88 protein-coding genes (2 of these 88 cut by a window edge) are annotated in these 115,343 nt (G+C 59.2%); 79 read left to right on the top strand and 9 right to left on the bottom strand.

Annotated elements, in window-relative coordinates; all coding sequences use genetic code 11:
• From QFX05_RS00690 to QFX05_RS00680, 3 genes are all read right to left on the bottom strand, one after another.
• A protein-coding gene (locus QFX05_RS00690) for a hypothetical protein (RefSeq protein ID WP_279740056.1) crosses the window boundary here: on the bottom strand, positions 1–347 show its 5' end (the start). It extends 1,408 nt beyond the left edge of the window; the window shows 347 of its 1,755 coding nt (coding positions 1–347); it begins with the start codon at positions 345–347; the stop codon falls past the left edge of the window.
• A gap of 203 nt (positions 348–550) precedes the next feature.
• Positions 551–3,457, bottom strand: a complete 2,907-nt coding sequence (locus QFX05_RS00685) for an FAD-binding and (Fe-S)-binding domain-containing protein (RefSeq protein WP_279740055.1) — start codon at positions 3,455–3,457, stop codon at positions 551–553.
• A gap of 239 nt (positions 3,458–3,696) precedes the next feature.
• Positions 3,697–4,611: a hypothetical protein gene (locus tag QFX05_RS00680; RefSeq protein WP_279740053.1), complete on the bottom strand. Its 915-nt coding sequence runs from the start codon at positions 4,609–4,611 to the stop codon at positions 3,697–3,699.
• Positions 4,612–4,849: 238 nt separating this feature from the next.
• On the opposite strand from QFX05_RS00680, the gene QFX05_RS00675 reads away from it, so the two are divergent.
• The 18 genes from QFX05_RS00675 to QFX05_RS00590 all read left to right on the top strand — a co-directional run bounded on the left by QFX05_RS00675 (position 4,850) and on the right by QFX05_RS00590 (position 32,191).
• Positions 4,850–6,481, top strand: coding sequence for an ion channel (locus QFX05_RS00675; RefSeq protein ID WP_279740052.1), 1,632 nt, complete (start codon positions 4,850–4,852; stop codon positions 6,479–6,481).
• Between the two features lie 414 nt (positions 6,482–6,895).
• The gene (locus tag QFX05_RS00670; RefSeq protein WP_279740050.1) at positions 6,896–7,558 is read left to right on the top strand and encodes a hypothetical protein; all 663 of its coding nucleotides are present in this window, start codon (positions 6,896–6,898) and stop codon (positions 7,556–7,558) included.
• An 87-nt stretch (positions 7,559–7,645) separates the two neighbouring features.
• Positions 7,646–8,221 carry an HIT family protein gene (locus tag QFX05_RS00665; protein WP_012903446.1) on the top strand — a complete coding sequence of 192 codons (576 nt, stop codon included), beginning with the start codon at positions 7,646–7,648 and terminating at the stop codon, positions 8,219–8,221.
• Positions 8,222–8,720: 499 nt separating this feature from the next.
• Complete coding sequence (locus QFX05_RS00660) at positions 8,721–9,923, top strand: hypothetical protein (protein ID WP_279740047.1); 1,203 nt, start codon at positions 8,721–8,723, stop codon at positions 9,921–9,923.
• Between the two features lie 139 nt (positions 9,924–10,062).
• Positions 10,063–11,346, top strand: a complete 1,284-nt coding sequence (locus tag QFX05_RS00655) for a Mur ligase family protein (protein WP_070543618.1) — start codon at positions 10,063–10,065, stop codon at positions 11,344–11,346.
• Positions 11,346–12,113, top strand: a complete 768-nt coding sequence (locus tag QFX05_RS00650) for a type 1 glutamine amidotransferase (RefSeq protein WP_279740044.1) — start codon at positions 11,346–11,348, stop codon at positions 12,111–12,113. The genes QFX05_RS00655 and QFX05_RS00650 overlap by 1 nt, the downstream gene beginning before the upstream one ends.
• Positions 12,114–12,245: 132 nt before the next feature.
• Complete coding sequence (locus QFX05_RS00645) at positions 12,246–13,004, top strand: YebC/PmpR family DNA-binding transcriptional regulator (protein WP_005508777.1); 759 nt, start codon at positions 12,246–12,248, stop codon at positions 13,002–13,004.
• 299 nt (positions 13,005–13,303) lie between these two features.
• The gene (ruvC, locus tag QFX05_RS00640) at positions 13,304–13,960 is read left to right on the top strand and encodes a crossover junction endodeoxyribonuclease RuvC (RefSeq protein WP_049350143.1); all 657 of its coding nucleotides are present in this window, start codon (positions 13,304–13,306) and stop codon (positions 13,958–13,960) included.
• 232 nt (positions 13,961–14,192) lie between these two features.
• A complete protein-coding gene (gene ruvA, locus QFX05_RS00635; RefSeq protein ID WP_005505871.1) occupies positions 14,193–14,813 on the top strand; it encodes a Holliday junction branch migration protein RuvA in 621 nt (206 codons plus the stop codon).
• 171 nt (positions 14,814–14,984) lie between these two features.
• Positions 14,985–15,971, top strand: coding sequence for a Holliday junction branch migration DNA helicase RuvB (gene ruvB, locus QFX05_RS00630; RefSeq protein WP_172855776.1), 987 nt, complete (start codon positions 14,985–14,987; stop codon positions 15,969–15,971).
• 402 nt (positions 15,972–16,373) lie between these two features.
• Positions 16,374–16,733, top strand: coding sequence for a preprotein translocase subunit YajC (gene yajC / locus QFX05_RS00625; protein ID WP_049342021.1), 360 nt, complete (start codon positions 16,374–16,376; stop codon positions 16,731–16,733).
• A gap of 99 nt (positions 16,734–16,832) precedes the next feature.
• Positions 16,833–18,524 (top strand): protein translocase subunit SecD, encoded by a 1,692-nt coding sequence (gene secD / locus QFX05_RS00620; RefSeq protein ID WP_279740041.1) that lies wholly within the window; start codon positions 16,833–16,835, stop codon positions 18,522–18,524.
• Between the two features lie 2 nt (positions 18,525–18,526).
• On the top strand, positions 18,527–19,675 hold the full coding sequence (gene secF / locus QFX05_RS00615; RefSeq protein ID WP_279740040.1) for a protein translocase subunit SecF: 1,149 nt from the start codon (positions 18,527–18,529) through the stop codon (positions 19,673–19,675).
• Positions 19,676–20,050: 375 nt separating this feature from the next.
• On the top strand, positions 20,051–22,528 hold the full coding sequence (locus QFX05_RS00610) for a RelA/SpoT family protein (RefSeq protein WP_279740039.1): 2,478 nt from the start codon (positions 20,051–20,053) through the stop codon (positions 22,526–22,528).
• 309 nt (positions 22,529–22,837) lie between these two features.
• A complete protein-coding gene (locus tag QFX05_RS00605; protein WP_279740038.1) occupies positions 22,838–24,061 on the top strand; it encodes a DUF3320 domain-containing protein in 1,224 nt (407 codons plus the stop codon).
• Positions 24,062–24,105: 44 nt separating this feature from the next.
• Complete coding sequence (locus tag QFX05_RS00600; protein ID WP_279740036.1) at positions 24,106–27,543, top strand: helicase-related protein; 3,438 nt, start codon at positions 24,106–24,108, stop codon at positions 27,541–27,543.
• 123 nt (positions 27,544–27,666) lie between these two features.
• Positions 27,667–30,708, top strand: coding sequence for a DNA methyltransferase (locus tag QFX05_RS00595; RefSeq protein ID WP_279740035.1), 3,042 nt, complete (start codon positions 27,667–27,669; stop codon positions 30,706–30,708).
• Between the two features lie 184 nt (positions 30,709–30,892).
• Complete coding sequence (locus tag QFX05_RS00590; protein ID WP_279740034.1) at positions 30,893–32,191, top strand: AlbA family DNA-binding domain-containing protein; 1,299 nt, start codon at positions 30,893–30,895, stop codon at positions 32,189–32,191.
• 212 nt (positions 32,192–32,403) lie between these two features.
• On the opposite strand, the gene QFX05_RS00585 is transcribed toward QFX05_RS00590, so the two are convergent.
• Entirely contained in the window at positions 32,404–33,672 is a 1,269-nt protein-coding gene (locus tag QFX05_RS00585) for a DUF349 domain-containing protein (RefSeq protein ID WP_279740032.1), read from the bottom strand.
• Between the two features lie 293 nt (positions 33,673–33,965).
• Here QFX05_RS00585 and hisS point away from each other — a divergent pair, with 293 nt between their 5' ends.
• The 39 genes from hisS to rpsT all read left to right on the top strand — a co-directional run bounded on the left by hisS (position 33,966) and on the right by rpsT (position 79,565).
• The gene (gene hisS, locus QFX05_RS00580; protein WP_279740030.1) at positions 33,966–35,327 is read left to right on the top strand and encodes a histidine--tRNA ligase; all 1,362 of its coding nucleotides are present in this window, start codon (positions 33,966–33,968) and stop codon (positions 35,325–35,327) included.
• A gap of 885 nt (positions 35,328–36,212) precedes the next feature.
• Positions 36,213–36,620, top strand: coding sequence for an endonuclease domain-containing protein (locus QFX05_RS00575; RefSeq protein WP_279740028.1), 408 nt, complete (start codon positions 36,213–36,215; stop codon positions 36,618–36,620).
• Positions 36,621–36,857: 237 nt separating this feature from the next.
• The gene (aspS, locus tag QFX05_RS00570; RefSeq protein WP_279740026.1) at positions 36,858–38,630 is read left to right on the top strand and encodes an aspartate--tRNA ligase; all 1,773 of its coding nucleotides are present in this window, start codon (positions 36,858–36,860) and stop codon (positions 38,628–38,630) included.
• Between the two features lie 196 nt (positions 38,631–38,826).
• Entirely contained in the window at positions 38,827–39,354 is a 528-nt protein-coding gene (locus QFX05_RS00565; protein ID WP_279740024.1) for a P-loop NTPase family protein, read from the top strand.
• Between the two features lie 105 nt (positions 39,355–39,459).
• The gene (gene dtd / locus QFX05_RS00560; RefSeq protein ID WP_279740022.1) at positions 39,460–39,894 is read left to right on the top strand and encodes a D-aminoacyl-tRNA deacylase; all 435 of its coding nucleotides are present in this window, start codon (positions 39,460–39,462) and stop codon (positions 39,892–39,894) included.
• A gap of 161 nt (positions 39,895–40,055) precedes the next feature.
• Positions 40,056–41,507, top strand: coding sequence for a replication-associated recombination protein A (locus QFX05_RS00555; protein WP_279740020.1), 1,452 nt, complete (start codon positions 40,056–40,058; stop codon positions 41,505–41,507).
• 208 nt (positions 41,508–41,715) lie between these two features.
• Positions 41,716–42,840, top strand: a complete 1,125-nt coding sequence (locus tag QFX05_RS00550; RefSeq protein WP_279740019.1) for a hypothetical protein — start codon at positions 41,716–41,718, stop codon at positions 42,838–42,840.
• A 305-nt stretch (positions 42,841–43,145) separates the two neighbouring features.
• Positions 43,146–43,658 (top strand): hypothetical protein, encoded by a 513-nt coding sequence (locus QFX05_RS00545; protein WP_279740017.1) that lies wholly within the window; start codon positions 43,146–43,148, stop codon positions 43,656–43,658.
• A gap of 421 nt (positions 43,659–44,079) precedes the next feature.
• Positions 44,080–44,712, top strand: a complete 633-nt coding sequence (gene rpsD, locus QFX05_RS00540) for a 30S ribosomal protein S4 (protein ID WP_279740015.1) — start codon at positions 44,080–44,082, stop codon at positions 44,710–44,712.
• A 304-nt stretch (positions 44,713–45,016) separates the two neighbouring features.
• Positions 45,017–45,451 (top strand): DUF948 domain-containing protein, encoded by a 435-nt coding sequence (locus QFX05_RS00535; RefSeq protein ID WP_279740013.1) that lies wholly within the window; start codon positions 45,017–45,019, stop codon positions 45,449–45,451.
• Entirely contained in the window at positions 45,451–45,948 is a 498-nt protein-coding gene (locus QFX05_RS00530; protein WP_279740012.1) for a peptide chain release factor 4, read from the top strand. Before QFX05_RS00535 ends, QFX05_RS00530 begins: the two co-directional genes overlap by 1 nt.
• Before the next feature lie 132 nt (positions 45,949–46,080).
• A complete protein-coding gene (gene alaS / locus QFX05_RS00525; protein WP_279740010.1) occupies positions 46,081–48,768 on the top strand; it encodes an alanine--tRNA ligase in 2,688 nt (895 codons plus the stop codon).
• Positions 48,769–48,770: 2 nt separating this feature from the next.
• The gene (gene ruvX, locus QFX05_RS00520; protein ID WP_005505922.1) at positions 48,771–49,334 is read left to right on the top strand and encodes a Holliday junction resolvase RuvX; all 564 of its coding nucleotides are present in this window, start codon (positions 48,771–48,773) and stop codon (positions 49,332–49,334) included.
• Entirely contained in the window at positions 49,331–50,524 is a 1,194-nt protein-coding gene (gene mltG / locus QFX05_RS00515) for an endolytic transglycosylase MltG (protein WP_279740008.1), read from the top strand. The genes ruvX and mltG overlap by 4 nt, the downstream gene beginning before the upstream one ends.
• Before the next feature lie 276 nt (positions 50,525–50,800).
• Positions 50,801–51,736 carry a shikimate dehydrogenase gene (locus QFX05_RS00510; RefSeq protein ID WP_279740007.1) on the top strand — a complete coding sequence of 312 codons (936 nt, stop codon included), beginning with the start codon at positions 50,801–50,803 and terminating at the stop codon, positions 51,734–51,736.
• Between the two features lie 119 nt (positions 51,737–51,855).
• Positions 51,856–53,073, top strand: a complete 1,218-nt coding sequence (gene aroC / locus QFX05_RS00505; protein ID WP_279740006.1) for a chorismate synthase — start codon at positions 51,856–51,858, stop codon at positions 53,071–53,073.
• A complete protein-coding gene (locus QFX05_RS00500; protein WP_279740004.1) occupies positions 53,073–54,572 on the top strand; it encodes a shikimate kinase in 1,500 nt (499 codons plus the stop codon). Before aroC ends, QFX05_RS00500 begins: the two co-directional genes overlap by 1 nt.
• Before the next feature lie 25 nt (positions 54,573–54,597).
• Positions 54,598–55,728, top strand: a complete 1,131-nt coding sequence (gene aroB, locus QFX05_RS00495) for a 3-dehydroquinate synthase (RefSeq protein WP_279740002.1) — start codon at positions 54,598–54,600, stop codon at positions 55,726–55,728.
• Between the two features lie 226 nt (positions 55,729–55,954).
• Entirely contained in the window at positions 55,955–56,518 is a 564-nt protein-coding gene (gene efp / locus QFX05_RS00490; protein WP_279740000.1) for an elongation factor P, read from the top strand.
• On the top strand, positions 56,518–56,928 hold the full coding sequence (nusB, locus tag QFX05_RS00485) for a transcription antitermination factor NusB (RefSeq protein ID WP_005505934.1): 411 nt from the start codon (positions 56,518–56,520) through the stop codon (positions 56,926–56,928). Before efp ends, nusB begins: the two co-directional genes overlap by 1 nt.
• Positions 56,929–57,369: 441 nt before the next feature.
• Complete coding sequence (gene pyrR, locus QFX05_RS00480; protein WP_279739997.1) at positions 57,370–58,038, top strand: bifunctional pyr operon transcriptional regulator/uracil phosphoribosyltransferase PyrR; 669 nt, start codon at positions 57,370–57,372, stop codon at positions 58,036–58,038.
• Positions 58,035–59,036: an aspartate carbamoyltransferase catalytic subunit gene (locus tag QFX05_RS00475; protein WP_279739995.1), complete on the top strand. Its 1,002-nt coding sequence runs from the start codon at positions 58,035–58,037 to the stop codon at positions 59,034–59,036. The genes pyrR and QFX05_RS00475 overlap by 4 nt, the downstream gene beginning before the upstream one ends.
• 30 nt (positions 59,037–59,066) lie before the next feature.
• Entirely contained in the window at positions 59,067–60,368 is a 1,302-nt protein-coding gene (locus QFX05_RS00470) for a dihydroorotase (protein WP_219101372.1), read from the top strand.
• Positions 60,369–60,585: 217 nt separating this feature from the next.
• Entirely contained in the window at positions 60,586–61,125 is a 540-nt protein-coding gene (locus QFX05_RS00465) for a PH-like domain-containing protein (protein WP_279739991.1), read from the top strand.
• Positions 61,126–61,268: 143 nt separating this feature from the next.
• Complete coding sequence (carA, locus tag QFX05_RS00460) at positions 61,269–62,456, top strand: glutamine-hydrolyzing carbamoyl-phosphate synthase small subunit (protein ID WP_279739989.1); 1,188 nt, start codon at positions 61,269–61,271, stop codon at positions 62,454–62,456.
• Positions 62,457–65,777 carry a carbamoyl-phosphate synthase large subunit gene (gene carB / locus QFX05_RS00455; RefSeq protein WP_279739987.1) on the top strand — a complete coding sequence of 1,107 codons (3,321 nt, stop codon included), beginning with the start codon at positions 62,457–62,459 and terminating at the stop codon, positions 65,775–65,777.
• Positions 65,777–66,634, top strand: coding sequence for an orotidine-5'-phosphate decarboxylase (pyrF, locus tag QFX05_RS00450; RefSeq protein WP_279739985.1), 858 nt, complete (start codon positions 65,777–65,779; stop codon positions 66,632–66,634). The genes carB and pyrF overlap by 1 nt, the downstream gene beginning before the upstream one ends.
• 439 nt (positions 66,635–67,073) lie before the next feature.
• A complete protein-coding gene (gene mihF / locus QFX05_RS00445) occupies positions 67,074–67,454 on the top strand; it encodes an integration host factor, actinobacterial type (protein WP_279789061.1) in 381 nt (126 codons plus the stop codon).
• A 41-nt stretch (positions 67,455–67,495) separates the two neighbouring features.
• Complete coding sequence (gene gmk / locus QFX05_RS00440; protein ID WP_279739981.1) at positions 67,496–68,053, top strand: guanylate kinase; 558 nt, start codon at positions 67,496–67,498, stop codon at positions 68,051–68,053.
• Positions 68,054–68,320: 267 nt separating this feature from the next.
• Positions 68,321–68,779 (top strand): DNA-directed RNA polymerase subunit omega, encoded by a 459-nt coding sequence (gene rpoZ / locus QFX05_RS00435; protein ID WP_279739979.1) that lies wholly within the window; start codon positions 68,321–68,323, stop codon positions 68,777–68,779.
• Positions 68,780–68,810: 31 nt separating this feature from the next.
• Positions 68,811–70,235: a bifunctional phosphopantothenoylcysteine decarboxylase/phosphopantothenate synthase gene (locus QFX05_RS00430; protein ID WP_279739977.1), complete on the top strand. Its 1,425-nt coding sequence runs from the start codon at positions 68,811–68,813 to the stop codon at positions 70,233–70,235.
• Between the two features lie 332 nt (positions 70,236–70,567).
• Positions 70,568–71,482 (top strand): RNase adapter RapZ, encoded by a 915-nt coding sequence (rapZ, locus tag QFX05_RS00425; protein WP_279739975.1) that lies wholly within the window; start codon positions 70,568–70,570, stop codon positions 71,480–71,482.
• Positions 71,483–71,590: 108 nt separating this feature from the next.
• A complete protein-coding gene (locus QFX05_RS00420; RefSeq protein ID WP_279739973.1) occupies positions 71,591–72,643 on the top strand; it encodes a gluconeogenesis factor YvcK family protein in 1,053 nt (350 codons plus the stop codon).
• A gap of 109 nt (positions 72,644–72,752) precedes the next feature.
• Entirely contained in the window at positions 72,753–73,718 is a 966-nt protein-coding gene (whiA, locus tag QFX05_RS00415; RefSeq protein ID WP_279739972.1) for a DNA-binding protein WhiA, read from the top strand.
• Positions 73,719–73,940: 222 nt separating this feature from the next.
• Positions 73,941–75,083: a ComEA family DNA-binding protein gene (locus tag QFX05_RS00410; protein WP_279739971.1), complete on the top strand. Its 1,143-nt coding sequence runs from the start codon at positions 73,941–73,943 to the stop codon at positions 75,081–75,083.
• Positions 75,083–77,146 (top strand): ComEC/Rec2 family competence protein, encoded by a 2,064-nt coding sequence (locus QFX05_RS00405; RefSeq protein WP_279739969.1) that lies wholly within the window; start codon positions 75,083–75,085, stop codon positions 77,144–77,146. The genes QFX05_RS00410 and QFX05_RS00405 overlap by 1 nt, the downstream gene beginning before the upstream one ends.
• 184 nt (positions 77,147–77,330) lie before the next feature.
• A complete protein-coding gene (holA, locus tag QFX05_RS00400) occupies positions 77,331–78,365 on the top strand; it encodes a DNA polymerase III subunit delta (protein ID WP_279739967.1) in 1,035 nt (344 codons plus the stop codon).
• A 15-nt stretch (positions 78,366–78,380) separates the two neighbouring features.
• The gene (locus QFX05_RS00395) at positions 78,381–79,040 is read left to right on the top strand and encodes a type II toxin-antitoxin system PemK/MazF family toxin (protein WP_279739965.1); all 660 of its coding nucleotides are present in this window, start codon (positions 78,381–78,383) and stop codon (positions 79,038–79,040) included.
• A gap of 261 nt (positions 79,041–79,301) precedes the next feature.
• On the top strand, positions 79,302–79,565 hold the full coding sequence (gene rpsT, locus QFX05_RS00390) for a 30S ribosomal protein S20 (RefSeq protein WP_005505969.1): 264 nt from the start codon (positions 79,302–79,304) through the stop codon (positions 79,563–79,565).
• A 267-nt stretch (positions 79,566–79,832) separates the two neighbouring features.
• Here rpsT and QFX05_RS00385 read toward each other — a convergent pair whose 3' ends face one another.
• Complete coding sequence (locus QFX05_RS00385; protein ID WP_141754956.1) at positions 79,833–80,417, bottom strand: hypothetical protein; 585 nt, start codon at positions 80,415–80,417, stop codon at positions 79,833–79,835.
• 348 nt (positions 80,418–80,765) lie between these two features.
• Here QFX05_RS00385 and QFX05_RS00380 point away from each other — a divergent pair, with 348 nt between their 5' ends.
• The 3 genes from QFX05_RS00380 to hemW all read left to right on the top strand — a co-directional run bounded on the left by QFX05_RS00380 (position 80,766) and on the right by hemW (position 85,205).
• Complete coding sequence (locus QFX05_RS00380; RefSeq protein WP_279739960.1) at positions 80,766–81,788, top strand: PAC2 family protein; 1,023 nt, start codon at positions 80,766–80,768, stop codon at positions 81,786–81,788.
• A gap of 96 nt (positions 81,789–81,884) precedes the next feature.
• Positions 81,885–83,726 (top strand): translation elongation factor 4, encoded by a 1,842-nt coding sequence (gene lepA, locus QFX05_RS00375; protein ID WP_371567710.1) that lies wholly within the window; start codon positions 81,885–81,887, stop codon positions 83,724–83,726.
• Positions 83,727–83,918: 192 nt separating this feature from the next.
• Positions 83,919–85,205: a radical SAM family heme chaperone HemW gene (hemW, locus tag QFX05_RS00370; RefSeq protein WP_279739956.1), complete on the top strand. Its 1,287-nt coding sequence runs from the start codon at positions 83,919–83,921 to the stop codon at positions 85,203–85,205.
• A gap of 445 nt (positions 85,206–85,650) precedes the next feature.
• Here the strand turns inward: hemW and QFX05_RS00365 are convergent, their stop codons facing one another.
• Positions 85,651–86,070, bottom strand: coding sequence for a DUF4870 domain-containing protein (locus tag QFX05_RS00365; RefSeq protein ID WP_279739954.1), 420 nt, complete (start codon positions 86,068–86,070; stop codon positions 85,651–85,653).
• A 262-nt stretch (positions 86,071–86,332) separates the two neighbouring features.
• The gene (locus QFX05_RS00360) at positions 86,333–87,202 is read right to left on the bottom strand and encodes a DUF3097 domain-containing protein (RefSeq protein WP_279739952.1); all 870 of its coding nucleotides are present in this window, start codon (positions 87,200–87,202) and stop codon (positions 86,333–86,335) included.
• A gap of 274 nt (positions 87,203–87,476) precedes the next feature.
• Here QFX05_RS00360 and dnaJ point away from each other — a divergent pair, with 274 nt between their 5' ends.
• The 11 genes from dnaJ to QFX05_RS00305 all read left to right on the top strand — a co-directional run bounded on the left by dnaJ (position 87,477) and on the right by QFX05_RS00305 (position 100,597).
• On the top strand, positions 87,477–88,610 hold the full coding sequence (gene dnaJ, locus QFX05_RS00355) for a molecular chaperone DnaJ (RefSeq protein WP_279739951.1): 1,134 nt from the start codon (positions 87,477–87,479) through the stop codon (positions 88,608–88,610).
• A gap of 126 nt (positions 88,611–88,736) precedes the next feature.
• Positions 88,737–89,510: a 16S rRNA (uracil(1498)-N(3))-methyltransferase gene (locus QFX05_RS00350; protein ID WP_279739949.1), complete on the top strand. Its 774-nt coding sequence runs from the start codon at positions 88,737–88,739 to the stop codon at positions 89,508–89,510.
• Positions 89,511–89,645: 135 nt separating this feature from the next.
• On the top strand, positions 89,646–90,767 hold the full coding sequence (locus tag QFX05_RS00345; RefSeq protein WP_279739947.1) for a PhoH family protein: 1,122 nt from the start codon (positions 89,646–89,648) through the stop codon (positions 90,765–90,767).
• A gap of 3 nt (positions 90,768–90,770) precedes the next feature.
• A complete protein-coding gene (ybeY, locus tag QFX05_RS00340; protein WP_279739945.1) occupies positions 90,771–91,292 on the top strand; it encodes an rRNA maturation RNase YbeY in 522 nt (173 codons plus the stop codon).
• A 9-nt stretch (positions 91,293–91,301) separates the two neighbouring features.
• Positions 91,302–92,777: a hemolysin family protein gene (locus tag QFX05_RS08335; RefSeq protein WP_279739943.1), complete on the top strand. Its 1,476-nt coding sequence runs from the start codon at positions 91,302–91,304 to the stop codon at positions 92,775–92,777.
• A gap of 123 nt (positions 92,778–92,900) precedes the next feature.
• Positions 92,901–94,058: a GTPase Era gene (locus tag QFX05_RS00330; RefSeq protein WP_279739941.1), complete on the top strand. Its 1,158-nt coding sequence runs from the start codon at positions 92,901–92,903 to the stop codon at positions 94,056–94,058.
• Between the two features lie 213 nt (positions 94,059–94,271).
• Positions 94,272–95,711 (top strand): LCP family protein, encoded by a 1,440-nt coding sequence (locus tag QFX05_RS00325; RefSeq protein WP_279739940.1) that lies wholly within the window; start codon positions 94,272–94,274, stop codon positions 95,709–95,711.
• A gap of 405 nt (positions 95,712–96,116) precedes the next feature.
• A complete protein-coding gene (leuA, locus tag QFX05_RS00320) occupies positions 96,117–97,865 on the top strand; it encodes a 2-isopropylmalate synthase (protein WP_279739938.1) in 1,749 nt (582 codons plus the stop codon).
• A gap of 293 nt (positions 97,866–98,158) precedes the next feature.
• Positions 98,159–99,007, top strand: a complete 849-nt coding sequence (locus QFX05_RS00315; protein WP_279739936.1) for an undecaprenyl-diphosphate phosphatase — start codon at positions 98,159–98,161, stop codon at positions 99,005–99,007.
• A gap of 158 nt (positions 99,008–99,165) precedes the next feature.
• Positions 99,166–100,473 carry a cysteine--1-D-myo-inosityl 2-amino-2-deoxy-alpha-D-glucopyranoside ligase gene (gene mshC, locus QFX05_RS00310; RefSeq protein ID WP_279739934.1) on the top strand — a complete coding sequence of 436 codons (1,308 nt, stop codon included), beginning with the start codon at positions 99,166–99,168 and terminating at the stop codon, positions 100,471–100,473.
• A 1-nt stretch (position 100,474) separates the two neighbouring features.
• The gene (locus tag QFX05_RS00305) at positions 100,475–100,597 is read left to right on the top strand and encodes a hypothetical protein (RefSeq protein WP_279739932.1); all 123 of its coding nucleotides are present in this window, start codon (positions 100,475–100,477) and stop codon (positions 100,595–100,597) included.
• Positions 100,598–100,697: 100 nt separating this feature from the next.
• Here the strand turns inward: QFX05_RS00305 and QFX05_RS00300 are convergent, their stop codons facing one another.
• Positions 100,698–103,862, bottom strand: coding sequence for a type ISP restriction/modification enzyme (locus QFX05_RS00300; RefSeq protein WP_279739931.1), 3,165 nt, complete (start codon positions 103,860–103,862; stop codon positions 100,698–100,700).
• 14 nt (positions 103,863–103,876) lie between these two features.
• Positions 103,877–104,068 carry a hypothetical protein gene (locus QFX05_RS00295; protein WP_279739930.1) on the bottom strand — a complete coding sequence of 64 codons (192 nt, stop codon included), beginning with the start codon at positions 104,066–104,068 and terminating at the stop codon, positions 103,877–103,879.
• 275 nt (positions 104,069–104,343) lie between these two features.
• Between QFX05_RS00295 and QFX05_RS00290 the strand changes: the two genes are divergently transcribed.
• The 8 genes from QFX05_RS00290 to QFX05_RS00255 form a co-directional block, all read left to right on the top strand.
• Complete coding sequence (locus QFX05_RS00290; RefSeq protein ID WP_279739928.1) at positions 104,344–105,411, top strand: tRNA (adenine-N1)-methyltransferase; 1,068 nt, start codon at positions 104,344–104,346, stop codon at positions 105,409–105,411.
• A gap of 133 nt (positions 105,412–105,544) precedes the next feature.
• Positions 105,545–107,371: a proteasome ATPase gene (gene arc, locus QFX05_RS00285; RefSeq protein WP_279739926.1), complete on the top strand. Its 1,827-nt coding sequence runs from the start codon at positions 105,545–105,547 to the stop codon at positions 107,369–107,371.
• Positions 107,372–107,485: 114 nt separating this feature from the next.
• Entirely contained in the window at positions 107,486–109,297 is a 1,812-nt protein-coding gene (gene dop / locus QFX05_RS00280; RefSeq protein ID WP_279739924.1) for a depupylase/deamidase Dop, read from the top strand.
• A 191-nt stretch (positions 109,298–109,488) separates the two neighbouring features.
• Entirely contained in the window at positions 109,489–109,683 is a 195-nt protein-coding gene (locus tag QFX05_RS00275) for a ubiquitin-like protein Pup (protein WP_005506016.1), read from the top strand.
• A 29-nt stretch (positions 109,684–109,712) separates the two neighbouring features.
• Positions 109,713–111,185, top strand: coding sequence for a Pup--protein ligase (gene pafA, locus QFX05_RS00270; protein WP_279739921.1), 1,473 nt, complete (start codon positions 109,713–109,715; stop codon positions 111,183–111,185).
• Between the two features lie 205 nt (positions 111,186–111,390).
• A complete protein-coding gene (locus tag QFX05_RS00265) occupies positions 111,391–112,446 on the top strand; it encodes an FKBP-type peptidyl-prolyl cis-trans isomerase (protein ID WP_279739919.1) in 1,056 nt (351 codons plus the stop codon).
• Positions 112,447–112,560: 114 nt separating this feature from the next.
• Positions 112,561–112,956: an FKBP-type peptidyl-prolyl cis-trans isomerase gene (locus QFX05_RS00260; RefSeq protein ID WP_279739918.1), complete on the top strand. Its 396-nt coding sequence runs from the start codon at positions 112,561–112,563 to the stop codon at positions 112,954–112,956.
• Positions 112,957–113,184: 228 nt separating this feature from the next.
• Positions 113,185–115,343: the 5' portion of a helix-turn-helix transcriptional regulator gene (locus QFX05_RS00255; protein WP_279739917.1), read on the top strand. 106 nt of this gene lie beyond the right edge of the window; only the first 2,159 of its 2,265 coding nucleotides appear in the window; its start codon is at positions 113,185–113,187; the stop codon falls past the right edge of the window.

Below are 115,343 nucleotides of genomic sequence, written 5' to 3'. Positions count from 1 at the left end.
TTCTTCCTGCGGTTTTCTATATAGCCTAGTAGAACAACTAGTCCGCCACTTATAGTTAGAAGTGATTGGAGTAGGACTGGCCCAGATCCCTCTTTTTGAAAGCTTAGGTTTAGCGCAATTGGTAGAGCAAAAGATATCTCAATAAAGATAGATGCAGCACATATTGTAGATAAATCTTTTCTGTCTGTTTTTGATTTATTGACGAAGTAAATTATTGATGTTATGACGAATAAAACTGTAATTAGTATAAGTATTTCTACTCTTTTTTGACTGAGAGTAGTCAAGGTTTTGAAAAGTTCAAGATTCAAAATAGTTAATCCTTTCTTGAGTAGTGTAATCAGTGACATCTTTGCATTCTGGAAGGAAAATATTGTTGATAATGGATATATTTTATTTTAATATTATCATGAAATATATTTATTTTGTATTAATTTATGGTGTCCAAGAATGAAAATTATAATGAGGGTATATATGATTCAAGGGACCCGGCAGGCCATCCGATTGGATAGCTCGCCGGGTCCCTTCTTTATGCCGCTATGCGCTCAACTTTTTAGCGGGTGGTGCGTTCCAACAGCTGCAGCACGTTCTGGTAGCTGCGGCCGGTCGCCTCCGTCATACCCTGCTCACAGGTACGGTTCGCCGAAATGTATGCGGCGAACTGCTTCTGGCCGCTCAGCTCCGCAGCCTCCGCCTCCGTAGCGCTCGCCGTCAGCTCCGGGTGCAACATACCGCGGTCACCCGCATAACCACAGCAACCCCAGTTCTTCGGCACGTACACGTCGTCACTCATCGCGTTCGCAATCTTCTCAAACGCAGGCTGAGTACCCAAGTGAGTCATCGAACAGGTCGGGTGCAGAGCAACCGACGGCAGGGGAGCAGACACGGCCAGCTTATCCAGCATGTTATCGGCGGCAAACTGAACCGCATCGTACATGCGCAGACGCGAGAAGTCCGGCTCACCCGGCTTCAAGCCGTTCACAATCTTGTGCTCAAGCGCCTTAATCACCTTCTGGCGCATCACCTCAAGACCCTCAGTACAGGACGAAGCGTCACACACAACCGGCAGGCGGCCACCGTCAGTAGCCTCCCACAGAGACTTCAACACACGGTCGCTCATAATCGAGTAGCCGTCGGTGAAGCCCTTCGACTTCCACGGGGTGGAGCAGCACATCTCACCAATATTGTCAGGGACGCGGTACTTCACGCCCGCACGCTCACACAGGCGAATGAACGCCTGAGTTGCGTTGACCGGGTCGTGCTTGCCGTCGCCGTCCACGCCGCCGAACATGGAGTTCACGCAGGCGGGGAAGAACACAATCTCAGCGGTTGCGTCCTTGTGCGGCTTACGTGCCGGGCCACCGACCGGCAGGTCCTTCTTGTAGGAAGGCACCATGTCATCACCCATGACCTTACGGGCAATGTTGGTGGTGCCGTGAACCACGGGGAACGGCAGCTTCTTAGCCACGGTCAGGGCCTTGCCGGCGACCTTATCCATGACGCCCCACTGCTGTGCGGCAACCTTCCAGCCGGTAGCAGTCAGCTTGTCCTGGTTCTCAGAACGCAGGCGGCGAATCAGGTCACCGGTGTTAATGTTCACGGGGCAGCGGGTCTGGCACATGCCGTCCACGGCGCAGGTGTCGATGCCGTTGTACTCGTACTCCTTACGCAGACGCTCAGCGAGCTCGTGGTCGCCGTTCGCCTCAGCGGCAGCAATCTCACGGCGCATCACGATGCGCTGGCGCGGGGTCAAAGTCAGGTTGCGGGAGGGGCAGACCGGCTCGCAGTAGCCGCATTCCACGCAGCGGTCGACTTCTTCCTCGACGGTTTCGGCGACCTTCAGGTCGGTTACATAGTCGGTGTCCGGCTCGGTAATCAGCACGCCGGGGTTCATGAAGCCCTTCGGGTCAATGAGGCGCTTAATCTGGCGCATCACGTCGAAGAGCTCGTCACCGAACTGGCGGCTCACAAACGGAGCCATGATGCGACCGGTACCGTGCTCAGCCTTCAGTGAGCCGTCAGCGGAAAGGATCAGCTGAACCATTTCTTCAGTGAACTCGCGGTAGCGGTCCAGCTGCTTCGGGTTGCGGAACTGCTCGTTCAGCATGAAGTGGATGTTACCGTCCTTCGCGTGACCGAAGATCACGGAGTCCTGGTAGCCGTGGGCGTCGAACAGCTTGGTCAGGTCGCTACAGGTGTTGCCCAGAACCTCGACGGGCACGACCACGTCTTCAAGCAGCGCGTTCGTGCCGGAGGGGCGGTTGCCCGCAACGGTGGTGTACAGGCCGCGGCGTGCCGCCCACAGGGCGTTACGCTCAGACAGCTTGCTGGTCATCGACACCGGCGAAGCCACCGGCAGGCTCTTAAACATGGGTGCTGCTGCGGCGGCAAGGTCGCTCAGTTCCTGCTCAGAGTTGCCCTGGAACTCAACCAGCAGGGCGGCGTGGTCCTTCACGTCGATGGCGGCGAGCGCCTCCGCAGCCTGACCGGTACGCTGAGCCACACGAATACTGGTGGCGTCCATCAGCTCGACGGTAGCGAGCTTGTTAGCAACCAGTTCGGGCACGGAGCGTGCCGCATCAATCAGGTTGTCGAACACGAGCAGGCCGGTCGAGGTGTTCTTCAGGATCGGCAGGGTGCGGTAGGTTGCCGAAGCAACGAAGCCGAGGGTGCCCTCCGAACCGATTAGCAGGTGCTGCAGAATATCGACCGGGGTTTCAAAGTCGACCAGGGAGTTCAGGCCGTAACCCATGGTGTTCTTCATGGAGTACTGCTGGCGAATCTTCGCCATGGATTCGGGGTTCTCAAGCACGCGCTTGCGCAGGCGCAGCAGACCCTCGTGAAGTTCAGGTTCGAGGGAGCGCAACTTCTGGTCGGCGTCCGGCTCGGCGGTATCAATGATGGTGCCGCTGGGCAGTACGAACACCATGGAGTCCAGGGTGTTGTACGTGTTGTACTTGGTACCCGAAGACATGCCGGAGGAGTTGTTAGCGACCACGCCACCGATGGTGCATGCGGACCAGGATGCCGGGTCGGGGCCGAGCTTGTAGCCGTAAGGTGCCAGGTAGTTGTTGACCATCATAATGGTCGCGCCGGGCTGCACACGCACCTTCTTGCCGTCTTCAAGGACCTCAATCTTCTTGAAGTGGCGGCGGGTGTCGACCATCAGGCCGTCACCGCTGGACTGACCGGAGAGGGAGGTACCGCCGGAACGGAAGGTGAGGGGCAGGCCGAGGTCGCCGGCTGCGCGGAAGATGTTGGCGACATCTTCGGCGGAATCGGGGCGGATCAGGCCGGCGGGCACGAGCAGGTAGTGGGATGCGTCGTGTGCAATAGCGAGGCGTTCGAGTTCGGAGACGCTGGATTCGACGGCTTCTGCGCGTGCATCGGAAAGTAGACGGTTGAGGGTGTCCGCGTAGGGGGACTTGAGGGCTTCAGATGTATTTGACACGACGGTCATGATCTTGCTTCCTTACTGGTGACAGGTGTGTGAATGCTGTCTTTATTCCAGTATCTTCCTTTGAACGCCGTCTTTTCCGCTTAGCTATGGCTAAGCTTGGCGACTACTTGTCACCATAAGGGGAGTGGGTTATACACCGTGCTGATGCGTAGCTTTGCCGCGTGTTTGCTGGTTTTCCGGGGGAGTAAGCGCGGGCTTGCGGAGGCGCACCCACCACACTCTGAACGCTGCGGCTGCTGTTAGGCGCGACCGCCGAGCGCCGTAACATTCCAGCTAGCAGCACTATCAGAAGTCACCACACCACAAAACAGGGGAGAACCCGCCGAAGCACGCACCCCCAAATCCTCCACAAACACGCGACCACCCGCAGGCACACTACGCTCCTTACGATCCACACCCGCACAATACACCGTCATCTTCGCACCCGAACGGTTCTCCACAGCCACCGAACCGCCGCTCGCACCCGTATCGTGCACAAAACCGCGGCTGCCCTGCATCTGAATCTCACCAACCTCCGCGCCCTGACTCGTCAATGGCACACCATCAGGCGCAGTGAACTTGCCCGAAGCATCCACGCCCGCCGCACGAACCGATACCATCCACTGCGCGTCATCAGTCAGCTGCGAGGTCGAAGCCGTCACACGCGCCGAACTATACGGCACACTCACCGCACCGGCAGACTTAGCGGAACCAGAAGGACCGGTACTAGAAGGACTCGGCGCCGTCGCGCTCGCCGTATTACGAACCCACACGCCCGCACCCTCACCCGAACCGCCAGCAATCACCTCAACCGTGGTACCCGAACCGTCCGCGACCGAAACCTTCATAGTGCCCTCAGGCTCACCGCGACGCTCAAACTCCACATACGAATAAGTAGCGGGAGCCGCGGGGCCCTCAAAGACCGCCTCCTCAACCGCGCCGCGGCCCGTAAACAGGCGGAAACCCTCAGAATCCTGAATCACCGGCGCCGTTGCGTGGCTCGCCGCCGTCGGCTCAGACGAAGCCTCCGCAGAAGCAGAAGGGGAGGAATTCAAGGTGGCGCACCCACCCAGGGCGACGGCGAGCGCACCTGACAGGCAGAGGCTCGCGCCCAGCTGGCGGAAACCTGACTGGCGGAAGAACAGGGTCTGGAAAGCGGCGGTGTGTGAAGGCATGAAGCACTCCGATGTGCGGGTCGGCAACGCAACGGGACCGCAACGCAACGGGGCAGCAACACTGCGAGGCAGTAACATTGCGGGGCGGCGCAACCGACGTGATGGATACACCACATATTGTGTCAGGTTAAATGCTCACCGTGCAAAGACCACAGCACGGCGTAAAGACCGCCAGACGAAGACCACAGTGCAACGAAATAGAAACGCAAACGCAACGGCGTGGAGTATCATTCACACTATGGATAAGGCAGAACAGAACCAGACAGACAACACGGTAAAGAACGGCACAGCACCCAATACCTCGGGGAATACCTCGGGCAATATTCCGGGGAACAGCCCGGTGGGTGCGTCTGCGCGCCCTGAAACTGTTGCATCTGAAACTACCGCATCTGAAGCCGCCGCTGAGAATACCACGAAGGCTGGTTATACCCAGTCGGCACCGGCAGAATCCAGTGCCGCCAAAACTAGTGCTGCAGCAAGTAGCCCCGCAGAGGCTACCGCCCCCGGCATGGAGGCAGTACAGGTTGATGCCGTGCAGATTGATAGCGCCCGCCTGGACAGCACCCACTCCGTCTACTCCACCGACCTGGACCCCGACGACGACTACGAAGAGGTCGTCGAAGAGTACGCCACCACCGACGCGCCGGACGGTACGCACCGCGAGGAGCGTCGCATCACCCGCACCACGCATCACCCGCACGGCAAGGGCGACCAGAAAGCTGGCACCCAGAAGGCAGGCACCCAGGGTAACCCTGATAGTGCCGCCGAGATTATTGACGCGGGCGAACCCGAAACGCACACCACGACCATTCGCACGGTCACCCGCACCGTCACGGACCCGCCGCGTCGCACTCCGCGAACCCGCCTCTTCCGCACGCTCAGCAAGTACCGCGGCGAGAAGAACCTGGCCGCGTGGGAAGACCGCACTTCCACGCCCATGTTCGTGGCGTCCGTGCTGTACCTGCTTGCGTTCGCCGCGCCCATCATGAGCACGCGTATTCAGGAGCCGTACGACGGGTACCTCAACATCATTCAGATGATTCTGTGGGGCCTCTTCGCCGCCGACTACTGCGTGCGCCTGTACCTGGCGCCGCGGCGACTCTACTTCATCACGCACAACCTGATGAACCTGGCCATCGTGCTGCTGCCGGCGTGGCGTATCGTTAGCTTCCTGGCCATGATTCACCTGACCGCCAACCGCCAATACAAGAGGCTCTCCGAACTGGGGATGAAGCTCTTCGGCTACACCGCGATCTTCATCATCATGTTTGCCCTGTCGATCTATTCGGTGGAGTCCTCCGAGCCGGGCGCGATGATTCGTGACCTGCCCACCGCCTACTGGTGGATGTTCACGACCCTCGCCACGGTCGGCTACGGAGACGTTTACCCGGTCACCGGTATCGGCAGGGTCATCGCCGTGATCGTCATGCTGTACGGCGGGGGCTTGGTCGCGGTTGCTACCGGTGCGCTCGCGAGCTGGATTATCGAGAAAATCGGGGGAGTGGAGGAACAGGAGCACCCCGCAACCAAGGCTGACGTGGACGATCTTCGCCAGGAGATTTCTGAGCTGCGCGCCCTGCTAGCTCGTGAGTATGCGCGCCGTGAAGCCCACGATTACACGTTGCGTGAGGTCGTGGATGAGGACGGCGTGCACCCGGTTCCTTCGGAGGCGGAGGCGGCACGCCGCGCCGGTTTCAGCGCCGCCGCGGGCTTTACTGCCCCTGGTACTCCTGGCGCTCCGGGTGCTGCTGCGGCAGCTTCTGCGGAGGCTACCCCGAACACCGCGCCCGGCGCCGCGCGGGCTGGTGAACCTGCCGACTCCTCGGCATCTCATGAGGTTGCGGTAGCGCAGATAGCAGCGCAGATATAACAGTTCAGTTGAGGCTTGGCGCTCAAACCCACACCGCATACTTATTGAAGCGGTGGGTTTGGGTGCCGAGCCCACGCGAAGGCAAGACGAAGGCAAGAAAATTGCCGCCCACGCCACCGTGCGGGATATTTCGCCTTGTCGAGGCAAAATTAGCCCGTGGAGAGTGCAAATTGGGGCTCGTGTGCGCGAAAAACCCCTCAACTTAAGATCTAATGTGACCAAACTATCTTTTAAAAATGGCCGCCACTGGTGAAACTCCTAGCCAGAGCCTATAAACTATCTACCGTGCCGGTTATCGAACGCCCTGTAGCCTCAATGCGCTACGGGGTGTCGTCGTATCCCCACCTCACTCACGGGGAGGCACCACTCAACTCACAAACTCACTCAAACACATAACTCTGTTAGGACACGTTCGTGGTACCTAAGTCCACTCTGGGCGCGCTCGCTCTACTCGGCGCGCTCTCTCTCACCGCGTGTGCACCCGCACCGAATAACGCCTCCGCAAGTGCGGTTGTTGACCCCGCAGCTTTTGAAACCGTCGAGCCCAGCGCCGTTCCCGCCCCCGGCGACGACAGCACCGGAATTAAGGCGGCGGTCAATACCTCGCAGGACCCGTCGATTCACCCTACCGCGACCCAGCCCACTGAAACCCCCGCGCCGGCGGGTGCCGGTAGCTATACGCCGGATGCTCAGGAACAGACCGCATACACCGCGGCGCCCATGCCTTCCTCGGCAGCCGTTGCGCGCTCGCAGAAAATCATGGACGGCACCTGGGTTCAGCAGGACTCTACCAATCTCGAGAACTACATGGACGCAGTCATTCACGACGGCATTATCGAGGTCACCTACCACCTGAACCACGAAGAGCTGGCAACCCCCTTCTGGGTTGGCACTTTCGAGGCGAAGACCGGCAACTTCAGCTACATTTCGCACGTGGACCATGCGAAGCTGAGCCACGCGCCGTACGCCTCCGATAAGGAAACCAAGGAATTCGTCATGGAGGACGGCGTGCTGAGCTTCCCCATGACCTTTGAGGGTGCCACCCGCATCATTCACTTGGAAAAGCAGCACAGCTAAGCGCGCTGCCGGGGGAGTTATCTCATATCTGGCACGCATGACGGGCCGGGCGTTCCCGTTGCCGCGTGCGGGTTATAGAATGGGACTATGAGCGAGAACACGACCCCCGAGCATGGCACCGCAGCCTCGGTGCAGGATTCCTTCGAGCTGCCCGGCGCACCGGACCAGTTCCAGCGCCTGTGGACCCCTCACCGCACCGCCTACGTGAGCGGCGGCCAGAAGGACTACACCGAGAAGACCTGCCCTTTCTGCACTGCGCCCAGCCGCAGTGATGAGGAGTCGCTGATTGTGCACCGCGGCGAGCACGCCTTCGTGATTCTCAACCTCTACCCGTACAACCCCGGGCACCTGCTGGTCTGCCCGTATCGCCACATCCCGTTTTACGATGATGCGACCGAGGCGGAAACCATGGAGATTGCGCAGCTGACCCAGCTCGCTATGAAGGTTCTGCGCGAGGTGTCGCATAATGACGGCTTCAACATTGGCATTAATCAGGGCAAGGTGGGCGGCGCGGGCATTGCTGATCACCTGCATCAGCACATTCTGCCGCGCTGGAGTGGGGATACGAATTTCCTGCCGATTATCGCTCACACCAAGACTATGTCCCGCACGCTGGATGATATGCGTTCTGCGATTGCGGAGGGGTTTGCCCGCCTCAGCTAGATGGCCCGGTGCGCCGGTTGAGAGGCTTGGTGAGTTTGCGAATCTGCACCCATTGCTTCAATTTGCAAACCAGTGCAGAAAAAATTTGCTTCATAAATGCGTAGATTAGGTGTTTAACGCTCATTTGAATGATGTTACGTCTGCTATGTATGGCAAAGTTTTAAATGCAGCGACGCTGCGGGGAAGCTTCCGGCTTCCATGAACACCGCATAGCTCACCGAAAAATAGCGGTCACCGATCGCTTTCGGGCTTGGCAGGGTAAGCGCCCTGCCTCAACCACAGAGGTCAGCGCCTCAGCTGAGAACCCACCCCGCCGTGCGTGAACGCACGGCAACACTGCGGGGGTGCGGATCAGCGTGAAGGACGCTGGCCTCTTTTTCCTTCCGAGGATATGCGCCTGTACTGAACGCATGAGGATGCGCCACCGAAGGTGCGATACCGGATGCACCGCCCCCCCACCCCGTGAGAGAACTAGCCAGACCCGCTAGAGTGGAATGCTATGGACTACCCCAACCTGCTTGAGACCGCTTTCGACGAGTTTTCTGCCATGCCTGCTGATGCCACCGCCGGTAATGCCGCCGGTGCCGGTGATTTTGCAAGCGCGCCGCAGCTGCTCATCTGGAGGCAGATCCGTTGGTCCAACCGCCGCCCGCTGATTGAGGTGGAGCCCGTCGTACCCGGCGGAGCCGCTGAAGGAGTGCGCAACTCAGCGCCTCAGACGACATCTCACACGGCGGGGGAGAACGCCCCTATCCAGGAAAGCAACCCCGCCCAGGTTTACCGCCCGAGCGGGGTTCGCATCCAGATTCCATTGACCCCCGGCGCCTACCTGGGGTTGCGCATTCCGCGCGATAGCGAGGGGGAACTCTACCGCTACTGCGCCGGATACACCACCGGCACGAGCAATGACGCCGCCACCGAATCCGCGGGAATCCGCCGCGTACCCTGCCCGGAGGGCACCCGCATCCAGCGTGGCCAGCAGTGCCCGCGCTGCACCGCCCGCGACGAATTTACCGCCCTGCACAGCGCGCACCTGTACCCCGGAACGCTCACCGAATCCATGCGCGCCTACGCTATGCTGGAGCATCGCCTCTACATCGCGACCTTCCCCGACGGCACGCACAAGGTCGGCACGAGCTCCCTGCATTCGACCCCGCGCCGCCTGGATGAGCAGGCGGTCGCCACCGCCACCTACATTGCGCTCGCACCCGACGGGCTTGCCATTCGCCGCGCCGAGGACGCCGTGACCGCTCTCGCGAAGATTCCGCAGGTCAAGCAGGTGGCGAGCAAGTACCGCGCCTGGACGAACCCGCTGCCCGGCGCGCAGCTTCGTGTTGCCCATCAGGAGGCGGTTGCCCGCGCCCGCGAAGCGCTCGCCGAACTAGCACGCACCGAGCTGGAGGTGCCGCTCACCGCCCTGGATGAGCCGTGGATTCCGTCGCTTGCCATGAACCGCCCCTACGCGGCTCTGCGGGCGCAATCACCCGAACCTCTGGCACCGTGTGATCCCGGTCTGGGCGATTCCGGAACCGAGAGCGGAGCGGCTGGTTTCTTCTGTACCGGTGCGGCGGGTCAGTTTTTGAGCGCCCACACCGGCGATGCTGACGCGGCGTTCCTGGTGAATACTGCCGCGTGGCGGAACGTGCTGGTGGAGCCCGCGAAGGAGTTCACGCGGGTGAGGGTGCAGGGTTCTCTGTTCTAAACGGGCTCGCTGTTTTAATACCCCCGGCGCTCCGCCCTAGCCGGAGCCCCACACCAAAACCCCCCCAGTAACCCCGCCCCGTCCGGCATGAGCGAACGGGCCCGGCGGACCATTCAGCCGCTGGCGTGCGTGTACTAAAATGGTAAGCATGTCCAAACCCCTCATTCGTCTTCTCGGCCAGGGCGTACGCGCCGCGACTAAGCTTCGCGGCGGCGGCTCCGCCTTCCCCGGCCTTGTCATGGAAAAATTGCACCCCGACTTCGTCGCTGAAGAGCTCGCGAAGCTGCCCTACGGTGTGGTTGTTGTCTCCGGCACGAACGGTAAGACCACCACCACGAAGATGGCTGTGCAGCTGCTTGAAGCTCAGGGTCTGAAGGTTTTCACTAACCGCACCGGTTCGAACTTTGTGCGCGGTGTCGCCGCGGCACTGCTGGGCGAGATGACCCTCGGCGGCAAGCTTGACGCTGATATTGCTGTGCTTGAGCTGGACGAGGCGCACGCCGTGCACTTCGTCAAGGCCGTCAAGCCCGACTACGCTCTGTTGCTGAACGTTCTGCGTGACCAGCTGGACCGTTTCGGTGAGATTGACACGACCCGCCGCATGCTGGCGACCGTCGCCTCCGCAACGACCGGTACCGTGGTGCTCAACCGTGAGGACCCGCGCATCCGCTCCCTCGCTGAGAACGTGCAGCCTGGCGTGACCGTCAAGTATTACGGTCTGGATGAGTCCCTGCGCTCGTACTTCCCCTCGGACGATGAGATGCGCGGCGGCACTGTCGCGAAGGCAACCCTGCCCGAGGCTGATGTCACCCTGACCGCGTTCTCCGGCACCTCCGCAACCTTCGACCTGGCGGGTGTGGAGCGAGTCGGCGAGATCAACCTCTACGGCATTTACAACATCTTCAACGCGGCAGGCGCTATGGCGCTGACCCGCGCCGTCATGGGCGAGAAGCTCAACGAAGATAAGCTCATCGCGGAGCTGGCGAAGATTACCCCCGCCTTCGGTCGCGGTGAGACTCTGAACGTGAACGGCCGCCCGCTGCAGCTGCTGCTGGTGAAGAACCCGAGCGGTTTCCGCCTGTCCCTGGCGAGCGCGAACGCTGACGACTACGCCACCATGATCACGATTAACGACCAGTACGCTGACGGTCGTGACGTGTCCTGGCTGTGGGATGTTGACTTCGACAGCTTGAAGAAGACCGGCGTGCAGATGGTTTCGGGTGTGCGTGCCTGGGATATGGCGCTGCGCCTGGAGCATGACGGCGTGAAGGTTGACGAGGTCAACGAGAACCTCGCCGATGCGCTCAAGGGCTTCATTGCCTCCAGCGGTAACGCGCCCATGCGTATTTTCTGCACCTACACCGCAATGCTGGCTCTGCGTGAAGAGCTCGCAAAGATCACTGACGTTGAGAGGGTCTCCTAATGACGGCAACTCACACTTTTGAGGGCACCCCCGCCTCCGGCCCCAATAACGGTAAGACTCTGCGTATTCTGCAGCTGTACCCGCTCGACATGAACATTTACGGCGACTGGGGTAACACTCTGGCGTTGGCTCGTCGCGCGCAGGCGCACGGCTTTGACGTGCAGATTCTGGACCACAACCCCGGTCAGCCTTTCCCGGAAGATGTTGACATCATTCTGGGTGGCGGCGGCCAGGACTCGGGTCAGTCCGTGATTCAGGACGACCTGCACGCGAACGGTGACACGCTGCGCTCGCTGGCTGAGGCTGGCGTGCCGATGCTCGTCATTTGTGGCCTGTACCAGCTGTTCGGCAAGGAGTTCCGCACCCGTGAGGGTGAGGTGCTGAAGGGTATCGGCATTTTTGATGCGCACACGGTCGGCGGCGATGACCGCCTGATCGGCAACATCGTGGAGGAGTCTGAGGAGTTCGGCACCGTGATTGGTTTTGAGAACCACTCGGGCCTGACTTACCTGGGTTCCGGCTGCACCCCGCTGGCGACCGTCACCAAGGGTGAGGGCAACAACGTGACCGACTCGCATGAGGGTGCGCGCGTGCACAATGTGATTGGCACCTACCTGCACGGTTCGCTGCTGCCGAAGAACCCGAAGATTTCGGACTACCTGATTGAGCAGGCGGCTCAGCGTAAGTTTGGCGAGTTCACGCCGAACACTATTGACGACTCGCTGGTGGAGAAGGCGCGCGCTTCGGCTGCGTCGCGCCCCCGCTAGCCTATTCCTGGCGGTGGCGTGCACTTTCTGAGGTGGTGTGCGCCTCCGCTACGGTATAGTTATGTGAGTACAGTACGGTGCGTGGGACGTTTCGCCGTGCCCGCACGGAGGTTTTGACTAAGGGAGATACGAATGTCCGGTCACTCTAAATGGGCGACTACTAAGCACAAGAAGGCTGCTATCGACGCTAAGCGCGCGAAGGCTTTCGCGAAGTTCATTAAGGCAATTGAAGTTGCGGCACGTATGGGTGGCGCTGATATTGCTGGTAACCCCGCTCTTGACCTGGCTGTGTCGAAGGCGAAGAAGAACTCCGTTCCTAACGACAACATTGACCGCGCAATCAAGCGTGGCGCTGGCCTGACCGGTGAGACCATTGACTACACCGAAATCATGTACGAAGCACGCGGCCCGCAGGGTACCGCTCTGTACATTGAGTGTCTGACCGATAACCGTAACCGTGCAGCGTCTGAGGTTCGCCTGGCTGTGACCCGTAACGGTGGCACCATGGCTGATCAGGGTTCGGTTGCGTTCCTGTTCGAGCGTAAGGGCGTTGCTGAGGTCACCAAGACTGACGGTCTGACCGAGGACGACGTTCTGATGGCTGTTCTGGATGCAGGCGCCGAAGAGGTTCTGGACGAGGGCGACGTGTTCACCGTTGTTTCCGCACCGACCGACCTGCCCGAGATCCGTAAGGCACTGGACGAGGCTGGCCTGGAGTACAACAACGATGACCCGGTCTTCCGCCCGACCATGCAGGTTGACCTGGACGCTGAGGGTGCTAAGAAGTTCATGAAGCTGGCAGACGCTATTGAAGAGCTCGACGACGTTCAGAACGTCTACTCGAACGCTAACGTTTCTGCTGAGGTCATGGCAGAGCTGGAAGCTGAGTAATCACTCGGATTCTGATATCTGATGCTTGAAGAAGCCGCTCCTTTAACCGAGCCGCCGTAGGGTGGCTGGTTGGGGGAGTGGCTTCTTAGCGTCTTGGGGCTATTTGGGGGATGCGCTGGGTGCTTTTCGCGGGGCGCACGGTGGCTGTACTTGTGGTGACTGTGCTCGTTATGACCGCGCTCGTGGCACGCCCCGGTGCCGGGTGCTAGGATTCTGAAGGGCTAGAATCTAGAGATTCTAGAGGGAGTTTGTCGAAAGGGGAGATGATGGCCGCTGCTCAACCTGCCGCACGCGATAGCATGCGTGAGAACCGTACTGCCGCCGCTGTGGAGCGTGTGCCGGGTGCAACCCGCATCATGGGTGTTGACCCGGGTCTGACCCGCTGCGGCTTCTCCATGCTCGATATGACCGCCGACCGTAAGGCGCACTTCGTGAACGTGGGTGTTGCCGGCACGATCCCGGCGGAGTCCCTGGACCAGCGTATTCTCTGGATTTTCAACGCCGCCTCCCACTGGCTGGATACCTATAAGCCGGATGCCCTGGCGATTGAGCGTATCTTTGCGCAGGAGCAGGTGAACACGGTGATTGGTACGGCGCATGCTTCGGGCGCGGTGATTTCTGCGGCGGCGATGCGCGGCGTGCCAGTGTTCTTCCATACCCCTTCGGAGGTGAAGGCGGCGGTGACCGGTAGCGGCCGCGCCGATAAGGCGTCCGTGGGTCGTATGGTGACCCGCATTTTGGGGCTGGATTCCATGCCGAAGCCCGCTGATGCTGCCGATGCCCTGGCGATTGCAATCTGTCACGGCTGGCGTGGCGGCGGCATCGGTTCGGGTATCAACATGGCGGCCCAGACGCAGACTCACCAGGGTTCACGCCCGGTGCAGGCGCGCCGTGGCGGGTCGTTGACTCCGGCGCAGCGTGCCTGGATGGAAGCGGAGGCGCGTGCTCGCCGCTAGAGATGCCGCCGCTAGAGGTGCCTTCGTGGGTCTGTGCGCTGCCTCCTGCTAGCTTGCGTGTATTCGCTAAGAAGTTCGAATATATGCTTGATTTCAGAAGAAATATTCTAATATACTTGTAGTGTCTCCCCGTTGAATTGGGGGAGTGCGTTCTGTGGGTGCCGGAGTTCCCGGTGCCCTCACACTGCCGCGAGCCTCAACCCGGGGGCGCGGTGTTGAAAGGTGGAGAGAAATGATTGCATCCCTGACCGGTCGTGTGGCTCAGGTGGGCCTTGATCATGCGGTGATTAACGTGAACGGTTTCGGCATGCTCGTGTACGCGACCGCGCGTACTCTCTCCAAGCTACGCACGGGTGAGGAAGCTACCGTACTGACCACTATGATTGTGCGTGAAGAGTCGATGACTCTCTACGGTTTTTCGGAGCCTGCCGAGCGTGAAGTGTTCGATATGATGCTTTCGGTTTCCGGTATTGGTCCTCGTATTGCTCTGGCGGTGTTGAGTGTTCACACTGCCGCTGAGGTGGAGCGTGCCGTGGCGACCGGTGACGATAAGGCGTTCACGAAGGTTCCCGGTATTGGCCCGAAGGGTGCCCGCCGTATTGTACTGGAGCTTGCCGGCAAGCTGATTCTCAGCGATGGTCAGACTGATGAGCTGCCGCTGAGCCAGGGCATTGTCTGGAAGCCGCAGGTGCTTGACGCTCTCACCTCTCTGGGCTGGAGCGAGAAGGACGCTTCCGCCGCTATTGACGCTTACGTGCAGCACAACCCTGCCGCAGAGACTGAGCCGGTGGGTGTGGCTCTGCGCGGTGTGCTCGCATCCTTGGGTACTCAGAACACGGTGGGCCGCCACTAAGCGGCGCGCCCTGTTCGATGTATCCCACTCAAACTTTTGTGAAAGAAGAATTCTATGAGCCAGAATCCCTATGAGCCGCAGCCCGCGGCGTCCCTGGTTTCCGGCGGGTATTTTCCCGGTCAGGTGCCCGGCACTCAGGCGTCTTCAGCTCCCGCCCAGCGCCTGGTGGCGATGGAAGAAGAGCCTGAAGAGAAGATGATTGAGGCGGCACTGCGCCCTAAGTCCCTGGACGACTTTGTGGGTCAGCGCCGTGTGCGTCAGCAGCTGTCCCTGGTGCTGGAGGCTTCGAAGATGCGTGGCCGTAGCGCCGACCATGTGCTACTGTCGGGCCCTCCCGGTCTGGGCAAGACCACTCTCGCGATGATTATTGCGGCAGAGATGGAGGCGCCGCTGCGCATCACCTCCGGCCCGGCGATTCAGCATTCGGGTGATTTGGCGGCGATTCTGTCTTCGCTGACCCCCGGTGAGGTGTTGTTCCTGGATGAGATCCACCGTATGAGCCGCCCGGCTGAGGAAATGCTCTACATGGCGATGGAAGATTTCCGTGTGGACATTGTGGTCGGTAAGGGCGCGGGTGCGACTTCCATTCCGCTGGAGCTGCCGCAGTTCACCCTGGTGGGTGCGACGACCCGTGCGGGTCTGCTGCCCGGTCCTCTGCGTGACCGCTTCGGCTTTACCGGTCACTTGGAGTTCTACTCGGTGGAGGAGCTGGAGCTGGTACTGCGCCGCAGCGCGGGTCTGATGGATATGCAGATTACCTCCGAGGGTTTCACCGAGATTGCCGGTCGTTCCCGCGGCACGCCGCGTATCGCGAACCGCCTGCTGCGCCGTGTGCGTGACTGGGCGCTGGTGAACGGTGTGGATCGCATTAACGCGACCGATGCCGCAACCGCGTTGGACATGTACGAGGTGGATTCGCGCGGCCTGGACCGCCTGGACCGCGCCGTGCTGGAGGCGCTGATCCACAAGTTCGGCGGCGGCCCGGTGGGTCTGTCCACCCTCGCCATTGCGGTGGGTGAAGAGACGGAGACCGTGGAGACGGTTGCCGAACCGTACCTGGTGCGTGAGGGCCTGATTGGTCGCACCCCGCGCGGTCGTGTGGCTCTGCCCGCGGCGTGGGAGCACCTCGGCTTGGAAGCGCCGGAGATTCAGCTCTAGATCCGCATCAGCTCTAGCCCCGTATCAGCTTTAGCCCCGCACCAGCTGATAACACTGTAGTAGCCCGTGGGAGGTATCCGCCTCCTGCGGGCTTCTCTGTACCCCGGTAGCTTTTCTACAGGCACGGTAGCTCTTCTGCAGACGCGGCAAGCTCTTCTACCGGTTCTGCAGGCGCTGTCGGGTTCCATTGGGCTCTACCGGGCTCTGCTGGTCTTTATTGGCGACATAAAATTACGCCGAGAGAGTCCAAAACTCAGGTTAACCTCACAAAAACGCTGGTTCGGGGCGCTAAAGCTCATGCTCTCGCGTAGGATGGATACGTACTGTATCTACGATTCCACACCTTCTGGTACGCTCAACCCTCGCGGTGAGCGGCACGGGTGCGGATGTGAAAGTGAGACCATGGATTTTAACCTCCTGATTATGATCGCCATGATGGCGCTGCTGGCATGGATGATGTTCTCCGCCCAGAAGCGTCAGCGTAAGCAGATGGAGGAACTGCGCGCAATGCAGCAGTCTCTCGTCCCCGGCACCCAGGTGATGACTGGTTCCGGCATCTACGGCACCGTTGTCAGCACTGACCTTGAGAACAACAAGCTGCAGCTTCAGATTGCGGACGGTGTTGTTATCACCCTGGCACTGAACGCGATTATGGCCGTCGTCGAGGAGGAAGCCCCCGCGGCGCCCCTGACCGAGGACGTGTACGAGGCTACCGCATCCGAAGCTCCCGCTTCCGATACCTCTTCTGATACTGCTAAGTAATTCAGAGCGTATGAGCCCGGCGCCCAGTGAGCGGCGTCGGGTTTTCGCGTTACGGAATCTGTAGAACACTCAATACTATTCACACGAAGAAGGAACATTATGGCTAAGCGTTCACCGCTTGCAGCCGCGCGAGGGGCACTCCTCTCGATGGTCCTGCTCATGGTTGTTATGGCTGCCGGTATTTTCGGCACCACCTACTCGGGAGGTTCTTGGGCACCGAAGCTCGCCCTGGACCTTTCGGGTGGTACTCAAATGATTCTTTCTCCGAAGGTCAATGGCTCTTCGGATGAGAACGTCTCCCAGGAGCAGTTGAACCAGGCGGTTGAGATTATTCGTCAGCGCGTTGATGGTGCCGGCGTTTCGGAGGCGGAGGTTACCACCTCCTTCGGCTCGGGCAATAACGTAGTTGTTTCGGTTCCCGGAACGATGAGCGCTGAGACTCGTCAGCTGATTCAGGCGTCTGCAAATATGACGTTCCGCCCGGTGCTGCTGTCTGGTGCCGGTACTGCGGTGGCTGAGGATGCCCGCACTGCGGACGATAAGCTGCCCAAGCCGTCTGCGGAGCCGACTAATGGTTCGGACCGTAACTGGATTACTGCGGATCTGTACAAGCAGTACGAGGCGAAGGACTGCACCGCGGCACGCAATGAGGACGCCGATAGTGCGGACCCGACTAAGCCGATGGTGGCGTGCTCCACTGACGGTCAGGAGAAGTACATTCTGGGTCCTGTGGAGCTGAGCGGTAGCGATATTTCTACCGCAAGCCACTCGCAGGAGACGAGCGGCCAGGGCGTGACTACGGGCCGTTGGGCTGTGAACATTCAGTTCAACGATGAGGCTCGTGAGAAGTTCCAGAACATTACTTCTCGCCTGAACGCGATTCGTGCGCAGAACGCACATGATCCGCGTGCCCGCTTCGCGATTCTGCTGGACGGCAAGGTGCTGTCTTCCCCGGTGTCGCAGGCAGTGATTTCTGACGGCAAGCCGCAGATTACCGGTAACTTCACCGAGCAGGAGGCGAAGGCTCTCGCCGATCAGCTCAAGTACGGTGCCCTGCCGATTAGCTTCACGATCCAGTCGGAGCAGCAGATTTCTGCGACCCTGGGTTCGGAGCAGTTGCGTGTGGGTCTGCTGACCGGCCTGATTGGTCTGCTGCTGGTGTTTGTCTACTCGCTGTTCCAGTACCGTCTGCTGGGCTTTGTGACGATTGCGTCGCTGATTGTTGCGGGCATCATCTCGTATGAGGCGATTGCGCTGCTGGGCTGGGCGTTGAACTACCGCCTGTCCCTGGCTGGTGTGGCGGGTCTGATTGTGGCGATTGGTGCTACGGCTGACTCGTTCATCGTCTACTTTGAGCGTATCCGTGATGAGATCCGTGCGGGCCGCACGATCCCGTCGGCGGTGAACCACGGTTGGCAGCGTGCATCCCGCACTATTCTGGCGTCGAAGGCTGTGAACCTGCTGGCTGCTGTGGTGCTGTACGTGGTGTCGGTCGGTTCGGTGAAGGGCTTCGCGTTCACCCTTGGTTTGACTGCGATTGCTGACCTTGTGGTTGTGTACCTGTTCACCCACCCGATGCTGACTCTGCTGGCGAATACCCGCTACTTCGGTGAGGGTCACCGCCACTCGGGCTTGTCGCCTGAGTCGCTGGGCGCTACGCCGCTGTACCGTGGTGCCGGTCGCCTCCGCAGCCCGGAGGAGAAGCAGCTGAGCATTGCTGAGCGTCGCCGTGCAGAGCGTACTGCCGCTGAGGCTGACGAGTCTGCTTCTGATGAGAAGAAGGAGAGCTAAGCATGGCTACCGATGTGAAACCTAATGCTTTTGCCCGCTTCGGTAATGACCTGCATTCGGGCGCCCGCTCGTACCCCTTCGTGGGTAAGCGCCGCCTGTGGCTGCTACTGGCTACTGTGCTGATGGCCGTTTCGGTTCTGATTCCGGCTGTTGGTGGCGGCTTCAACTTGGGCATTGATTTCCGTGGCGGTTCGGAGTTCGTGGTCTCGAAGACCGCGCACGTTGATACTGCTACGGGTGAGCGCATTATTCACGAGAAGGCGAAGGACGCTTCGGATGTTCGCGTGACCAATATTGCGCCGGGTACGATTCGTGCCCAGATGAGCAAGCTCAGCGATGATGAGACTCTGCAGGTGAAGGCCGCTTTGCAGGAGGGTTACGGCGTCTCTGAGAATGACGTGACCTCCTCGTTTGTGGGCCCGACCTGGGGCGCGGATGTGACCCGTCAGGCATTCTGGGGTCTGGTCGCGTTTGTGGTGCTTGCGCTGATTGGTATGGCGTTCTACTTCCGTACCTGGAAGATGTCGCTGGCGTCTATTGCGGGCCTGTTCTTCACCGTGGTGGTGACGGTTGGCCTGTACGCCGCGTTCGGCTTCGAGATCACTCCGAGTGCAATTATTGGTTTCTTGACGATTCTGAGCTACTCGCTGTACGACTCGGTGGTGGTGTTCGATAAGATCCGTGAGAACACCGAGGATGTGCTGGAACGTCGTGACACGACCTTTGCCGAGCAGATTAACCTGGCGGTGAACCAGACCCTGGTCCGTTCGATTAACACCGCTATTGTGGGTGTTCTGCCGGTGGGCGCGATCCTGTTCATTGGTGCCTTTATCCTGGGTGCGGGTACTTTGCAGGACCTGTCCCTGTCGCTGTTTGTGGGTATTCTGGTGGGCATGTTCGGCACGCTGTTCGTGTCTGCTCCGCTGTATGCTTCGCTGCGTTTGGGGGAGGCTCAGATTCGTGAGCACACCGCGAAGGTGGAGAGCGGCAACCTCAAGGACGCTGACGAGGCTGAGGGTGACTCTTCGGAGGAGCCCGCCGAAGCTGAGAAGTCCGAGGATTCCGCAGAGGTCAAGAAAGCAACCGAGAAGCCCGCTAAGAAGCCAGCACGTGCAACCATTGAGATTCACCGCGTGAACCTGAACGGTTAGCCAACGTTCCGCCAGCGCTACTGGCGTTGCTAACGATAGGGGAGTCGATACCGAAAGGTGTCGGCTCCCCTTTAGCGTGCCCGCGGTTTTATATCCGCTGGTTTGTTCCCCATGGCTTGTTCTAGCAGTGGCGTGGGGTAGCAGAGCCGGGGGAGTGGCGCCTCCTTGTTCCCCGCTGAACCTCATGTTCGCCGGGCTAATGTGTCACCGGCCTAATATTTCGCAGCGCGGCATAGTTTACGCGCATATTTTGGCTCATATCCGCGTGCTGGGTAGGATAAAGGTAGAAGATACTGCGCGCCCGCATCCACGCCTTTCAACGACGAGCAGATTCGGGGGCTCAGGCCATCGCTGTTACGTCCAAAGGAGCCTGGAATGAGTGCAGAACCTGCCGTGAACATCAACGCTGAGAAATCTGCAGGGACCGCCGAGAAGCCCGCGGTTCGGCCCGCTGGCCCGATTCCTCTGCCTGAAACTGATTCGTCTGACGCAAAGAAGAAACGCGGCTCGCACCGCGTCATGGCTGCTGGCGGACGTGTGCCGAACCGCCTGGTATTCGGTAGCCGCAGCGGCAAGATAGAGGCGCCCGATTCGCACGGCGGCACTATCCGTTTCTCCCCGATGATTGCGCCGGTCGTGCGTGCCGTGCGCCGCTACCACCCGGACGAAGACATCCAGGTGCTGCAGCGCGCCTACGAGGTGGCGAACCGCTGCCACGAGGGTCAGAAGCGTAAGAGTGGCGACCCGTACATCACCCATCCGGTTGCTGTGACCGCGATTCTTGCTGAGATGGGCGCGACCGGCCCCGTGCTCGCCGCTGGCCTGCTACATGACACGGTGGAAGACACCGACTACACGATGGAGCAGCTTACTGACGAGTTCGGTGAGGAGGTCGCCTACCTGGTCGACGGCGTGACCAAGCTAGACAAGATGACCTACGGCGAGAACGCCTCCATTGAGACGATTCGTAAGCTCGTGCTGTCTATGAGCAAGGACATCCGTGTGCTGCTCATCAAGCTTGCCGACCGCCTGCACAACGCCCGCACCTGGCGTTTTGTGCCGCAGGCTTCTGCCGCGAAGAAGGCAGAAGAGACCCTAAAGATTTACGCGCCGCTCGCGCACCGCCTGGGCCTGAACACGATCAAGTGGGAGCTGGAGGACCTGTCCTTCGCCGCTATGAGCCCGGAAATTTACGCCGAAATGGTGCGCATGGTCGGCGAACGCACCCCCGCCCTCGAAAAGTTCCTGAACGAGGCGCGCACCAAGATTAAGGAGCGCCTGGCGCAGGTCGGTATTGAGGCGACCGTGACGGGCCGCCCCAAGCACTACTATTCGATTCATCAGAAGATGAAGACGAAGGGCCGCAGCTTCGACGAGATTAATGACATTCTCGCCGTGCGTATCATGGTTGAGGAAGAGGCAGAGTGCTACACCGTGCTCGGTCACGTGCTGTCCTTGTGGCCGTCGATGACCGGCCGTTTCAAGGACTACATTAAGAACCCGAAGAACAATAACTACCAGTCGTTGCATTTGACTGTGTACGGTCCGGGTAACCTGCCGCTTGAAATTCAGATTCGCACCTATAAGATGCATGAAGAGGCCGAGTACGGTGTGGCGGCGCACTGGCGCTACAAGGCGGCGTCGCGCGGTGAGAAGGTCGCAGCTCGTGGCGGCGCGCCCGCGAAGGACCCGAAGGAGCCGGGCACCCAGACCTCGGCGATGATGAACGTCGGCATCCTGCAGTCCATCGCCGAAATTTCGAACTCCAACCCCGAGTCGGAGAAGTTCTACGAGTCGCTGGCTGACACCCTCGACACCGACGAAATCGTCGTACTCACCCCCAACGGCGAAGCAATCGCCCTGCCCAACGGCTCCACCCCCGTGGACTTTGCCTATGCCATCCACAGCGAGGTCGGCGACCGCACCGTCGGCGCGAAGGTCAACGGCCGCCTGGTACCGCTGCACACGGTCCTGCCCACCGGCGCCACCGTGGAAATTATGACCACGAAGAACGAGGATGCTGGCCCCAGTGAGGACTGGCTGAAGTTCGTTCGCTCCTCACGCGCTCGCACGAAGATTCGTCAGTATTTTGCGAAGGAACGCCGCCTGGAGGCGCTGCTCGCCGGCCGCGAGATGCTGACGAAGAGCATGCGTAACAGTGAGTTGCCGTTGCAGAAGATGATGAGCCCGGAGATTATGACTCAGGTGGCTCAGCTGCTGCATAAGAATGATGTGGCGTCGCTGTACCGTGCGATTGGTGAGCATGAGATTGCGCCGAAGCAGGTCATCGAAACCCTGGTTGAGGTGCATCGCGGCGATGAGCCGGCGCCTGAGGTTGAGGTCAACGACTTTGACGAGACGCTGCTGAAGTCCACCCGCAAGGCGATTGGCGATAACGGCGTGATTGTGCCGGGTGCTGAGGGCGTGTTGACGAAGATTGCGCGCTGCTGCACCCCGGTTCCTCCGGATGACATTATCGGCATTGTGACCCGCTACAACGGTATTTCGGTGCACCGCCGAGATTGCCCGAACATGCGTAACGCTGATGAGGAGCCGCGCGTGACCACGGTCAAGTGGGCGTCTTCGCCGACTGCTACGTACCGTGTGCAGATTCAGGTGGAGGCACTGGACCGTAAGGGCCTGCTGAGCGACCTGATTCGCGCTATCTCTGAGTCGGGCGTAAACATCCTGGATGCGCGCGTGCACACCTCGGAGGATCGTACCGTGGTGGACCGCTTTGCCCTGGAACTGGGTGACCGTTTCATGCTGGAGCACGTGCTGAACGTGGTCCGTAACGTGACGGGCGTGTACAAGGCGTACCGCCTGACCGGCGCGAAGCCCTCGGAGGCGTAGGCTCTTTAGAAATATCCTTCATGTGTTGATTTTGGGGTGCTGGTTTTTGTACTCTTGAGTTAACCGTTCGGCCCGCTACTCTTGATGGAGTAGACGGGCCGGATTTCTATTTTCTGGTCTTTACGTTGAGAAGCCACAGGTGTTTCGAAAAGCCACTTCTTTGGTGGCTTCTCGAAACACATGTGGCTTTTCGCTGTTAAGCGGGTTGGGTTCCATTATGACGAACCGGTACGCATATGTCGTTCTCATTAGGCATAATGAATGTGGTGGCAATGGTCGCCGCTGCACATACAACGAAATGGTTTTTATATGTCTATTGAAAAGGCAAACACTCACATTTCCTCGTGCCTGTATTATCTGAGCCGTGAGCTTGACCCTCTGCTGACTGAGTTGTTGGCTCAGAAGGAGTTCATGCCTCAGAAGGTTCTTGAAGAGCGTGGCTGGACCATCATTTTGAAGATTCATGATGAGAATCGTGACCGCCTCCGTCATCCTGATCTGTATAACCCGAAGGACCTTCAGGTTCAGCTTCGTATGTTTACTGAAGGTGTGGGTCCCCAGAATGACAGGTTCCCTTTTGAACCTGACGGTGCTCGTAAGGTGCGTACTTATGCGCAAGATTTGCGTATTTTCCGTAATAAGAGCGCGCATTATGTTGATTTGGACCGTAATGACGCGGTGCGTATCTATGATTCGGCGGCTCGTCTTTTTGAGGCGTTGGGTGCGTCGGAGCAGCAGGCGTGGTGTGAGGGCCAGCTGAATCGTGTGCATGCTGATTTGTTTGGTGCTGGTGAGGCGGCTCCGGTTCGTCGTGAGTTGGATGAGGAGGTTCGTCAGGCTGCGTCGACTGCCCGTGAGGTGAAGACTGAGGTGTCTGCGCCTCGTGGTGCGTTTACTCGCCCGGCTCGTCCGGCACCGGTTCCGCGACCTGCCCAGCCTGCGCCTGCCGCTTCGACTGCTCAGCCGGCACCGGTCTCTGATTCCTCGGTCCCTCAGCTGTGCCTCGCGGTGGGGGAGGGCCGTTACCCGTTTGAGCCGTGGGAGCCGATTTCGCTGGGTGACCGTGACATTTTTGATTCGCTGCGCAGCAAGCGTTCTAAGGAGCAGATGTCTGCTGCTCTTGAAGAGATTGTGTCTGCTGAGGGTCCGGTTCAGGCTGATCGTTTGGCGACTTTGGCGGCGCAGTGCTTTGGTGTGAGCCGTTTGGCGAAGAAGAACCGCGACTGGATTATCCGTTTGGCTGACCGCATGCCTGAGCTGCAGGTGGATGAGCATAAGTTCGTGTGGCATGTTGAGGAGCCGCGCGAGGAGTATGGCGAGTTCCGTCCTTCGGTTGATGGTGCGGTGCGCGAGTTTGACCAGATTAGCCCGGTTGAGATTGCGAACGCGTGGCGCTTCTATGAGCAGAATCCTGAGCTGATGGATGAGGGTCAGGATGTTGAGTCGGCTGTGTTGGCGACTTTTGGCCGTAAGCGTCGTACTGCGAAGGTTAAGGCGCAGTTGGAGCTGGCTAAGGCGCTGTTGGCTGCCTAATTTTTTCACTCACTTTTAATCACTCACATGTAAAGGTTATTTTCATGGCTGAAATTTACGATAATCTTGGTTACCTTCCGCAGGGGGAGGGTAAGGGCGCAAAGCTTGCTGACGCACTGCATCGCACGATGAAGTACTATGATCGTCTGGATATTGCGACGGGCTATATGAACTTAAGCGCGTGGGATGAGTTCGCTGATGAGATTGGTCAGGCTCCGTTTGAGCCGGGCACTCCGGTGGCTCGTATTCTGCTGGGTATGGTGCGGCGTTCGATTACGGAGCAGATGCATCGTGAGGCGCAGGCGGAGATGCGCGGCGAGTCGGTGTCTTTGGTGCCGAAGAATGATGAGCGTGCGGGTTATCGTGATGAGCTGGTTCAGCATTTGCGTGGTCAGCTGATGGCTGGTGGTACGAGCTCTGCGCGTCGTCAGGCTTTGTTGACTTTGAAGGAGCATTTGGAGTCTGGCCGTGTGCAGATGAAGGTGTATACGAAGCAGGCGTTGCACGGTAAGACGTATGTTGCGCACACTCCGAAGCCTGGCAATCTGCATCCGGTGATGAGTTTTGTGGGTTCTTCGAACTTTACTCGTCCGGGTTTGCACACGAATTTGGAGCTCAATGTTGAGTTGACTGATTCGGATCATGCGGCGAAGTTGAAGAATTGGTTTGAGAAGCTGTGGCGTGAGCGTACGTCGTTTGATATTACCCGCGAGATTATTGATTTGATTGATCAGTCGTGGGTTGAGCCGGCTGACCCGTATGACGTGTATATGAAGGTCTGCTACGAGCTGTCTGAGGATGCTCGTTTTGGTGAGCAGGAGTATGCGCTTTCTCCGCGTTTGGAGCATATGCTGATGGACTATCAGAAGTCGGCTGCTCATACTTTGGCGCGCCGTTTGATGCGCCGTGGTGGCACGATGTTGGGTGACGTGGTGGGTCTGGGTAAGACTTTGACTGCGATTGCTGTGGCGTCGATGTTGCAGAACGAAGAGAATATGCGCGTTCTGGTGTTGTGCCCGAAGAACTTGGAGCAGATGTGGGATAAGCATCTGAGCGAGTATGACGTGGTGGGTAAGGTGGTTCGCTATTCGATGGCGGCTGCTGAGTTGCCTGATTTGGCGCGTTATCAGCTGGTGATTTGTGATGAGTCGCATAATCTGCGTAATGAGAATACGCAGGTGTGGCGTGCTATTAAGGAGTATGTCTCGCGTAATGAGTCGCGTGTTCTGCTTCTGACTGCGACCCCGTTTAACTTGTCGTTTAGTGATGTGAAGGCGCAGCTGGCTCTGTATCTTGATGAGGATGCTGACCTGGGCATCATTCCGGAGAAGGGTCTGGAGAAGTACTCGAAGAAGTTCGACAAGCTGGAGGGTAACCTGTCGACTCTGCGTGCTTTTGAGATTTCTGAGGAGCCGGAGGATTGGCGCACGTTGATGAGTGACCATCTGGTGCGTCGTACTCGTGCGTACACTAAGCGCCAGGCACCGACGGAGATGTGGACTTCTCCTGATGGTTTGGTGACGAAGGAGCGCAGCTACCTGGAGCTGTCGACGGGTAAGTTCTATTACCCGGATTGGGTGTCGCAGCCGGTGAGCCATAGCTTTAAGGCTGACGACCCTGCCCGTTTTATGGAGGACGACCAGACCCTTGATGATTTGAGGGATTTGCGTCTGCCGCGTTATGACATTTCTGGGTATGACAACCCGAATGCGCACCATTCTCCGGAGGATAAGGCGATTATTGAGGCGGCTCGTTCGGGTCGCGGTAATGTGCGTGGCTTTGTGCTTTCGGGCCTGTATAAGCGTTTGAGCTCTTCGGGTTATTCGTTTATTCAGTCGTTGACTCGTCAGTTGATTCGTAATGAGTTGTGGATTTATGCGATTGACCACCAGCTGAGTGTTCCGACGGGTAGTTTCTCGGATGACCAGTTGGGTCTGGAGGGTTCTGACGCGGCTGATTTTGAGTCTGTGGATGGCCTGCAGGTTCAGGATTTGGGTGGAAACCTGGAGCAGATGTATGAGAGCTTGGTTCAGAGTGCGCCGGCTCAGACGAAGTGGGTTTCGTCGACTGTGTTTACGTCTCGTCTGCATGATGATTTGCAGCATGATAGCGAGCTGATTAAGGCTATGCTGGGGCGTTTTGGCACGTGGCAGGTTGAGACTGACTCGAAGCTTCATGCTCTGCGTGATTTGATTGAGCAGAAGCACGCGAATGATAAGGTGCTGGTGTTCACGGAGTATAAGGACACTGCGTACTACATTGCTGAGGGCCTGCAGAAGCTGGGCGTTGAGAATGTGGCTGCGGTCGCTGGTGATACTAATGATCCGGCTTCGTATGCTCGTCGGTTCTCGCCGGTGTCGAACCGTGTGCCGACGGAGCAGGCCTCTGACACGGAGGCTCCTGCTCTGAATGCTCCTGAGCTGCGTGTGCTGGTAGCGACCGACGTGCTGTCTGAGGGCCAGAACCTTCAGGATGCTCACGTGGTGGTGAACTATGACTTGCCGTGGGCGATTATTCGTTTGATTCAGCGTGCGGGTCGTGTGGACCGTGTAGGTCAGGTTCATCATGAGGTGAATGTGTATCTGATTTCGCATCAGACGGTGGAAAAGACTTTGAAGTTGCGTTCGCGTATTCGTGAGCGTTTGGAGTCTGCGGCTGAGGCTTTTGGTGCTGACCAGGCGTTCTTTACTGATATGTCTTCTGATGATGCTGCGGCTCGTACTCTTGAGGATTTCTACTCGGGCAATCTGGATAGCGAGGAGCCTGAGGAAGAGGGTATCGACGCGGTGTCTGAGGCTGCGGAGCGTTGGGCTGATTTTGCGAAGAATCGTCCTGAGCATGCTGAGCGGATTATGAAGATGCAGGATAAGCGTTTGGCTACTCGTGCGTTGCGCGGTGAGTCGGCTGTTCATCCGGCGGATGATAATGCTTTGATGGTGTCGTATGTGCGCACGAACTCTGAGATCGACCTGTTTGCGGTGAGGTCGTATGACCCGGCTACGGACAGCACGAAGGAGAGCATGGTGCCGCCGGCGAAGGCTCTAGGCTTGTTCTATGCTGAGTATTCGACGCCGAGTCAGGAAACTGACCCGAAGGATTATGACCTGCAGCAGAAGTTGACTCAGTACGTTTTGCGGCAGGAAGGTACGACGCACGGTAATCTGCGTGGTGTGCGTCGTCAGGTGTTCCGTTGTTTCTACGGGGCTGATAGCACGGCTTCGCTGGATACTTTGGAACTGCAGGAGCGGGAGCAGAAGGTGCTGGATAAGCTGTACCATTACCCGTTGCGTCGTCAGGCTGAGTCTGAGCTTCGCCGTATGTTGCGCCGTAAGGCGGATAACCGCTCTTTGTTGGATGCGTTGTTGCGCATGCAGCAGGATGATGAGCTGTTGGTGAAGGAATCTGATATGCAGATGGCACGTGTGGTGTGTTCGTTGGCGATTGCAAATCCTGATTTTGAGGGGAAGAATCCCGTGCGTTAGTGCGCCCCGGTGGGTGCTACGGCCTGTGGTGCGGGGCGCGGTGAAGCGTCTCGCACCGCGGGGCTGTGTGTAGTTTTTCTGTGAATCGGTTGGTTCACTATTCTCTTGTGAAGGAGTATTTTTATGGCCGTTATGTGGCCTGATGATGACCTGGACCAGGCGCGTTCGTACCTGGTGGAGGGTCGCCTGGGTGATTTCTTTAGGGAATCTCTGGGCTGGGATGAGTCGGATTTGGGAGATTCCTCGTTTCAGACCGTGAAGGTGGATGATCCGCTGGTTCCTTCTGGCGTGTTGAAGGTGGAGTGTGTGGCGGCGCAGTCGGGCATTCCGGTGTGGGTGTGCCGTGTGGACCGTATTCCGTCGAACACTTCGCAGCTTGAGGTTGACCGTACGCTGCGTGCGTTGAGCATGCACCGCCTGTGCATTTTTGTGCAGGAGGGTGTTGGTTTTACGCCGCGTCAGGTGTGGCGTTGGCCGAGCGCTTCGTCGTCGCGTTTGACTCGTCATGAGCTGTTGGTGATGGATGAGGCTCAGGTTGAGGCGTTGTCGGAGCGTTGTGCTCTGCTGTATCTGACCTCTGACGACATTGTGAATGGCGTGTCGATTCTGGACCTTTTGGACCGTATGCGTCGTGGTTTTGATGTTGAGACGGTGAATGAGACTCGTGTTGCGTCGAATCAGATGGCGGGTCTTTTTGAGTCGTTGGCGAAGGCTGGCATGTCGGAGGCTCAGATTTCGACGGTGATGGCGCGTCTGCTGTTCTTGTTGTTTGCTGATGATACGCAGATGTGGTCTGAGTCTGAGGATTCGAACTCGTTTGAGCGGATGATTCGTGGTACTCATCAGGAGGGTACGGATCTGGCGCAGCGCCTGAATGAGCTCTTCGACCTGCTGAATAAGAAGCCTTCGGGTGCCTCGGCTGTGGCGGATGCTCCGGAGTATCTGTCTGGCTTTAAGTACGTGAATGGCGGCATGTTTGCGGATGCTGTGCCGCTTCCTGCTGAGATGAGCGGCGCGGTGGCGAAGACGTTCCGTCAGCAGCTGTTGGCGACTTCGGAGCGTGATTGGTCGAAGGTTTCTCCGGCTATTTTTGGTTCGATGTTCCAGTCGGTGCGTGACGCGAAGACTCGTCGTGAGATGGGTGAGCACTATACCTCGGAGGAGGATGTGCTGAAGACCTTGAACCCGTTGTTCCTGGATGAGTTGCGGGATAAGTTCACGAACGCGGTAGATAAGTCGGATGAGCCGACTCGCCTGCGTAACCTGCGCCGTGAACTGGCGAATATTCGCTTCATGGATCCGGCGTGTGGTTGCGGTAACTTCATCATTATTGCCTACCGTGAGATGCGTAAGCTGGAGCTGGATATTCTGGTGCGCCTGCGTAATCTGGGTCAGATCGATGAGAGTGAGCTGGGTTCGCTGGTCGTGGGTACGGCTGGTGTGAGTGAGGGCGTGCGTAAGCGTGCCCGCTCGATTGAGCCGCTGGTAACCATCGATAATTTCTATGGTTTGGAGCTTGATCCGTGGCCCGCGTCGATTGCGCGTACGGCGATGTTTTTGGTGGAGCGTCAGATGGACCAGAAGATGATGGAGGAGTTTGGTTATGCTCCGGTGCGTCTTCCTCTGGCTCATAGCGCCCACATTCTTGAGGGCGATGCCCTGACTGAGGTTGATGAGGCCTCGGGCGAGCAGGTGGACCGTGATTGGTCAAAGGTTCTGCCGGTGACCGCGCAGGATGTGGCGGATGGCGTGCGTGTCTACATTGCGGGTAACCCGCCCTTCGTGGGTCAGGCGAAGAAGGACGAAGAGCAAGAACAGGGTATGCGCTTGGCGTGGGGTGATGACTATGCTGGCTACCTGGATTTTGCGACGGCATGGTTCGCTAAGGCTGCCCGCTACCTGAAAACCCTTCAGGAACAGGCTGAAGCGCTGGATGTGAAAGTGGTTCCGGGCGAGTTTGCCTTCGTGTCTACGAATTCGATTGTTCAGGGCCAGCCGGTGCCTTCGCTCTTTGGCCCGCTTTTCCGGGATGGCTGGCGTATTAAGTTTGCGTACCGTTCCTTCCCGTGGGAGTCGGAAGCTGCCGGTAAGGCTGCTGTGCACTGCGTGATTACCGGATTTACTCGTTCGGTAGCTCCGGAGAAGCGTAGCGTGCGTGTCTTTGACTACGATTGGTCAGCTCGCCGCACGATAGAGCAGGACCCGGTACATGCTCTGAATGCCTATCTGGTGGAGGGCCCGAATGTGCTGGTTAAGAAACGTTCTAACCCTCTCTCTGCACAGCTTCCGTTGGCGTATTTCGGGTCAAAACCGACAGATGGTGGAAATCTAGTCGTTGAGGTGGAGGACTACCCGGCGCTTGCCGCTGACCCGGTGGCGGCTCGTTACCTGCGTCCTTTCCGTATGGGTAAGGAGCTGGTACAGGGGCTGGATCGCTGGTGCCTCTGGTTGGAGAACGCAACCGAAGAAGAGATCGCCTCTAGCCCGGTGCTGAGTGCACGTGTGGCAGCTGTAGCTGAGATGCGATCTCAGAGCACGAAGAAAGCGACTCAGCTGAAGGCAGCTACTCCGCACCTTTTTGATGAGAATCATCAGCCCACAGATGCTTATGTAGGTATCCCTCGTGTGGTTTCTGAACTTCGTCCGTACTATACGGTGGCACGTTTGTCGCCTGAAGTAATTTCGGGGGATAAAGTCTATACAGCTATTGACCCGGACAGTTTCCTTTTTGCGGTTATTTCGTCGTCTATGTTCATTACTTGGCAGAAGGCTATCGGTGGACGATTGGAGTCTCGTCTGAGTTTCTCCAACACAGTCGTGTGGAATAACCTTCCGCTTCCCGAGGTTTCCGAGGAGCAGCGTCGTAAGGTGATTGCTGCGGGCCGTAAGGTGTTGGCTGCGCGTGAGGCGATTGAGGAGCGTGCGGGTGAGCCTGTGCCGCTGGCTAAGATGTATGCTTCGTTGGCGACGATGGATCCGGCGTTGCGTGCGGCTCATGATGAGTTGGATTCTGCGGTGGATGTCGCTTTTGGTGCGTCGCGTCGTTGTTCTTCTGAAGCGAAGCGCCTGGAGATTCTTTTTGAGCGCTATCAGGAGCTGATTGCGGCGGAGGAAGCGGCTAAGCCGGCTAAGAAGCCTCGCGCTCGTAGGCGAACCGCTAAGTAGCTGATTCGATGGGGGGAGGGCTGTGTGCTGGCTGAGTTAAGCTCGGCGGGCACGCAGCCCTCCCGCATACCTGCACAATTTGACTGATTCAGGGGCAGAAATTTCGTGAGGAATCTATACTGAGTTTTGAGGGCGGATAGCACTCAGATTCTATGGGTATTTCCTCTTTTGATAAGGAGTTCTAATGTTTACACCCATTCACCGTGCCCTGGGTTTGGAGCCTGGGGATCTCACGCTGGAGCTTATTGAAAAGGCTATTGAGGAAGGCCTGGAAGAGACTGCGGACTTTGACATGAAACGAGTTGTTCCAAATCTCAAAGAGGATAAATCTAAACAAGAAATTGCTAAGGATATCGCTGCTATGGCGAATAGCGGCGGCGGATGGATTATTTATGGTGTGGGCGAAGGAGCATCCGATATTGCTGGATCTATACACCCTTGTGAATGGACTGCTACAGAAGAACAGCAGATGTTGAATATTGCCTATACCAAAATTGACCCTCCGGTTGTAGGCCTGGAGTTCAATAAAATTTCTTGTGGAGAAAACCCGGATGAAAAATATCTTGTACTAATGCATATTCCGGATTCGGTGGATGCTCCCCATTTTGCTCGGGAGGAGAAGAATAATTTTTCTGCTCCACGCCGTAACGGCCCCCATACAAAACCGATGACCTATCGGGATATTGAGCGCGGTTTCCGTGAGCGTTTCCAGCGTAGGGCTGAGCAGGAAAAGACTCTACAGGGGTACTTTGAAGAAGCGACAGAAGCACTCAACCCTGAACAAGGCGTATTCCTAGCAATCGCAGCCGTTCCTGTAACCCCTAAAATCTCTGCGGGTTCAGTGGATAGAGATAAAGCTATTCAGCATACTAACCCGTGGGCTTATTCCTATCTCATTGCTTCACGGCGAGGAAATTGTTCAAAAGAAGAAAAAATCGAGACTGAATTTAATTTTATTTGGAATCAAGGAGAACACGTCAAAGGAATGCGCCGGTGGGTGATTCGGAACTTACCTCAAACAATTGCTGGTAAATATCGCAAATACCTGCACGATGACGGGACTTTGGTGGGAGCGTATCAGCTCGGGGGCGTATACAATAAGCCATCCGCTTCAAATCAGTATCCAGTTGGAAAACCTAATCATTGCATGTCAGCCGACATTGAGAAGGCTCTTATAGATTTCTTCTCTCTTCTTCGGGAACATGCGAAAGAACGTCGCACTTCTGGGGGATTCCGCATTCGTGTTGGCTTGGTAGGCGATACTAGTAGCCCAATCTTGGTGAGAACTTTTGACGGGTTTATGCAGGTTCTTACTGATGAAAGCTACTCTGAACCCATTAAGCGTTTTCAGCCGGTGTCTACATTTATCGATCCGCTGGCACCGATTGAGGATATTCTGTCGCCGTTGCGTATTCTAGCTCTGGATATGGTGAATCAGGGCGGTATTCAGAACTTGCAGATTATTGCTGGGGAAGAGTCTTAGCCGGATTCCTCCCCATCGAATATTGGCGGGTACATGCATCGTCTCTTCATGCCCCTCCCAGAAGCCACATGCGTTTCGAAAAGCCACGATAATGGTAGCTTCTTGAAACACATGTGGCTTCTCGGCGTTAATGAGACAAGTAACCCGGGGCGCCAGCCTCTAGCAGCCAGCACCCCGGGCACTTACCTGTCGGCTAGAACTCCGGCTAGACCCTAGTTGCCGAAGCCCTGCAGGGTTGCTGCCCAGGCGCGGCGCGCCTCCAGAGCTTCCTTAGCCTTGGCGATCTTCTTGGAGTCGCCGCCCTTCTCAGCTGCGGTGAGCTCTGCCTCCAGCTCGGCGAGGGAGTCCTCAATCTGTGCGAGCAGGGAGTTCGCCCGGGCTGCCTTGGCGGGGTCGTTGCGCTTCCACTTTGCCTCTTCGGCGCCGTTGATTTCGTCCTGAATACGGCGCAGTTCGCCGTCGACGCGGCGCAGGTCGTTGCGGGGCACGCGGCCTGCCGCATCCCAGCGGTCCAGGATCTTGTCGAAGGCTGCCTTTGCAGCCTCAATGTCTTCGACGGGCAGGAGTGCGCGTGCTTCTTCGAGCAGTGCTTCCTTGACCTTGAGGTTTTCGGCGTAGACTGCGTCCTGCGCTGCTTCGGCTTCGTTACGGGCGTTGAAGAACACGTCCTGTGCCGCGCGGAAGCGTGCCCACAGCTTGTCGTCCTCACGACGGTGGCCGCGGGGTACCTGCTTCCAGGCGCGCATCAGATCTCCGTATGCGCGGGAAGCCTCAGACCAGTCAGTGGAGGTGGACAGCTCTTCCGCACGCGCAATCAGCTCTTCCTTGGCACGCTTGATGCGTGCGTTGCGGTCGTCCAGCTGCGAGAAGTGCGCGCGGCGGTTGCGGTCGAAGGTGGTGCGAGCTGCACGGAAACGCTTCCACAGCTCGTCCTCTACGCTCTTTGCCAGGTGAATTTCGCGCTGTGCTTTCTTCCACGCTTCGAACAGTTCGTTCATGCGGGAGTGGGAGTTCTTCCAGTGAATCTGGTCAGGGTCCTGGCCGGCAATCTGTTCGGCTTCGGCGACGATTTCTTCACGGACGGCGAGGGCGCGTTCACGGTTTTCGCTGCGTGCCTGCTGCTGCTTTTCGCCGAGTTCAGTGATCTGCTCTGCGAGGGAGATGAGGCGCTTCTGCAGGCCGGTGTAGTCGCCGACCATGTTGCGCACACCGATTTGTGCGCCGATGGAGGTGATGCCCTTCTGCAGGTCTGCGGCAGGGGCGTTGTTGGCGAGGCGGGATTCGAGCAGGGAAACCTGCGCCTCGACATTTTCAAATTTGCGGGCGAAGTAGCTGAGTGCTTCTTCTTCGGAGGCGCCGGGCAGCTGGCCTACTGCGTATTCTTCGCCGTCGACAATGACGAAGACGTGGCCGTCCTCGGAGACGCGGCCGTACTGGCGTGCCTTTTCGAGGTTTACAGTGTCGTCGGGTTTGGTAGTCACCGCTATAACTCTTTCACTCGGGGGTGCTGGGGGTGGGGCGCCTATGCGCTGTTCCCAGTGGTGGGCACCCGTTTGGGTGTGCGTGTGCACCTCCTAAGCATAGCCTCTGTGGGGTGTGTGTGAGTAGTGTCTGGTCGTGTTGTGTTGTGGGCGAACCTGCTAGCCGCGGGTTTGTGCGGGTTGTGCTGGGGGAGTGGGTGCTGTGCTGGGGTGGGTGTTGGTATGATGGGTAGATATGCCCGGAGGTGTTCCGGGGGTTTTGTTGTCGAGTTCTTTGTCAAGGAGTATCGCGTATGGCTCGCAAGGCTTCGCTGTCTGGTTTTCCCGAGTACCTTCCGGCTGAGCGGTTGGTTGAGAATCATGTTCTGGACACTTTGCGTGAGACTTTTGAGTTGCACGGTTTCTCCCCGATTGAGACTCGTTCGGTAGAGACTATTGAGCAGCTGCTGCGCAAGGGTGAGATTGACAAGGAAGTTTACGCAATTTCTCGCCTGCAGGAGGATGAGGCTGCTAAGGCTAAGGAAAAGCTGGCTCTGCACTTTGACCTGACCGTGCCGTTTGCCCGTTACGTGGTGGAGAACGCCGGTTACCTGAATTTCCCGTTCTCGCGTTACCAGATTCAGAAGGTGTGGCGTGGTGAGCGTCCGCAGGAGGGTCGTGCCCGCGAGTTCACTCAGGCTGATATTGACGTGGTTGGTGACGGCGAGCTGCCGTTCCGTTACGACGTGACCCTGGCGTTGGTTGTTGTTGATGCGCTGTCGAAGCTGCCGATTCCTGAGTTCAAGCTGCGTGTGAATAACCGCAAGCTGGCTGAGGGTTTCTACCTGGGTCTGGGTTTGACTGATACTGCGGCTGTTCTGCGTTCTATTGACAAGCTGGAGAAGATCGGTGTTGAGCGCGTGGCTGAGGAGTTGCAGGCTGAGGCTGGTGCGAGCGCGGATGCTGCCGCTGCCGCCTTGGAGCTGGCGCAGATCCGCACTGAGGATGCTTCTTTTGTGGAGCAGGTGCGTGCGCTTGCCGCTAAGTATTCGGTGGAGCATGAGCTGCTGGATCAGGGTCTTGCTGAGCTGGCTGAGGTCATTGAGGAGGCGTCTCGCCGTGCGCCGGGTAAGGTGCTGGCTGACCTGTCGATTGCTCGTGGCCTGGACTACTACACTGGCACCGTGTATGAGACTGTGCTGGTTGGTCACGAGTCGCTGGGTTCGATCTGCTCGGGTGGCCGTTATGAGTCGCTGGCGTCGAATGGTAAGAAGACATACCCGGGTGTTGGCCTGTCGATTGGTGTGACCCGTGTGGTGGCTCGTATTCTGTCGCAGGGTTTTGCGCAGGCGAGCCGTAAGGTGCCTTCGGCTGTGTTCGTTGCCTTGACAAATGATGAGGGCTGGTCTGCTGCGAATGATGTTGCGGATGCACTGCGTGCCCGCGGCATTGCCTGCGAGGTGTCTGCGAATGCGGCGAAGTTCGGTAAGCAGATTAAGTACGCTGAGAAGCGCGGCATTCCGTTCGTGTGGTTCATTTCCTCGGATGAGTCGGGTGCCCCGGTTCATGAGGTGAAGGACATCCGTTCGGGTGAGCAGGTGGCTGCTGATCCGGCTTCATGGATGCCGCCGGCTGAGGACCTGCACGTTCAGATTGTGCGTGCTGAGGGCCTGTAAATAGTAGGTAAATAGTAGGGGCCCGTCATACCCTGTGGGGTTTGGCCACTGTAGTATCTGACTACTCTAAGCCTGGATATGTACCCGCCTGGTGGGGAGGATTGACCTCCTTGCCGGGCGGGTTTTTGTTGCGCTGTGTGGATTTGTACTGGGCAGATTTGTGCCATGGGTTAGTGTCTTCTGCCATGGTTTTTACCTACGACAGAAGACACTAACCCATGGCACAAAAATTCTGAGATACAACCTAAACCTGTGGATAGTGGATATTTCCCTAAAAACAGCGAAGTTATCCACAGATTTCACGAACAGATTCCACGACTTCGCAGAGACTGTCAGGATAAAGCCATGAATACCGTAAATATCCTGAATCCCCAAACCCCAGCCGTGCAAGGCCCAATCACACGTGCAGCCGAGCTATACCCTCTCGTGCTCACCCCTCGCATCCTTAACTCACGAGGCATTGGAGCCCGGCATATCCGTGCGATGATAGCGGCAGGAACATTGCAACGTATTCAGCGAGGAGCCTATATTTACACCCGCGATGCTCAGGTGCTCACTCCTGATGAGCGGCTCGCGGTACGGTGCATTGCCGCCTACCTCATGGGTCTTCAGGGGGTTTTCTCACACACATCAGCAGCTGCACTCTGGGGGCTAGATGTACTCAACGTGCCTTCAATCGTGCATGTGTACAGTACCGCCACTAGCCCATCCGATAGAGGGCGCATCTGCAGGCATAGGCGAGGTTTTGACCCTAATGCAGTGACCGCAATACCCGGTACACACGTCATGGTGACAACGGTGGCTCGTACACTGCAGGATTGCGCTCGCACTATGCCCTTTCGGGAGGCGGTAGTCCTCGCCGACTCCATCATGCGACGGGGACTAATGGAACCCCACGAAGTTATCGAGACTCTGCTGAATCTCACCGGCTATGGCGGTTCCGCAGGGCCCCTCCTGGCACAGGCGGTGGATGCATCCAGCGAGTCGGCTGGTGAAAGCCTCACCCGGTGCCTACTCATGGAACATGAGTTACCTACCCCCATGACGCAGTACCCGATTTCGTGCGAGGGGCGTAACTATCGGGTGGACTTCGCCTGGCCCGAGGCGCGGCTCATTCTCGAGTTCGACGGTGAACAGAAATACGTGGACCACCCCGGCAGGGACCGCTACGAGGCTGCCCGTGACCGCGCTCTAACCCGCGCCGGCTGGAGAATCGTGCATCTAACCTGGGCTGATATTTTTCAGAAAGAGCGGGAATTTATTGCCCATCTTCGGGGACTGCTCATACGGTAAGGCTAACGCTACAAATTTCGACCATAGGTTAGTGTCTTCTGCCATGGTTTTTAACTACGACAAAAGATACTAACCTATGGTACAAACCCGCGTCCTGCCTCCTCACCCCATTTTCTGCCCTCGACATGCCTAGAGGGGATACAATATATGAGGCGCACGCAGTGTGCGCATATCATCAACCGCGTGTACCCGGCTACTGTCTATAGTCGTGAGGTGCGCGCTATGAAAGGAATGTCTGTGCTTCGCACTCACACCAACGGCGAGCTGACCGCCGCAAATATTGGAGAGACTGTTACCCTGACCGGTTGGGTGGCTCGCCGCCGCGACCACGGTGGTGTCGCCTTCGTTGACCTGCGTGACCGCGAGGGCGTCACCCAGTGCGTTTTCCACAATGAGGCTGACTTTGAGCACCTGCGTAATGAGTACGTTCTGCGCGTGACCGGCCAGGTTTCTAAGCGCCCGGAGGGTAACGAGAACCCGAACCTGGCGACTGGCGAGATTGAGGTTGAGGTGTCCGCCGTTGAGGTGCTGAACACTGCCGCTCCGCTGCCTTTCCAGATTGACGAGCACGTTGAGGTGGGTGAGGAGGCGCGCCTGCGCTACCGCTACCTGGATCTTCGCCGCCCGGAGCCGGCTCGCATCATGCGCCTGCGTTCGGACGCGAACCGTGCGGCACGCAACCTGCTGGCCGAGGACGGCTACATTGAGGTTGAGACCCCGACCCTGACCCGTTCCACCCCTGAGGGTGCGCGTGACTTCCTGGTGCCGGCTCGTCTGGCTCCGGGTTCTTGGTACGCGCTGCCGCAGTCCCCGCAGCTGTTCAAGCAGCTGCTGCAGGTGGGCGGTATTGAGAAGTACTACCAGATTGCTCGCTGCTACCGTGACGAGGATTTCCGTGCGGACCGTCAGCCTGAGTTCACTCAGCTGGACATTGAGGCTTCGTTCGTTGATCAGGAAGACATCATTGACCTGGGCGAACGCATCGTTGAGGCTGTGTGGAACCTGATTGATGTGAAGGTTCCCCGCCCGATTCAGCGCATGACCTACAAGGATGCGATGGAGAAGTACGGTTCGGATAAGCCTGACCTGCGTTTTGGTCTGGAGCTGACTGAGCTGACCGAGTACTTCAAGGACACCACTTTCCGCGTGTTCAAGGCTCCTTACGTGGGTGCTGTGGTCATGCCCGGTGGTGCTTCTCAGCCTCGCCGTACTTTGGACGCTTGGCAGGAATGGGCTAAGCAGCGTGGTGCTAAGGGCCTGGCTTATGTCCTCATTCAGGAGGATGGCGAGCTGACCGGTCCGGTTGCTAAGAACATTACTGATGCTGAGCGTGCTGGCCTGGCTGAGGCTACCGGCGCGAAGCCCGGCGACTGCATCTTCTTCGCTGCTGGGGAGGCTAAGGCTTCCCGCGCACTGCTGGGTGCTGCGCGTGTTGAGATTGGTCACCGTACCGGCCTGATTAAGGACGGCGAGTGGTCCTTCGTGTGGGTTGTTGACGCTCCCATGTTCGAGTCTTCTGCTGACGCTACTGAGTCCGGTGACGTGGCTCTGGGTCACTCCGCGTGGACTGCTGTGCACCACGCGTTCACCTCCCCGAAGCCCGAGTTCATGGATACTTTCGACACCGACCCGGGTTCGGCTCTGGCGTACGCTTACGACATTGTCTGCAACGGTAACGAGATTGGTGGCGGTTCGATCCGTATTCACCGCCGTGACGTGCAGGAACGCGTGTTCGCTGTGATGGGCATTGGTGAGGAAGAGGCTCAGGAGAAGTTCGGCTTCCTGCTGGATGCGTTCAAGTACGGCGCACCGCCCATGGGTGGTATTGCGTTCGGTTGGGACCGTATTGTGTCTCTGCTGGCTGGCGTTGATTCGATCCGCGAGGTTATTGCGTTCCCGAAGACCGGTAATGGTTACGATCCGCTGACTGCGGCTCCTGCACCGATTACTCCGGAGCAGCGTAAGGAAGCTGGCGTTGATTTCAAGCCGAAGAAGAAGGACGAAGAGTAGTTAGTCTTCTCTAGTCTTTGGTCATGCGCCCCGTAGGGGTGTGGGCCTGTGCGGCGTGGACCCGGCGGGCGTTGAGTTGTGCCGGGGTCGCCGTTGAGGGTGGGCTGTGTATTCTGCCTGTGCAGGGTCACAGCCCGCCCTTTGTCTCAACTGGCGTGCGTGCCGATCTGTGTACTAAGTAAAGGGGGAGGGGAGCATGCGTATTCTGGTTGCCGGCCCGAGCGGTAGCGGTAAGACGACGTTCGCGGCGCGGTTAGGGCGCCTCCTGGACATTCCGCATACGGAGATGGACTCGTTGCATTGGGGTCCGAACTGGACTCCGCGCCCTAGTTTTGAGGCGGATGTTCAGGCGCTCATTGATCGGCCTGCGTGGATTACGGAGTGGCAGTATCCGCAGGTGCGTGGCCGCCTGCTGGAGCGTGCGGATGTGGTGATTTACTTGCGCTATAGCCGTGCGGTAGTCATATGGCGTGTGGTTCGCCGGACGGTGCGCCGTGCGGTGACGGGTCAGAGGCTGTGGGCTGATAATGTGGAGCCGCCATTGAAGAATATTCTGCGTGACCCGGACAACATGATTCGGTACACGTGGAGGAGCTACCCGCACGTCGGTGAGTTGCTGGCGGAGGCTCGCGGGCAGCATCTGCAGAAGCGTTTTATTGAGTTTCGTACCCCGCGGGCGGCGAACCAGTTTTTGCGTGCCGTGCAGCTGCGCGGCGTGCTCTGAGGCGGCTGCCCTAAACCAGCCGCCGAGAGCGGTGTTGAGTGAGATGTATGAGCCCGGTGAAGGCCGGCTCCAAGTTGAAAGATGAACCCAGTTGAAAGGTGAACGATGCGAGCTGTTATTCAGCGTGTGACCCGCGCGGTGGTGCGCGTGAACGGTGAGACGGTCGGCGCGATTGAGCAGCCCGGCTACCTGATTCTGGTCGGCATCACGCACGGTGACGGTGCGGCGCAGATTGCGAAGCTTGCCGATAAGACCGCGAACCTGCGCCTGCTGGAGGGAGAAAAGTCACTGCTCGATGAGGGTGCACCCGTGCTGGCGGTCAGCCAGTTCACCCTGTACGGGGATGCGAAGAAGGGCCGCCGCCCCTCCTGGTCTGCTGCTGCGCCCGGCGCGGTGAGTGAGCCGCTGTTCAACGATTATGTTCAGGCGTTGCGTGAGCATGGCCTGCACGTGGAGACCGGCGTATTCGGTGCGGACATGCAGGTGGAGCTGGTCAATGACGGTCCGGTAACCCTGATCCTAGATAGTGAGACCCTCTAGGCCGGCGCTTTCGATAGGTTAGTGGATTGCCCCGGGGTGTAAAACCCACGGCGAAGACACTAACCTATCGAAACCCCATCGAAAACCCGTATGGCGTCACGCCGCGAGCTAAATCCGCACCCCGCGCCCACCTCAAGCCTGCAAAACGATAGAGTAAGACTATGGCTGATTCCCTCTTTGATCTTGAATTGCCCGATGACGGGGACCGCGTGAGCCTGATTGGCGCGCCCGCTGAGGAGCCCTCCTCGCGTGCCTCTGCGTCGCGTGCGCACTCTTCCCGTTCGGCGTCTCGTGCACCGTTGGCGGTGCGTATGCGTCCGCGCACTATTGATGAGGTTCTCGGCCAGGATCATCTGCTGACTCCGGGTGCGCCTTTGCGCGTATTGGCGGGGGAGAACGCCGGACCGGCTGGCCCGTCTTCGGTGATTCTATACGGCCCTCCGGGTACGGGCAAGACCACCCTGGCGCATGTGATTGCGCGCGCGCCGGGTCGTAAGTTCGTGGAGCTTTCGGCGATTACCGCGGGCGTGAAGGATGTTCGCGCTGTCATGGATCAGGCGCTGCTCGACCGCGATATGTACGGCACGACTACCGTACTCTTCCTCGATGAGATTCACCGTTTCACGAAGGCTCAGCAGGATGCGCTCCTACCCGGCGTGGAGAACCGCTGGGTGATTCTGGTGGCGGCTACGACGGAGAACCCGTCGTTCAGCATTATTTCGCCGCTGCTTTCGCGCTCGCTGCTGTTGCGGGTTCATTCGCTGGAGCAGTCCGATATTGAGCACCTGATTGACCGTGCGTTGGCTGACCCGCGCGGTTTTGGCGGCGCGGCGGTCATTGATGCGGATGCGCGCGCCCACCTCGCGGCAGTTTCTGGAGGCGATGCTCGCCGCTCCCTAACCTCGCTGGAGGCGGCGGTTGCGATTGCGTTTAGTGAGGCTGAGGACGCCGGGGTTGAGTATTCGGTCAAGCAGCCCCTGCCGGTGACGGCAGAGCACGCGAGCTTGGCGGTCAATCGGTCGGTGGTGCACTATGATAAGCAGGGCGATCAGCACTACGACGTCACCAGTGCCTTTATTAAGTCGATTCGTGGCTCAGACGTGGATGCTGCCCTACACTATCTAGCGCGCATGATTGAGGCGGGGGAGGACCCCCGGTTTATTGCCCGCCGCCTGATTGTTCATGCCAGTGAGGATATCGGTATGGCTGACCCCACGGCCCTGACTGCTGCCGTGAATGCTGCTCAGGCTGTTCAGCTGGTGGGGCTGCCGGAGGCTCGGTTGAATTTGGCGCAGGCGACGATTCATCTAGCGTCTGCCCCTAAGTCGAATGCCGTGTACCGGGCTATCGATGGGGCGTTGGCGGACGTCCGTGCGGGCTTGGCAGGGCCGGTTCCGGTTCATCTGCGCGATGGTCACTACCCGGGGGCTACTGCACTGGGGCATGGTAAGGGCTATGTCTACCCTCACGATCAGAAGAACGGGGTGGCCCGCCAACAATATGCCCCTGAGGCTCTGGTGGGGAAGGTCTACTATACTCCCACAGTTTTTGGGGCTGAGGGACAGATAGGGGAGCGTCTGAAAAAAATAGCCTGCCTACGCGAGCCCGCCTAGTGAAAATCTGCAAAGAAAAGAGAGGAAGCCAGACGCTCTGTGGTTAACAGAATACGAAAGAAACTTGGGCGATTACGTCTGCTTTTCTAGCTTACGGGTCTATAATTAAGGAGTTGTAAGTACATCTGTGAGAGCATTGTGTTTTCATAGAGCTTTGTGGTATTTACACGTCTTATTTCTCCCTAAATACTTTAAGGAAAAGTTACACATGACTCACGGTTTTTCCCGACGCACCCTAGCAAAGGGTGTTGCCTGGGCAGCTCCTGTGGTTGTTGCGTCTGCGTCGGTTCCCGTTTACGCGGCTTCTTCTCCCTGCCCCGCTGACATCGACGCACAGGTAGAGGCTGTCTTCCAGAGGCGTCTGGCCGCTCTGCCCAACCTGCAGAACACCACCATTCGTTTCTGGTACAACAATAACGCTAGCTCCAACGGTGCCCTAGGAACCTCCAACCTGCGTGTGCAGGTAACCAACGGTGGTGTTCTGGACGTTCCTCAGCTGCCCTTCGGCTTCGAGTTCGCTCAGCGTAACGTTGCCACCTCTCCCGCTATCAACAAGCTCTTCGGCGGCGGCAAGATCCGTTCCGCCCAGATGCCTGCTGAATGGCCTGCCAACAACAAATGGAACACCAGCACCGGTGTAGCTGACGATTCTCCCGCAGCTGTCAACGTGGATGATCCCAATGCTCCTAACCAGCGCGACGTCTCCCATGCCTCTTCCTACATCGACGTCTACTCTGCTGACGGCCGCTACAACAACCTGGGTGCTGGCGAGTTCGGTGAAGAGACCGGTGTTGCCGAGGGTAACCATCTCAAGTGGCTCTTCGCCATCAAGCCCAACACTGCAGCCACCAAGGGCGACGCTGTTGACTTCGTTAACTCCCACTGGCGTGATGGTACCGTTATTGGCTCTGGCGCAATCTACACTGCCATTGGTGTTCGCCCCGTTGGCTTCCTGCCCCCCAGCTTCGATGAGGTCCGTTCTTCCGTTGGCTCCTCTGTTGACGAGGCCTGCCTGCTGAACGCCTACACCAAGAGTGTAGACAACTGGAACAAGAGCAAAAAGCGTTTCGCCGGTGCCACCATCCAGTTCTCTGGTTGGGCTCACGACACCAGCGGTGACACCAAGGCTGTTACCTACACCGGTAGCGGCTACGTCTACTCCAACGAGATTGGTGCCTTCCAGAAGACCACCTCTGCAGGCGCTGCCGGTACCGGCTTCAATGGTTCCACCTCCAATGCTGTGACCTTCTTCAACGCCCAGCTGGTTGGACTCACTCGTGGCCAGGACACCCAGCTTGGCTACCAGCTCATGTATGCCGATGGTATCTGGTAAGATCAAAGGTAAATCCAACTCTTTGTGTCTATAGTTAGACTCATAGGGAAAGGGTTAAGCGGGGGAGGGGTTACATATCCCTCCCCCGCTCTGTGATACCCTCTAAAAGCCCCGCATGGGGGCTGATAAGGCGCAAATGGAGTGTTTTTGCCCCCATAAAAGGAAGTAAAAACCGAATACATAGTCAGCCTTTAGCTTGCTAAAATCTTAGGTGTGCCACTGATTGGTTGAGACCTAGTAGTCGGCCCCTCCTCGACATATTGCTCACGCTTTCGCATCTTTAGAGATTGGATGATGTACTTATCATGAAAAAGACCCTGACTGCAACCCTTGTAGGCGCTCTAGCCCTGGGCGGTGCAGCCCTGACTCCTGCAGAGGCAGCTACCGCACCTACCTCTGTTAATGCCTACACCAACGTAAGTTCTTTCGCTCCGGTTCCCGGCCTAGCCACCATCGGCCAGCTCTATCTAGGGAATGCAGGCTCCGCCTCAGGCAACCTGCCCAGCGGAACTCGTTTCTACGTAACCGTCGAGGATATGAGCGGTGCCCCCGTCCGGAACACCTCTTTAACCCTCACTACTCCCATGTCAACCAAGATCAAGATTGCTCGTGTCAACTCCCACACCTTTATGGTAACCCTCCGCGGTGAGCTGGGTCCCGGCGAGCAGATTCGTCTTGACTGGGCTCATGGCCACTACTTGAACCACTCCAAGCGTAACAAGATTGTGGTTACCACCGACTACATCCCTAACACTGCTGTAGACACCAACACTGCTAACAATACCAGCGTTTACGATAACTACGGCTACGGCATCTAAGAAATTTAAGGTTCCACCTATATGAGAGTAAGTCGGCTCTAGGAGATTTTTTTCCCTTAGAGCCGACTTCTTATATTTGTAAACCAGAAAAAGCTTGTTGAGCATACAGTAGACGCTATGTTTAATATCATAGTCAGTTCCTCCTCCCTGACCTACCTTGAGTGGCTACACTAGAAAGGTGGCTGGCAGACTACCCAAAACGCAGCGTCCGTCCCGGTAACGGGGTAGAAACTGATCATCGGGTAGCTCATAGTACCGAGAGTGCGGCTGCTCTCTACTCTCCACCGCCCAAACCGTGGGCGGCCTACCGGAGGCCAGACCACCAGAACAATGGCACACCCACACCCATGGGAAATGCTCAGCACATCACCGTATATGCGTTATGAGCCGTGCCAACCGCTAAAGAAAAGGAATACGAACTGTGGCAAACCACAACCGCCCCCGCCGTACCGTGCGTCAGTCCCGTGCCCTGGGCATTGCACTGACCCCGAAGGCAGAAAAGTACCTCGAGCGTCGTCCTTACGGCCCCGGCCAGCACGGCCGTGCCCGCAAGAAGGCTGACTCCAACTACGCTACCCAGCTGAAGGAAAAGCAGCGTCTGCGCGCTCAGTACAACATTCGCGAGGCACAGATGCGCCGCGCATACCTCGAGGCAAAGCGTATTGAGGGCCAGACCGGTAAGAACATGGTCGAGCTGCTCGAGACCCGCCTCGACGCTCTGGTTCTGCGTGCAGGCTTCGCCCGCACCATTGCACAGGCGCGTCAGATGGTTGTTCACCGTCACATCATGGTTGACGGCGTTCGCGTGGACCGCCCCTCGTTCCAGGTTAAGCCCGGCCAGTTGATCCACGTTCACCCCAAGGCTGAGAAGACCACCCCCTTCCAGGCTGCGGCTGCAGGTGAGAACCAGGCAGTTCTGCCCGAGGTTCCCGCGTACCTGAACGTTGAGATTGAGAAGCTGCACGCAAAGCTTGAGCGTAAGCCCAAGCGCGAAGAGATCCCCGTGATCTGCGACGAGCAGCTGGTCGTTGAGTACTACTCGCGTCTGGCATAATCTCGATTTTCGAGAAGCAACCCGTCCTGCACCGTTCGGTGGGGGCGGGTTGTTCCCGTTTAACGCGCGGGTTTTTGGGTATATACACCAGAGAGCAGTGGCGCCACTGAACCTGTGAATCTTCCGTCGCTGGGAGTTTCATGAGAGTTTAGGGGGCGCTTGAAGGATTTTTCGACTAAAATAAGGGATTGAACTGTGTGTACAGTCCTGATCTGTACGCACAATCCGGCTGCATGCCACGGTGGCATGCGGTCCTGTACGACTATTTGATAAGCATCATGCATTGAGCGGAATGGGGTTATAGATGACCGGCGGAGATATTGCGGGCCTGATTGCAGCAGGAGTTTTTGCGATTCTGGTGGCTCTTCTTGCGCTACCCATTATTCGCCTGACTAAGGTATTTGATGAGCTTATCGTGACGATTCGTTCGCTGAACCAGAGCACCGGCCCCCTCATTGAAGAGGTGACCCGCACTGTGGTAACCACCAATGAGCAGCTGGAGAAGGTTGACGACATCACCTCGAACGTTTCAGATGCGTCTGCGAATGTTTCTGCGCTGTCCTCGCTGGTGACCTCGACTGTGGGTCAGCCGCTGATTAAGGTTGCGTCCTTCTCCTACGGTGTGCGTCAGGCGTTCCGCGGAGGTAAGCCCGGCGACGCACACGGCACCGGCAACAACAACGCTGGCGGTCAGTATGGTTCGGCACAGTCCTCTTACTCTGCAGGTGGTGAGAACTAATGGGTCTGCTTCGTTCAGCTCTTCTGCTTGGCGCCGGCGCGGCGGTTGGTTACTTTGCTTCCAAGCGTGCCACCGCCTCCGAACCTGCTCAGCGTACCCCCGGCAGCGCCCTGCTCATGCGTGAGCACGGTGAACTGGCCCTCAACCCGGAGTCTCAGATGGGAAAGTTCTTCGATTCGCCGATTGGCAAGCCCCTGCAGCCGTATGCGTTGCGTGCTGTTGAGTTCGCCGCTCGCGTGCGTGAGGGCATGCAGGAAAAGGAGATGGAGCTCAACGCTAAGGTGGAGCGCCAGAAGCAGGATCTGCGTCCTGGCTCCCTGGATACCTGGGAGCGCAAGATGAGCTCGACTGAGATTGAGTCCACGAACCGCCGCCTGGCTGAGCGTGAACTTATTGAGGTGGAGGCTGAGATTGCCTCCTTGGAAGAGGCGCAGAAGCGAGCGCGTGAGCAGCGCATTGCGCGTGACCGTCAGCTCGGTGACGGCTTCTTCAACTAGGTTTTAAAACGTGGTGTCTTCGCCCGTAAACCACGGTACGAGACTGGCTCAATTAGCCATTTTGCTCTCGGGCAGGCACCATAGGTCAGTAGACTAATTTAGAATTTCGCACAGATTACTCTAAGGAACGAGATGCTCTCACAGGAGATTTCTAAGCGCTGGATCGATTTCTTCGCTTCCCGCGGCCATACTGTGGTGCCTTCGGCATCGCTGATTTCGAACGAGCCCGGCGCTATGTTCACTATTGCCGGTATGGTGCCGTTCATTCCCTACTTTTTGGGCCGTGAGACCCCTCCGTTCTCCCGCGCGACCAGCGTACAGAAGTGCATCCGCACCCTGGACATTGAAGAGGTCGGTAAGACTGCGCGTCACGGTACCTTCTTCCAGATGGCTGGTAACTTCTCCTTCGGTGATTACTTCAAGGAGAAGGCGATTCCTTTCGCTTACGAGTTGCTGACTACCTCTCAGGATCAGGGTGGTTTTGGCCTGGACCCCGAGCGTTTGTGGGTCACCATCTACGAGGGTGACGAAGAAGCATTCGAGATTTGGACTAAGACCGTTGGGTTCCCCGCTGAGCGTATTCAGCGTATGGGCATGAAGGAAAACTACTGGTCCACTGGTCAGCCCGGCCCTGCAGGTCCCGACTCGGAGATTTTCTATGACCGTGGCCCCGCCTATGGTAAGGAAGGCGGCCCGGCGGCTGACGACGACCGTTACATTGAGATTTGGAACCTCGTGTTTATGCAGTACCAGCGTGGCGAGGGCCTCGGCAAGGATGACTTCGAGATTCTGGGTGAGCTGCCGAAGAAGAACATTGATACCGGCCTGGGTGTTGAGCGCCTGGCAATGCTGTTGCAGGGTGTTGAGAACTTCTACGAGACCGACCAGGTTCGCCCGGTTTTGGATGCAGCATCCAAACTGTCCGGTAAGAAGTACCACGGCTCTGAGTCCCCTGAGGACGAAGGCTACGAGGACGACGTGCGTATGCGCGTGGTGGCTGACCACATCCGCTCCTCCCTCATGCTGATTGCTGACGGTGTCACCCCCTCCAATGAGGGTCGCGGCTACATTCTGCGCCGTCTGATGCGCCGCGCTATCCGTGCGATGCGTCTGCTGGGCGTGACTGAGCCTTGCCTGCCCGTGCTGTTCCCGGCGTCTTGCGAGGCTATGAAGGGTGCTTTCCCGTACGTGGGTGATGACTTCGAGCGTATTTCCCGCATTGCCTACGCTGAGGAGAAGGCGTTCCTGCATACCATTGAGACCGGTACTGAGCGTCTGGAAGAGGCAGTTGCTGCCGCTAAGAAGGACGGCTCCAACGCTGTTTCCGGTGCTGAGGCGTTTGCTCTGCACGACACCTACGGCTTCCCGATTGACCTGACCCTGGAGATGGCTGCTGAGGCTGGCGTGAAGGTTGACGAGAAGGCTTTCCGTGAGCTGATGGCTGAGCAGCGTCACCGTGCACAGGCTGACGCTAAGGCGAAGAAGGGCGCGTTCGCTGACCTGTCCGAGCTGCGTAAGCTCGTGGATGAGCGTGGCTCCATCTTCACCGGTTACACCGAGCTGCGTACTGAGACTCACCTGCGTGCAATCCTGGTGGACGGCGTATCTGTTCCCGCAGCTAAGGCTGGCGACAAGATTGAGGTTGTCCTGGATGAGACTCCGTTCTACGCTGAGGCTGGTGGCCAGGCAGCTGATACCGGTGTTATTACCGGCAACGGCTTCATCATTGACGTTCAGGACGTTCAGCAGCCCGTGAAGGGCCTGAGTGTTCACCGCGCCGTTGTACGTGAGGGCGAGGTTCACACCGGTGCTGAGGTTGTGGCACAGGTTGACGTTCAGCGTCGCCGCGACGGTGAGAAGGCACACTCCGGTACCCACATTATTCACGCAGCTCTGCACCAGGTGTTGGGTAATGAAGCAACTCAGCGCGGCTCCTTCAACAAGGAAGGCTACCTGCGCTTCGACTTCGCATGGGGCGAGGGCCTGTCCGAGTCTGCTAAGCGTGAGGTTGAAGAGGTAGCAAACCTCGCTATTCGCGATAACCACCAGGTGATTACCCGTGAGATGCCACTGGCTGAGGCTAAGGCTCTTGGCGCTATGAGCCTCTTCGGCGAGAAGTACGGCGACGTGGTGCGTGTTGTTGAAATCGGTGGCGAGTTCTCCCGCGAGCTGTGCGGTGGTACCCACGTTGGTTCGTCCGCTGAGGTTGGTTCCCTGACCCTGCTGACTGAGGGTTCTGTTGGCTCCGGTAACCGCCGTGTTGAGGCTCTGGTGGGTCTGGACTCCTTCAACCACCTGACTGCTGAGCGTACCCTGGTGAACCAGCTGACCGGTCTGATGAAGGTTCAGTCCTCCGCTGATCTGCCGGAGAAGATTAACCAGACTCTGGCTAAGCTGAAGGCTGCTGAGAAGGAACTGGCTCAGCTGCGCCGCGAGAAGCTGCAGGCTGAGGCTGGCAAGTTGCTGGAGAATGCACAGACCATCGGTTCTGTTCGCGTTCTGGCGCATGACGCTGGCGAACTGGACGCTAACGGCGTTCGTGAGCTGGCTCTGAATTTGCGTTCGCGCTTCGGCTCCGAGGCTGCGGTTGTTGCTGTGGTGGGTGTGGCTAATGGTCACCCCGTTATCCTGGTGGCAACCAATGAGGGCGCTCGTGAGGCTGGCGTGAAGGCTGGCGCTCTGGTCCGCGTCGCTGCCGGTGTTCTCGGCGGCGGTGGCGGCGGTAAGGACGACGTCGCTCAGGGTGGTGGCCAGGATGCATCCAAGATTGGTGCTGCACTGGACGCTGTCCGCGACGCTATCGCACAGGCTCAGGCCTAAATATGGCAGAATTCCAGCGGGGAGTGCGGATGGGCGTCGATGTGGGTAATGCTCGCGTCGGCACCGCCCTCAGCGACCCCGACGGCATCCTTGCCACCCCGCTCAAGACATTACGCCGCGACGCGAAGAAGAACTCTGACCGCCGTGTTTTGCGCAAGCTGATTGAGGTGAACGAGGTGGTGGAGGTTTTCGTCGGGCTTCCGAAGACCATGCGTGGTGGGGATTCTCCCTCCACGGAAATGGCTAGGGAGTACGCGCAGGCTCTGCGCTCCGAGCTGGATGCCGAAGAGAAAACACATATTAATATTTGGCTGGTGGATGAGCGACTCACCACCGTGAGCGCTCACCGTGCACTGCACGAGGCTGGGGTTTCCAGCCGAGATTTCAAGACTATGGTTGACCAGGTGGCGGCTGTGAACATTTTGCAGTACAGCCTGGATGCCCTCAAGGCGGGGCAGTCCGTAGCCGGGTACAAGGTGAGCGATCCGGCCCACGAAGAAAACCGACCGTCCGAGTCAGAAGGGACCGCGGTTGGTGCCGTCAACGAAACGGAGAACCTTCAGTGACCGAACAGAATAAACAGCCCGAAGAGAGCGGGCTCGACCTCTTTAGGCCTACGGCTGAGGACGAACGTAAGGGTATTACCGGCATTACGATGGAACAGGAAATCGTGTCGGTGGCTACGTTGCGTGCGCGTAAGCGCCGCCGCCGCGCCGTTTTGCTGAGCGCAATTTCCCTGTTTGTCGTGGCTCTGGTCATCATTTCTGGTGCCCTGATTACTCGCTACGACCCGTTCAAGAATCGTGACTACTCGGGTGGCGGTAACGGCATGACCGTAACTTTCACGATTCGTTCCGGCCAGTCCACCGCGCAGGTGGCTGCTGAGCTAGAAAATGCTGGCGTCATTGCTGATGCTGATAAGTTCCTTGAGGTGTACGCCAAGGAGAGCAAGGGTAAGTACTTGCAGCCTGGCACCTATGAATTGCAGCAGCACATGAGCAGCTCGAACGCTATCAACACGATTATTCAGGCGAACAGCAACGTACTGTACCTGGCTATTCCTCAGGGTAAGCGCGTGAGCGAGACCATCGATCTGATTGTTTCTGGCTCCGATGGCGCGTTCACCCGCAAGCAGGTTGAGGACGCGATCAGCAACTACACCCAGTACGGCGTGCCGAGCAACTTCCCGTCGATTGAGGGCTGGTTGCACCCGGGTGAGTACCGCTTCCCGAAGGATACCGACATCAAGAAGGTTATTCAGACCATGGTTGATAAGACCAAGGCTGACCTGAAGGAAGCCGGTGTGAGCGGCGATCAGAAGATCTTTGAGGTTCTGACTATTGCCTCTATCGTGGAACTTGAGGCTCAGCCGAAGGACTACGTGGCGGTTGCAGGCATCATTGAGAACCGTCTGAACAACCCCGACGGTGAGACCTCGGGTCTGATTCAGTCGGATGCGACCGTGACCTACGGTCTGGGTGTCCGCTCGTACCACCTGACTGAAGAGCAGAAGGCCGATAAGAGCAATAAGTACAATACTTATGCGAATAAGGGTCTTCCTAAGGGTCCGATTGGTTCCCCGCAGCTGGCTTCGATTAAGGCTGCTGCAGCTCCCGAGAAGAACCCGTACTTCTACTGGGTGACTGTGAATCTGGATTCCGGTGAGACCAAGTATTCCCGCACTTATGCTGAGCACCAGCGTTATGTTGAAGAGTACAACCAGTGGTGTTCTAAGCACCCGAACCGTTGTAGCTAAGCTGTAGCTGATTGGTTCAGCAGGTAGCTACGATTCGGTAGCTTTGGACTGAAGGTTCTTTGCTGAGGCGGGTACCGCCTCCACGAGAGTGGGGGAGGTGCCCGCCTTTGCTGTACCCGAATGCTGGGTCGTGCTCGAGTGGTGGGCTGTACCCGAATAGTGGTTTGTCCCTTAAAATGGGTAGAGTGCGCCTATGAACGTGGGTTCGTGGCGTGCGTGTCCGCAAAGCCCCAAGCGTTGAGAGCATTCCCCAGCGTTGAGAGCGAGAGAGTACCGATGAAGACTGAGCCGTACCGTGAAGCCCCGTATCTTCGCCGTGCCTACGTGCTGGGGCACCCGATTTCCCATTCCCTGTCACCCGCGTTGCATCGTGCGGCGTATAACTTTTTGGGTGAGCAGAATTTGGGGTATGAGCGCCGCGATACTTTGCCTGATGATTTGCCGGCGATGATGCACGGTGTGCGACACCCGGACGGTATGGAGGATGCTCCGTATATTGCAGGTCTGTCGGTGACGATGCCGTTGAAGACCGCGGTCATCCAGTATTGCGATGAGATTAGCGAGATGGCGCAGGTGACCGGTGCGGTGAATACGGTGTATCCGCGTGGTGAGAAGATTCTGGGGCATAATACGGACGTCATTGGCATTGTGAACGCGCTGCGCCACGCCGGTTTGGAACCGGAACCGCTCAAGGATTCTGCCGCGATTGTGGGTGGGGGAGCGACCGCTATTTCTGCTTTGGCGGCGCTGCACGCGCTGGGGTACCGCCGCGTGAGCGTGTACGCCCGTTCGTTGCATAAGCTCGGTAGTGTGCAGGAGGCGGCGGGCCGCCTGGGCGTTCAGCTGGAACAGATTACGTTGGCTGATTTGCCGCAGAATCTTGCTGAGCGCGGTCATCACCCGGTGGTGTCTACTCTTCCTGCTCATGCGGCGGATGAGTGGGCGAGCTGGCTGAGCGGGTTGAAAGGTGCCTCCGCGACGCACCGGCCGGTACTGCTCGATGTTGCGTATAACCCGTGGCCTTCGGTGCTGGCGAGCGCCTGGGAGGCGAACGGCGGTACGGTGGTTTCTGGCCTGGAGATGCTGCTGTATCAGGCGGTGGAGCAGGTTCTGATTTTTACTGACCGCACCCTGTCTGAGGGTGAGCTGCTGGGCTTGGTGAATGCGATGTGTGCGGCGGTTGATCTTGCGCCTCGTGCTTCCGTTTCGTGAAAAAAGCGTGCTTTCACTCGCTCAGTAAACAGGCATTTTATACACTATTTATACACGTGAAGAATTATTATTCCTTCCTCCTGCGCTGCGGTGCGGGTGCGATGAAAAGAGGTTAACCTATGGCCCTGCGTTGGCTCACTGCCGGAGAATCCCACGGCGAGGCGCTCGTCGGCATTATTGAGGGCGTACCCGCCGGTGTGGAACTCACCAGCGACATGGTGCGTGACGCCCTGGCTCGCCGCCGCCTCGGCTACGGCCGCGGTGCCCGCATGAAGTTCGAGGAGGACCGCGTGCGCATCCTGGGCGGTGTGCGTCACGGCCTGACTCAGGGCGGCCCGGTCGCGATTGAGATTGCGAACACCGAGTGGCCCAAGTGGACTGACGTGATGAGCTCCGACCCGGTGGATCCGAAGCTGATTGAGGGTCGTGCGCGTAACGCTGCGCTGACTCGTCCGCGCCCCGGTCATGCCGATTTTGCGGGTATGCAGAAGTACAACTTCTCTGAAGCTCGCCCGGTGCTGGAGCGCGCCTCCGCGCGTGAGACTGCGACCCGCGTAGCTCTTGGCGTGGTTGCCGCACAGATTTTGAAGGCTCTGGGTGTTGAGCTGGTTTCTCACACCGTAGCTGTGGGTGGCGTGCAAGCTCCTGAGGGTGCCCCGGTACCTTCGCCCCGCAACGTTGAGGAGCTGGACGCTGACCCGCTGCGCTGCTTCGACAAGGCAACCTCCGACGCGATGGTTCACCGCGTGGATGAGGCGCACAAGGACGGTGAGACTCTCGGCGGTGTGGTTGAAGTGCTCGCGTACGGTATGCCTCCCGGACTGGGTTCGTACGTGCACTGGGACCGCCGCTTGGACGCGCGCCTTGCCGCGGCTCTGATGGGTATTCAGGCCATTAAGGGCGTTGAGGTTGGCGACGGTTTCGCGACCGCTGACCGCCCGGGCACTGCAGCTCACGACGAGATTTCCATTGGCGAAAATGGCGTCACCCGCGATACCAACCGTGCAGGTGGTATTGAGGGTGGTATGAGCATCGGTGACCTGCTGCGTGTGCGCGCGGCAATGAAGCCCATTGCGACCGTGCCGAAGGCCCTGAAGACCATTGACACGTCCACCGGTGAAGAGGCCCGCGCCCACCACCAGCGTTCGGACGTGTGTGCTGTTCCCGCCGCTGGCGTGGTGGCGGAGGCTATGGTCGCCCTAGTGCTCGCTGAGGCGGCACTGGAGAAGTTTGGTGGCGACTCCATGGGTGAGACTCGCCGCAACATGGATTCCTATCTGGACGCTATTCCGGCGTCTCTGGCTTGGGAGTCTAACGTGGCTGGTTGGGACGCGTAGTGCCCCTTCCTGCGGAGTCTGAGGGCAGCGGCGTGAACGGTTGTGGTTCCGGGGCGGTTTCTGTGGAACAGAGTGTCCGCCCGGTCGCTTCGAGCCCCCTCGCGCGTATTGCTGCGGCAACGCAGCGTGCGCGAGGGGGCGCTTCGCCGCGCCCGGAATCTGGTGTATCGGAATCCGTATCTGCCACGGCTGAGCAGGCTGTTGAGTGTGAGGATTCCTCCCGTCCGGCCTTTCGCGTGCCCACCCCGGCTGACCTGATGCATTCTGGTACCCGCCCCGTGCCTGCCGCTACTATGGCGAGCACGCAGGGTGTGCGCCTGTACGCTTCCTCGGTGTCTGAGGATGCTGACCCGGCACTCGGTCTGGGCGAGGACCTGCGCCTGAAGCTGCTCAGCGCCCTGCAGGGCATGGGCACCGACGAAGAGGAGCCCCGCAAGGAGCCCGCGAAGGCGGAATCACCTAAGCCGCCTGTGTCCAAGCCTGCAGCTCCGAAGCCGGCTGCACCTAAACCTGCCGCGCCCAAGCCGGCACCTGTAAAGCAGGTACAGCCTGCAGAGGCGGCGGGGGAGAGCGCTACCGCTCCCGTGCAGAAGACTGAACCGCAGTCTGCCCCCGTAGCCCCCATAGCCGCATCCGCAACTCCCGTAGCTGTGCCCGCGGCTGAACCGGCCAAGCCGGTTCGTCCGACTCCGGCGCTGTTCGGCAAGGTTCAGCTTGCCGCACCCGCAGTACCCGCCGCGGAAGCAGAGAGTCAACCAGGGGAGAATCCCCTCGAAGCTTTCGAACTGCCCGCAACTTCCGCTGAATCTGCGGCACCTGCAGATATTGCAGCGTCGGAAGAACTGGGCGCGCCGGAAGAAACCCACGCAGAAGTGCTCGCAGAAGACGAGTCTGCCGGCGGCGCTCGCATACACCCGCAACAGGTGCGTGAAATGCACGAGAACTTCGCGGAACGCGCCCGCCCCATCGTGCTCATCGGCCCCATGGCGGCAGGTAAGACCTATATTGGTACGCACCTGGCGCGTTTTTACGGCTACGAGTTCCTCGACGCCGACCAGCTCATCGTGGAACGCTACGGCGAAGTCTCCGAAATCTTCGAGATTTTCGGTGAGACGCACTTCCGCGAGCTCGAACGCAAAACCATCGAAGAGGTCCTCACCTCGCCGGTGTACCGCAATACGGTGTTCTCCCTGGGCGGTGGCGCACCCATGACCGATTCGGTTGCGGAGCTGCTCAAGGACGAATGCGTGGTGTACATCCTCGTTGATGCTGACACCGTCACCCCGCGCATTACCGGCAGCAAGACCCGCCCGCTGCTGCAGCCGAACCCGGTGGAGCGGTGGACCGAAATTTTTGAGCGTCGCCGCAGCCGATACGAAGAGCTGGCGCACTTCACCCTGGACGCACGAGGCGGCCGCCCCATCACCGAGATGACTGCAGAAATCCAGGCGTACGTGACCGCAATCCGTACTTCCCGAGCGCAGCACCCCCAAGCATAACCCCTCACCTGTGAAAGGACACATGATGAGCACTCAGCCCGCCCCCACTTTCGGTGCCTCCGGCGCGGAAGATATTACCCGCATCCTGGTGACCGGCAGCTCCCCGCGTGAGAACTATGAGGTTCTCATTGGCCACAACCTGCTCGGTAAGATTCCCGAAATTCTGGGCAACCGCACCAAGAAGGTGCTCGTGATTCACCCGCGTGCCCTGCGTTCTACCGGTGAGCTGGTCATGGAAGACCTACGTGCCATGGGATACGAATCTTTCAGCGCCGAAATCCCGGATGCTGAGGAGGCGAAGCACTACCAGGTGGCGGCATTCTGCTGGCAGGTGCTCGGCCAGAACGACTTCACCCGCACCGACGCAATCATCTCCGTGGGTGGCGGCGCTATTACCGACGTTGCCGGCTTCGTGGCGGCAACCTGGCTGCGCGGCGTGCGCGTTATTCACATTCCGACCACCCTGCTCGGCATGGTGGACGCTGCCGTGGGCGGTAAGACCGGCATCAACACTGCCGAGGGTAAGAACCTGGTCGGCGCGTTCTGGCCGCCCGCCGCGGTACTCTGCGAGATCGGCACCCTGCGCACCCTGCCCGAGAACGAGCTGCTGACCGGCATGGGTGAGATCGTCAAGTGCGGCTTCATCGCAGACCCCGAAATCCTCGACCTGATTGAGGCGAATCCGAACGCCGTGCGTGACTCGCAGTCCGCCATCATGCGTGAACTCATTGAGCGTAGCGTGCGTGTGAAGGCTGAGGTCGTCTCCGAGGACCTGCGCGAATCCGGCCGCCGCGAAATCCTGAACTACGGCCACACCCTCGCCCACGCCATTGAACGTAACGAACGCTACCAGTGGCGTCACGGCGCGGCAGTGTCCGTCGGCATGGTCTACGCCGCCGAACTGGCGCTGGCAACCGGCCACGCCGACGAAGAACTCGTGGCACGCACCCGCCGCATCCTCGAATCCCTGGGCCTGCCCACCTCCTACAAGGCAGACGCCTGGCCCCAGCTGCTCGAAGCAATGCGCCGCGACAAGAAGGCACGCGGCAACCTGCTGCGCTTCATCATTCTTGACGGTTTGGCTCACCCGCGCGTCTACGAGGTGCCGGACGACTCAATCCTGTACATGACCTACCAGGAGATTATCTCCGAGTAGGCCTGAGTCCCGTACAGTCACCGCCACGCACCCGCCACACGACTGCCAACATATGACAGTCAGCATGTGGCAACAGGGCGGGGTGCCACAGCATCTGTGGTGCCCCTGCTAGGCAAATTCGTGCGCATCCTGTAGAATGTACTGGACATATTTTTGCTTATTGAAAACTTAGCGCCGCGCCGGGTACCACTACGGCGTGAGCGTCGATGACACGAAGGAGAGCCCCATGGCATCCACTACCGATATTAAGAACGGCGCCGTCCTGAAGATTGACGGCAACCTCTGGTCCGTCGTAGAGTTCCAGCACGTTAAGCCCGGTAAGGGTGGCGCATTCGTCCGCACCAAGCTGCGCAACGTTACCTCCGGCAAGGTCGTCGATCGTACCTTCAACGCTGGCGCTAAGATTGAAACCGCAACCGTTGACCGCTCCGACTACCAGTACCTGTACCAGGACGGCGACGACTACGTCTTCATGGACATGAAGACCTACGACCAGATCAATGTTCCCGCAACCGTTGTTGGCGACGCAGCAAACTACATGCTCGAGTCCCAGACCGCAACCATCGCGCTGAACGAGGGCACCCCCCTGTACATTGAGCTGCCCGCATCCGTGGTCCTCGAAATCACCTACACCGAGCCCGGCCTGCAGGGTGACCGCTCCACCGGCGGCACCAAGCCCGCAACCGTTGAGACCGGCTACGAGATCCAGGTTCCCCTGTTCCTGGAGACCGGCACCAAGGTCAAGGTTGACACCCGCACCGGTGAGTACCTCGGTCGCGTGAACGACTAATGAATTCGCGTACTAAAGCCCGATTGCGCGCCCTCGAAGTGCTCTTCGAGGCGGATCAGCGCAACGAAGATTATATTGAGGTACTCCGCCGCCGCCGACTGTACACGGTAGCGCAGATTTCTGCTTACTCTGAGGAAATCATTCGTGGCGTCCGCGACCACGATGAAGAAATCCGCGAGTTTGTGGAGACTTACGCCCGTGACTGGTCCTTCGAGCGTATGCCCGCCGTCGACCGTGCCGTGCTACGTATTGGCACTTGGGAGCTTCTGTACAATGACGAAGTTCCGGATGCTGTCGCAATTTCTGAGGCTGTCGGTCTGGCGCGTGTGCTGTCCACGAATGAATCTCCGAAGTTCGTGAACGGTCTGCTGGATAAGCTCCGTCAGGTGAAGCCGACCCTGCTCGCGTAAGACATCCCGCCGCGGCCTGCCGCTGGCTCTTATGGCTGGTTGGCTTGCCGCCGTTGAGGATGCACCCGCAGGGGAGCGTACGTGAAACCCCCGCTGTACTGTAGTTCGCTACAGGACGGCGGGGGTTTTCTGTGTCTAGGTTGCGCTTGGTTGGTGCAGTTCTGCGTGGGGTTCCGTATTGGGGGCGGATGCGCTCGCAGGGTTTGTTAGCAACAGTTGAGGCTTCACCGGACAACGCGGGCGGGGGAGTGCCCCCTCTGCAGCCCCCTAGTTATAAACAACATAGGCGCCTCGAGGATGGAGCCTGCCCCGCTCCATACCAGCTCCGTCCCCGCCGTGAGCGGTCTCTCGCCGAACCTGAACGTAGCCTGTGAACTGTGGTACCCTACTAGAAGCACAAAACCTTTAAATCCGTCCCGTGAGGCGGGGAAGGAGACGGCTATGCCTGGGTCAACTGTACCCACATCCGGCGCGAATCAGGGGCGAAATCTAACCGCTGCCCCCCATTCGGCAACCCCTCAAAGCACCTCCGAGGACGCGACCACCGTCGGCCGCACGATCCTCAGCGAGGACGAAATCCGCCGCGCCCTCACCCGCATCGCCTACGAAATTATTGAAACCAATAAAGGCGTAGAAAATCTCGTACTCATCGGCATCCGCTCCCGCGGCGTGCCCCTCGCTGTACGACTCGCCGCCCGCATCCAAGCCATCGAGCCGAACTTCAACGCAGAAACACGAATCGGCGCCCTGGACATCACCGCCTACCGCGACGACCAACCCACCGGCGGCACCACCTCCCCAGACACCGCAGGGGAAAGCATCATGCCCACCATCGGCATTGAAGGCAAAACCGTAGTCCTCGTTGACGACGTCCTCTACTCCGGCCGCACCGTACGCGCCGCCCTCGACGCACTCAACGCCCACGGGCGACCCGCCCTCGTACGCCTGGCAGTCCTCGTAGACCGCGGACACCGGCAACTACCCATCCGCGCCGACCACGTGGGCAAAAACCTGCCCACCAGCGCCAGCGAAACGGTGCGCGTCGTACTGACCGAAACTGACAACGCAACAGACCGAGTCGATATTATCCAGCTGGGAGGGCTCTCATGAAGCATCTGCTCGACACCCGCGAACTAACCCGCGAAGAAGCCATCGAAATCCTTGACGTCGCCGACTACATGGCGCAGGTCAAAGCCGAAAACCGCACCCTGAACGTACTCAACGGAAAGACCGTCGTCAACCTCTTCTTTGAGGACTCCACCCGTACCCGCCTCTCCTTCGAAGCCGCGGAGAAGCGCCTGGGTGCAGCCGTCACGAACTTCTCTGCTTCTGGCTCCTCCATATCTAAGGGCGAGTCGCTCAAGGACACGGCGCAGACTCTCAAGGCGATTGCCGCGGATGCTTTCGTGATCCGCCACTCGGCATCCGGCGCACCGCAGCGCCTCGCCGAGGCAGGCTGGACTGATATCCCCGTGCTCAACGCGGGCGACGGCACCCATGCGCACCCCACCCAGGCACTGCTCGACGCCGTATCCCTGCGCCAGTACAAGGCAGAACGCGACGGCCTCGATAGCCCCCGCGGCACCGACCTGTCCGGTATGCGCGTGCTCATCGTCGGCGACATTCTGCACTCGCGCGTGGCACGATCCAACCTCTGGCTGCTGACCACCCTCGGTGCGCAGGTCGTCTTCGTCGCACCGCCGACCCTGCTGCCGCTGAATACTGCCTCCTGGGTTGAAGAAGCCGGCGTAGAAATCTTCCACGACCTCGACGAAGCCATCGCCACCAACCCCGATGCCGTCATGCTGCTGCGCATCCAGAAGGAACGCATGAACGCCGCGTACTTCCCCTCCGCAGAGGAGTACACCGAACTGTGGGGCCTGACCGCCGAACGCTTCGCAACCCTGCAGGGGCAGCCGCAGCCGGTCGCAATCCTGCACCCGGGCCCCATGAACCGCGGCCTGGAGATCTGCTCCGAAGCCGCCGACGCCACCAACTCCTGGGTCCTGCGCCAGGTCAGCAACGGCGTGGCGCTACGCATGGCGGTGCTCTACCTGCTTCTAACCGACGGCTCCAGCGCCAAACTCTACGCCGGCGACGAATCCTAAACGACCTTCCTAACGAGAGGAACCAACACCATGAGCAAGTACCTGATCAAGGGCGCAAGCCTCTACGGCGAAAAGGTCGCCGACATCCTCATCGAGGACGGCGTGATTAGCCGCATCGCAGAGAACATCGACGCCGCAGACGCACAGGTTGTCGAGGCGGCAGGCCAGGTGGCACTGCCCGGCCTGGTTGATATCCACACCCACCTGCGTCAGCCCGGCTACGAGGCATCCGAAACCGTCGAGACCGGTACCCGCGCAGCAGCCCTGGGCGGGTACACCGCAGTGTTTGCCATGGCAAACTCCATGCCCGTGGCAGACACCGCCGCAGTGGTTGAACAGGTTGACCGCCTCGGCAAGGAATCCGCATGGTGCCGCGTGCAGCCCATCGGCGCAGTGACCGTGGGCCTGAAGGGTGAGCGTCTCTCCGATATTGGCGGTATGGCGAACTCCACCGCGAACGTGCGTGTGTTCTCCGACGACGGCATGTGCGTGTACGACCCTGCCGTGATGCGCCGCGCCCTCGAATATGTCAAGACCTTCGACGGCGTCATTGCGCAGCATGCGCAGGAGCCGCGCCTGACTGAAGGCGCCCAGATGAATGAAGGTAAGGTGTCCGCTGACCTGGGTCTGACCGGCTGGCCCGCCGTCGCTGAAGAGGCAATCATTGCCCGCGACGTGCTGCTGGCTGAGCACCTGGACTCCAAGCTGCACATCTGTCACCTGTCCACCAAGGGTTCCATTGAGGTTGTGCGCTGGGCTAAGTCCCGCGGCGTGAAGGTGACCGCGGAGGCAACCCCGCACCACCTGCTTCTCACCGACGAGACCGCACGCACCTACGACCCGGTCTTCAAGGTGAACCCGCCGTTGCGCACCGAAGAGGACGTCATGGCGCTGCGTCAGGCTGTTGCTGACGGCATCATCGACGTGATTGGTACCGACCACGCACCGCACCCGGCAGAGACCAAGGAGTGCGAGTGGGCGTGTGCCGCGAACGGTATGACCGGTCTGGAGCAGGCACTGTCCATCATCCAGATGACTCTGGTTGACACCGGCATGATTACCTGGCGCGATGTGGCACGCATTCTCTCCGAGGAGCCCGCGAAGATTGGTCGCCTGGACCATGAGCAGGGCCGCCCGCTGGCCGAAGGTGAACCGGCAAATATTGTGCTGGTTGACCCGAAGGCAACTCGCGTGATCAAGCCGGAGGAGCAGGCAACCAAGGGTAAGAACAACCCCTACCGCGGTATGGAGGTGCCCGGCTCGATCCGTGCAACCTTCTACGCCGGCCACCCGACCGTGCTGAATGGCGAGCTGGCAACCCCGCGCCGCTAACCCGCGAGGCGAACCACGAAGTAACCGTGCCTGGCGGTGGTAGGTTCACGCCTGCCACCGCCTCGCGAGGAATACAGCCTCGTGGGAGCTAGTAACGGCTAGTAGCGGGGGAGAAACCTCCCCGAAACACGACCGGAACCACCAGCGCAAAAACACCCCTCCCTATCAACCCAGGCCGAGACAATCGACCGAGACCCAACCGAAAGAGAGAACCTTCGTGGGAAAGTTCCTGACCGCCATCATCTGCATCGCCCTGGTTGCGCTATGCATCTACGGCATGTGGCATGGATGGCGCTCGCGCCTGGCACGCCAGGCGAACATGTTCGGCTCCCTCAAGGAAGTTCCCGAACGCTACGAGGGCATGACCGCTGACGCTGCTTTCGAGGGCGAGTACGTCAGCACCACGATATTCGGTAACTGGCTGGACCGCGTGGGGTTCGATTCGCTCGGCTTCAAGAGCAAGTCCACCCTGCTGATTTATCCGGACAGCATCATCTTCACCCGTAACGGCGCGAAGGACCTGTGGATTCCAGCGAAGAAGCTCGCAGTCATCACCACCGACCGCGGTATGGCAGGCAAGGTTGTGGAGAAGAACGGCCTGGTTGTGATTGGTTGGACCCTGGACGGTCACCGCGTGCAGACTGGCTTCCGCACCCGCTACGCCGAGGATAAGCAGGCGGTACTGCAGGAGCTACGCCGCATCGCCCCGAACGCGGTAGATGCGCCCGAGAAGTGGGCGGCAGAACCGGAAGCCTAACCCCCGGACAAACCGCGAAACGTATAGATTTGGCCTAGCGGCAGGGGAACAACCCGCCGAAGGCACCATAGACTACCCCGGAACCTGCACGGTAGAGGCCGCACAGGAAGCGGGGGAGAACACCAGAGAAAAGGAAGAAGAGCATGACTGACATGACACGATCCGGCGCCCTGCGTACGGACCGCGCGCTGCTCGTCCTGGAGGACGGCACCGTCTACCGCGGCTATGGCTACGGCGCAACCGGCGCGTCCCTGGGCGAGGCGGTTTTCTCGACCGGCATGACCGGCTACCAGGAAACCCTGACCGACCCCTCCTACGCGGGTCAGATTGTGGTTCAGACCGCTCCGCATATTGGCAACACCGGCGTGAACACCACCGACGCCGAATCCCGCAAGATTTGGGTTGCTGGCTACGTGGTTCGCGATGCCGCACGTGTGGCATCCAACTGGCGTTCTGAGCGCACCCTCGACGAAGAGCTCATCGAGCAGGGCATCATCGGTATTCAGGGCATTGACACTCGCGCTCTGACCCGCCGTCTGCGTTCGAGCGGTTCGATGCGTGCTGGCGTGTTCTCCGGTGAGTACGCAGAACGCTCTGAAGCTGAACTGCTGGAGGAGGTGCGCGCCTCCGAACCGATGGCCGGCCGTAAGCTCGCTGACTCCGTTTCGGTTGATACCGCCTACACCGTTGAGCCGCACCAGTTCAACTGGTTCGCGCCCCCGGTTGCAACCGTCGTAGCCCTGGACCTGGGCATTAAGTCGATGACCCCGCAGCGTTTCGCTGAGCGTGGCGTGCGCGTGCACGTGCTGCCCGCAAGCGCAACCCTCGAGGACATCTACTCCCACAACCCCGACGGAGTGTTCTTCTCCAACGGCCCCGGTGACCCGGCAACCGCTGACGAGCAGGTTGAGCTGCTGCAGGGCGTGCTGCGTAAGGGCACCCCGTTCTTCGGTATCTGCTTCGGTAACCAGCTACTGGGCCGTGCGCTGGGCTTCGGCACCTACAAGCTGCCCTTCGGTCACCGCGGCATCAACCAGCCGGTCATGGATAAAACCACCGGCAAGGTTGAAATCACCGCGCAGAACCACGGCTTCGCTGTGGACGCGCCGATTGGCGACTACGTGACCGCACCGAACGCCGAGTTCGGTCAGGTCAGGGTCTCCCACGTGGGTCTGAACGACAACGTGGTTGAGGGCCTGACCTGTAAGGATATCCCCGCCTTCTCCGTGCAGTACCACCCCGAGGCTGCTGCTGGCCCGCACGATTCCGCCTACCTCTTTGACCGTTTCATCGACCTGATGGTCGCAACCAAGACTGCAAAGGAAGCATAAATGCCTCGTCGTACTGACCTTAATAGCGTCCTCGTCATCGGTTCCGGCCCCATCGTCATCGGTCAGGCAGCGGAATTCGACTACTCCGGCACTCAGGCACTGCGCGTGCTGAAGGAGGAGGGCGTACGCGTCATCCTCGTTAACTCGAACCCGGCAACCATCATGACCGACCCCGAGTTCGCGGACGCCACCTACATTGAACCCATCACCCCCGAGGTGATTGAGAAGATCATCGCTAAGGAAAAGCCGGACGCAATCCTGCCGACCCTGGGTGGTCAGACCGCACTGAACGCGGCAATCTCCCTGGATGAGCGCGGCGTGCTCGCCAAGTACAATGTTGAGCTCATCGGCGCGAACATTGAGGCGATTAACCTCGGTGAGGACCGTGAAGCATTCAAGGGCGTGGTGGAACGCGCCGGCGGCGAGTCTGCACGCTCGGTGATCGTTCACTCCATGCCGGAGGCGTTGGAAGCCGCTAAGGAACTGGGCTACCCGATGGTGGTCCGCCCCTCCTTCACCATGGGTGGTCTCGGCTCGGGTATGGCGTACAACGAGGAAGACCTCTACCGTATTGCCGGTGCCGGTATTCAGTACTCGCCCACCAGCGAGGTTCTGCTGGAGGAGTCCATCCTCGGCTGGAAGGAATACGAGCTGGAGATGATGCGTGACACTAACGACAACGTCGTGGTCGTCTGCTCCATCGAAAACTTCGACCCCGTGGGCGTGCACACCGGTGACTCCATCACCGTGGCACCCGCACTGACCCTGACCGACCGTGAGTTCCAGAAGCTGCGCGATATCGCAATCAACGTGATTCGTGAGGTTGGCGTGGACACCGGTGGTTGTAACATCCAGTTCGCGATTGACCCGAAGACCGGCCGCATCATCGTCATTGAGATGAACCCGCGAGTGTCTCGTTCCTCGGCGCTCGCGTCGAAGGCTACCGGCTTCCCGATTGCGAAGATTGCGACCAAGCTGTCCCTGGGCTACACCCTGGATGAGATTCCGAACGATATCACCCAGAAGACCCCGGCATCCTTCGAGCCGACCCTCGACTACGTGGTCGTGAAGGTTCCGCGCTTCGCGTTTGAGAAGTTCCCGGCTGCTGACCCGACCCTGACCACCACCATGAAGAGTGTTGGCGAGGCTATGGCCCTGGGCCGTAACTTCACTGAGGCTCTGCAGAAGGCGATGCGTTCGCTGGAGCAGAAGGGCGCGTCCTTCTCATTCAAGCCGCTGACCCTGTCTGAGGCTGAGCTGGCTGAGCTGATTGAGAAGACGAAGATTCCTACCACTCAGCGTATCTACCAGGTTCAGCAGGCTCTGCTGGCTGGTGCTACCGTGGAGCAGCTGCACGAGGCTACTAAGATTGACCCGTGGTTCCTGGATCAGCTGGTGCTGCTGAATGAGGTTGCCGGTGTGGTTCACGCTAAGCGTGACCACCTTGATCCGGAGACCTTGAAGCTGGCTAAGCGCCACGGTTTCTCGGATGCTCAGATTGCTGAGATTATCGGCTCTTCTGAGGATGTTGTGCGCGGTGTGCGCCACGCTCTGGGTATCCGCCCGGTCTTCAAGACTGTTGACACCTGTGCTGCCGAGTTTGAGGCATTCACTCCGTACCACTACTCCTCCTACGACCTGGAGGATGAGGTTACGCACCACGAGAAGCCCTCGATTATGATTCTGGGTTCGGGCCCGAACCGTATCGGTCAGGGTATTGAGTTCGATTACTCCTGTGTGCACGCTTCGCTGGTGCTGCGTTCGCTCGGCTACGAGACCGTCATGGTCAACTGCAACCCTGAGACTGTTTCAACTGACTACGATATTTCAACTCGCCTGTACTTTGAGCCGCTGACCCTTGAGGATGTACTTGAGATTGTTGAGTCGGAGCGTCGTACCGGCGGTCTAATGGGCGTGTTCGTTCAGCTGGGCGGTCAGACTCCGCTGAAGCTGGCTCGTGCACTGAAGGATGCGGGTGTGCCAATTCTGGGCACCACCCCCGAGGCTATTGACCTGGCTGAGGACCGCGGTGAGTTCTCCCGCGTGCTGGAGGAGGGCGGCCTGATTTCGCCCAAGAACGGTACCGCGTTCACTTTCGAGGGTGCTAAGCGCATCGCTGACGAGATTGGTTACCCGGTTCTGGTTCGTCCTTCGTACGTGCTGGGCGGCCGTGGCATGGAGATCGTCTATGATGAGGCGAACCTGGCACGCTACCTGGAGAACGCTACCGAGGTTTCGCCTTCGCAGCCTGCTTTGATTGATAAGTTCCTTGAGGACGCTATCGAGATTGACGTTGACGCCCTGTTCGACGGCGAGGAGCTGTACCTGGGCGGCGTCATGGAGCACATTGAGGAAGCTGGTATTCACTCGGGTGACTCCTCCTGTACTCTGCCTCCGATTACTCTCGGCCCGGACATCATCGCGAAGGTGAAGGACGCTACCGAGAAGATTGCTCGCGGTACCGGTGTACGCGGCCTGATTAACATTCAGTTCGCGTACGTGTCGGAGAACCTGTACGTGATTGAGGCGAACCCGCGTGCGTCTCGTACTGTTCCGTTCGTGTCGAAGGCTACCGGCGTGCAGATGGCTAAGGCTGCTGTGCTGATTGGTCTGGGCAAGAGCATTGCGGAACTGAAGGCTGAGGGCTACCTGCCGTCGAACATGGATGGTGCGTCCCTGCCTGAGGAAACCGCGATTGCTGTGAAGGCTGCGGTTCTGCCGTTCGCTCGTTTCCGCACTCCCGAGGGTGTTGTGGTGGATTCGCTGCTGAGCCCGGAGATGCGTTCGACCGGTGAAGTCATGGGTCTGGATAAGCACTATGACACCGCATTCGCGAAGGCTCAGGCTGGTGCTGGTTCGCCGCTGCCGACCTCCGGTAAGGTGTTCATTTCGGTGGCTAACCACGATAAGCGTAATGTCATTATTTACGCGAAGATGCTGGAGTCGCTGGGCTTTGAGATTGTTTCGACCGGTGGTACTGCTGAGATTCTGCGTCGTAACGGCCTGAACTCGATTCTGGTGGCTTCGAAGTTCGCTGAGGCGAATGGCGACCACTCGATTGTGGACATGGTCCGCAATGGTGATATTGACCTGATTCTAAACACCCCTGCCGGTGGTGCTGCTCGTAGCGATGGTTACGAGATTCGTGCCGCTGCGGTTTCGGTGGGCTGCCCGGTTATGACCACCATTTCTGAGTTCGCTGCGGCTGTTCAGGCGATTACTGCTCTGCGTGAACACAGCTGGGACATCATGAGCCTGCAGGAGCACGGCGTTCAGCTGGCTGCTGCTGTGGATGCTCGTTCCGAGGGTGGCGAGGAGTAATGTCCGCTGCTTTTGGTGATCGTCTGGCGAAGGCGATGGCGGAGCGCGGCCCGCTGTGTGTGGGTATTGACCCGCATCCGAACCTGTTGGAGCAGTGGGGTCTTGAGGATTCCGCTGCCGGCCTGGCTGCTTTTACTGAGGCAGTCTATGAGGGTTGCGCCCCGTTTGCGGCGACGTTGAAGCCTCAGGTGGCGCTGTTTGAGCGTCACGGTTCGGCTGGCCTTGCTGTGCTGGAGGCACTATTTGCCCGCGCTGCCGCTGATGGTGTGCTGATTGTTGCTGACGCTAAGCGTGGCGATATCGGTTCGACCATGAAGGCGTACGCGGATGCGTGGCTCGGCTCCTCGTCGCCGCTGGGTACCGATTCGGTGACTTTGAGCCCGTATCTGGGTTTTGAGTCGCTGCGTCCGGCACTGGATTTGGCTGATGAGAATGATCGCGGCACTTTTGTGCTGGCGCTGACCTCGAACCCTGAGGGTAAGAGCGTTCAGCACGTGGGCGCATCGGAGTCTGAGGGCGCTGTGGCTAAGCGTATTATCGCTGCGTCTACCGCTGAGAATGCTTCCCGCCAATGGGAGCAGATGGGCCCGTGCGGTCTGGTCGTTGGTGCGACTGTTGGTCAGGCGCTGGTTGATTTGGGTATTGACCTGAGCGTGTTCAACGGCCCGATTCTGTCGCCTGGTTATGGTGCGCAGGGTGCTTCGGCAGCTGATCTGTACCGCGTGTTTGCTGGCGTTGAGTCGCAGGTGCTGGTAAATTCCAGCCGTGGCGTGCTGGCTGCTGGCCCGTCAGTTGAGGGCTTGGCGCAGGCTGCGCAGGCGGCTCGTAATGACCTGTTGGCGGCTCGCGGCGCATAGTTTGCGTGTTGTGTGAGAGGGGCGTGTGCTCCGGGTGGATTCTGTTGAGGGTCTGTTCGGGGTGTGCGCCCCTTTTGTGTGCCCATTTTTCTTGCCGGTGGTTTGGGCCGATAGCACTACAATTGTGGCTGTTCTATCGCATTTTTTGTACATCCTGATGCATATTTTGCCGCTACATACTCGCGCCAATGCGAGTTTGCTCACCTCTGTAGTGGGGGAGTACGCCTGCTCTATGAGGTGTGTGCGTGGCTCCGCTTTTGATAGAGCGAATACTCCGCTATGCTATAGGGGTACTCCCCGATATTTACGTGCTGACGTGCGTAGACGCATTGTTGGTGCGAGTGTGAGTGCCGCGGATGGAATGAGGGTTCTCACGCTATCCGTGTTATATTAGTTGATAGGTAAAATTCTATAACTCGCAGAAATGGGGGACCCAACCATGCCGCTGACTCCGCTAACTGAGGATGCGCGCGCCTCCGCCCGCGAGAAGGCAGTACTTGCCCGAGCACACCGCCAGGAAATTAAGCGTGCACTGAGTGAACGTGAACTTTCTGTGCGTCAGGTACTCGATATGGTCGATTCCGACCCTGCGCTGGCTAAAATGCCGGTGGGGCAAATGTTACGCGCACTTCCGGGCATTGGTGCCGTTCGAGCTGAACGTATCATTGAAGAACTTCATATTGCACCGACTCGCCGCCTTGGCGGCCTGGGTGTACACCAGCGTCGCAAGATGGTGGAGTACTTCAACCGTAATTCGCGGTATTTGAACCGCGCACGTCGTAAGACTGCTGGTAAGTCTTCCGAGTCTTCTCAGTCCTAATACCTCGTGCCTTCAGTCGATGAGGGTGCAGTAAGGAAGCTATGTTTCAGCCGACTCTCACCGTACTGGCTGGCCCCACTGCTGTTGGCAAGGGTACGGTGTGCCAGTACATTCGTGAGAACTATCCGAACGTGTGGTTCTCTGTTTCCGCTACTACTCGTGATCCTCGACCCGGTGAGGTTGACGGTACTCACTACTATTTCGTTTCGATGGAAGAGTTTGACCAGATGATTGCTGACGGTCAGATGCTTGAGTACGCTGTGGTGCACGGTAAGAACAAGTACGGTACTCCGCGCGCTAAGGTCCAGGAGGCCCTGGACGCTGGCCACCCGGTGATTCTTGAGATTGACCTGCAGGGTGCTCGCCAGATCCGCGAGGCCATGCCTGACGCCCGCCTGATTTTCTTGGCTCCTCCGAGCTGGGATGAGCTGGTATCACGTCTGGTAGGTCGAGGTACCGAGAGTGAGCAGGAGCAGGCTCGTCGCCTTGAAACTGCGAAGGTTGAGCTGGCTGCCGAGAAGGAATTTGATATCACGGTTGTCAACGACACTGTCGAGCGTGCAGCGAAGGAGATTGCTGAGTTGATTGGCGCTGCCTAATCTGCATGTTTTGCGTTTGCGATGAGGCTAGAATTTCTTCCGACCTGTAGTTCCGCCGTGAGATGTTGTGAAGGGTGGGGGTTTCGAAGAGTTTTCTTCGGGCCCCCACCTTTTTGTATGGGCTGGTACGTGCGTTTTAGCCGTTGAGAGGGTAGAATAGTTCTTTAGTTTTGACCGTGCCCTCAGTATGCCCGGTTTGCGCCATGGCGCGAACGGTATGTGGGGACGTTCGGTACGTACATTCCATCAAGCTATTTGGAGTTTTTAGTGGCAAACGAAATCAAGGAACACGAGGACTACAACTTCGTTGACGGCGTCGCTCCCGAGGGCATCGTGAGCCCCAGCGCTGACGCGCTGATTGAGAAGGCGGAGTCCAAGTACGGCCTGGTGATTTTCGGTGCCCGCCGTGCACGCCAGATTAACGCGTACTACGCTAACCTGCAGGACAATACTGCTGCGCACGTTGGCCCGCTGGTTGACGCTGAGTCGAACGAGAAGTCCCTGTCGGTGGCAATGCGTGAAATCATTGCTGACCGTGTTGTGTCGGAGCACCACCCGGACGCAAAGTTTGACGAGGACGGCTACCCCGTTCCCGAGGATCTGTCCGCTGTGATTGATTTCAGCGCGGCTGAGTTCTCCGGCGCTATCGAGGAGGAGTACATCCCCGCAGGTAGCGAAGAGGTTATTGCCATCGAAGAGGTTATCCTCGACGAGTCCGCTGAGTAATCTGCTTTTTATAAGGATTCTATAACGTACCATGCGCATTATCGTTGGTATTGGAGGGGGCATTGCTGCGTATAAGGCGGCGATGCTCCTTCGTCTTTTTGTGAAGAATGGCGACGAAGTTATCGCCATGCCCACCCCGAACGCGACGAAGTTCGTGGGTGTTCCGACTCTGGAGGCGCTGAGCGGCAACCCCGTCTCAACGGACGTGTTTGACCGTGTGCCGGAGGTGAACCACGTGCGTCAGGCTGAACAGGCTGACGCTGTGGTGATTGCCCCGGCGACCGCTGATTTGCTGGCTCGTTTGGCGGCTGGTCGTGCGGATGATTTGTTGTCCTCTACGGTGTTGACCACGCACGCCCCGGTGATTTTGGCACCCGCGATGCATACCCAGATGTGGGAGCATCCGGCGACTCAGGCAAATGTACAGACTCTGCGTGCGTGGGGTTATCACGTGATTGAGCCTGCGATTGGGCGTTTGACGGGCCCGGATTCTGGTCCCGGTCGTATGCCTGAGCCGGAGGATATTTTCGCAGTCGCGCTGGATGTGATTGCTCGCTTCCCGAAGGGTCAGGTGCACCCGGTGTACACGCCCGGTTACGCGCCGACTGAGCCCCTGTACACGAGTACGGAGCAGGAGCGTATGGCGGCGACACGTGCGGCGACCCTGACTTCGGTGCTGCTGGGTCAGTTTGAACCTGGTCAGGCTGATTCGGGTCAGGCAACTGGCGCATCTGAATCGCTGCATGGTCCTCTGGCAGGTCGCCTCGTGGTCATTACCGCCGGCGGCACCCGTGAGGCGCTGGACCCGGTACGCTTCCTCGGCAACCGTTCGACTGGCAAGCAGGGCGTAGCCCTGGCGGAGGCGGCACGCGACCTGGGCGCGACCGTGCACCTGATTGGCGCGAACCTTGAGGTTCCCGCACCCGAAGGTGTACAGGTGACCCGCGTGGTGAGTGCCCTGGAGCTGCGTGAGGCGACCCTTGAGGCGAGCGCGGCGGCGGATGTGCTGATCATGTCTGCGGCGGTGGCTGATTTTAGGCCCGCCGAATTTGCCGAGTTCAAAATTAAGAAGAGCGCCGATTCTGAGGATGCGCCGGTGATTCAGTTGGTGCGTAACCCGGATATTTTGCGTGAGGTCGTGGTTCGCCGCCAGCAGGCTCGTGAGGCGGGGGAGAGCACCCCCGGTCCGAAGCTCATTGTTGGTTTTGCAGCGGAGACCGGTTCGGCGGAGAAGACTCCGTTGGAGCTGGGTCGTGAGAAGCTACAGCGTAAGGGTACGGACTTCTTGGCGGTTAATACAGTGGGCGTGAATCGTGGTTTCGGCACGGACGATAATGCGATTACGCTGCTGTCGACTCTGAATGATGAGGTGCCGGTGTTCTCCGGTTCGAAGAAGGAACTGTCGGTGCGTCTAGTGGAGCATGTGGCAGCTTTCCTACCTGAGCTTTCTGCCTGAGGCGACCTGCGCATCCGCGTAAAGTTTCGCAGCGTCTATAGTGTAGAGCCCGTGCGGTGCCCCCTGTGGGAGGTATAGTGCGGGCTTTGCTGTACCCTCCGTGGCTCCGCTGTACCCTTTGACTCTGCTACCCGTCTCTTTCTGCAGACCCCCTTGTAGAGCATTATGCGCAAGCACTTGTGATGCGGGTTTCTTTCTTCTGGGGTTCTGTCGGGAGAGCGCCTCATATTTCTGTCATACTGGTGAAATTTCTGACCGTACCCCCGAACCGTCAGATAAAGGTCTAGTATCATAGCATAGAGACAATTTCGCGTTGAAGGGGACGAAGAACCATGTCCGAAAATCAGAGCAAGCCCACTACGGTACAGCCCGTCCAGAGCGAGGAACGTCCTCAGATTCTGGTCATTACTGGTATTTCTGGTGCAGGCCGTAGCACTGTCGCAAATGTACTGGAGGATGAGGGCTGGTACGTCATTGATAACATCCCCCCGCAGATGCTCGGTTCCCTGGCTGAACTGGTGACCCGCGACGGTGCACGAGTGCCAAAGGTGGCGCTCGGTATTGACGTTCGCGCCCGCGCCTTGTTCTCTGATTTGCCCGCTGCAATTGAGACTTTGCGCAAGTCAGATATTGATTTCTCCATGCTCTTCCTTGATGCCAAGGACGAGACCATTATTGCCCGTTATGAGGCTCAGCGCCGCCCGCACCCGTTGCAGGGTGAGGGTCGCGTCCTCGACGGCATCCGTGCTGAGCGCACGCTCTTTGAGGGTCTGCGTCTTGCATCTGACCGTACCATTGACACCACCGGCATGAACGTTCACGAGCTGGCTCGTACTGTGCGTGAAATGTTTGCTGAGGGTGCAGATAAGAAGCTGAACCTGACCGTGATGAGCTTCGGCTTCAAGTACGGTGCGCCTTCGGATGCTAACTACATGGCTGATATGCGTTTCATCCCGAACCCGCACTGGGTTCCGGAGCTGCGCCCCCTGACTGGTCAGGACGCCCCGGTGCGCGACTACGTGCTGGAGCACGCCGGTACCGAGGAGTTCATCAGCAACTATCTTGCGGCTCTTCGCCCCGTACTTGAGGGCTACCGCCGTGAGGGTAAGTACTACGCCACCATCGCAATTGGTTGCACCGGTGGTAAGCATCGTTCCGTGGCTGTGACGGAAGAACTGGCTCGTCGTCTCTCTGCTTTCGGTGAGCTGAACGTGAATGTTCAGCACCGTGACAAGGGCCGCGAGTAAGTTCCGCACGGCGCGTCCCAACCACCGCGTCGTAATTCATTAGCCGCCGTCCGGCCCCGCACCCGTGGGGCCGGCATACCATTCCTTCCGGGTATATGAGGTATTACTATGTCCACCCATTCGACCAGTTATGACACTCAGGGTATTCCGCGCCTGCCGACTCTGCCGACTCAGGCTCTGCGCCTGTTGAAGACCACGCACCGTTCGCCTAAGGTCACTGCGATGGGCGGAGGCCACGGACTGTACGGTTCCCTTTCTGCGCTTCGCCACGTCACGCCTGATTTAACGGCCGTTGTGACGGTTGCTGACGATGGCGGCTCGTCGGGTCGTTTGCGTGAGGAGATGGGTATTCTCCCTCCCGGGGACTTGCGTATGGCGCTTTCTGCGCTGTGTGATGACACCGATTGGGGTCGCACGTGGCGTGATGTGATGCAGCATCGTTTTAGCGCGCCGGAGGGTTATGAGGATGAGTTCCCGCTGGATTACCATGCTCTCGGTAACCTGCTGATTGCTACTCTCTGGCAACTGTTGGATGACCCGGTCGCCGGTCTGGACTGGGCGGGTGCTCTACTGAATGCGCGCGGCCGCGTGCTGCCGATGGCGCTGGATCCGATGATCATTTACGGGACCGTGTTGCGTGAGTATAACGGTGGCGGTATCGAGCGTGTGAAGGTGGTCGGCCAGGTGAACCTCTCGAAGGAGGAACGCGTTCACGATATTGGTCTGACCCCGGAGAATGCTCGCCCCTGCCCAGAGGCACTCTCCGCTATTGAAGAATCCGACTGGATTGTTTTGGGTCCGGGTTCGTGGCGTACGTCGGTTCTGCCGCATCTGCTGCTGGACGCTCAGCGTGAGGCGATTATCCGCACGGAGGCACGCCGTTGCGTGGTTATGAACCTCTCCGACGATAGGGAGACGGTCGGCTTTACCCCGGCAACGCATCTGGAATTGTTGCGCCAGTACGCCCCGAAGCTTCACCTGGACGCGGTGATTGCTGACGCTGACATGCAGGCTAATCACCAGTCCGAGCTGGAGCGTGAGGCTTCTGCGATGGGTGCGAAGGTTGTGTGGGCGCATCTGCGTTCGAGCTCCCAGCCGAACGTGCACGACCCGCTCAAGCTTGCGGCTGCGTATAACGAAGCGTTTGAGCTGAGCTCTTAGATTGACTGGCTTGGATGTGCAGCTCAGGTGTACTGCTTGAGCTGGCTATTTTGGTGCGCCCTTCTCCTGATTTTTTAGACTTAGACACTACGCCCAGAAGGATCTGTTCATGGCATTAACCACGCTCGTCAAGGACGAACTCGCCAACTACGAGGCAACGAAAGTCTCTGCTCGTAAGGCAGAAATCTCTACGATTCTGCGTTTTACCGGAGGCCTGCACATTGTCTCAGGGCGAATCGTGGTGGAGTCTGAGGTCGACCACGAGGCAACAGCCCACCGCATGCGCCGCACCATTGCGGAGATTTACGGCCATGACTCTGAGCTGACCGGCGTCAGCGGTGGTGGTCTGCGTCGAGGCGGCCGCTACATTGTGCGTGTGGATCACGGCGGAGAGGCGCTGGCTCGCCAGACCGGTCTGCTGGATTTGCGTGGCCGCCCGGTGCGTGGCCTGCCGCCGGCTGTGGTGAACGGCTCGCTGCAGGATGCTGAGGCGGTTATGCGCGGTGCGTTCTTGGCGCATGGTTCGCTGACTGAGCCGGGTCGTTCTTCCTCCCTTGAGATTACCTGCCCCGGCCCGGAGGCGGCGCTTGCGCTGGTGGGTGCGGCTCGTCGCCTGGATATTATTGCGAAGGCACGCGAGGTGCGCGGCACCGACCGTGTGGTGGTGCGTGACGGCGAGACCATTTCGCAGCTGCTGGAGCGTATGGGCGCGACCGGTACTCTGACCACGTGGCGTGAGGCGCGCACCCGCAAGGAGGTTCGTGCGACCGCTAACCGTTTGGCGAATTTTGATGATGCGAACCTGCGCCGTAGCGCTCAGGCGGCTGTTGCAGCGAGCGCCCGCGTGGAGCGTGCCCTGCTGATTCTGGGTCATGAGGTGCCGGATCATCTGCGCTATGCCGGTGAGCTGCGTGTGCTGCATAAGCACGCCTCATTGGATGAGCTGGGTCGTCTGGCTGATCCGCCGATGACGAAGGACGCGATTGCGGGCCGTATTCGTCGCCTGCTGGTGATGGCTGATAAGCGTGCTTCGGAGCTGGGTGTTCCGGGTACTGAGCTTCCGCGCGAGGACTAAGCAAGGGCTAGATCCTGGTCTTAAACGGTGCGGGAAGCTCGTGTGGCTGAGGTGTATGTGACGGTTTTTGTGACAAACCATAACCCGCTGCTTTTGAACAAAAACCGCATATTTTTCAAAAATGAGCCTGTGGATGGCTCCTTTCGCGTTGTGCGAGGGGAGTTATCCACAGGTTCTTTGCATGCCCTCGTGCGTTCGTGCGCGTGAGCCTAGGGTAGGGGTATGACGAGCATGACCCCCAACCCCGACCAGAATGCGGCACAGAACACTGTGCAGGATAGTGCAGCCCAGCAGGGCGGCACAACTCAGCAGGGCGGCACACAGCGTAGCGCCCGATCCCTGATGAACAGTCTCTACCGCAGCCCGCGCGCCCGTAAGAACGGTGCGCCGGATGCCGAGGACACCGTGCCGCTGGCTATTGCCGCTGAGGTAACACCGGCGGAGGTACCTGCCGAAGAAACACCTGCCGAGCCCGCGGCATCCGGCCCAGAGTCGAATGGCTGGGCTGACTGGAATCAGCAGCCCGATTGGAACGAGGTGGACGACTGGGCGGAGTGGGAGCAGGCTGATCAGCCCGGCACCACCCGCAGTACCCGTTGGGGCTTGTCGCCGCGCGTGCTGCTTCTAGTGGCAGTGTTGGCGTTGGTTGCCGTGGTGTGGGCTGTGACCCAGTTTTCAGCGGCGCCGCGTGCCGAGCAGCTTGCCTCCCCGAGTGCTACCGCCGAGTCGGCGCATGCGGTGGGTGCCCAGCAGAGCCCCGGAACTCAACCCGGTGCCCAGTCCACCGCCCAGCCGGGCGCTAACCCGAGTGAATCCGCTCAGGGCGGCGCCTCCGGTGAGGCTACCGTGCGGGTGCACGTCGCGGGTGCCGTGAACAACCCCGGCGTATACACACTGCCCGCTCAGGGTCGTTCCGTGGATGCGATTGCCGCCGCCTCCGGTGCCGCCGCGGATGCTGATCTGGATCGCGTGAACCTTGCCGGTGCGTTGAGTGATGGGGTGCAGATTTATGTGCCGCATCGTGGTGAGACGGCTGCTCCAGCGCAGATTCAGCCCAATGGCGGCACAGCGAATGCAGGTCAGGGTAACGCGGCGAATGGTGCATCTCAGGGTGGTACTCAGCCCCAGTCTGCACGCACGCTGACCGCTTCGGGGAGCGCACAGAAGGGCTCGACCCAGGTGAACATTAACACCGCCACCGCTGAGGAGCTGCAGACCCTGCCGCGTATTGGTCCGGCGATGGCTCAGCGCATTATTGCCTGGCGTGAGGCACATGGTGGTTTCCGTAGCGTGGATGAGCTGGATGCGGTGCCCGGCATTGGTCCGTCGATGCTGGAGAATCTGCGCCCGCTGGTGACGGTCTAATGTACCGCCAGCAGAAGCGTCGCCAGAACCGCCAGCAGGCAGGGGAGCGGGTACTATTTCCCGAATCCTTGCGCCTCACCCGGTCCGCAGCTACTACGTATGACCGTGACCGCTACCGCTGGAGCATCGGCGCTGAACGGTGGCGTACCCGCCGCGACGAACAGGAGCTACGCGCCCAGGGAAGCCTCATTCACCTGGACTTTCGCCTGAGTTTTACGGTGCTGGCACTGTGGGCTTTTACCGCGCTGGCGCTGACCGTAGGCACGTGGCGGGTGGTGCATCCGCTAGCGTGTGTGCTCATTGCCCTGCTGGGTTGCCTGGCGATTCTGCTTTTCTTTCCGCCTCGTGCGGTGATGCCCTACAGCTTGCTCTTTCGCACGACCGGTCAGCTGGTTTTTCTGGCGTGTATTGTGACTGTTCAAGCAGTGCTTTTGTGCGCTACGGGGGTAGATGCATCCCGCGCCACGTTGCAGCAGGCGCAGGGGGCATCGCTTCGTCTGAATGGCACGGTGGAGCAGGTTCGCCGCGTGGATCCACGCACTACTCTGGTGGTTATTAAGCTGGAGGACATTCAGGGGCGGAGCGTGCGTGCGCTGGTGAATGAGCGGGTGCGTGTGTATCGGCGTGATGGTTCGGCAAAGAACACCGCGCAGCGTCTGGAGGCAAGTTCGGTGACGAGCGCAGAGGTGAGCTCGTCGGCTAGGTACCGGGGGAGCGGTACCGCGCGCTCGCAGGCGATTTATCCGGGTATGAGGGTGACCGCCCTCGGCACGGTGGAGTTTAACGGCCCCACGGCGAAGCTGAGCGGCGCGACTATTTTTCCCGCGCCCGCCTACGGTGCCGGGTCGAACACTGTCGCCCGGACTATGGAGGAGCCGTACCTGTCCACGCTCAAGGAGCAGCTGCGCATCCGCGCTTTAGATACCCTTGGCACGGAATCGGCGGCGCTGGTTTTGGGCACCGCCTACGGGGACGATTCTCTGATGAGTTCCACCACGCGGGAGGAGTATAAGCTCAGCGGGCTCAGCCATATTACGGCGGTGTCCGGGGCGAATATTGCCATCGTATTTCTGGGCGCGTACCGGCTGGTGTTGGCGACTCACCCGTACCGCTTCGCCAGCGCATACCTGCTGCTTCGGTCCTGGATACAGCGGTTACGGGGGAGAGGCACGGGTCATTCTCGCCGCTCCGCGTACCCCCGGCACCCTGGATACCCTCAACAACCGGCGCACCCTCAACGACCCGCCCAGCTTCAACAAGCTACCCCGCCAAACGCCCACGCCCTGCCGCCGCTCGTACATCGGCTGAGTACTCTCACCATTCCGCACCGCGTCATGGTGCTGTGCGGAGTTGCGGCAGTACTCGCCTACGCCATGCTGCTGGATTCTGAGGGGTCCGTGATTCGTTCCCTCGCCATGGGTCTGCTCGGTGCTTACGCGATGCTGCGCGGTTCGGGTCGCCAGTCCTTGGCGGCGCTTCAAACAACGGTGCTGATATGTCTGCTTGCTGCCCCGCACCTCGCCGTGGATATGGGGTTCGCCCTGTCGGTGACGGCAACCTCCGCGCTGATTCTGCTGGGCCCCCCGCTGATTCGCCTGCTCATGCGCCTCATGCCGGTGTTCTGCGCGGAAATGCTCGCCGCGCCGATTGTGGCGTCCCTGTGGTGTACTCCGCTGATTTTGGCGATGAGCGGTAAGGTGCCGCTCTACTCGGTTCCGGCGAACCTGATTGCCGCTCCTTTGGCGCCGCTGAGTATGCTCGCCGGGTTGGTGGCGCTCGGATTCATGCTTCTGGGTCTGCCCGCCCTGTCGGATCTGTGTCTTCGTGCCGGTGGCCTTGCGGCGCGGGGCATCGAATGGGCGGCACACACTGCCGCGCACGCGCCGGGTAACCCGTGGGAGCCCGGTTCGAGCGTTCCCGCGGTGGTGTGTAGCGCCCTTTGCGTGCTGGTGTTGAGCATTGCCCTCTGGTGGGTGGATGCACGCCGCTACCGCGCGGTCACGCACCGGCAGTATTTGCGGGTGGTACCGCACACCGCGCCCTCCTATCAGCACACCCATTAGCCCGCCCGTTCCTAATCAACTAACCCTGCCTAATTCGCCCTGACCGGCTAACCCTAACCAACGCTAGGAGGCAACTGAGAAGAAAACGCTATGATGGATACTCGAGACTCTACCCGCGCAGCGCCCCCGTGTGCAGCGGGGTCGAGTTCAGCCCGTACCCTGCAGATAAAGGCGAGTGATAAGCGTGTCCGAGCGTAAGCGTTCAACCCAGCGTGGTGGTTCCCGAGGCTACGCCCGCCGAGGCACCCCCGCCCTCGACACCGCGTGGCGTACCGTCACCCCGGCACCCGCCGTCATGCTCTACGGCCCGGAGGAGTACTTCGCATCCCGTGCCGCGGCACGCCTGCGTGAACTGTTCCGCAGTATCCACCCGGAGGTGGATCGCGTTCAGATTAACGCTGCCACCTACACGGCGGGGGAGCTGATTCTGCACGCTTCGCCTTCCCTATTCGGTTCGGCAAAGATCATTGAGGTTGAGAACGTCGCCTCCATGAGCAACGATTTTTTGACCGATACGCTCGCTTACCTGAACGCCCCCGAGCCGGACATCATGCTCGTTCTGAACCACTCGGGCGGTAACCGTGGCAAGAAGCTTATCGACCTGGTGCGCTCCCAGTTCGTGCTCATTAACTGCAAGGCGCTCAAGACTGATCGTGAGAAGAGCGAGTTCTTGGCGGGGGAGTTCGCCACCGCCCAGCGCCCGATTACTGGCGGCGCTCTGGCGCTACTGACGGCTGCCGCCTCCGACACTGCGGAGCTCGCCGCCGCCTGCCAGCAGCTACTCTCAGATGTGCCCGGCGAAATCACCGAAGAGGCGGTGAACCGCTACTACGGCGGCCGCACCGAAGTCACCGCGTTCCGCGTCAGTGATGCCGCAATTTCCGGTAACGCCCCGGAGGCTCTGCGTCTGCTCCGCCACTCCCTTGCCACCGGCACGGAGCCGATTCCGATGCTGGGTGCGCTCGCCATGCGTATCCGCAATATTGCTCGCGTACACCACGTGCGTTTGAGCGCTAATGAGCTGGCGCGTGAGGTGGGTATGGCACCGTGGCAGGTTGAGCAGGCTCAGCGTGACGGCCGCCGTTTTACCGGCGCCCAGTTGGCGCATATTGTGCAGCTTCTGGCTGATGCGGACGCTCAACTGAAGGGCGAGTCCCAGGATGCGGTGTATGCGGTGGAGCGGGCTGTTTTGGCGATTGCTCGACCTCCGCGTCTGTAGTGCATAATAGAGCCCATGCTCAAAATTCTGAAGAAAATTTTCTTTGCCCTGCTGCCCTTCCTGCAGAAGGCGGCAGAGGATGCCCTCAACGACGCTACTGCGCCTAAGGGCGGCTCCGAATCCTCCCAAAAGAGTGAGTCCCACAAGGGCAAATCTCGTCAGGGTGAGGTTCGTACCTCCGGCTCTTCGGCACCCAAGCCAAGCGCCTTGAAGTCTTCCTCGGCAAAGTCCTCGGCACCTATGCCTTCCGCACCGGCTTCGACCGGCGCATCCGACGGTTCGGATTACCCGGGCGATTACCGCGACATGATCAACTTTGAGTACTCGCCCTCCCTGGACGGCGACGCTGACCCGGGTGAAATCGTGTGGACGTGGGTTCCCTTCGAGGAGGACCACTCGCAGGGTAAGGACCGCCCGGTGCTTCTGGTGGGTCGTGACGGTGAGTACCTGCTGGCGCTGATGATGACCAGCAAGGATCACAATAACCGTGAGCACGCTGATTCGAACTACCTTGATATTGGTTCAGGTCCGTGGGATTCGCAGGGCCGCGCCTCTGAGGTGAAGCTGAACCGCGTGATTCGTGTTCGCTCGGATGCGATGCGCCGCGAGGGTGCCATTATGCCGGAGGATACGTTCCGCCTGATTGAGCGTGCGTGGACTCGCCATAACGGCTAACATCCTGTGCCGGTAGTTTCACCGGCGGCCGGCGCCGATTATCTGCGCCGGATGTGGAGGCTGCGTGTAGCGGTTTTCACAGTATTTTTCTCTCCGCGGGGGTCTGTCGTGGAGGCTGTTCATCTGGTATTATGTGTGGTTGAGTGTCCGATGGTCATCGGGCACTGCTGGCCGGTTGCCATAGGCATCCCCACGCCGCTCAGTCGATGATCGGCCAGCGTCGCCCTCACCGACCAATAAGACAAAACAGAAAGTTTAATTGTGGCTAACATTAAGTCTCAGAAGAAGCGTATCCTCACCAACGAGAAGGCTCGCCTGCGCAACAACATTGTAAAGTCCGAGCTGAAGACCGCGACCCGCAAGGTCAAGGCTGCTGTTGAGGCACAGAACCAGGAAGCTGCTGTTGAGGCTCTGCGTTTTGTGAACCGTAAGCTGGACAAGGCTGTTTCCAAGGGTGTTCTGCACAAGAAGACCGCTGCAAACAAGAAGTCCGGTCTTGCTGCGCTGGTAAACAAGGCTTTCTAAAACTTGCGGGGTACCTAAGTACCTCTCTGGTTTAAGGGCAGAGACCCCCTGTGTTCCCCCTCCTCTAAGGGGAATGCAGGGGGTTTCTTTATACCCGAATCGTTTATTGTGGGTGCTTCCTTGCTTCAAAATCGTGAGTAAATCGTGACCAAAATTAGCTGCGTCCCAGACCTCCTCAGAGCCCTAACGAGCCAGATATACGTTTAAGCAGATACCGTCTCTATTGCGGTTATATGCAATTACCGGCTTTAACCTGCTTAGCTGGATTTACGCAGGAATCTGAACGTGGATAGGTTCATTCCGACCCGCGACCTGAAGAATTAAATTTGAAGGTAAGGGAATCTCCCCCGCACCACCTAGAAGAATGTCGAGTGATTCGCCTGGATTAAACTGCTGGTTGATATCATCGCACCGGAAAAATTCATTCTGGTTTACAACTTTAAGCACATCTAAAGAATGCTCGCTGATGTTTTGTAGTTTGTACCGCATTTCTCGGACATGAGTTAGCTGAAATTTAGGGCGCCATAGGTTAGCCGCAATCTTAGACTGCGACTGGGATTGGCTCTGCTGTTCAGCGACAATCTGTTGCATCTGCTTGAGTGACTTTTCAGCTTGTTGGGCTCGTTCCTCTGCAGCTTTACGTGCCAGCTCAGCCTGGTTAGCCTGTTCTTCTGCAGCCTTTGCAGAACGCTGAGCCGCATCACGCATATCTAGAGCTGCCTTGTGTGATTCCTCTGCTTTTGCCTTCGCTTCCTTAGAACCAATAGCCTGCCGCCTTGTATAAATGGCCGCAACGACGGTAGCAAGTGCTGATATGCCAGAAATAAGATTTGCTATAAATTGTGAATCCATACCAGTCATCATAACCAGTCACACTTCACTATGACAGGACACGCTGCAACATGTGAAAGGCTAAACGCAACTGCGGGTGAGTAATCTGTTTGCATCTGGTGACTCGTTACTGAATTTTTATGCCCAATCCTATGAAGGCGCCCGCCCGGTGACGAAACCGCTTGCGGGTCGCGCGGGAGCCCGTATAGTGGGAACTATCGGCGGTACCGCACACCGCCCGCACCATATATATAGCGTGGGGGAGTGAGCATCGCCGATACACACTACACAACCACCGACAGTTCACCGGCAACTTTCCATACACCCCCCCCATGTACCCGGTGAACCGACCACGAGCTAAGGACAACGATGAGCCAGTCGAACTTCCCGCCCGCCCGACTCTTTGACGCTTTCACCAAGCCCGCCTCCACAGAACAGCCCGTGAAGAAGGGCCTGCTCGGCAAGCTGGGCCTGGGCGAATCCTCCGAAGAGGACAACTACACGACCGTCATGCTGGTCGGCTTCAACTCCGCGAAGGAACCCCCGGGCAACGGCGAGGACGCCCTCGACGTGATTCACCGCGCATTCGACCCGTGCGATGAGAGCCCCGGCTTCGACATGGACGACTTCTACGACTATGGTTCCGTCGCCCCGCAGCTGCAGAACAGCGACGACTCCGATTCCACGGTTCTGGTGTGGCCCAAGATGTTCTACAACATGGTCACCATCCCGGAGCACCGCCTGCGCCTGCTCGTGGTGACCGGCCCCGCCCCCAGCCTGTGCCTGCGGCGGTTCATGACCCGCTTCTTCAAGTACGTGAAGAAACTCCACGTGGACCATGCGATCTTCGTTGAGACCTTCGAGGATGAGGTGGCGCACACCCGCCCGTACCCGTACACGCTGACCACTCACGACGAGAAGCTAGCAGCAATCCCCGGTATTCTGCACGAGTATTTCACCGGTTCTACCTCGGTGACGATGGCAATGTCTGCGCTCGCCGCTGAGCACGGCCTGTCTTCCTCGGTCATGCTGCGTATGAGCATCCCGGGGTATCTGAGCTTTGACCAGCAGAACCCGCGCGCGGTCGTGAGCCTGATTGAGGCGCTGGAGGTCATCCTCGGCATTAAGGTCGAGTCTGAGGAGTACGACCGCCTGCGTGCCCACGCTGATGAGTGGGAGGCGGAGCTCGCCGAAGAAATGGCGAAGGACTACGAGAAGGTTGAGCTGGTGCGTGAGATTGAGAAGAAGATGGATTCGACTCTGCGCACTGTCTCCGGCGAGGTGATTGCCGAGGATATTGAGGGCTACCTGGATTCCCTCAGCGCTGCCTCCGAGGGCGTAAATCCTGCCGATGATGGTGCGGAATCCGCGGAGGATTCTTCGGAACGTTAGGTCCGTTCGCACATATGGCGCGGGTATGGGAAAATGATAGGTAACTATGCCCATACCCGCAGCCAGCATCTCGAAAGGATGATGTGATTGGCACCCATGTCGAAGAACCCGCCCGTTCCGGCGGCGACCGACCCCGCGATTATTCGCAACTTCTGCATTATCGCCCACATTGACCACGGTAAGTCCACCCTCGCAGACCGTATGCTGCAGGCCACCGGCGTGGTTGCCCCGCGCGATATGAAGGCGCAGTACCTGGACCGCATGGACATTGAACGTGAACGCGGTATCACCATTAAGTCTCAGGCTGTGCGCATGCCCTGGGATGTTGACGGCACCTCCTACGCGCTGAACATGATTGACACCCCCGGCCACGTGGACTTCACCTATGAGGTGTCCCGCTCCCTGGCTGCGTGTGAGGGTGCGCTTCTGCTCGTGGATGCCGCCCAGGGTATTGAGGCTCAGACCCTGGCGAACCTGTACCTGGCGATGGAGAACGACCTGACCATCATCCCGGTGCTGAACAAGATTGACCTTCCCGCGGCTCAGCCCGATAAGTACGCTGAGGAGCTGGCGAACCTGATTGGTTGCGAGCCGGAGGAGGTTCTGCGCGTATCGGGTAAGACCGGTGAGGGTGTTGAGGCTCTGCTGGACCGTATTGTGGAGGCGATTCCCGCCCCGCAGGGTGACGCATCCGCCCCGGCGCGTGCCATGATTTTTGACTCGGTGTACGACTCGTACCGCGGCGTGGTCACCTATGTGCGTGTTGTGGACGGTAGCCTGCAGCCGCGTCAGAAGATTAAGATGATGTCCACCGGCGCTGAGCATGACCTGCTTGAAATCGGCGTGATTTCCCCTGAGCCTGTCCCGTCGAAGGGCCTGGGCGTGGGCGAGGTGGGTTACCTTATTACCGGTGTGAAAGACGTCCGTCAGTCCCGTGTGGGTGATACTGTCACCTCCGCCGCGAAGCCTGCGCAGGAGTCCCTGGGCGGTTATGAGGATCCCAAGCCAATGGTGTTCTCGGGCCTGTTCCCGATTGATGGTTCGGATTACCCGGCGCTGCGTGACGCGCTGGATAAGCTGAAGCTCAACGACGCCGCGTTGATTTACGAGCCGGAAACTTCTGCCGCGCTGGGCTTCGGTTTCCGCTGTGGCTTCCTGGGTCTGCTGCACCTGGAGATTGTGCGTGAGCGCCTGGAACGCGAGTTCAACCTGGACCTGATTTCGACCGCACCGAACGTTATTTACGACGTGGTGGACGAGGCTGGCAACGCTAAGCGAGTGACCAACCCGAGCGAATTCCCTGAGGGTAAGGTCGCCACCATCCGAGAGCCCATGGTGGCGTGTACGATTATTGCCCCGAGCGAGTACATTGGCGCGATTATGGAGCTGTGCCAGGCTCGCCGCGGCCAGATCGGCGGCATGGATTACCTCTCCGAGGATCGTGTGGAGATGCGTTACCGCCTGCCCCTGGCAGAGATTGTGTTCGACTTCTTCGATCAGTTGAAGTCTCGTACCCGCGGCTACGCGTCGCTGGACTGGAAGTTCGACGGTGAGGAAGAGGCCGACCTGGTGAAGGTCGACATCCTGCTGCAGGGTGAGAAGGTGGATGCGTTCAGCGCCATTACTCACCGCGATAAGGCCTACTCGTACGGCCTGATGATGACTTCTAAGCTGCGTGAGCTGATTCCTCGCCAGCAGTTTGAGGTGCCGATTCAGGCGGCTATCGGTTCGCGTATTATTGCCCGCGAGAATATCCGCGCGATGCGTAAGGACGTTCTTTCTAAGTGTTATGGTGGCGATATTTCGCGTAAGCGTAAGCTGCTGGAGAAGCAGAAGGAAGGCAAGAAGCGCATGAAGATGGTCGGTCGTGTGGAGGTTCCTCAGGAAGCCTTCATTGCGGCACTGTCTTCGGGCGAGGAGAAGGAAAAGAAGAAGTAGCCTTCCGCTGCTGTAGCTTTTCCGGCTGTGTGCTGACCTGTTTGAGTGGAGAACCCGGCTGGTGCCTCGTGTACCGCCGGGTTCTCTGCACGCTGTCGTTGATATACCGTCTGTTGATGTCACCCGCGTAGCCACATGCGCGGTGCCCATATTTGATTCCCCCAACCGCCACATCTAGTCCCAGGAGGCAGAATGCCCGCCCAGCCCACCGGCGCCCCCGCACCCCGCGACGGGCGCATCCCCGCCACCAGTGCGGCAGGATGCGAAACCCGCGACTTCAGCCTCTACGTACACATCCCCTTCTGCTCCGTACGCTGCGGCTACTGCGACTTCAACACCTACGCCACCGAAGACTTCGGCGACGGCATCGGCTTGGGCACCTACGCTGATGACGCCATCGCAGAAATTCTCTTCGCCGCCCGCACCCTCGAAACCTCCGGCGTCGCAAAACGCCCTATGCACACCGTCTTCCTCGGAGGCGGCACCCCCACCAAACTGCCCGCCCGCGACCTCGTGCGCATCCTGCAGGCAGCCATCGACGTATTCGGTCTGGTTGAAGGCGCAGAAGTCACCACCGAAGCGAACCCCGACTCCGTCACCCGCGAAGACCTGCAGACCCTCAAGGACGGCGGCTTCACCCGCGTCTCCTTCGGCATGCAGTCCGTCGTACCCGAGGTGCTGCAGGTGCTCGACCGCACCCACACGCCGTCGAACGTGCCGAAGGTCGTTGCCTGGGCTAAGGAGGTAGGCCTGCAGGTGTCCGTGGATCTGATTTATGGTTCGCCGGGGGAGAGCCTGCAGCAGTGGGAGCGCAGCGTTCGTGCCGCCATCTCTTACGAACCGGACCATATCTCCGCCTACTCGCTGATCGTGGAGGACGGCACGAAGCTTGCCGCGCAGATTCGCCGCGGTGAATACACCATGCCCGATGAGGACCTTATGGCGGACATGTACCTGCTCGCCGAGGAGCTACTCACAGAAGCCGGCTACAACTGGTACGAGGTCTCCAACTACTCACGCAGCGAGGACACCCGCAGCGACCACAACCTCGCCTACTGGCGTAACCAGGACTGGTGGGGTATCGGCCCGGGCGCCCACTCGCACGTGAACGGTACCCGCTGGTGGAACGTGAAGCACCCGGTACCGTACGCGCAGAAGGTGCGTGCGGGGGAGTCCCCGGCGGCGGCACGTGAGGTGCTGGACACCGCTACTCGTGCTTTTGAAACGATTATGCTCATGATTCGTGTGCGTGAGGGCTTGGCGATGCGCGAGCTGATTGCCGTGCATGATGAGGCGCAGCTGGGCGCCTCCCTGCGCTGGCTGGTCTCTCAAGCTCTGATTGAACCTGACGCTTTAACTTCTCAGGCTGAACCTGACCCTGAAGCCCACGTGCGTCTGACCCTCAAAGGCCGCCTGCTGGGGGATGCGGTTACCCGTGAGCTGCTTCCGGAAGTTAGTGAGGAGCACGAGGAATTCTAGAGGGCCTCAACGCCTCCCTGAGTTTCGGGTGGGTTCGTGATGCGCTGACATGCCGGCATCTTGCCCCGCTCCAGTTGCCCTTCCTAGGGTGGGTTTCTCAGGTTGAGCGCTCCGGGCCGCCGTAATATTTCGGCAGTTTCGGGGTGTTTCTGCGGGGGTTGAAAGACTTTTAAAATTTTTTTGGTGCTTTTGGAGGAGCATCAGAGGAGTTCAGAAGGAAAACCCCCGCAGAAGAACCTTGCAAGCCCTCCACGCGCAGAACCAGCGGATACAGAACACCCGACAGCCGTATAACCTGCAGGTAGAGAATCAACGAACACTGAAGCAGTAGGTAGATCCCACCGGGTAGCGTCTCCGTCAGTAGCCTTTAGAACAGTTGTACTTAAACACGAAACGCCCCGCACACAACGTGCGGGGCGTTCGTCGTAAAAGCTATTAGCGCGGTTTAGGACTCAGTAGATTCTGCGTTCTCGGTGGGGTAGAAGCGGTCCAGCAAGCGGGGGTTCACACGATAGCTGTACGGCTCACCGCGGTTCACCTCAATACCGGCGCGGACAGAAGCAACCGCCATGAACAGCCACACCAGGGTGCCCAAAACCATGGCAATGTTGCCTATGCCGGGTAGGAAGGACAGCACCCACAGCACTATCAGAGCAATGGAGGGTACGAAGGTGAAGTTCATCGCCTCGCGAGCTTCCTGCTCAGCGAAGGGTGCGTTATTGCGGCTGACGTAGAAAACCGCAGCGGAAGGGATGATGCCGAGAATACCGCCGAAATGCGCGAGAGTCGCACGGTTGCGATCCTGAATCACGCTAATCTTACGGGTTTTCTGAGGCCCGGTTGCCGGGCGAACATCGTTAGTCACGAAAATCCTGGTTCGATAGAAGTTTCTTGTGGTGATCACCTAAGCTGGTGGAAATACCCTCCGAAGAGGTAAGTCGTTTGAGCGATGGTGACCCAGAGTGTAGTGACGTTGCGGCAAACCCCGCAGGGGCAATGCCACACGCTCAACCATTGTACCGCTTTAGCGGGCAAAACCCACAGGATAATGCCCTCGAGGGAAAGGTTCTGAGCAAATTCACATCTGCGCCCGCAGACGAGGGCGCAATAACGGGTTTTCGGTGCGGTTAGGCACCCGGTTCGGTCAGAAAATCGATGAGCGATTCGACCGGGCCAAGCAGCGTCGAATCCAGGTCAGCGTAGGAGTCAACGCGGGAGAGGATGTACTTCCACGCTTGCGCCACATCCGCCTGCGTTTCGTGCGGCTGGCCCAGACGACGCAGCGTGCCCTTCTTGAAGTCCTCACCGCGCGGCACCTGCGGCCACGTCTTCAAACCCAGCGCTGAGGGCTTGACTGCCTGCCAAATATCGATGAACGGGTGGCCCACGATTTTCACGTGCCTGGCGGCACCCGGTACAGCCAATGCCTCCGCGACAATACGCTGCTCCTTCGTGCCCTCAATCAGGTGGTCGACCAGAATACCCAGGCGGCGGCCTGGGCCCGGCCCAAACTCGCGTATAGCACCGGCAAGATCATCCACGCCGTGTAGCGGCTCCACGACAATGCCCTCAACGCGCAGATCGTGGCCCCAGACCTTCTCCACAAGCTCGGCGTCGTGCAGACCCTCAACCCAGATGCGGGAGGCACGCGCCACCCGAGCCGGGGCATTCTTCACCGCAATAGAACCGGAGCGAGAAATCGTGCGCTTCGGCTCCTTCGCAGCTACCGGGGCGACAATCTCAACGGGCTCACCATCGATCAGGTAGCCAGGACCCAGCGGGAAGTTCTTCACACGGCCCTTCGCGTCCTCGAGTCCGAAGAAGAGAGCACCGCCGATGCGTTCAGCCTTCACGACCTCACCCACCCAGCCGTTAATATCCTCAATGAGTAGGCCGCGCTGCAGCGGTACTTTACGCGGGGCCGGCGCCTGGCGGCTCATGCGGGCGGTATTTAGATCCTGGGCACCCCAGCCGTAGGGGGAGTGGTGGGTACTCAACGTATTCTCCTTTGGGGCGGTAGGGGTAACAGGGGCGGCAGAGCCAGTAGGTCGGTGACAGCGCCGGAACAACGTGATAGAACTATGAGACGGAACCTGCAGGGGAACTCAAACGGGGTTCTGGGTGCACCGCAGATTAAGCGGATAGCGGGAGCGACCCCCATTCAGCCTAGCCATTGTATCGGGTCGGGGGTAGTATCCCCTAGAATTGATACGACCATTGTTGGCGGTGCACTCATCGAGCACCGCCATCGTCTCGCGAGGAAGGAAACGCATGAGCCACTACGATACTCTTGGCGTATCGAACGACGCCAGCGCTGAAGAGATTAAGAAGGCGTACCGGAAGAAGGCACGCCAGCTGCACCCCGACGTGAATCCCTCCGAGGACGCCGCCGAAGAGTTCAAGCGCGTCACCCTCGCCTACGAGGTGCTCTCCGACCCCGAAAAGCGCCGCAACTATGACACCACCGGCGATGAACAGGGCCGCGCAGGCTACCCCGGAGGCGGCTACCCGGGCGGCGGATTCAGCGGCTTCGGCGGTTTCGAGGACCTGCTGAACATGTTCACCGGCGGCGCGGCAGGTACCCGCGGCCCTGCATCCCGTATGCGTCAGGGCCAGGACGACCTGATTACCGTCTCCATCAGTCTGCAGGACGCCGTGTTCGGTGTTGAGAAGACCATTGAGCGTCGCTCCGCCGTGACCTGTAAATCCTGTAACGGTGAAGGAACCGCTGAAGGTACCCAGCCCGAAACCTGCACCACCTGCTCCGGTCACGGTTTCATGCAGCGCCGCGTGCAGTCCATCCTCGGTACCGTCATGCAGCAGGTCGAATGCCCTGACTGCCACGGCTACGGCACCGTCATCAAGACTCCCTGCGCCGAATGTCACGGTCAGGGACGCGTGCGTGAAGACGTACCGCTGACCTTCAACGTTCCCGCCGGCGTGCACGATCAGGCGCGTATCCGCCTGCGAGGCAAGGGCGAAGCAGGCCTGTACGGTGGCCCCAACGGCGACCTGTACGTTGACCTGAACGTCAAGCGTGACAAGTACTTTAGCCGCGAGGGCGACAACCTGGTCACCACCGTGAACATCCCCATGGTTGCGGCGGCACTGGGCACTACCATCCCGCTGAAGACCTTTGATGGCGACCAGGAAGTTGCTATCCCCGCAGGCACTCAGAGCGGTGACGTGATTACCCTCAACGGCCTGGGCGCGACCGTGCTCGGCACCGAGCGTCGCGGTGACCTGCTGGTACGTATCCAGGTGATCACTCCCACCGACATAACCGAAGAACAGCGTGAACTGCTGCGCCAGTTCGCCGCCCTGCGCGGTGAATCCCTCACCGAAGGTTCGCAGGTCAAGCACCGCGGTGGTCTCTTCTCCCGACTGAAGGACCAGTTCAAGTAGGATTCCTACACCATGTAGTTGAGGATGCGGCGGGTGCAGTTGAGCCTGCACCCGCCGCATCCGCATTGCTACACAGCCCAATATTTCACGCTACCGGCACCGGCAAGCCGCACCTCAAGGAGACCCATGAGCGCCCCCATCTTCTACATCAGCACGGAAGAATACGACGCACTCACCCCCGGCGCCACCTACGCGCTTGGCGGCTCCGAAGGCAAGCACGCCCTCGTCAAGCGCCTTGAGCTCGGCGAACGCATTGACCTGGGTGACGGCACCGGCCGCCGCGCACTCGGTACGGTCGCCTCCATTAACGCGGACGGCGTGAGCGTGCAGGTGCAGGAGCTTTGCGAGGAACACAGCGTGCCCTCCATCTACCTGGTGCAGGCGCTCGCGAAGGACGGCCGCGACCTACTCGCCATCGAAACTGCGACCGAACTGGGCGTGTACGGTGTGCTTCCGTGGAGTGCGGACCGCTCCATCGTACGTTGGAAGGGGGAGCGCGCCTCCAAGGCACACACCAAGTGGCAGAATACCGTCACCGCCGCCGCGAAGCAGTCGCGCCGCGCGCTCATTCCCGTAGTGTACGAGCTGTACAGCACTACCGACCTGGTGAAGCTCATTGAAGAAGTAGCCGGCTCTGAGCAGTCCGCCGCCGTGTTCATCCTGCATGAGCAGGCGACCGAACGCCTCAGCGCCCTGGCACGCAAGCTTGTCGAGGCAGAAAAGCTACCCGAAGAAATCTACCTGCTCGTCGGACCTGAAGGCGGTATTAGCGACCGCGAAGTGCAGCTCTTCACCGACGCCGGCGCGCAGCTGGCACTGCTCGGTGATGAGGTGCTGCGTTCCTCCACCGCCGGTTCTGCTGCCATGTGCACCCTGAACGTGGTGCTGGGTCGCTGGTAGAGCGCCGTCGAGGGCGACCCCGGTAAAGTAGCCGGTAGCACCCCTCTGCTAAAACCCAGCCGGCAGGAATCCACCAGGGCGTGGCACATCACGCACATCTATACTTGTAAATACATCACTAGCCAAGGAGCCCATATGACTACCTCCCGACCTCTATCGACCGCGCGCACCGTATCTTTCAAAAGCGCTGCAGAAATGATTGCAGTTCTCGGCCCGCAGGACGCGCACCTGGCAATTATTGAGGACTACTTCGAGCAGATTAGCCTGCACCCCAAGGACCTGGACGTACTCATCACCGGCCCCTCCGAGTCCGTGAACACCGCCGCTAAGCTGCTGAACGAACTGCGCGTGCTCTCCAGCCACGACACGCAGATTACCGTGCAGGTCATTCACCGCCTCATGGGTATGCTCGGTGACGAACTGAGCAACCCGGCACATTCACTGTCTACCAGCATCCTCTCTACCCGCGGCACCACGATTCGTCCCAAGACCATTAACCAGAAGAAGTACGTGGACGCTATCGATGCGAACACAGTCATCTTCGGTATCGGCCCGGCGGGTACCGGTAAGACCTACCTCGCCATGGCGAAGGCTGTGCAGGCGCTGCAGACCCACGAAGTGAACCGCATTATTCTCACCCGCCCCGCCGTGGAGGCTGGCGAGCGTCTGGGATTCCTGCCCGGTACCCTCAACGAAAAGATTGACCCGTACCTGCGCCCGCTCTACGACGCACTGCACGACATGCTCGAACCCGAAACCATCCCCAAGCTCATGGAAGCGGGCACCATTGAGGTCGCGCCGCTGGCGTACATGCGCGGTCGAACCCTCAACGACGCATTCATCATCCTCGATGAGGCGCAGAACACCACCGCCGAGCAGATGAAGATGTTCCTGACCCGCCTGGGCTTCGGCTCGAAGATGGTCATTACCGGTGACATCACCCAGATTGACCTGCCCGGTGGCGCCCCCTCCGGCCTGAAGCAGGTACGAAACATCCTTGACGGCGTGGAGGATATTCACTTCAGCATCCTGGAATCCTCTGACGTGGTCCGCCACACCCTGGTGTCGAACATTGTGTCCGCCTACGATCAGTGGGGCGAAGATCAGAAGGCCATGGAACGCAAGCGCAACCGTAAGGTCAAGCGCGCCACCATCGAGGCCGCGGCCGAGAAGCTGCTGGACCGCGCCGGCATCAACGGCGGCTCCGAAAAGAACGCAGAGAATAACACTGACAACGCCCACCCGGAAGGACGCTAAACGGTGGCAGAGATCGAATTCGACTGTGAAGACCCCGCAACCGGTGCCGACCCGGCAACCAACGCCTTCATCCGTGAATCTTTCGAAGCGGTAGATACTGAGGTGCTCACCCGCCTCGTCGAGCACGCCTTCAAGCGTATGCACCTTGCCGATGACACCTACCTGTCCATCGCCATCGTGAATGAAGACGAAATGGAACGCGTGCACATCGAATGGATGGACCTGCCCGGTGCAACCGACGTCATGAGCTTCCCCATGGATGAGATGGAACCGGGAACCCCCGAGAACCCCTCCAGCGGAATGCTCGGCGACATCATCCTCTGCCCACCCGTCGCCGCACGTCAGGGCGCAGATGCTGGCCACAGCACCCTCGACGAGCTATGCCTACTCACCACCCACGGCATTCTGCACTGCCTCGGCTACGACCACGGCACCGCCGAAGAGGAAGCTGAAATGTTCGGCATTCAGCGCTCCATCCTCGAAGAGTTCCTGGGGCGCCCCGCCCCGGTCGAAACCCGACACTAGGGGAGCGGCGTGGATATTCTACTCACAGCCCTCCTTGCCGTTCTCGCGCTCTGTCTGACCGTGGTCGCCGCAATTGCCGAAACCGCGTTCACCTACCTGCCGCATAACGAAGTTGCAGAAGCAGTAGAGGCACACCCGGATACCCTCGGTGCCCGCGTCCTACAGCGCACCCTCGACGGTGGCTCCGAGGCGTACACACACCCGCTACGCCTGACCCGCCTCATTGCCGCTGCCGCCGCGGTGCTTGCCACCATGACCTGCCTACTATACTTGGTCGAGGTGCACGCACTCGCCGCCGTGCTAACCCTCGTGATCGTTGCGCTGGTGGGCTACCCGATTCTGCACGTGCTGGCACGTGCTCTAGGTCGTAACCGCCCGGTCGCGTCAATTCGTATGCTGGCGCGCCCGGTGCACTACCTGTCGGTTCTGCTGAGCCCGGCGACCGGTCTGCTCGATAAGCTCAGTGCGCGCCTGGCACCGGAACGTTCGGCGGAAGCCCCGGTGGGCGTGTTCGATGAGGAGGAGCTACGCGAGTTTCTGGACCGTGCCTCCGAGGCTGAAACCATTGAGGATAACGAAGCACAGATGGTGCAGTCCGTCTTTGAAATGGACGATACCCGCATCCGTTCGCTCATGGTTCCGCGTACCGATATGCTCACCGCCAGCCGTGACACCCCTCTGCGTGAGACGCTGAGCCTGTTCCTGCGTTCGGGTTATTCGCGTATGCCGGTGATTGGTGATTCGAGCGATGAGATTCTGGGCGTACTCTACCTGAAGGACGCGATGCGCGCCTTCATCCTGTATTCAGAGTCTCCGGAGGGTACCGCTTTGCCGACCGTGGTTGAGCTGATGCGCCCGGCTCGTTTTGAGCCCGAGTCGAAGCGTGCCATGGACCTGCTGCGTGAGATGCAGCGCGAGTCCACGCACGTGGCGATCATTGTTGACGAGTACGGCGGCACCGCCGGTCTGATTACCCTTGAGGATTTGATCGAGGAGCTGGTCGGTGACATTTCTGATGAGTATGACCATGAGAGCCCCGATTACACGCTGAATGATGACGGCACGTTCCGTCTCTCTGCTCGTCTGGGTATTGATGAGCTGGGTGAGATTTTTGGTCGTGAGCTCGACGATGAAGATGTTGATACGGTGGGCGGTCTGCTCGCTAAGCATCTGGGCATGGTGCCGATTATCGGTTCTGAAGTTGAGATTGATGGCATTCATATTCGTGCGATTGGTTCGTCGGGTCGCCGCCACCAGGTGGATATGCTGCAGGCGTGGTATGAGCCGCCTCGTGATGAGCGTCAGAACGCTGAAGATTCCCTGATCTCTAATTCACCGGAGTCTTATTCCCTGAAGTCTGAGGTTGCTGACATCCTCACCGTGGATACCGATCCGCCCGCTGTGGCTGAGCCTCACGCGCATCCGGATCTTCCGGGAGATACTGCAGAGGCTGAACCTGCCACCGACAAGCACGGTAAGCGCTAGATATCGAATATAGACGCCGCATTTTCTACCGCACTTTGAGTCGGCTGCCCCACCCCTGAAGGCACAGGCAGATGAGATTGGCACCCCATACACCCCGCACGAGGTTTGATAAGGAGAAACACAATGGACCAGGAGTACACCCCGCTCGATTTGAGCATGCTGGACTTAAGCACCCCGCTGCCAACCTACCCGGAGAATTTCCGTTCGGGTTTTGCGTCGCTGGTGGGTCGCCCAAATGCGGGTAAATCTACTCTGACGAACGCTATGGTTGGTCAGAAGGTGGCTATCACCTCGAACCGTCCGCAGACGACCCGCCACACGATCCGCGGTATTGTACACAAGGACGAGTACCAGCTGATTCTGGTGGACACCCCGGGTATTCACCGCCCCCGCACTCTGCTGGGTGAGCGTCTGAACGACCTGGTAGCAAGCACCCTTTCACAGGTGGATGTACTGGGCTTCTGCATTCCGGCGAATGAGAAGATTGGTCCGGGTGACCGTTATATTGCCTCGCAGCTGGTGGCGTCGAGCAATAAGCCGGTGGTTGCCATTGTGACAAAGGCTGACACTGTGAGCTCTGAGGAGCTGCGTGAGCAGTTGCTGGCTGTTGAGGCGCTCGGCGAGGAAGTCATGAGCGCTGAGCGTGCGGCTCGTGCTAAGCGTGCCGCGCATCGTGCGAAGCAGAAGGCTAAGGGCCCCAAGGGTAAGGGCGGCAAGAATGATGCTGTGCCTTTCGCGAAGGGTTCGGGTCCTGCGGCTAAGCGCCGTGCCGGTGAGGTTGCTGAGCCGATGCCGGTTGACGGTAAGGGTGGCTGGGCTGCGATTATCCCGGTGTCTGCTGTAAAGCATTTCCAGGTGGATGCGGTTGCTGACCTGCTGGCGCAGTACACTCCGCTGTCGCCGCCGCTGTACCCGGAGGGTGAGCTGACCGATGAGCCGGAGGCAACCCTCATCGCGGAGCTGGTACGTGAGGCCGCCCTGGAGGGTGCGCGTGAGGAGCTGCCCCACTCAATTGCTGTAACGGTTGAGGAGATGGAGTTCCGTGAGGGCCGCCCGGAGGATAACCCGCTGCTGGATGTGCACGTAAACCTGTTTGTGGAGCGTGAGTCGCAGAAGTACATCATTATCGGTAAGGGCGGCTCGAATCTACGCAAGATTGGTACGAAGGCTCGTGAGCAGATTGAGGCAATGCTCGGTACCCGCATTTATTTGAATATTCATGTGAAGGTTGCGAAGGAATGGCAGTCTGACGCGCGTGCGTTGAACCGACTGGGATTCTAGTAGCTTTCCTGAGCGCATCGCCCAGAGAATTTGCTCTGCGCGGTCGCCCCGAGAGGTGGCCTTCGGGGGCGGTCGCGCATCCTTAGTTTTCACCCGGTGGCTTGCATAAATATGTGCATACCTCCGGGTGAAACTTTTCGTTTTTATTCGGCGCTCATAGGGAAGAGTGTTACTCTGAGAAAGCACTTGCTCACCGGCAGAAAGAGAAAAGGTATGCCCCAGGCACCTCGTTTACGAAGCACCGGTCGTCATATGCGCACGACGGTGCTGACATCAAACCGCAATAAGTGGATTGCTCTGCTTACTACTTGCATGCTCGTCATTGTTGTTGGCTTTGGTGGCGTGGTGGCTCTACGTATGCGTAATAATCTGCATACTCAAGAGCTGAACATCAGCAATTACAAGAACGGCCTGGAGAACGGTGCCTTGGACATTCTCGTGATTGGCTCCGATACCCGTAAGGGTAATAACGGTGCGTACGGTGATGAGGATGACCGCAATTCTGAGGCTCGTGCGGACGTGATGATGCTGCTACAAATCAGCAAGGACCGTAAGAACGTGAGCGTGCTGTCGTTCCCGCGTGACCTGATGGTTGACGTGCCGCAGTGTACTGATCCTGAGAGCGGCACTGTGTATCCGGCTGAGAAGAGCGTTCAGATTAACGAGTCTCTGTCTCGCGGTGGTCCCGGTTGTACTGTGGCGACCATTAGCAAGCTGACCGGTGTGAATATTGACCACTTTATGTTGGTCGACTTTAACGCTGTGAAGGAGCTGTCGAAGGTTGTTGGCGGCGTTCAGGTGTGCGTGGACGCTCCGATTGATGATGAGTACAGTGGCCTGAAGCTTCCTGCCGGTACTTCTTCGGTTGAGGGTGAGCAGGCTCTTGCGTTCTTGCGTAGCCGCCACGGCTTCTCGGATGGTTCCGATATTGGTCGTATTCAGGCTCAGCAGGGCTTCTTGTCTTCACTGCTGCGTAAGGTGAAGCGAGAGGGTACTCTGTCGAATCCGGGTCGTCTGATTAACATTGCTGAGGCGATTACTCAGAATGTGACGGTGGATAATAACCTGAGCAATATCAGCACTCTGGTGGGTGTTGGTGCGTCTCTTGGTGGCGTGGACCTGTCAAACGTTGTGTTTGCGACTGTGCCGACTGAGCCGTGGAGCCAGGATGCGAACCGCCTGCAGGTTTCTGCGGATGCTGCGAATGTGTTCCAGCGTCTGCGTGATGATAAGTCACTGAAGGAAGAGCAGGCTCCGGAGGCTCCAGCTATTTCTGCCGCTCCGGTTCAGCTCGATCATACGGTTCCGGTGAGCGTATACAACGCGACCGGTCTGGAGGGCCGCTCGGCTACAATCGCTTCGGTGGTTAAGGGCCTGGGCTACACGAATGTTACTCCGGGTACCTCTGCTAGCCCGACGAACTTCACCACGGTCTTCTACTCGACCGGTTACGAGGCGGAGGCGAAGGAAATCGCCGCGAAGCTGAACGTGACCCGTGTGGTGGCAACCGAAGAGGTTCTGGGCGTGTCGGTGACGATTGGCGCTGACTTCCCGTCCGGTGAGGCGATAGAGAAGCAGGAGGCTGCGATTGCGGGTAACGCGACCGGTCAAACTGCTGATCAGCACAAGTGCCAGACTGCTTTCGCCTACTAGGTTGTAGCTGGTAGAACATAGCGCAGATGCGTGAATATTGAGTGAAGGGGCGTAGGGCCAGAAATGGTGGCTACGCCCCTTTGTCGTTGATTCTTTCCAGATGATGGACGGCTTCCCAGGTGCCCTGCCACCGCCTCCGATCCCTGTGATAGCGTGGAAGCATGATTATTGACGGTGAGAGCACGCGCGGGGTTACCCGCCAGGCAGTGAACCTGCTGCTTATTCGCCGGAACGGGGCACGCTAGAAATCTGCCGCAACCGTTCCGGCTTTTTCACGCGGCATCTCACCTTCGCATCCTTTCTGATGCACCGCCTTGACCACTGCTGCCGGGAACCGATACCCGGCACGGTACGAGCCCCACAAGTGGGGTAGAGCGAGACGGACCAACCAACAGGAAAATCATCATGAAAAACCACCAGAAGCCCAGCCCCATGCCGGTACATAAGTACCGCCCTTTCCACGAGCAGATTGTTGTTGACCTGCCGGACCGCACCTGGCCGGATAAGGTCATTGAGAAGGCTCCGCGCTGGTGCGCAGTGGATCTGCGTGACGGCAACCAGGCACTGATTGACCCCATGGACACCGACCGTAAGCTTGCGATGTTCAAGCTGCTGGTGAAGATGGGTTACAAGGAAATTGAGGTTGGTTTCCCCTCGGCGTCGCAGACTGACTTTGATTTTGTGCGCACTCTCATTGAGGACGGCCACATCCCCGCAGATGTAACCATTCAGGTTCTGGTGCAGGCTCGTGAGCACCTGATTGCCCGCACTTTTGAGGCAATTGAGGGCGCACCGCAGGCGATTGTGCACTTCTACAACTCAACCTCCGTGCTGCAGCGTCGCGTGGTGTTCAACCAGGATCAGGAGGGCGTGCTGGATATCGCCCTGCAGGGTGCGCGCCTGTGCCGCAAGTACGAAGAGCAGATGGTCTCCGATACTAAGGTCATCTATGAGTACTCGCCCGAGTCCTTCACCGGTACCGAGCTTGAGTACGCGGCTCGCGTGGTGAACGCTGTGGCTGAAGAGCTGGAGATTGGTCAGAACGGTAGCGAGCTGATTGTAAACCTGCCCGCTACCGTTGAGATGGCTACCCCGAACGTGTACGCCGACTCGGTCGAGTGGATGCACCGCAACCTGAACCACCGTGAGCACATTGTGCTGTCATTGCACCCGCATAATGACCGCGGTACCGGCGTGGCTGCTGCTGAGCTAGGTTACCTGGCGGGCGCTGACCGTATTGAGGGTTGCCTCTTCGGTAATGGCGAGCGCACCGGTAACGTTGACCTGGTGACTTTGGGCCTGAACATGTACACCCAGGGTGTGGATCCGCAGATTGATTTCTCTGATATTGACGGTATCCGTAAGACTGTTGAGTACTGCAACCAGTTGAAGGTGCACGAGCGTTCGCCGTATGGTGGCGACCTGGTGTTCACTGCGTTCTCTGGTTCGCATCAGGACGCTATTAAGAAGGGCTTTGAGGCTCTGGAGCGTACTGCTGCTGAGGCGGGTAAGACCGTGGATGAGGTTTATTGGGAGGTTCCGTACCTGCCGATTGATCCTCGCGATCTGGGTCGTACCTATGAGGCGATTATTCGTGTGAACTCGCAGTCCGGTAAGGGCGGTATGGCGTACCTGCTGAAGCAGGATCACGGTCTGGATTTACCGCGTCGTGCGCAGGTTGAGTTCTCGAAGATTGTTCAGGCTCGCACTGATGCTGAAGGTGGCGAGATGACCAGCCAGAAGCTGTGGAACATCTTCACCGATGAGTACCTGCCGGCTCCGGATCCGCAGAACCGTTGGGGTAAGTACCGTATTGAGTCGATTAATATTGATTCGGCTGATACTGGTGCGACTACTCTGCGTGTTGGCCTGAACATTGATGGTCACACGTACACTCGTACTGCTTCGGGTACAGGTCCGGTGGATGCTCTGCAGAACATCCTTTCAGGTGAGGGCATGGATATTCGCGTGATGGATTATTCGGAGCACACCATGTCGGCTTCGTCAACTGCTAACGCTGCTTGCTATGTTGAGGCTGCTGTTGGTTCTCGCGTGCTGTGGGGTATTGGCGTGGATAACTCAACGACTCGTGCGGCGTTGAAGGCGATGATTTCGGCTGTGAACCGTGCGCTGCGTGATGAGCGCCAGGCGTAGGCGATGACCGTTTATGCTTTGTACGGGGTTCACGTGTGACCGTTAACCGTGCATGATGTAAGGGGCGGGATGCATACTGGGAGTATGTATCCCGCCCCTTAGTCGTTTAGTGTGAGCAGGCATTGTGTGTATCGGCGGTTTGCGCGGCTTTCTTGAGCCGTGGATGCACCGCGGTGTACTGCTTGAACCGGCACCCTGAGCGTTCCACAGTGTGGACGGGGCGGTTTGCGGAAGTCCCACATCACCTTCCGTGAACCGCTCCGGGCGGGCGCGCCTCCTGTATCCTTGAATGCGTGGAATGGATTCAAGCAATTATTTTGGGCTTCGTTCAGGGCCTTACCGAATTTCTGCCGATTTCGTCATCGGCGCATCTGAACATTGTTGGCCAGATCCTGCCGGAGAGGGCTGACCCGGGTGCCGCGTTTACCGCAATCACCCAGCTGGGTACTGAGACTGCGGTTCTGATTTTCTTCTGGCGCGATATTGTTCGCATCCTGAAGTCCTGGTTCGGATCCTTAACCGGCCGCGTACCGCGTAACGACCCGGATGCCCGCATGGGTTGGCTGATTATTCTCGGCTCCCTGCCCATCGGCGTTCTGGGTCTGCTCCTGGAAGACTACATTGACACCCAGTTCCGCAGCCTGTGGGTTGTGGCGACCATGCTGATTGTCTTCGCGGTGTTCCTGGGTCTTGCGGACCGTTTTGGTCGTGAGCAGCGTGAGCTAAAGGACCTGACTTTCCGTCACGGTATTCTGTACGGTTGCGCGCAGGCGCTGGCACTGATCCCGGGTGTTTCACGTTCGGGCGGTACAATTACCGCGGGTCTGTTCATGGGTTATACCCGTGAGGCTGCGGCTCGTTACTCGTTCCTTCTGGCTCTGCCGGCAGTGTTCATGTCTGGTCTGTACAAGACGTTCAAGGTGTTCACTGGTGCTGAGGCTACCGGCTACTACGGTATCCCGTCGACTATCCTTGCGACTCTGGTCGCGTTCGTGGTGGGTTACCTAATGATTGGCTGGTTCCTGAAGTACGTGTCTTCGAAGTCCTACGGCATTTTCATTTGGTACCGCATTGCGCTCGGTATCCTGATTTTCGTTGGTCTGGGCACTGGCGTTCTGAACGCTACTTCTTCGGCGTTCTAAGGCTTTAGCCCTCAGCGTGATATGACATACCCGTCCGTGATTTTCTCACGGGCGGGTATTCTTATTGGAGTAGATTTTTTGGCACCCGAATGCCCTGAGGCTGGGCGGCGGGTGTGGCGCGTCCACCGGTTGTGGGCGTTTTTACGGAAAGGAAACCCATGCGAGCTTGGGATGCCCCCGCCTCTGTGACTCTGCCCGGTCAGGCTGCGCTGCCGCGTATTTTTGATACTTCTGCCGGTGAGATTATTCAGGTTCAGGAGGACAAGGCGGCGAGCCTGTACGTTTGCGGTATCACCCCGTACGACGCGACGCATATGGGTCACGCCTCCACCTATGTTGCTTTTGACCTGCTGCACCGCGCCTGGCTGGATGCGGGCGTGCCGGTGACGTACGTGCAGAACGTGACCGATGTGGACGACCCGCTGCTTGAGCGTGCGACCGCCACGAACGTTGATTGGCGTGAACTGGCTGAGGATCAGACGGAGCTGTTCCGCACCGATATGAAGGCGCTGAACGTGATTCCGCCGGCGCACTATGTGGGTGTGGTGGAGTCCATTGAGTGGCTGTTCCCGCTGATTGAGGATTTGCTACGCCGCGGCCTGGCGTACCGCGTGCCCGGTTTCACGGATGAGCAGGGTGTGGTGCATCCTGACGGTGACGTGTACCTGGACTTGAAGGCTGTGCGTGAGCTGCCCGCGAACGCTGAGGGCTACTCGTGGGCACCGGGGGAGGTTAGCCACCTGAGCCGTGATGAGATGCTGGAGATTTTTGCTGAGCGCGGCGGCGACCCGAACCGTGCCGGTAAGCGTGACGCACTGGATCCGCTGCTGTGGCGTGTTAAGCGTGAGGGCGAGCCGAGCTGGGATGCCGGCGAGCTGCGCGCGGGCCGCCCCGGCTGGCACATCGAGTGCACGATGATTGCCCGCCGTTTTGTGGATGGTTCGCTGACCGTTCAGGCTGGCGGTAACGACCTGACGTTCCCACACCACGATTTGGGTGCGGGCCATTCGTGGGCTGTGTCTGCGCGCCCGCACGCTAAGCATTACGCGCACACCGGCATGGTCGGTTTGGACGGCCAAAAGATGAGCAAGTCCCGCGGCAACCTGGTGCTGGTTTCGCGTCTGCGCGCAGCAGGTGAGGATGCGAACGCGGTGCGCCTGGCGATTATGGGTCAGCATTACCGTTCGGATTGGTTCTGGACTGATGAGCTGCTGGAGCACGCGAAGGCTCGCCTGGACACCTACCGTCATGCGGTGTCGGTGGCTGAGGGCCGCGAGGGCGCGAGCGATGAGGCGGCGGTTGAGCTACTGGCCGCTGTGCGTGAGGCGCTCGGTGAGGACCTGAACGCTCCGGCGGCGTTGGCTGCTGTGGATGCGTGGGCTGTGAAGGCTCTGGCGGACACCACCGTCGGCGGTGGCGCGCTGGTGCGTGACATCCTGGCGGCACGCCTGGGTGTGGTCCTCTAAGATGACTTCGTCGGTCATGGAGGAGCTGTACGCTCTTCGCCCGTACAACCGTGAGACGGTCGATGCGCTCTCCGCAGAGATGTTAGCTGAGGTGCGCGCGTACGAGGCGCAGAGGGAAGCGTAGGGCTTCTGAGAGCAATACAAAGGGGTGGGTGATCCTGGACTATTCCAGGATCACCCACCCCCTTGCGTTTAACCGCCTGATACCGGCAGTTATTGAGCGGCTAGTCTTCGGTGTCTACAAATTCCTCACGGAAAATCTGTTCACCGGCGAGAACCTCATCCAGGAGCTTCTCCTGAGCGGGTTCTAGATGCACCAGGTGCGTAAGAGTGTAGAGCAGACGCTCGTACTCTTCGCTCCAGGCGTCCGGCCATTCGCGCTGAACAATATCGTTGAGTGAGGAACTACGGCGCACTACCGGCTTCTTGAGGCGGTATTTAGCCCACAGTCCCAGCACCTGGTTGCCACCGACGGTGTAGTCGAAGACGCGTTTCTCCACGTTCTCACAGCGTGCCCGACCGAAGGAGACGGTGCCCATGACGGGGTTATTCTCTTCCTTGGAGAGGCTATCGACCGGGTCGGGGGAGAAGCTGGGCTTCTTCTCCGGCATGGTTTTGCCCATGTCTACCGTCGGATTCGGCAGGGTGTAGTCTGCGTCCTTAGGCAACTGGTGCAGATACTTTATACCCGGTAGCGGCTCACCACGCTCACCGTAGGTGTGCAGCCACACGACCTGCTTACCAAGCTGAACAGCGCGTTCCCAGAGTGCAGGGTCGGCGGTGAGGGGCACGCGGATACCCGCCTGTTGGAGGGGCTCGTCAAAGGTGCGCACGTAGCCGGGGTGTCCGGTGAGTGCCGCCAGGTAGTAGACGAGGTCGCCGGGGGCGTTATCTCCGAAACGCTCACGTAGCATCTGCGTGGCAGGTTCGGTGAGGTTGGGGGCACCGCCAGCAGTTAGTGCCGGATGCGCACGGCCACCACGATTATTGAAGGCGTGCATATCCGGGATAAGGGTACTAAAGTACAGTCCCGGGCCCGCCTTGGGGTAGTGTGCGTGCTGCTCCACAATAAAAATCTGCTCGGGAACGCGATGCTCCCATAGATCAGGAGAAGCACGATGGAGTAAGCGTGAATCGGCCAAGATATACTGCCGGTCAAAGGAGCGATACCCCACCTGCACAATATTCGGCGTATCAGGAATGAGCTCACGTGCAATCTGGTTGTTCAGGCTTTCGAGACTTCCCTGGAATGTATCGTTCCCAGGAAGCGGCTTTTTACCAACTGCTATACCCGTACTACTAGTTTCCTTAAAACGTTCAGCACGTACTTCCAAATCATTGCCTTCGATGAGCTCAGCCCAGCGTTCCTGTAGTACGCTCTCCGAGGGAGCATAAACCCAGGTCTTATTGGGCTTCACACCGGGGAAGCAGCTGGCATAGAAATCAGGCAATGCCGGGTAACTATCCCAATCACCACCCGCTTCGGGAGCGAACTTATCACCCCAGCCAGAGCGCACCGGCTCAAACTCGGCACCGTCCAGGTTGAGGGTAGCAAGAGCCTGCATTTTCTCCGCAAAGGTACCGTGTAGAGCCACGTAGCGAATATCCGCGGGGGTTTCCTCATCGGTATTTTCTTCACGCAAGAACAGGGCAATAGACACCGGAGTCTCAATAGCAAAGACAGCATTCTTTGCCGGCGGACGCTTACCCTCAGGGGTCACATTAATAACCCATCCGCGGCTAGAAGAGCGGCGAATATACTCACGCATTCCCGCGAAGCCAGGTCCATTCAGATAGCCGTCTGCGGTAATAAAGCAGACCACACCCGCATTCTGAGCACTATCGAGCTGGTCCTCCAGAGCACGGAAAGAATCCTCAAAAACCTTCCAGAAAGCCCAGCGCCAGAAATAGACGTACAGGTTCTTCAGCACATACTCGTACCTACCCATACCCGGTGCACGGAAGTCATCCAGAATCGGGGAGGCAACATCGGCAGAGCGGAAACCCGACTCCACCCAGCCACCCATACCCTCGGCCTTATCCTTATACGGCGGATTACCAATGCACACCTGAATAGGCACCTCACGCTTCACCCTAGTTGCCTTATTCGACAACTGAGAAAGCAGACGCAGAGTATTACCGTTCACCGGCTTCTGCTTAGCGTAGGGGTCGCTCAGAGTATCCGCCACATAGAGGTTCAGACCGTCCTCGGGAATATCAGCCCCCAGCTCCTTAAGGGTCTGGTTCAGGCGAAGCTCAGCCACGGAGAAAGGACCGGACTGCAGCTCAAAGCCGTACAGGTTCTTCGCCAGACGATTCAGAGCACGAGTACGCGCAGCGGGAGCGAGGCTCTCCGTCTTCGCCACCTTGTGCATAACCGACAGAGGATAGGTGCCGGTACCCATCGCCGGGTCAATCACAGACACACCCTCGCTCGCCAGACCGTGCTCCTTGCCCAGGTAGGTGCGTAGAGCATCGTCTACCAGGCGCACCATCTGATCCACCACCTCAACGGGGGTGTAGTAGCTACCGGTCTTCTTGCGCTGCTCGGGGTTATAGACCTTCAGGAAGTGCTCGTAGAGGTGAAGATACACATCCGACTTGCCGCCAGAAATGTATTTCCAGGAGGCTGCACCCATGACACGCACAATCACAGCCAGAGCGTTATACAGGGAGCTTTTCTCATCCAGATGCTCGGTCAGCAGACCCAGCGCATTACCCAGCAGACCGTGCTGAGAACGCAAACGACCCGCCATGGTCGAGAACGTCTCAAGGCTCAGGTCGTGACCCTCTGAGAGAGCAACCACCAGTGAGAAAACCACCGTCTGCGCAAAACTATCGGCAAACTCTTCATTACTGGTACTCGGGGCGAGAGTATCACGCCAATCCTTACGCAGACCCACCAGCGGGGGAGGAATCACAAAATCTTCCTCACCCTTCTTCTTAGCCTTTGTCTGATCCGCTTTATATGTCTTTTCCTGTACGGCAAGACCTATAAGCATCTCTTCACGCAGCAAAGCCGCAAGGGGAGCGAGAGTTTCTACCAGCTGATCGGCACTCGTAATCGGGGAGGGAGCCCAACGCAGAAAGTTAAGGAAGAACGCCGCGAGAGCATCCGGTGCGCTCAGCGTGCCATGGCCGCTAAAAGAACCATGCATATGCACTGCATCGTACCCGGTGCTCGTCAGCACCGGTTCGCCATAACGGTATAGGCGCCACTCGGTGCCATTGGTGTACAAAAGGTTCGGAAGGTTCCGCAGCCGCTGCCACTGCTTATACTCGTGGCTCTTCTTAGTGAAAGAAGCGGGGTCAATGTTCTTACCCGGAGCCTTCAGCTCCACGTAACCGGTTAAAACACCATCGACCATGATGGCGTAATCAGGGCGCACCAGACCCTCAGAAACTAGACCCCCCCCGCTGTTTTCAGCGAGGTTTCACGGACGGTCACAACCTTCATCGAATGCAAAGCGCCAAAGTCCTGCAACAGGGTAGCGACCGGGTTCGTCAGCTGAGCCTCCGGTTCACCATCCCCAACGCGCAGATTCTCCCGCACCTGCCTGCCGAACTCGGCAATCAGTGAGTTGAAATCAGTCACAATACTCTTTCCTCTGCCCCATAATTCGTGGGCACTAAGGTGTTTCGGCCCGCAGAGGAGTTCCGCGGACTCCACTCCAGTCTAACCAAAAATGAGTAGCCCCAATCGCTCAGTGGTCATTGCTCCATCCGGGCCCCGCATTATCACGCCCGCGGGGTAATGCACCACAGCCGATATGCAGACTCCGCTAAAATAGAAAAGGACTTTTTCCGTACCCTAGTTCGCCGCAAAGCGCGAACAGCACAGACTGACCCAAACCCGAGGAGAACCACCCCGTGAGCAGCGGCACCCCCACCCCCACCGGCGCAATCAACCGCCGCGGCCCCTTCCGCCCCGGCGAGCGCGTCCAGATCACTGATGAACGCGGCCGCATCACCACCATCACCCTCGCCGAAGGCGGCGAATACCACTCCCACAAGGGCTTCCTCAAGCATGACGACCTCATCGGCGCACCCGAAGGCACCGTCATCGCCAACACTCACGGCATCCTCTACCAGGCGCTGCGCCCCCTCTACAAGGACTTCGTGCTCTCCATGCCGCGCGGCGCAGCCGTCGTCTACCCCAAGGACGCCGCGCAGATCATCGTCAAGGCAGATATCTTCCCCGGCGCACGCGTCGTCGAGGCAGGCGTCGGCTCTGGTGCACTGTCCATCGCCCTGCTGCGCGCAGTCGGCGACTACGGTTGCGTGCACTCCTTCGAACGTCGTGAAGAGTTCGCGGACGTCGCCCGCGGCAACATTGAGACCATGTTCGGTGGACCGCACCCGGCGTGGAAGCTGAGCATCGGCGACCTGCAGGACACCCTGCCGCAGGTTGAAGAGCCCGGCAGCGTCGACCGCGTCGTACTCGACATGCTCGCACCCTGGGAGTGCCTGGACGCTGTGGCGGAGGCGCTCGCACCCGGCGGCGTGCTCATCTGCTACGTTGCGACCGTAACCCAGATGTCCCGCCTGGTTGAGGGCATGCGCCTGGACGGCCGCTTCACCGAACCCGAATGTGACGAAACCATTGTTCGCGGCTGGCACGTGGAGGGCCTGGCAGTCCGCCCCGACCACCGCATGGTTGCACACACCGCATTCCTGGTTGTGGCTCGTCGCCTCGCTGACGGTGCGGTGCGCCTGGCTCCGAAGCGTCGCGCGTCCAAGACTGACTTCTCTGAAGAGGATATGAACGCGTGGATTCCCATGAACGTGGGTGAGCGTGAGGTGACCGATAAGAAGATTCGCCGCGCAGCCCGCGATGCGAAGAACCTTGCCGCTCACGCCGCACGCGCGAACGAGATTGCGCTGGAACAGAACGGCTTGGAGACTGAGCAGAACGAAGCATCTGAGTCTGCCGAATAATTGATGAATCATTAACCTGCGGGGGCACGGGCGTTACCTGGAGCCCCCGCAGTGCACTCACCAGGCTACTCCTTGCGCCCAACGACCCGCACCGAGTAGCCACCGATTAGGACGAACAGCTAAAGGAGCTACCGTGTCCACCCACGAATCTGCAGATCAGGCAGGAACCCCCCAACACGGCACCGCCCACAGTGCAGCCAGCGCGGCACCGCACTACTCGGCTGCTTTCGGGTCGACCTCCCTGCCCGGCAGTCAGCCCGTCAGCGCGCAGGAGTATGACGCCGTGCTGCGTCGACTCTCCGCGGCGGAGGCAACCCGCGACAATATGAGCCGACAGATTCGTGGTGCGGGGGAGAAGAACCGCAAGCTCGTTGAGGCAATCACCAGCATGCGCTACCAGGTGGAGCGTCTGCGCGCCTCCCTGTCGCAGAACGTTATGCCGCCGCTGAATTCGGCGATTGTGTTGGCGGTGCATGAGGGTCAGACCATGACCTACGAGCAGGTCGCTGACGATAAGACTCCCGCCGAGATTGACACCTACCTGGATGTTCAGGTGAGCGGCCGTATGATGCGTATTCCCGTATCCCCGCTCATTGACTTGTCCACACTGACTCCCGGCATGACCGTGCTGCTCAACGACAAGACGGAAGCGGTGCTCGCCCTGGACACCGAACCCTTCGGTGACGTGGTGACCGTGCGCGAGGTGCTGGATGAGCAGCGCGTGCTGGTTGATACGTCCTCGGGTGCTCAGCAGGTGGCGCGTGTGGCTGGTTCCCTCGACATTGAGCAGCTGCGTACCGGTGACGCGGTCACCCTCGACACGCGCACCCGTATGCTGACCTCGCAGGTTCCCGCCTCCCGCTCGCAGGAGCTGGTGCTGGAAGAGATTCCTGACGTCACCTACGAGCAGATTGGTGGCCTGGGCGCGCAGATTGAGCAGATTCGCGACGCGGTGGAGCTGCCGTACCTGCACCCCGAGATTTTTGAGCGCTACCACCTGGCACCGCCCAAGGGCATTCTGCTGTACGGTCCTCCCGGTAACGGTAAGACCATGATTGCTAAGGCTGTGGCGAACTCCCTGGCGGCTCGTGCGGCTGCGCTGAACCCGGGTTCGGCTACTCGCGGCTACTTCTTGAACATTAAGGGCCCCGAGCTGCTCGATAAGTTCGTCGGTGAGACCGAGCGTCAGATCCGCGATATTTTCGTTGCCGCCCGTGAGAAGGCGGAGGCAGGCCACCCGGTCGTCGTGTTCTTTGACGAGATGGAGTCGCTGTTCCGTATGCGCGGTTCGGGTCGTTCCTCCGATATTGAGACGACCATCGTACCGCAGCTGCTTGCCGAAATTGACGGCGTGGAGTCGCTGCAGAACGTCATCGTCATTGGTGCGACCAACCGTGAAGATTTGATCGATGCCGCGGTGATGCGCCCGGGTCGACTCGACCTGAAGATCCGCATTAACCGCCCGGATGCCGCCGGTGCGGCAGAGATTTTCAGCCTGTACCTGACCGAAGACCTGCCCCTGGACGCTGCGGAGGTAGCAGCCGCCGGCTCGACCCGCGCCGCCCTGACCGCGATGATTGCGGCGGCGGCAGGTCAGCTGTACGCACGCACCCCCTCCACGGCGTACGCTGTGGCGACCGTGGATTCTTCCATGGTCGTTGGTTCTGGTGCGAGCGCGAACCTGTCCACTCACACGCTGTACCGCGGCGATTTCGCTTCGGGCGCGGTGATTCGCAATATTGTGGACCGCGCGAAGAAGGCGGCGATTAAGGAGCAGTTGCAGGCGCTGACTGCCGGCGCTAACGCAGCGGGTGTGGGGATTGGCACCCGCCACCTGCTGGAGGCGGTACGCGCCGAGTTTGAGGATCAGGTGGACTTGCCGCCACTGCCCGATATTGAGGATGCGCTCACCGTTGCCGGTGTGCGTGGCCGCCTGGTGTCGGTGGAGCCGCCGCGCTAAACCGCGCCTCCGGCACCATGAGCCGGGCGGCGCTCAACGTGCTTATCCCGCATCAACCTCAATGACCGCAGGTCCAGAGCCTTTAGATGGTATAGAACTTTTCAGGAGAACCCCATGAACTCCACCCCCAGCTACGGCGTGCACCGCATTATGGGTGCCGAAACCGAGTACGGCGTCATCGCCCCCTCCGCGCCGGGCACCAACCCGACCGTGCTGTCCGCACTGGTGGTCAACACTTACGCTAAGTTGGCGTTCCGCCGCGGCGCCGCTTTCCGTGAGGAGCTGCAGCGCCGCGCCCTGGCGGATGAGCTGACCGCCGAGCAGGCCCGCCAGGCAGAGAACTACTCGACTGCTACCCCCGAGGGTCAGTGGCTGGGTGAGTCGGAGTCGCCGCTGCGTGATGCTTTCGGTCAGGTTCAGGACGCCTCCACCGCCCACTCGAGCCAGATGACGCACACCCGCACCGAGCTGACCAGCGAAGATATCGCCCTGGAGATTATGCGTGAGGCGGGCGTTCAGGCACCGGGTGAGCCCGCCGAGCCGCGTAGCGCCCTGGATGCGCTCGCCGGCGTGCACGGCCGCGGTGGTTTCCCGGAGCGTCTGGACTGGGACCGCGTGACCATGAACGCGATTCTACCCAATGGTGCGCGCCTGTATGTGGATCATGCGCATCCGGAGTATTCCTCGCCGGAGGTTCTAACCCCCGCCGATGCAGTGCTCTATGACGCTGCCGGTGACGCGCTGGCGTATGAGTCGTTGGTGGAGCTGGGTAACCACGCGCAGGATTTGCCGCAGGTGAAGCTGTACAAGAACAACACCGACTCGAAGGGCCAGTCGTACGGCGCCCATGAAAACTACCTGATTAGCCGTGATGTTCCGTTCGAGCAGGTTGCGGATGCGCTCCTGCCGTTCTTTGCGACCCGCGCGATTTTTACGGGTGCGGGCCGTGTGGGTATTGGTACGCACGGTGAGGTTCCGGGTTTTCAGATGAGTTCGCGTGCTGATTTCTTTGAGCGCACGATTGGTCTGGAAACCACGATTCGCCGCCCGATTGTGAATACGCGCGATGAACCGCATGCGGATGAGTCGAAGTACCGCCGCCTGCACGTGATTCCGGCGGACGCAAACATGTCGCACTATTCGAACCTGTTGAAGTTTGGTACGGCGGCGCTGGTGATGAACCTGATTGAGTCGCACGGTGAGCAGACTCCGGTGCTGCCGGGTGTGCGCCTGTCTGATCCGGTGGCGGCGATGCACGCGGTCAGCCACGACCTGTCACTATCGGTTCAGCTGCCGTTGGCGCCGTCTTCGGCGGCCCTGCCAAATCCGGTGTCCACGAGTGGTTCTGCAAGTGCCCTGCAGATTCAGCGCGCCTACTATGAGGCCTCCCGTGCGCACGAGGAATCGAACCCGGCGGGTGTGGATGCTGCGACCGCGCAGATTCTCGATCTGTGGGGCGAAGTGCTGGACGCCCTGGAAACTAACCCGCTCTCGCTGGCGGATCGTCTGGATTGGGTGGCGAAGTATGCGCTGGTGCGCGGTTATGTCGCCCAGGGCGTAGATTATGCGAATCCGAAGTTAAAGGCTTTGGATTTGCAGTACGCTGATATTGACCCGTCAAAGAGTCTGTATCACCGTCTGGTGGCCCGTGGCCGTATACGTACGCTGTTCTCTGCGGAGCAGATCGAGCGTGCGACCACTGAGCCGCCGCGTGAGACGCGGGCGTTTTTGCGTGGTACTTTGATGGCGCGTTGGCCGGAGGAGATTCTGGGTATTAACTGGGATACGGTGTCTTGCCGTGGCAGGTATTCGAAGGATCTTACTCGTTTTACGATGATGGAACCGACCCGGTACGGTGCCGCCGCGGTGGAACCGCTGCTGGATGAGGTAAACCATTCGGATGAGCTGCTGAACCGGCTGCGCTAGTAGCATCCCCTAAACCCACATGAACTCATATTCTTCCCCGGGGCGAATACCCCCATTTGGAAGAGTGAAAACCACATAACCCACAGGTAGGGTGCATGAAGGTTCGGGTACTAAAAAAACCCTTACACCCCGCACCCGACACCACTAAAAACTTATTTGTCCACAACCGAAAACCCCTTGAGGAGAGAACCATGAGCCGCGAACGCATCAGCGCACAGCAGACCGAAACCACCGCAGCCGAGCAGGAGCAGGAACTGACCCTCGCCGCCTCCCACGTTGTCTCTGACGTGAGCGAGGTCGACGACCTGCTCGACGAAATTGACGGCCTGCTCGCTGAGAATGCTGAAGACTTCGTCACCGGCTTCGTCCAGAAGGGTGGCGAGTAACCGGCGCACCTGCACGCCGGGTCAGCATCATGGAACACCGTATTTTCGGCATTGAAAGCGAATTCGGGCTCAGCTACGTCCCGCATGGGCTCGGTCGGCTGAGCATCGAAGAATCCGCCGCTGCCCTTTTCAAGCCCGTCCTGGATCAGTGGCGCTCAACGAACGTTTTCCTACCCAACGGCGGTAGGCTCTACCTTGACGTGGGTTCGCACCCCGAGTACGCCTCCGCCGAATGCGGTAGCATTGACGAGCTACTCGCGCAGGAACGCGCCGGTGAGCTGCTTTTCGCTGATCTGGCGCGTACCGCCCGCAAGCGACTGCTCGCAGGCTCGGAGGGCCGTCCCCTTGACGGTGAACTGTACCTGTTCAAGAACAACGTGGATTCGGCGGGCAACTCCTACGGCAGCCATGAGAACTACCTGATTAGCCGCAAACTGCAGTTCAACGACCTGATTAAGCAGCTCGTGCCCTTCCTGGTGACCCGCCAGATTCTGGTCGGTGCCGGTAAGACCCACCCGAACGGCGGCCCGGTGCCCGGTTCGACCGACCCGGCGTCCAGCACGGGTGTGCCCTCGTACTCGTTCTCGCAGCGTGCCGACCATATTTGGGAGGCGGCATCCACCTCCACCTCGCGCGCTCGCCCGCTCATTAACACGCGCGACGAGCCGCACGCGGACGCTTCGAAGTTCCGCCGCATGCACGTCATTAATGGTGACTCGAACATGGCGGAGCCGACGACCCTGCTGAAGATTGCCAGCACTGACCTGGTGCTGCGCATGCTGGAGGATCGCTTCCCGGTGACGAGCCTGGATATTGTGTCTGTTCCGGCGGCTCTGCGCGCTATCAGCCACGATCTAACTGGCACCGCGACCTTCGAAACCACCGACGGTAAGTACTACACGGCGTTGAGCGTTCAGCGTCACTACTTGGACGCCGCCCGTCAGTATGTGGAACAGTACGGCGTGCACCACCACCATACGGAATACGCCCTGGACCTGTGGCAGCGCACCCTGGATGCTATCGAGTCCGGCGACTACAGCAGCATTGATACTGAGATTGACTGGGCGATTAAGAAGAAGCTTCTGGATGCGTACATTGCCCGTGCCCGCGCGGCCGGTCAGCCTGCCGATTATGCGAGTGCCCGCATCCGTCAGCTGGACTTGGCGTACCACGACATTGACCCGGAGCGTAGTGTCTTCCATGCGCTGGTTCGTCGCGGTGCGGTCAAGCGCATCCTGCCCGAGGGCGTTGCGGAGGCGGCTAAGACTCAGCCGCCGAACACTCGCGCGACCCAGCGTTCGCGTTTCATTAACGCGGCGGTTGCGGCGGGGGAGCAGTTCACCGTGGATTGGGTGCATCTGAAGCTCAACGCCTACCCGCAGCACACGCTGGTGTGTAAGGACCCGTTCGCTACCGGCAGCGAGGAGCTGGAGGAGGTGCTGAGCCTGCTGGCGTCTAAGGAGCGTCAGCATCAGGAGGCGGCATTCCCGCCGCCCTGCTAAACAGCGCCGCTAAAGCCCCGGGCTCGCCACACCACGGCACGGTGTGTTCCCGCCCAAAGTTCCCAGCGCACCCCGCGCCGCGACACAGCCTGAACACAGCTACGTGCCGTAGCATAAAACAGCTAAACCTATACCTGTAAACTGTTCTGTGGCACACGGGCACTCATACGCCCCACTCTCACAGAAAACCCCAGAGGATAACACTATGACCAAACGCTCTAAGCTCACTATTTTCGGTGCCAGCACGGCAGCTCTCGCGCTCGCACTGTCTGCATGTGGTGCACAGTCTAATAATGGCGACCTGTCCAAGGTGCAGTACACCCTGAAGAATGCGACCGCTGAGCCTGAAGCGTCCTTCGCAACTCCCTTCGCCGCTTCTAGCCCCTCCGCGTACGTGATTGAGGAAGGTAACGGCGACTCCATCAACGATGGTGACTACGTGCTTGTTGAGGCTGCCGTATTCAACGGCACCGACGGCAAGCTCAACGGTTCCACTTACTCCAGCGAGCCGATTCTGCTACCGGTTAACGATCAGCTGAAGAAGGCTGCACCGCAGGTGTACGAAACCCTCAAGAAGATTAAGGTTGGCGGTTCCTTCTCGTACACCACCAACGTTCTGCAGCAGCGTAGCACCGCGGGCGTGACCACTACGACCGCTTCGCCCGGTACCGCAACTAACGTTGAGGTGTACACCGTGAAGACAAAGCTGCCCAAGTACGCAACCGGTAAGGCTGTTGAGGCTGACCCGTCGCTGCCGTCCTTCACGCTGGACGAGTCCACCGGCAAGGCTGACGTCAAGCTGCCTGACACCAAGCAGGAATACACTGAGCTCGTCTCGAAGAACCTCATTGAGGGCGAGGGCGCTGAAGTTAAGGAAACCGATACCGTCTACGTGCGCTACATTGGCGTAAAGTACTCTGATGGTAAGGTCTTTGACAGCAACTACGACGCTGCCACCCCGACGGGCATCTCCCTGCAGGGTGTTATCAAGGGCTGGACCCAGGGCCTGAAGGGCAAGAAGGTCGGTTCCCGCGTTGAGCTGATTATCCCGGCGGATCTGGCGTACGGTAACGACGCCGGCGGCTCCAAGCCTTCGGGTACCCTCGTGTTCGTGGTTGATATTCTGGGAGCGGAGGAGAACCCGCAGACCTTGCAGCGTGCTCAGGCAGCTTCTAGCGCGGCTGCTGCGCAGGCGAGCGCCTCGGCAACCGCTTCTGCGACCGCAACCCCGGCAGCTACCGCTTCGGCTACCGCACAGTAGCCCGGTACCCACGTTTTACGTCACATTTTTATACCGCGCTCGCCGCTTATATGGCTTAGGCGGCGGGCGCACCCACTATTTCGATGTATTTCGAACCAATCAAAGGAGACACCCATGTCTTTCGGTCAGCGTAACCTCGACCGCGAAAAGCCTGAAATCGATTTCCCCGAGGGCGACGCGCCCACCGAGCTGGTCATCACCGATCTGATCGAGGGTGCAGGCGCTGAGGTTGTTGCCGGCTCCCGCGTGCTCACCCACTACGTTGGTGTGGCATTCTCCACCGGTGAAGAGTTTGACGCGTCCTGGAACCGCGGCGAGCCGCTGCCGTTCCAGGTGGGCGTTGGCCAGGTTATCCGTGGCTGGGATGAGGGTCTGCTCGGCATGAAGGTCGGCGGCCGTCGTCGCCTGGAGATTCCCGCCGACATGGCGTACGGTGACCGCGGCGCAGGTTCGGTCATTAAACCCGGTGAGTCCCTGATTTTCGTGGTGGACCTGCTGGACGTCCGCTAAGGACTAGCCAGGTTCTCGCATAAGAGACATCTAGCCCGGTGCTTTCTCCCGATTGTGGGAGGGGCACCGGGCTTTTGCCTGCCCGACTTTATGTACCGGGTTTTGTGTACCGTGGTTTTGGGCGTCGGGCTATCAGCGCATCCGCGAGATTTTATACCCGCGTATTTCTCCCTCAGCCACCCCATACGCTACGTAAGTGCTGCGGAACACACAGGTTATGATGGAATCATGTCCACCGCAGCTCAGCTTTACATGACTCTTCACCGCCTCGCCACCGCCGCCGAGACACCCGACACCGCAACCCGAACCCAGGGCATCAGCCGCAACGAGCTACTGACCCTGCTCGGTATTAGCACACGCGCTAACGGCTCCCTCAACGAGGCCCAGGAACGCGCCTTTGAACGAGCCAAGCAGACCCTGCGTGATGCCGGCGCGCACATCACCCACGTGACCACGGATCTGGGGGAGCGCTACCGCCTCGAACCCAGCAACGCCGCAAAGCTGCCCGCCTGGAACCCCACTGCTGAGGAGTTCCGCCTCATCAACACCATCCTGCGAGGCTGGGAAGGCACCGAGCTACAGGATGATGCCTACCGCATCCTGCGTAAGATTGCGCTCACCAGCAAGAACCTCACTGACGAGGCACTCGCCGCAGCGAAGATCCAGGACCCGAAGACCGGCAAGCGTCAGCGCGCGAAGAACCTGCACACCTACCGTGAGCCCCTTCAGCGCATTTACTTTAGCGATAACCCCCACCTAAATGAACTGTTTACCGCCTATGCGGAGCGTAAGACGGTCACGTTCACCTATCAGACGGCTGCCGGTGCAACCCGTATACAGGAGAAGGTCAGTGTTGCCGGTATTGGTTACCGTTACGGCACCTGGTACTTCGTCGGGTACTACACCGAGAGTGCGGAACGTAAGGAGTACACATTCCGTGCTAGCCGTATTCAGAAGCTCACGATGCTCTCGCGTATCGATTCGATCCCCATCAACACGACGTTCAACGCTAAGAACTGGCTAGAAGACATCAGGGGATACGAAGAGTACCTGTCAGTCGTGGAGGTCAGCGCCGATTCCACACTTTCGGAGCCTTTCACCGTGCCCTCGTACGGCACGATTGATAGCGCTGTGGCGGCGACCAGCTACAGTTGCGTTATCGAGCCGCCCGAGGAATCCGAGGCTGCCTCTACCCGCCAGCGTGACAGCTACGCCGCCCAGCAGCAGCTGTTGCGCACCCTCACCGCCCTGCACAGCGGCGCAGTTGAAGACCCCGGCACCTGGACAGATATCAACCAGCGCAACCGTAACAACTCTCTCGACGACCTTGTGGATCTGCTCCTGGGTTTGCACCGTGCCGACCGCTGGGCGAGCGCCCACGATGAGGCGCCCATGCCGTTGAACCAGCTCAACACCCTCTACAGCGTAGACACCGACAAGAACCGTGCCCTCGGCAAAACTATTGCCGAGATTTTCGCGCAGGTAGACGCATCTCCTTTCAATACTGTTCCCTTCGAGTCTGACCCCAAGGACCCGGACGCGCTCAAGCCCACCTACATTAACCTGCTGCCAGATTTTGACGGCGCCACCCCAAACACGCTGCTGAACTACGCGAGCCTTACTGACACTGAGCTCGCCATTCTTGTCTTTACCCTCTCTGCCGCAGATATTCTGCACCCGGCGGATGCCCGTCTGGGCAGTATCCGGGCGGCGCTCGCCGCCGCATACCCGAACGCGCCCGTCTATGCTCAGCACCTGTGCTTCGCCCCGGAGGAGCCTTTGTTGCAGGAGGCGACTGCCGCTCTGAGTAGCGGCAACGCCGTGACCATTGGGTACGGTACCTCTGAGCGTGCCGCGGATCGTCTGGTGGACCCGTATGCGTTGGTGTTGCACCGCGACCACATGTATCTGCATGCGTGGTGCCGTACCGCTGAGGAACGCTACTATACCGCGCGCGGTGAAGAGGTCCCTGAGTATGCACCTGAGGCTTTTGCTAACGCAGCCACCGGTGAGGTTGCAGGCAACGAGGCGGGGGAGAAGCCCCCTACTTTCTGGCGTAACTTCCGCCTCACCCGTATCAACCATATTCACGAGGCGGGTGAGGGTCGTACCCACCCGGTCACCGGTGACACTGTCCCTCATTGGCACGCACAACAGCACAACACTCAGAGCAACCCCTTTGCTGAGTTGCGTATTCACCCGACCGAACATATTCCCAGCGGTGAGCCGCTCGGTACTCTCACCGCAACGTACATGCGCCGAAGCACCCACCACGTGAAGAAGGCTTCACGCACCCAATACGTGCGCATCCACTACTACAACAACGCCCACGGCGCTGGCGATAAGAACATCCTCGACACCGTCATCGCGCACCGAGGTGCCCTCGA

Origin of the sequence: Rothia similimucilaginosa (assembly GCF_029850875.1) — a bacterium.
Taxonomy (GTDB): Bacteria; Actinomycetota; Actinomycetes; order Actinomycetales; family Micrococcaceae; genus Rothia.
The sequence above is the reverse complement of the archived record's forward strand: the minus strand, read 5'-3'. Positions and strand labels throughout refer to the sequence as shown.

Excerpts from the sequence above, each read along its gene's own strand:
- QFX05_RS00405 (WP_279739969.1), top strand. The coding sequence starts at position 75,083 with ATGTACCGCCAGCAGAAGCGTCGCCAGAACCGCCAGCAGGCAGGGGAG.
- aroB (WP_279740002.1), top strand. The coding sequence starts at position 54,598 with ATGAGCACTCAGCCCGCCCCCACTTTCGGTGCCTCCGGCGCGGAAGAT.
- QFX05_RS00685 (WP_279740055.1), bottom strand. The coding sequence starts at position 3,457 with ATGACCGTCGTGTCAAATACATCTGAAGCCCTCAAGTCCCCCTACGCG.
- QFX05_RS00550 (WP_279740019.1), top strand. The coding sequence starts at position 41,716 with ATGACTCACGGTTTTTCCCGACGCACCCTAGCAAAGGGTGTTGCCTGG.
- carA (WP_279739989.1), top strand. The coding sequence starts at position 61,269 with ATGACTGACATGACACGATCCGGCGCCCTGCGTACGGACCGCGCGCTG.
- QFX05_RS00430 (WP_279739977.1), top strand. The coding sequence starts at position 68,811 with ATGCGCATTATCGTTGGTATTGGAGGGGGCATTGCTGCGTATAAGGCG.
- QFX05_RS00645 (WP_005508777.1), top strand. The coding sequence starts at position 12,246 with ATGTCCGGTCACTCTAAATGGGCGACTACTAAGCACAAGAAGGCTGCT.
- aroC (WP_279740006.1), top strand. The coding sequence starts at position 51,856 with ATGGCCCTGCGTTGGCTCACTGCCGGAGAATCCCACGGCGAGGCGCTC.
- QFX05_RS00330 (WP_279739941.1), top strand. The coding sequence starts at position 92,901 with ATGGACCAGGAGTACACCCCGCTCGATTTGAGCATGCTGGACTTAAGC.
- hemW (WP_279739956.1), top strand. The coding sequence starts at position 83,919 with ATGCCCGCCCAGCCCACCGGCGCCCCCGCACCCCGCGACGGGCGCATC.
- pyrR (WP_279739997.1), top strand. The coding sequence starts at position 57,370 with ATGCCTGGGTCAACTGTACCCACATCCGGCGCGAATCAGGGGCGAAAT.
- mshC (WP_279739934.1), top strand. The coding sequence starts at position 99,166 with ATGCGAGCTTGGGATGCCCCCGCCTCTGTGACTCTGCCCGGTCAGGCT.
- dtd (WP_279740022.1), top strand. The coding sequence starts at position 39,460 with ATGCGAGCTGTTATTCAGCGTGTGACCCGCGCGGTGGTGCGCGTGAAC.
- gmk (WP_279739981.1), top strand. The coding sequence starts at position 67,496 with ATGTTTCAGCCGACTCTCACCGTACTGGCTGGCCCCACTGCTGTTGGC.
- dop (WP_279739924.1), top strand. The coding sequence starts at position 107,486 with ATGAACTCCACCCCCAGCTACGGCGTGCACCGCATTATGGGTGCCGAA.
- QFX05_RS00345 (WP_279739947.1), top strand. The coding sequence starts at position 89,646 with ATGACTACCTCCCGACCTCTATCGACCGCGCGCACCGTATCTTTCAAA.
- efp (WP_279740000.1), top strand. The coding sequence starts at position 55,955 with ATGGCATCCACTACCGATATTAAGAACGGCGCCGTCCTGAAGATTGAC.
- QFX05_RS00395 (WP_279739965.1), top strand. The coding sequence starts at position 78,381 with ATGCTCAAAATTCTGAAGAAAATTTTCTTTGCCCTGCTGCCCTTCCTG.
- QFX05_RS00470 (WP_219101372.1), top strand. The coding sequence starts at position 59,067 with ATGAGCAAGTACCTGATCAAGGGCGCAAGCCTCTACGGCGAAAAGGTC.
- secD (WP_279740041.1), top strand. The coding sequence starts at position 16,833 with ATGGCTAAGCGTTCACCGCTTGCAGCCGCGCGAGGGGCACTCCTCTCG.
- mihF (WP_279789061.1), top strand. The coding sequence starts at position 67,074 with ATGCCGCTGACTCCGCTAACTGAGGATGCGCGCGCCTCCGCCCGCGAG.
- QFX05_RS00475 (WP_279739995.1), top strand. The coding sequence starts at position 58,035 with ATGAAGCATCTGCTCGACACCCGCGAACTAACCCGCGAAGAAGCCATC.
- QFX05_RS00530 (WP_279740012.1), top strand. The coding sequence starts at position 45,451 with ATGGGTCTGCTTCGTTCAGCTCTTCTGCTTGGCGCCGGCGCGGCGGTT.
- QFX05_RS00380 (WP_279739960.1), top strand. The coding sequence starts at position 80,766 with ATGAGCCAGTCGAACTTCCCGCCCGCCCGACTCTTTGACGCTTTCACC.
- ruvB (WP_172855776.1), top strand. The coding sequence starts at position 14,985 with ATGGAAGAAGAGCCTGAAGAGAAGATGATTGAGGCGGCACTGCGCCCT.
- leuA (WP_279739938.1), top strand. The coding sequence starts at position 96,117 with ATGAAAAACCACCAGAAGCCCAGCCCCATGCCGGTACATAAGTACCGC.
- QFX05_RS00675 (WP_279740052.1), top strand. The coding sequence starts at position 4,850 with ATGGATAAGGCAGAACAGAACCAGACAGACAACACGGTAAAGAACGGC.
- yajC (WP_049342021.1), top strand. The coding sequence starts at position 16,374 with ATGGATTTTAACCTCCTGATTATGATCGCCATGATGGCGCTGCTGGCA.
- QFX05_RS00275 (WP_005506016.1), top strand. The coding sequence starts at position 109,489 with ATGAGCCGCGAACGCATCAGCGCACAGCAGACCGAAACCACCGCAGCC.
- QFX05_RS00605 (WP_279740038.1), top strand. The coding sequence starts at position 22,838 with ATGTCTATTGAAAAGGCAAACACTCACATTTCCTCGTGCCTGTATTAT.
- rapZ (WP_279739975.1), top strand. The coding sequence starts at position 70,568 with ATGTCCGAAAATCAGAGCAAGCCCACTACGGTACAGCCCGTCCAGAGC.
- pafA (WP_279739921.1), top strand. The coding sequence starts at position 109,713 with ATGGAACACCGTATTTTCGGCATTGAAAGCGAATTCGGGCTCAGCTAC.
- QFX05_RS00305 (WP_279739932.1), top strand. The coding sequence starts at position 100,475 with ATGACTTCGTCGGTCATGGAGGAGCTGTACGCTCTTCGCCCGTACAAC.
- ruvA (WP_005505871.1), top strand. The coding sequence starts at position 14,193 with ATGATTGCATCCCTGACCGGTCGTGTGGCTCAGGTGGGCCTTGATCAT.
- QFX05_RS00420 (WP_279739973.1), top strand. The coding sequence starts at position 71,591 with ATGTCCACCCATTCGACCAGTTATGACACTCAGGGTATTCCGCGCCTG.
- QFX05_RS00595 (WP_279740035.1), top strand. The coding sequence starts at position 27,667 with ATGGCCGTTATGTGGCCTGATGATGACCTGGACCAGGCGCGTTCGTAC.
- hisS (WP_279740030.1), top strand. The coding sequence starts at position 33,966 with ATGGCTCGCAAGGCTTCGCTGTCTGGTTTTCCCGAGTACCTTCCGGCT.
- QFX05_RS00385 (WP_141754956.1), bottom strand. The coding sequence starts at position 80,417 with ATGGATTCACAATTTATAGCAAATCTTATTTCTGGCATATCAGCACTT.
- whiA (WP_279739972.1), top strand. The coding sequence starts at position 72,753 with ATGGCATTAACCACGCTCGTCAAGGACGAACTCGCCAACTACGAGGCA.
- QFX05_RS00545 (WP_279740017.1), top strand. The coding sequence starts at position 43,146 with ATGAAAAAGACCCTGACTGCAACCCTTGTAGGCGCTCTAGCCCTGGGC.
- QFX05_RS00260 (WP_279739918.1), top strand. The coding sequence starts at position 112,561 with ATGTCTTTCGGTCAGCGTAACCTCGACCGCGAAAAGCCTGAAATCGAT.
- QFX05_RS00350 (WP_279739949.1), top strand. The coding sequence starts at position 88,737 with ATGAGCGCCCCCATCTTCTACATCAGCACGGAAGAATACGACGCACTC.
- QFX05_RS00410 (WP_279739971.1), top strand. The coding sequence starts at position 73,941 with ATGACGAGCATGACCCCCAACCCCGACCAGAATGCGGCACAGAACACT.
- QFX05_RS00325 (WP_279739940.1), top strand. The coding sequence starts at position 94,272 with ATGCCCCAGGCACCTCGTTTACGAAGCACCGGTCGTCATATGCGCACG.
- ruvC (WP_049350143.1), top strand. The coding sequence starts at position 13,304 with ATGCGTGAGAACCGTACTGCCGCCGCTGTGGAGCGTGTGCCGGGTGCA.
- QFX05_RS00510 (WP_279740007.1), top strand. The coding sequence starts at position 50,801 with ATGAAGACTGAGCCGTACCGTGAAGCCCCGTATCTTCGCCGTGCCTAC.
- QFX05_RS00565 (WP_279740024.1), top strand. The coding sequence starts at position 38,827 with ATGCGTATTCTGGTTGCCGGCCCGAGCGGTAGCGGTAAGACGACGTTC.
- QFX05_RS00650 (WP_279740044.1), top strand. The coding sequence starts at position 11,346 with ATGACGGCAACTCACACTTTTGAGGGCACCCCCGCCTCCGGCCCCAAT.
- lepA (WP_371567710.1), top strand. The coding sequence starts at position 81,885 with ATGTCGAAGAACCCGCCCGTTCCGGCGGCGACCGACCCCGCGATTATT.
- QFX05_RS00535 (WP_279740013.1), top strand. The coding sequence starts at position 45,017 with ATGACCGGCGGAGATATTGCGGGCCTGATTGCAGCAGGAGTTTTTGCG.
- QFX05_RS00600 (WP_279740036.1), top strand. The coding sequence starts at position 24,106 with ATGGCTGAAATTTACGATAATCTTGGTTACCTTCCGCAGGGGGAGGGT.
- ruvX (WP_005505922.1), top strand. The coding sequence starts at position 48,771 with ATGGCAGAATTCCAGCGGGGAGTGCGGATGGGCGTCGATGTGGGTAAT.
- QFX05_RS00610 (WP_279740039.1), top strand. The coding sequence starts at position 20,051 with ATGAGTGCAGAACCTGCCGTGAACATCAACGCTGAGAAATCTGCAGGG.
- nusB (WP_005505934.1), top strand. The coding sequence starts at position 56,518 with ATGAATTCGCGTACTAAAGCCCGATTGCGCGCCCTCGAAGTGCTCTTC.
- alaS (WP_279740010.1), top strand. The coding sequence starts at position 46,081 with ATGCTCTCACAGGAGATTTCTAAGCGCTGGATCGATTTCTTCGCTTCC.
- QFX05_RS00655 (WP_070543618.1), top strand. The coding sequence starts at position 10,063 with ATGGTAAGCATGTCCAAACCCCTCATTCGTCTTCTCGGCCAGGGCGTA.
- QFX05_RS00590 (WP_279740034.1), top strand. The coding sequence starts at position 30,893 with ATGTTTACACCCATTCACCGTGCCCTGGGTTTGGAGCCTGGGGATCTC.
- QFX05_RS00660 (WP_279740047.1), top strand. The coding sequence starts at position 8,721 with ATGGACTACCCCAACCTGCTTGAGACCGCTTTCGACGAGTTTTCTGCC.
- QFX05_RS00555 (WP_279740020.1), top strand. The coding sequence starts at position 40,056 with ATGGCTGATTCCCTCTTTGATCTTGAATTGCCCGATGACGGGGACCGC.
- dnaJ (WP_279739951.1), top strand. The coding sequence starts at position 87,477 with ATGAGCCACTACGATACTCTTGGCGTATCGAACGACGCCAGCGCTGAA.
- carB (WP_279739987.1), top strand. The coding sequence starts at position 62,457 with ATGCCTCGTCGTACTGACCTTAATAGCGTCCTCGTCATCGGTTCCGGC.
- pyrF (WP_279739985.1), top strand. The coding sequence starts at position 65,777 with ATGTCCGCTGCTTTTGGTGATCGTCTGGCGAAGGCGATGGCGGAGCGC.
- QFX05_RS00680 (WP_279740053.1), bottom strand. The coding sequence starts at position 4,611 with ATGCCTTCACACACCGCCGCTTTCCAGACCCTGTTCTTCCGCCAGTCA.
- secF (WP_279740040.1), top strand. The coding sequence starts at position 18,527 with ATGGCTACCGATGTGAAACCTAATGCTTTTGCCCGCTTCGGTAATGAC.
- QFX05_RS00265 (WP_279739919.1), top strand. The coding sequence starts at position 111,391 with ATGACCAAACGCTCTAAGCTCACTATTTTCGGTGCCAGCACGGCAGCT.
- QFX05_RS00575 (WP_279740028.1), top strand. The coding sequence starts at position 36,213 with ATGGAACCCCACGAAGTTATCGAGACTCTGCTGAATCTCACCGGCTAT.
- QFX05_RS00665 (WP_012903446.1), top strand. The coding sequence starts at position 7,646 with ATGAGCGAGAACACGACCCCCGAGCATGGCACCGCAGCCTCGGTGCAG.